Origin of the sequence: Roseovarius dicentrarchi (genome assembly GCF_003316635.1) — a bacterium.
Taxonomy (GTDB): Bacteria; Pseudomonadota; Alphaproteobacteria; order Rhodobacterales; family Rhodobacteraceae; genus Roseovarius; species Roseovarius dicentrarchi.
In genome coordinates this window covers 1-110,031 of sequence record NZ_QNQP01000010.1, presented here as the reverse complement: position 1 = coordinate 110,031, position 110,031 = coordinate 1, and the positions used below count along the sequence as shown (strand labels likewise).

Annotated in this window: 121 protein-coding genes and 1 pseudogene (1 of these 122 only partly in view); 75 read left to right on the top strand and 47 right to left on the bottom strand. The window is 63.3% G+C overall.

Going from position 1 to position 110,031, the window contains the following annotated elements:
* Window positions 1-80, bottom strand: the 5' end (the start) of a protein-coding gene (locus tag DQ230_RS09355; RefSeq protein ID WP_113912320.1) for a calcium-binding protein. It extends 1,624 nt beyond the left edge of the window; 80 of the gene's 1,704 nt are visible here — the first part of the coding sequence; its start codon is at window positions 78-80; its stop codon lies off the left edge, out of view.
* A 297-nt stretch (window positions 81-377) separates the two neighbouring features.
* On the opposite strand from DQ230_RS09355, the gene rpmC reads away from it, so the two are divergent.
* The 26 genes from rpmC (at window position 378) to DQ230_RS09225 (ending at window position 21,779) form a co-directional block, all read left to right on the top strand.
* Window positions 378-581 carry a 50S ribosomal protein L29 gene (gene rpmC, locus DQ230_RS09350; protein WP_113912319.1) on the top strand — a complete coding sequence of 68 codons (204 nt, stop codon included), beginning with the start codon at window positions 378-380 and terminating at the stop codon, window positions 579-581.
* Window positions 582-593: 12 nt separating this feature from the next.
* Window positions 594-824: a 30S ribosomal protein S17 gene (gene rpsQ / locus DQ230_RS09345; protein WP_108691211.1), complete on the top strand. Its 231-nt coding sequence runs from the start codon at window positions 594-596 to the stop codon at window positions 822-824.
* A gap of 79 nt (window positions 825-903) precedes the next feature.
* The gene (rplN, locus tag DQ230_RS09340; protein ID WP_113912318.1) at window positions 904-1,272 is read left to right on the top strand and encodes a 50S ribosomal protein L14; all 369 of its coding nucleotides are present in this window, start codon (window positions 904-906) and stop codon (window positions 1,270-1,272) included.
* A 2-nt stretch (window positions 1,273-1,274) separates the two neighbouring features.
* On the top strand, window positions 1,275-1,586 hold the full coding sequence (gene rplX, locus DQ230_RS09335) for a 50S ribosomal protein L24 (RefSeq protein WP_113912317.1): 312 nt from the start codon (window positions 1,275-1,277) through the stop codon (window positions 1,584-1,586).
* Entirely contained in the window at window positions 1,579-2,142 is a 564-nt protein-coding gene (rplE, locus tag DQ230_RS09330) for a 50S ribosomal protein L5 (RefSeq protein ID WP_113912316.1), read from the top strand. Before rplX ends, rplE begins: the two co-directional genes overlap by 8 nt.
* A gap of 19 nt (window positions 2,143-2,161) precedes the next feature.
* Window positions 2,162-2,467: a 30S ribosomal protein S14 gene (gene rpsN, locus DQ230_RS09325; RefSeq protein ID WP_113912315.1), complete on the top strand. Its 306-nt coding sequence runs from the start codon at window positions 2,162-2,164 to the stop codon at window positions 2,465-2,467.
* A gap of 12 nt (window positions 2,468-2,479) precedes the next feature.
* Window positions 2,480-2,872: a 30S ribosomal protein S8 gene (rpsH, locus tag DQ230_RS09320; protein WP_113912314.1), complete on the top strand. Its 393-nt coding sequence runs from the start codon at window positions 2,480-2,482 to the stop codon at window positions 2,870-2,872.
* Between the two features lie 13 nt (window positions 2,873-2,885).
* Entirely contained in the window at window positions 2,886-3,419 is a 534-nt protein-coding gene (gene rplF / locus DQ230_RS09315) for a 50S ribosomal protein L6 (RefSeq protein ID WP_113912313.1), read from the top strand.
* A gap of 11 nt (window positions 3,420-3,430) precedes the next feature.
* Window positions 3,431-3,790: a 50S ribosomal protein L18 gene (gene rplR, locus DQ230_RS09310; protein WP_113912312.1), complete on the top strand. Its 360-nt coding sequence runs from the start codon at window positions 3,431-3,433 to the stop codon at window positions 3,788-3,790.
* 115 nt (window positions 3,791-3,905) lie between these two features.
* Entirely contained in the window at window positions 3,906-4,493 is a 588-nt protein-coding gene (rpsE, locus tag DQ230_RS09305; protein ID WP_113912311.1) for a 30S ribosomal protein S5, read from the top strand.
* Window positions 4,494-4,496: 3 nt separating this feature from the next.
* A complete protein-coding gene (gene rpmD / locus DQ230_RS09300; protein WP_113912310.1) occupies window positions 4,497-4,685 on the top strand; it encodes a 50S ribosomal protein L30 in 189 nt (62 codons plus the stop codon).
* 291 nt (window positions 4,686-4,976) lie between these two features.
* Window positions 4,977-5,519 (top strand): hypothetical protein, encoded by a 543-nt coding sequence (locus DQ230_RS09295; RefSeq protein ID WP_113912309.1) that lies wholly within the window; start codon window positions 4,977-4,979, stop codon window positions 5,517-5,519.
* 244 nt (window positions 5,520-5,763) lie between these two features.
* The gene (gene rplO, locus DQ230_RS09290) at window positions 5,764-6,246 is read left to right on the top strand and encodes a 50S ribosomal protein L15 (protein ID WP_113912308.1); all 483 of its coding nucleotides are present in this window, start codon (window positions 5,764-5,766) and stop codon (window positions 6,244-6,246) included.
* A 113-nt stretch (window positions 6,247-6,359) separates the two neighbouring features.
* Window positions 6,360-7,727, top strand: coding sequence for a preprotein translocase subunit SecY (gene secY / locus DQ230_RS09285; protein ID WP_113912307.1), 1,368 nt, complete (start codon window positions 6,360-6,362; stop codon window positions 7,725-7,727).
* On the top strand, window positions 7,728-8,375 hold the full coding sequence (locus tag DQ230_RS09280) for an adenylate kinase (RefSeq protein ID WP_113912306.1): 648 nt from the start codon (window positions 7,728-7,730) through the stop codon (window positions 8,373-8,375).
* 239 nt (window positions 8,376-8,614) lie between these two features.
* The gene (rpsM, locus tag DQ230_RS09275) at window positions 8,615-8,983 is read left to right on the top strand and encodes a 30S ribosomal protein S13 (protein ID WP_113912305.1); all 369 of its coding nucleotides are present in this window, start codon (window positions 8,615-8,617) and stop codon (window positions 8,981-8,983) included.
* 15 nt (window positions 8,984-8,998) lie between these two features.
* A complete protein-coding gene (rpsK, locus tag DQ230_RS09270) occupies window positions 8,999-9,388 on the top strand; it encodes a 30S ribosomal protein S11 (protein WP_113912304.1) in 390 nt (129 codons plus the stop codon).
* A gap of 113 nt (window positions 9,389-9,501) precedes the next feature.
* Window positions 9,502-10,518 (top strand): DNA-directed RNA polymerase subunit alpha, encoded by a 1,017-nt coding sequence (locus tag DQ230_RS09265; RefSeq protein ID WP_113912339.1) that lies wholly within the window; start codon window positions 9,502-9,504, stop codon window positions 10,516-10,518.
* Window positions 10,519-10,649: 131 nt separating this feature from the next.
* The gene (gene rplQ, locus DQ230_RS09260) at window positions 10,650-11,075 is read left to right on the top strand and encodes a 50S ribosomal protein L17 (RefSeq protein ID WP_113912303.1); all 426 of its coding nucleotides are present in this window, start codon (window positions 10,650-10,652) and stop codon (window positions 11,073-11,075) included.
* A 139-nt stretch (window positions 11,076-11,214) separates the two neighbouring features.
* A complete protein-coding gene (locus tag DQ230_RS09255) occupies window positions 11,215-12,597 on the top strand; it encodes a trypsin-like peptidase domain-containing protein (protein ID WP_113912302.1) in 1,383 nt (460 codons plus the stop codon).
* A 3-nt stretch (window positions 12,598-12,600) separates the two neighbouring features.
* Window positions 12,601-13,911: a replication-associated recombination protein A gene (locus DQ230_RS09250; RefSeq protein ID WP_113912301.1), complete on the top strand. Its 1,311-nt coding sequence runs from the start codon at window positions 12,601-12,603 to the stop codon at window positions 13,909-13,911.
* 367 nt (window positions 13,912-14,278) lie between these two features.
* On the top strand, window positions 14,279-15,904 hold the full coding sequence (locus DQ230_RS09245) for an ABC transporter substrate-binding protein (RefSeq protein ID WP_113912300.1): 1,626 nt from the start codon (window positions 14,279-14,281) through the stop codon (window positions 15,902-15,904).
* Window positions 15,905-16,236: 332 nt separating this feature from the next.
* The gene (locus DQ230_RS09240; protein ID WP_238987476.1) at window positions 16,237-17,847 is read left to right on the top strand and encodes an ABC transporter substrate-binding protein; all 1,611 of its coding nucleotides are present in this window, start codon (window positions 16,237-16,239) and stop codon (window positions 17,845-17,847) included.
* Between the two features lie 193 nt (window positions 17,848-18,040).
* Window positions 18,041-18,997, top strand: coding sequence for an ABC transporter permease (locus DQ230_RS09235; RefSeq protein ID WP_113912299.1), 957 nt, complete (start codon window positions 18,041-18,043; stop codon window positions 18,995-18,997).
* A gap of 13 nt (window positions 18,998-19,010) precedes the next feature.
* Window positions 19,011-20,072: an ABC transporter permease gene (locus DQ230_RS09230; RefSeq protein ID WP_113912298.1), complete on the top strand. Its 1,062-nt coding sequence runs from the start codon at window positions 19,011-19,013 to the stop codon at window positions 20,070-20,072.
* A gap of 6 nt (window positions 20,073-20,078) precedes the next feature.
* Window positions 20,079-21,779, top strand: a complete 1,701-nt coding sequence (locus tag DQ230_RS09225; RefSeq protein ID WP_113912297.1) for an ABC transporter ATP-binding protein — start codon at window positions 20,079-20,081, stop codon at window positions 21,777-21,779.
* A gap of 747 nt (window positions 21,780-22,526) precedes the next feature.
* Here DQ230_RS09225 and carB read toward each other — a convergent pair.
* On the bottom strand, window positions 22,527-25,829 hold the full coding sequence (gene carB, locus DQ230_RS09220) for a carbamoyl-phosphate synthase large subunit (protein ID WP_113912336.1): 3,303 nt from the start codon (window positions 25,827-25,829) through the stop codon (window positions 22,527-22,529).
* 219 nt (window positions 25,830-26,048) lie between these two features.
* On the opposite strand from carB, the gene DQ230_RS09215 reads away from it, so the two are divergent.
* Both DQ230_RS09215 and DQ230_RS09210 read left to right on the top strand, forming a co-directional pair.
* Window positions 26,049-27,185: an aminodeoxychorismate synthase component I gene (locus DQ230_RS09215; protein ID WP_113912296.1), complete on the top strand. Its 1,137-nt coding sequence runs from the start codon at window positions 26,049-26,051 to the stop codon at window positions 27,183-27,185.
* Entirely contained in the window at window positions 27,140-27,790 is a 651-nt protein-coding gene (locus DQ230_RS09210) for an aminotransferase class IV family protein (protein ID WP_203228033.1), read from the top strand. The genes DQ230_RS09215 and DQ230_RS09210 overlap by 46 nt, the downstream gene beginning before the upstream one ends.
* A gap of 2 nt (window positions 27,791-27,792) precedes the next feature.
* Here DQ230_RS09210 and DQ230_RS09205 read toward each other — a convergent pair whose 3' ends face one another.
* A complete protein-coding gene (locus DQ230_RS09205; RefSeq protein ID WP_113912295.1) occupies window positions 27,793-29,001 on the bottom strand; it encodes an SAM-dependent methyltransferase in 1,209 nt (402 codons plus the stop codon).
* Window positions 29,002-29,230: 229 nt separating this feature from the next.
* Here DQ230_RS09205 and aspS point away from each other — a divergent pair, with 229 nt between their 5' ends.
* Entirely contained in the window at window positions 29,231-31,009 is a 1,779-nt protein-coding gene (aspS, locus tag DQ230_RS09200) for an aspartate--tRNA ligase (RefSeq protein ID WP_113912294.1), read from the top strand.
* A 15-nt stretch (window positions 31,010-31,024) separates the two neighbouring features.
* Here the strand turns inward: aspS and DQ230_RS09195 are convergent, their stop codons facing one another.
* From DQ230_RS09195 to DQ230_RS09185, 3 genes are all read right to left on the bottom strand, one after another.
* The gene (locus DQ230_RS09195) at window positions 31,025-31,501 is read right to left on the bottom strand and encodes a hemerythrin domain-containing protein (RefSeq protein ID WP_113912293.1); all 477 of its coding nucleotides are present in this window, start codon (window positions 31,499-31,501) and stop codon (window positions 31,025-31,027) included.
* A 60-nt stretch (window positions 31,502-31,561) separates the two neighbouring features.
* Complete coding sequence (locus DQ230_RS09190; protein WP_113912292.1) at window positions 31,562-32,281, bottom strand: GNAT family N-acetyltransferase; 720 nt, start codon at window positions 32,279-32,281, stop codon at window positions 31,562-31,564.
* A 156-nt stretch (window positions 32,282-32,437) separates the two neighbouring features.
* Window positions 32,438-33,154, bottom strand: coding sequence for a response regulator (locus tag DQ230_RS09185; RefSeq protein WP_113912291.1), 717 nt, complete (start codon window positions 33,152-33,154; stop codon window positions 32,438-32,440).
* 198 nt (window positions 33,155-33,352) lie between these two features.
* Here DQ230_RS09185 and mce point away from each other — a divergent pair, with 198 nt between their 5' ends.
* Together mce and DQ230_RS09175 are read left to right on the top strand one after the other, a co-directional pair.
* Entirely contained in the window at window positions 33,353-33,757 is a 405-nt protein-coding gene (mce, locus tag DQ230_RS09180; RefSeq protein ID WP_113912290.1) for a methylmalonyl-CoA epimerase, read from the top strand.
* Complete coding sequence (locus tag DQ230_RS09175) at window positions 33,757-34,056, top strand: DUF1467 family protein (RefSeq protein ID WP_113912289.1); 300 nt, start codon at window positions 33,757-33,759, stop codon at window positions 34,054-34,056. The genes mce and DQ230_RS09175 overlap by 1 nt, the downstream gene beginning before the upstream one ends.
* On the opposite strand, the gene DQ230_RS09170 is transcribed toward DQ230_RS09175, so the two are convergent.
* Genes DQ230_RS09170 through DQ230_RS09160 form a run of 3 tightly spaced genes read right to left on the bottom strand, consistent with a single transcriptional unit; the run spans window position 34,007 to window position 35,611 of the window.
* On the bottom strand, window positions 34,007-34,711 hold the full coding sequence (locus DQ230_RS09170) for an EI24 domain-containing protein (RefSeq protein WP_113912288.1): 705 nt from the start codon (window positions 34,709-34,711) through the stop codon (window positions 34,007-34,009). The two genes, DQ230_RS09175 and DQ230_RS09170, sit on opposite strands and share 50 nt — an antisense overlap.
* Window positions 34,708-35,289, bottom strand: coding sequence for a nitroreductase family protein (locus tag DQ230_RS09165; protein WP_113912287.1), 582 nt, complete (start codon window positions 35,287-35,289; stop codon window positions 34,708-34,710). Before DQ230_RS09165 ends, DQ230_RS09170 begins: the two co-directional genes overlap by 4 nt.
* 52 nt (window positions 35,290-35,341) lie before the next feature.
* Window positions 35,342-35,611, bottom strand: a complete 270-nt coding sequence (locus tag DQ230_RS09160; protein WP_113912335.1) for a hypothetical protein — start codon at window positions 35,609-35,611, stop codon at window positions 35,342-35,344.
* 137 nt (window positions 35,612-35,748) lie between these two features.
* Between DQ230_RS09160 and DQ230_RS09155 the strand changes: the two genes are divergently transcribed.
* Window positions 35,749-36,453 (top strand): M48 family metallopeptidase, encoded by a 705-nt coding sequence (locus DQ230_RS09155; RefSeq protein ID WP_113912286.1) that lies wholly within the window; start codon window positions 35,749-35,751, stop codon window positions 36,451-36,453.
* Window positions 36,453-36,809, top strand: coding sequence for a YigZ family protein (locus DQ230_RS09150; protein WP_113912285.1), 357 nt, complete (start codon window positions 36,453-36,455; stop codon window positions 36,807-36,809). The genes DQ230_RS09155 and DQ230_RS09150 overlap by 1 nt, the downstream gene beginning before the upstream one ends.
* A gap of 6 nt (window positions 36,810-36,815) precedes the next feature.
* On the opposite strand, the gene rimO is transcribed toward DQ230_RS09150, so the two are convergent.
* Window positions 36,816-38,192, bottom strand: coding sequence for a 30S ribosomal protein S12 methylthiotransferase RimO (rimO, locus tag DQ230_RS09145; RefSeq protein ID WP_162497408.1), 1,377 nt, complete (start codon window positions 38,190-38,192; stop codon window positions 36,816-36,818).
* Window positions 38,193-38,324: 132 nt separating this feature from the next.
* Here rimO and DQ230_RS09140 point away from each other — a divergent pair, with 132 nt between their 5' ends.
* Window positions 38,325-40,301 carry an AsmA family protein gene (locus DQ230_RS09140; RefSeq protein WP_113912283.1) on the top strand — a complete coding sequence of 659 codons (1,977 nt, stop codon included), beginning with the start codon at window positions 38,325-38,327 and terminating at the stop codon, window positions 40,299-40,301.
* Window positions 40,302-40,464: 163 nt separating this feature from the next.
* Here DQ230_RS09140 and DQ230_RS09135 read toward each other — a convergent pair whose 3' ends face one another.
* A complete protein-coding gene (locus DQ230_RS09135) occupies window positions 40,465-41,088 on the bottom strand; it encodes a GcrA family cell cycle regulator (protein WP_113912282.1) in 624 nt (207 codons plus the stop codon).
* A 157-nt stretch (window positions 41,089-41,245) separates the two neighbouring features.
* On the opposite strand from DQ230_RS09135, the gene DQ230_RS09130 reads away from it, so the two are divergent.
* From DQ230_RS09130 to argF, 3 genes are all read left to right on the top strand, one after another.
* Entirely contained in the window at window positions 41,246-42,049 is an 804-nt protein-coding gene (locus DQ230_RS09130) for an ABC transporter permease (RefSeq protein ID WP_238987475.1), read from the top strand.
* A gap of 67 nt (window positions 42,050-42,116) precedes the next feature.
* Window positions 42,117-43,292: an aspartate aminotransferase family protein gene (locus tag DQ230_RS09125; RefSeq protein ID WP_113912281.1), complete on the top strand. Its 1,176-nt coding sequence runs from the start codon at window positions 42,117-42,119 to the stop codon at window positions 43,290-43,292.
* Window positions 43,293-43,354: 62 nt separating this feature from the next.
* Window positions 43,355-44,281 (top strand): ornithine carbamoyltransferase, encoded by a 927-nt coding sequence (gene argF / locus DQ230_RS09120; RefSeq protein ID WP_113912280.1) that lies wholly within the window; start codon window positions 43,355-43,357, stop codon window positions 44,279-44,281.
* Window positions 44,282-44,418: 137 nt separating this feature from the next.
* Here argF and DQ230_RS09115 read toward each other — a convergent pair whose 3' ends face one another.
* The 4 genes from DQ230_RS09115 to DQ230_RS17095 form a co-directional block, all read right to left on the bottom strand.
* The gene (locus DQ230_RS09115; RefSeq protein WP_113912333.1) at window positions 44,419-45,957 is read right to left on the bottom strand and encodes an inorganic phosphate transporter; all 1,539 of its coding nucleotides are present in this window, start codon (window positions 45,955-45,957) and stop codon (window positions 44,419-44,421) included.
* Window positions 45,958-46,062: 105 nt separating this feature from the next.
* Entirely contained in the window at window positions 46,063-46,530 is a 468-nt protein-coding gene (locus tag DQ230_RS09110) for an NUDIX hydrolase (RefSeq protein WP_113912279.1), read from the bottom strand.
* A gap of 110 nt (window positions 46,531-46,640) precedes the next feature.
* Window positions 46,641-49,079 (bottom strand): ATP-dependent helicase HrpB, encoded by a 2,439-nt coding sequence (hrpB, locus tag DQ230_RS09105; RefSeq protein ID WP_113912278.1) that lies wholly within the window; start codon window positions 49,077-49,079, stop codon window positions 46,641-46,643.
* Window positions 49,080-49,793 (bottom strand): DUF3108 domain-containing protein, encoded by a 714-nt coding sequence (locus tag DQ230_RS17095; RefSeq protein ID WP_162497407.1) that lies wholly within the window; start codon window positions 49,791-49,793, stop codon window positions 49,080-49,082. It lies immediately after the preceding gene.
* Window positions 49,794-49,904: 111 nt separating this feature from the next.
* Here DQ230_RS17095 and meaB point away from each other — a divergent pair, with 111 nt between their 5' ends.
* The 5 genes from meaB (at window position 49,905) to DQ230_RS09075 (ending at window position 52,892) form a co-directional block, all read left to right on the top strand.
* Window positions 49,905-50,906, top strand: coding sequence for a methylmalonyl Co-A mutase-associated GTPase MeaB (gene meaB / locus DQ230_RS09095; RefSeq protein ID WP_113912276.1), 1,002 nt, complete (start codon window positions 49,905-49,907; stop codon window positions 50,904-50,906).
* 268 nt (window positions 50,907-51,174) lie between these two features.
* Window positions 51,175-51,465 (top strand): 50S ribosomal protein L28, encoded by a 291-nt coding sequence (gene rpmB, locus DQ230_RS09090; RefSeq protein ID WP_113912275.1) that lies wholly within the window; start codon window positions 51,175-51,177, stop codon window positions 51,463-51,465.
* Window positions 51,466-51,599: 134 nt separating this feature from the next.
* Entirely contained in the window at window positions 51,600-51,938 is a 339-nt protein-coding gene (locus tag DQ230_RS09085) for a hypothetical protein (protein WP_162497406.1), read from the top strand.
* A gap of 47 nt (window positions 51,939-51,985) precedes the next feature.
* A complete protein-coding gene (locus DQ230_RS09080; RefSeq protein ID WP_113912273.1) occupies window positions 51,986-52,489 on the top strand; it encodes a copper chaperone PCu(A)C in 504 nt (167 codons plus the stop codon).
* 85 nt (window positions 52,490-52,574) lie between these two features.
* Window positions 52,575-52,892 carry an ArsC/Spx/MgsR family protein gene (locus DQ230_RS09075; protein ID WP_113912272.1) on the top strand — a complete coding sequence of 106 codons (318 nt, stop codon included), beginning with the start codon at window positions 52,575-52,577 and terminating at the stop codon, window positions 52,890-52,892.
* Here DQ230_RS09075 and DQ230_RS09070 read toward each other — a convergent pair.
* Both DQ230_RS09070 and thrS read right to left on the bottom strand, forming a co-directional pair.
* Window positions 52,883-53,446: a DoxX family protein gene (locus DQ230_RS09070; RefSeq protein WP_113912271.1), complete on the bottom strand. Its 564-nt coding sequence runs from the start codon at window positions 53,444-53,446 to the stop codon at window positions 52,883-52,885. The genes DQ230_RS09075 and DQ230_RS09070 overlap by 10 nt on opposite strands.
* Before the next feature lie 150 nt (window positions 53,447-53,596).
* Window positions 53,597-55,543, bottom strand: coding sequence for a threonine--tRNA ligase (gene thrS / locus DQ230_RS09065; RefSeq protein ID WP_113912270.1), 1,947 nt, complete (start codon window positions 55,541-55,543; stop codon window positions 53,597-53,599).
* 171 nt (window positions 55,544-55,714) lie between these two features.
* Between thrS and DQ230_RS09060 the strand changes: the two genes are divergently transcribed.
* From DQ230_RS09060 to DQ230_RS09050, 3 genes are all read left to right on the top strand, one after another.
* Entirely contained in the window at window positions 55,715-55,936 is a 222-nt protein-coding gene (locus DQ230_RS09060) for a hypothetical protein (RefSeq protein ID WP_113912269.1), read from the top strand.
* Window positions 55,937-55,943: 7 nt separating this feature from the next.
* The gene (locus tag DQ230_RS09055) at window positions 55,944-56,705 is read left to right on the top strand and encodes an alpha/beta hydrolase (protein WP_113912268.1); all 762 of its coding nucleotides are present in this window, start codon (window positions 55,944-55,946) and stop codon (window positions 56,703-56,705) included.
* 134 nt (window positions 56,706-56,839) lie between these two features.
* On the top strand, window positions 56,840-57,550 hold the full coding sequence (locus DQ230_RS09050; protein WP_113912267.1) for an alpha/beta fold hydrolase: 711 nt from the start codon (window positions 56,840-56,842) through the stop codon (window positions 57,548-57,550).
* Between the two features lie 547 nt (window positions 57,551-58,097).
* Here the strand turns inward: DQ230_RS09050 and phaZ are convergent.
* Window positions 58,098-59,363, bottom strand: a pseudogene (phaZ, locus tag DQ230_RS09045) (polyhydroxyalkanoate depolymerase); the annotation flags it as partial.
* Window positions 59,364-59,477: 114 nt separating this feature from the next.
* On the opposite strand from phaZ, the gene DQ230_RS09040 reads away from it, so the two are divergent.
* The 4 genes from DQ230_RS09040 to DQ230_RS09025 all read left to right on the top strand — a co-directional run bounded on the left by DQ230_RS09040 (window position 59,478) and on the right by DQ230_RS09025 (window position 63,559).
* Window positions 59,478-61,283 (top strand): PHA/PHB synthase family protein, encoded by a 1,806-nt coding sequence (locus DQ230_RS09040; RefSeq protein ID WP_113912265.1) that lies wholly within the window; start codon window positions 59,478-59,480, stop codon window positions 61,281-61,283.
* 150 nt (window positions 61,284-61,433) lie between these two features.
* On the top strand, window positions 61,434-61,886 hold the full coding sequence (locus DQ230_RS09035; protein ID WP_113912264.1) for a phasin, PhaP: 453 nt from the start codon (window positions 61,434-61,436) through the stop codon (window positions 61,884-61,886).
* Between the two features lie 140 nt (window positions 61,887-62,026).
* On the top strand, window positions 62,027-62,578 hold the full coding sequence (gene phaR, locus DQ230_RS09030; protein ID WP_113912263.1) for a polyhydroxyalkanoate synthesis repressor PhaR: 552 nt from the start codon (window positions 62,027-62,029) through the stop codon (window positions 62,576-62,578).
* A gap of 6 nt (window positions 62,579-62,584) precedes the next feature.
* Complete coding sequence (locus DQ230_RS09025; protein WP_113912262.1) at window positions 62,585-63,559, top strand: LysR family transcriptional regulator; 975 nt, start codon at window positions 62,585-62,587, stop codon at window positions 63,557-63,559.
* A gap of 84 nt (window positions 63,560-63,643) precedes the next feature.
* On the opposite strand, the gene DQ230_RS09020 is transcribed toward DQ230_RS09025, so the two are convergent.
* From DQ230_RS09020 to DQ230_RS09005, 4 genes are all read right to left on the bottom strand, one after another.
* Window positions 63,644-64,864 carry a DegT/DnrJ/EryC1/StrS family aminotransferase gene (locus DQ230_RS09020; protein WP_113912261.1) on the bottom strand — a complete coding sequence of 407 codons (1,221 nt, stop codon included), beginning with the start codon at window positions 64,862-64,864 and terminating at the stop codon, window positions 63,644-63,646.
* Between the two features lie 272 nt (window positions 64,865-65,136).
* On the bottom strand, window positions 65,137-65,487 hold the full coding sequence (locus tag DQ230_RS09015; RefSeq protein WP_113912260.1) for a DUF1353 domain-containing protein: 351 nt from the start codon (window positions 65,485-65,487) through the stop codon (window positions 65,137-65,139).
* Window positions 65,484-66,140, bottom strand: a complete 657-nt coding sequence (locus DQ230_RS09010; RefSeq protein WP_113912259.1) for a DUF4376 domain-containing protein — start codon at window positions 66,138-66,140, stop codon at window positions 65,484-65,486. The genes DQ230_RS09015 and DQ230_RS09010 overlap by 4 nt, the downstream gene beginning before the upstream one ends.
* A gap of 24 nt (window positions 66,141-66,164) precedes the next feature.
* Window positions 66,165-66,818 carry a hypothetical protein gene (locus tag DQ230_RS09005; RefSeq protein WP_113912258.1) on the bottom strand — a complete coding sequence of 218 codons (654 nt, stop codon included), beginning with the start codon at window positions 66,816-66,818 and terminating at the stop codon, window positions 66,165-66,167.
* A 178-nt stretch (window positions 66,819-66,996) separates the two neighbouring features.
* Here DQ230_RS09005 and DQ230_RS09000 point away from each other — a divergent pair, with 178 nt between their 5' ends.
* Window positions 66,997-67,314 (top strand): antibiotic biosynthesis monooxygenase family protein, encoded by a 318-nt coding sequence (locus DQ230_RS09000; RefSeq protein ID WP_113912257.1) that lies wholly within the window; start codon window positions 66,997-66,999, stop codon window positions 67,312-67,314.
* A 19-nt stretch (window positions 67,315-67,333) separates the two neighbouring features.
* Here the strand turns inward: DQ230_RS09000 and DQ230_RS08995 are convergent, their stop codons facing one another.
* The 10 genes from DQ230_RS08995 to DQ230_RS08950 all read right to left on the bottom strand — a co-directional run bounded on the left by DQ230_RS08995 (window position 67,334) and on the right by DQ230_RS08950 (window position 76,657).
* Entirely contained in the window at window positions 67,334-68,644 is a 1,311-nt protein-coding gene (locus DQ230_RS08995) for an NAD(P)/FAD-dependent oxidoreductase (protein WP_203228032.1), read from the bottom strand.
* 4 nt (window positions 68,645-68,648) lie between these two features.
* A complete protein-coding gene (locus DQ230_RS08990; protein WP_113912256.1) occupies window positions 68,649-70,007 on the bottom strand; it encodes a glutamine synthetase family protein in 1,359 nt (452 codons plus the stop codon).
* A 1-nt stretch (window position 70,008) separates the two neighbouring features.
* Window positions 70,009-70,689, bottom strand: a complete 681-nt coding sequence (locus tag DQ230_RS08985; protein WP_113912331.1) for a type 1 glutamine amidotransferase — start codon at window positions 70,687-70,689, stop codon at window positions 70,009-70,011.
* 115 nt (window positions 70,690-70,804) lie between these two features.
* The gene (locus DQ230_RS08980) at window positions 70,805-72,121 is read right to left on the bottom strand and encodes a glutamine synthetase family protein (RefSeq protein ID WP_113912255.1); all 1,317 of its coding nucleotides are present in this window, start codon (window positions 72,119-72,121) and stop codon (window positions 70,805-70,807) included.
* 31 nt (window positions 72,122-72,152) lie between these two features.
* Window positions 72,153-72,959, bottom strand: coding sequence for an ABC transporter permease (locus tag DQ230_RS08975; protein WP_113912254.1), 807 nt, complete (start codon window positions 72,957-72,959; stop codon window positions 72,153-72,155).
* An 88-nt stretch (window positions 72,960-73,047) separates the two neighbouring features.
* Window positions 73,048-73,929 (bottom strand): ABC transporter permease, encoded by an 882-nt coding sequence (locus DQ230_RS08970; protein ID WP_113912253.1) that lies wholly within the window; start codon window positions 73,927-73,929, stop codon window positions 73,048-73,050.
* 86 nt (window positions 73,930-74,015) lie between these two features.
* The gene (locus tag DQ230_RS08965) at window positions 74,016-74,741 is read right to left on the bottom strand and encodes a transporter substrate-binding domain-containing protein (RefSeq protein WP_113912252.1); all 726 of its coding nucleotides are present in this window, start codon (window positions 74,739-74,741) and stop codon (window positions 74,016-74,018) included.
* Between the two features lie 30 nt (window positions 74,742-74,771).
* Window positions 74,772-75,548: an ABC transporter ATP-binding protein gene (locus DQ230_RS08960; protein WP_113912251.1), complete on the bottom strand. Its 777-nt coding sequence runs from the start codon at window positions 75,546-75,548 to the stop codon at window positions 74,772-74,774.
* A gap of 129 nt (window positions 75,549-75,677) precedes the next feature.
* Window positions 75,678-76,121, bottom strand: a complete 444-nt coding sequence (locus DQ230_RS08955) for a tellurite resistance TerB family protein (protein ID WP_113912250.1) — start codon at window positions 76,119-76,121, stop codon at window positions 75,678-75,680.
* Between the two features lie 59 nt (window positions 76,122-76,180).
* On the bottom strand, window positions 76,181-76,657 hold the full coding sequence (locus DQ230_RS08950) for a tellurite resistance TerB family protein (RefSeq protein WP_238987478.1): 477 nt from the start codon (window positions 76,655-76,657) through the stop codon (window positions 76,181-76,183).
* Between the two features lie 102 nt (window positions 76,658-76,759).
* Here DQ230_RS08950 and DQ230_RS08945 point away from each other — a divergent pair, with 102 nt between their 5' ends.
* Complete coding sequence (locus DQ230_RS08945; RefSeq protein ID WP_113912248.1) at window positions 76,760-77,338, top strand: hypothetical protein; 579 nt, start codon at window positions 76,760-76,762, stop codon at window positions 77,336-77,338.
* 124 nt (window positions 77,339-77,462) lie between these two features.
* Window positions 77,463-79,151, top strand: coding sequence for a chloride channel protein (locus DQ230_RS08940; protein ID WP_113912247.1), 1,689 nt, complete (start codon window positions 77,463-77,465; stop codon window positions 79,149-79,151).
* Between the two features lie 91 nt (window positions 79,152-79,242).
* Here the strand turns inward: DQ230_RS08940 and DQ230_RS08935 are convergent, their stop codons facing one another.
* From DQ230_RS08935 to cobS, 4 genes are all read right to left on the bottom strand, one after another.
* Entirely contained in the window at window positions 79,243-79,584 is a 342-nt protein-coding gene (locus DQ230_RS08935; protein WP_113912246.1) for a DUF427 domain-containing protein, read from the bottom strand.
* Window positions 79,585-79,660: 76 nt separating this feature from the next.
* A complete protein-coding gene (locus DQ230_RS08930) occupies window positions 79,661-81,469 on the bottom strand; it encodes an aminopeptidase P family protein (protein ID WP_113912245.1) in 1,809 nt (602 codons plus the stop codon).
* A complete protein-coding gene (gene cobT, locus DQ230_RS08925; protein WP_113912244.1) occupies window positions 81,466-83,343 on the bottom strand; it encodes a cobaltochelatase subunit CobT in 1,878 nt (625 codons plus the stop codon). Before cobT ends, DQ230_RS08930 begins: the two co-directional genes overlap by 4 nt.
* A 78-nt stretch (window positions 83,344-83,421) precedes the next feature.
* The gene (gene cobS, locus DQ230_RS08920; RefSeq protein WP_113912243.1) at window positions 83,422-84,408 is read right to left on the bottom strand and encodes a cobaltochelatase subunit CobS; all 987 of its coding nucleotides are present in this window, start codon (window positions 84,406-84,408) and stop codon (window positions 83,422-83,424) included.
* Between the two features lie 209 nt (window positions 84,409-84,617).
* On the opposite strand from cobS, the gene DQ230_RS08915 reads away from it, so the two are divergent.
* The 5 genes from DQ230_RS08915 (at window position 84,618) to DQ230_RS08895 (ending at window position 87,603) form a co-directional block, all read left to right on the top strand.
* The gene (locus DQ230_RS08915) at window positions 84,618-85,115 is read left to right on the top strand and encodes a sigma-70 family RNA polymerase sigma factor (protein WP_203228035.1); all 498 of its coding nucleotides are present in this window, start codon (window positions 84,618-84,620) and stop codon (window positions 85,113-85,115) included.
* Complete coding sequence (locus DQ230_RS08910; protein ID WP_113912242.1) at window positions 85,112-85,813, top strand: anti-sigma factor; 702 nt, start codon at window positions 85,112-85,114, stop codon at window positions 85,811-85,813. Before DQ230_RS08915 ends, DQ230_RS08910 begins: the two co-directional genes overlap by 4 nt.
* A 109-nt stretch (window positions 85,814-85,922) precedes the next feature.
* Complete coding sequence (locus tag DQ230_RS08905) at window positions 85,923-86,477, top strand: fasciclin domain-containing protein (RefSeq protein WP_113912241.1); 555 nt, start codon at window positions 85,923-85,925, stop codon at window positions 86,475-86,477.
* 123 nt (window positions 86,478-86,600) lie between these two features.
* Entirely contained in the window at window positions 86,601-87,083 is a 483-nt protein-coding gene (msrB, locus tag DQ230_RS08900; protein WP_113912240.1) for a peptide-methionine (R)-S-oxide reductase MsrB, read from the top strand.
* Window positions 87,084-87,180: 97 nt separating this feature from the next.
* A complete protein-coding gene (locus tag DQ230_RS08895) occupies window positions 87,181-87,603 on the top strand; it encodes an OsmC family protein (RefSeq protein ID WP_113912239.1) in 423 nt (140 codons plus the stop codon).
* A 77-nt stretch (window positions 87,604-87,680) separates the two neighbouring features.
* Here the strand turns inward: DQ230_RS08895 and DQ230_RS08890 are convergent, their stop codons facing one another.
* The gene (locus tag DQ230_RS08890) at window positions 87,681-88,136 is read right to left on the bottom strand and encodes a DUF411 domain-containing protein (RefSeq protein WP_113912238.1); all 456 of its coding nucleotides are present in this window, start codon (window positions 88,134-88,136) and stop codon (window positions 87,681-87,683) included.
* Window positions 88,137-88,546: 410 nt separating this feature from the next.
* On the bottom strand, window positions 88,547-89,173 hold the full coding sequence (locus DQ230_RS08880; protein ID WP_113912236.1) for a J domain-containing protein: 627 nt from the start codon (window positions 89,171-89,173) through the stop codon (window positions 88,547-88,549).
* Window positions 89,174-89,249: 76 nt separating this feature from the next.
* Here DQ230_RS08880 and DQ230_RS08875 point away from each other — a divergent pair, with 76 nt between their 5' ends.
* The gene (locus DQ230_RS08875; RefSeq protein ID WP_113912235.1) at window positions 89,250-89,507 is read left to right on the top strand and encodes a BolA family protein; all 258 of its coding nucleotides are present in this window, start codon (window positions 89,250-89,252) and stop codon (window positions 89,505-89,507) included.
* Window positions 89,508-89,509: 2 nt separating this feature from the next.
* Here DQ230_RS08875 and DQ230_RS17245 read toward each other — a convergent pair whose 3' ends face one another.
* The 4 genes from DQ230_RS17245 to DQ230_RS08850 form a co-directional block, all read right to left on the bottom strand.
* Window positions 89,510-89,986, bottom strand: coding sequence for a DUF4177 domain-containing protein (locus tag DQ230_RS17245; RefSeq protein WP_203228031.1), 477 nt, complete (start codon window positions 89,984-89,986; stop codon window positions 89,510-89,512).
* A gap of 69 nt (window positions 89,987-90,055) precedes the next feature.
* The gene (locus DQ230_RS08860) at window positions 90,056-90,550 is read right to left on the bottom strand and encodes a thioesterase family protein (RefSeq protein WP_238987473.1); all 495 of its coding nucleotides are present in this window, start codon (window positions 90,548-90,550) and stop codon (window positions 90,056-90,058) included.
* A complete protein-coding gene (gatB, locus tag DQ230_RS08855; RefSeq protein WP_113912234.1) occupies window positions 90,547-92,058 on the bottom strand; it encodes an Asp-tRNA(Asn)/Glu-tRNA(Gln) amidotransferase subunit GatB in 1,512 nt (503 codons plus the stop codon). Before gatB ends, DQ230_RS08860 begins: the two co-directional genes overlap by 4 nt.
* A gap of 72 nt (window positions 92,059-92,130) precedes the next feature.
* Window positions 92,131-93,291: a hypothetical protein gene (locus DQ230_RS08850; protein WP_113912233.1), complete on the bottom strand. Its 1,161-nt coding sequence runs from the start codon at window positions 93,289-93,291 to the stop codon at window positions 92,131-92,133.
* Window positions 93,292-93,639: 348 nt separating this feature from the next.
* On the opposite strand from DQ230_RS08850, the gene DQ230_RS08845 reads away from it, so the two are divergent.
* A complete protein-coding gene (locus DQ230_RS08845) occupies window positions 93,640-94,230 on the top strand; it encodes a transglycosylase SLT domain-containing protein (protein ID WP_338050507.1) in 591 nt (196 codons plus the stop codon).
* On the opposite strand, the gene pepN is transcribed toward DQ230_RS08845, so the two are convergent.
* The gene (gene pepN, locus DQ230_RS08840; protein ID WP_113912231.1) at window positions 94,227-96,791 is read right to left on the bottom strand and encodes an aminopeptidase N; all 2,565 of its coding nucleotides are present in this window, start codon (window positions 96,789-96,791) and stop codon (window positions 94,227-94,229) included. The two genes, DQ230_RS08845 and pepN, sit on opposite strands and share 4 nt — an antisense overlap.
* Window positions 96,792-96,910: 119 nt before the next feature.
* Here pepN and DQ230_RS08835 point away from each other — a divergent pair, with 119 nt between their 5' ends.
* The 4 genes from DQ230_RS08835 to DQ230_RS08820 all read left to right on the top strand — a co-directional run bounded on the left by DQ230_RS08835 (window position 96,911) and on the right by DQ230_RS08820 (window position 98,813).
* On the top strand, window positions 96,911-97,135 hold the full coding sequence (locus DQ230_RS08835; protein ID WP_113912230.1) for a hypothetical protein: 225 nt from the start codon (window positions 96,911-96,913) through the stop codon (window positions 97,133-97,135).
* Between the two features lie 39 nt (window positions 97,136-97,174).
* Window positions 97,175-97,363 carry a DUF2256 domain-containing protein gene (locus DQ230_RS08830; protein WP_338050506.1) on the top strand — a complete coding sequence of 63 codons (189 nt, stop codon included), beginning with the start codon at window positions 97,175-97,177 and terminating at the stop codon, window positions 97,361-97,363.
* A 94-nt stretch (window positions 97,364-97,457) separates the two neighbouring features.
* A complete protein-coding gene (locus DQ230_RS08825) occupies window positions 97,458-98,237 on the top strand; it encodes a gamma-glutamyl-gamma-aminobutyrate hydrolase family protein (RefSeq protein WP_113912228.1) in 780 nt (259 codons plus the stop codon).
* Between the two features lie 156 nt (window positions 98,238-98,393).
* On the top strand, window positions 98,394-98,813 hold the full coding sequence (locus DQ230_RS08820; RefSeq protein ID WP_238987472.1) for a YbaN family protein: 420 nt from the start codon (window positions 98,394-98,396) through the stop codon (window positions 98,811-98,813).
* 81 nt (window positions 98,814-98,894) lie between these two features.
* Here DQ230_RS08820 and DQ230_RS08815 read toward each other — a convergent pair whose 3' ends face one another.
* Together DQ230_RS08815 and DQ230_RS08810 are read right to left on the bottom strand one after the other, a co-directional pair.
* Complete coding sequence (locus DQ230_RS08815) at window positions 98,895-99,626, bottom strand: SDR family NAD(P)-dependent oxidoreductase (RefSeq protein WP_113912227.1); 732 nt, start codon at window positions 99,624-99,626, stop codon at window positions 98,895-98,897.
* An 80-nt stretch (window positions 99,627-99,706) separates the two neighbouring features.
* A complete protein-coding gene (locus tag DQ230_RS08810) occupies window positions 99,707-100,663 on the bottom strand; it encodes a LysR family transcriptional regulator (protein WP_113912226.1) in 957 nt (318 codons plus the stop codon).
* Between the two features lie 141 nt (window positions 100,664-100,804).
* On the opposite strand from DQ230_RS08810, the gene DQ230_RS08805 reads away from it, so the two are divergent.
* The 7 genes from DQ230_RS08805 (at window position 100,805) to DQ230_RS08775 (ending at window position 106,553) form a co-directional block, all read left to right on the top strand.
* The gene (locus tag DQ230_RS08805; protein WP_203228030.1) at window positions 100,805-101,596 is read left to right on the top strand and encodes a transporter substrate-binding domain-containing protein; all 792 of its coding nucleotides are present in this window, start codon (window positions 100,805-100,807) and stop codon (window positions 101,594-101,596) included.
* A 101-nt stretch (window positions 101,597-101,697) separates the two neighbouring features.
* Window positions 101,698-102,345 carry an amino acid ABC transporter permease gene (locus DQ230_RS08800; protein WP_113912224.1) on the top strand — a complete coding sequence of 216 codons (648 nt, stop codon included), beginning with the start codon at window positions 101,698-101,700 and terminating at the stop codon, window positions 102,343-102,345.
* 39 nt (window positions 102,346-102,384) lie between these two features.
* Window positions 102,385-103,041 carry an amino acid ABC transporter permease gene (locus tag DQ230_RS08795; RefSeq protein ID WP_113912223.1) on the top strand — a complete coding sequence of 219 codons (657 nt, stop codon included), beginning with the start codon at window positions 102,385-102,387 and terminating at the stop codon, window positions 103,039-103,041.
* 10 nt (window positions 103,042-103,051) lie between these two features.
* The gene (locus DQ230_RS08790) at window positions 103,052-103,813 is read left to right on the top strand and encodes an amino acid ABC transporter ATP-binding protein (RefSeq protein ID WP_113912222.1); all 762 of its coding nucleotides are present in this window, start codon (window positions 103,052-103,054) and stop codon (window positions 103,811-103,813) included.
* A 9-nt stretch (window positions 103,814-103,822) separates the two neighbouring features.
* Window positions 103,823-105,157 carry an aminotransferase family protein gene (locus DQ230_RS08785; protein WP_113912221.1) on the top strand — a complete coding sequence of 445 codons (1,335 nt, stop codon included), beginning with the start codon at window positions 103,823-103,825 and terminating at the stop codon, window positions 105,155-105,157.
* Window positions 105,157-106,086, top strand: a complete 930-nt coding sequence (gene kce, locus DQ230_RS08780) for a 3,5-dioxohexanoate:acetyl-CoA acetone transferase (RefSeq protein WP_113912220.1) — start codon at window positions 105,157-105,159, stop codon at window positions 106,084-106,086. Before DQ230_RS08785 ends, kce begins: the two co-directional genes overlap by 1 nt.
* On the top strand, window positions 106,083-106,553 hold the full coding sequence (locus DQ230_RS08775; RefSeq protein WP_113912219.1) for a GNAT family N-acetyltransferase: 471 nt from the start codon (window positions 106,083-106,085) through the stop codon (window positions 106,551-106,553). The genes kce and DQ230_RS08775 overlap by 4 nt, the downstream gene beginning before the upstream one ends.
* Before the next feature lie 3 nt (window positions 106,554-106,556).
* Here the strand turns inward: DQ230_RS08775 and DQ230_RS08770 are convergent, their stop codons facing one another.
* Window positions 106,557-107,363, bottom strand: coding sequence for a lysophospholipid acyltransferase family protein (locus tag DQ230_RS08770; RefSeq protein WP_238987471.1), 807 nt, complete (start codon window positions 107,361-107,363; stop codon window positions 106,557-106,559).
* Between the two features lie 183 nt (window positions 107,364-107,546).
* On the opposite strand from DQ230_RS08770, the gene DQ230_RS08765 reads away from it, so the two are divergent.
* The 3 genes from DQ230_RS08765 to DQ230_RS17090 all read left to right on the top strand — a co-directional run bounded on the left by DQ230_RS08765 (window position 107,547) and on the right by DQ230_RS17090 (window position 108,548).
* Entirely contained in the window at window positions 107,547-107,888 is a 342-nt protein-coding gene (locus DQ230_RS08765) for a zinc ribbon domain-containing protein YjdM (protein ID WP_113912217.1), read from the top strand.
* Window positions 107,889-107,934: 46 nt separating this feature from the next.
* Complete coding sequence (locus tag DQ230_RS17440) at window positions 107,935-108,066, top strand: hypothetical protein (RefSeq protein WP_275263529.1); 132 nt, start codon at window positions 107,935-107,937, stop codon at window positions 108,064-108,066.
* A gap of 242 nt (window positions 108,067-108,308) precedes the next feature.
* Window positions 108,309-108,548 (top strand): ABC transporter permease, encoded by a 240-nt coding sequence (locus DQ230_RS17090; RefSeq protein ID WP_203228029.1) that lies wholly within the window; start codon window positions 108,309-108,311, stop codon window positions 108,546-108,548.
* A gap of 206 nt (window positions 108,549-108,754) precedes the next feature.
* Here the strand turns inward: DQ230_RS17090 and DQ230_RS08760 are convergent, their stop codons facing one another.
* On the bottom strand, window positions 108,755-109,270 hold the full coding sequence (locus DQ230_RS08760; RefSeq protein ID WP_113912216.1) for a helix-turn-helix domain-containing protein: 516 nt from the start codon (window positions 109,268-109,270) through the stop codon (window positions 108,755-108,757).
* Window positions 109,271-109,333: 63 nt separating this feature from the next.
* On the opposite strand from DQ230_RS08760, the gene DQ230_RS17085 reads away from it, so the two are divergent.
* The gene (locus tag DQ230_RS17085; protein ID WP_162497404.1) at window positions 109,334-109,552 is read left to right on the top strand and encodes a hypothetical protein; all 219 of its coding nucleotides are present in this window, start codon (window positions 109,334-109,336) and stop codon (window positions 109,550-109,552) included.
* Window positions 109,549-110,031 (top strand): hypothetical protein (locus DQ230_RS08755; RefSeq protein ID WP_203228028.1); only part of this gene is annotated, 483 nt, incomplete at its 3' end. The genes DQ230_RS17085 and DQ230_RS08755, both read left to right, overlap by 4 nt.

Below are 110,031 nucleotides of genomic sequence, written 5' to 3'. Positions count from 1 at the left end.
TCGTCATCATCCCCGAACGCGTCTATGGCAAAGGCTGTCAGGGCCACGCCCAGCAGCGATAGCAGTACGATTCCCATCATGACGCGGCCCCCCCCCGGTATGGCGCATATTAAGAAATTCTTAACATATCCGCGCGAAAAGTCGTAACGCAATCGAATGGTGTCCACGAAACACTGTGTTCGCGCCGGGACTCCTCTATTGTCGCCTCACCGCTGCAAAGATGCCGGCCAAGCGGGGCGGTAGGGGGTTGCGCCTTGGCGGCAAGCCTCATATACGCGGCGGATCACAATGATCTCCACCGGAATCAGGGTGACCGGGGTGTATCCGATCAGCGGATGCGCGTTGGGCCCTCCAGTGATGTTGAAAGGAACAAGGCGATGGACGCCAAAGAACTTCGAGAGAAGACACCGGAGCAGCTGCGCGAAGAGCTGGCCAACCTGAAAAAGGCGCAGTTCAACCTGCGTTTCCAGGCGGCCACCGGCCAGCTGGAGAATGCGTCGCAGATGCGCGTTGCACGTCGCAGTGCCGCCCGCGTGCTGACCATCCTCAATGAGAAAGCCGCAGCCGCGGCAGCAGAATAAGGAGCCTGCAAGATGCCCAAACGTATCCTCTCTGGCACCGTGACAAGCGACGCCAACGCCCAGACCATCTCTGTTTCGGTCGAGCGCCGCTTCAAGCACCCGGTTCTGCAAAAGACGATCCGGAAGTCCAAGAAATACCGCGCCCATGACGAGAACAACACGTTCAAGGTGGGTGACAAGGTGCGCATCATCGAATGCCCGCCGCGGTCCAAGACGAAACGCTGGGAGGTTCTGGAGGGCTGAGCCCGCCAAGACCAAGCCAGCTTAATCGAAACCCCGGGGCAAGGGCCGCATCGCCCCCCGGTAGGTCGGGAGAAACCAAATGATCCAGATGCAGACAAACCTGGATGTTGCTGACAACAGCGGCGCGCGCCGTGTTCAGTGCATCAAGGTTCTGGGTGGTTCCAAGCGTCGTTACGCGAGTGTCGGTGACATTATCGTGGTATCGGTCAAGGAAGCCATCCCGCGGGGCCGCGTCAAGAAAGGCGACGTCCGCAAGGCTGTCGTTGTACGCACCGCCAAGGAAGTGCGCCGTGAAGACGGCACCTCCATCAAGTTCGACGGCAACGCCGCCGTCATCCTGAACACCGCAGGCGAGCCTGTCGGCACCCGTATCTTCGGGCCGGTGGTGCGCGAGCTGCGTGCCAAGAAGTTCATGAAAATCATCTCGCTCGCTCCGGAGGTGCTGTAACCATGGCTGCCAAACTGAAGAAGGGCGACAAGGTCGTCGTGATCGCAGGCAAGGACAAGGGCAAGGAAGGCACGATTTCCTCCGTTGACCCCAAGGCTGGCAAGGCAGTTGTGGATGGCGCCAACATGGCCATCCGCCACACCCGCCAGAGCCAGACCGCCCAGGGTGGCCGCCTGCCCAAGGCGATGCCCATCGACCTGAGCAACATCGCGCTGCTGGATGCCAACGGCAAACCGACCCGCGTCGGCTTTGACGTCAAGGACGGCAAGAAGGTGCGCGTTGCGAAAACCACGGGGGACGTGATCGATGCTTGATACAGCAAACTATACCCCGCGCCTGCGCGCGCAGTTCGACAGCGAGATCAAGGCGAAGCTGAAGGAAGAATTCGGCTACACCAACGACATGATGATCCCGCGTCTGGACAAGATCGTCCTGAACATCGGCTGCGGCTCCGAGGCCGTTCGCGACAGCAAGAAGGCCAAATCGGCGCAGGACGACCTGAGCACGATTTCCGGTCAGCGCGCTGTTGTGACCAAGGCCAAGAACTCGATCGCCGGTTTCCGCGTTCGCGAGGACATGCCGCTGGGGACCAAGGTCACCATGCGCGGCGCCCGCATGTACGACTTCCTCGACCGTCTGATCACGGTCGCGATGCCCCGTATCCGCGACTTCCGCGGCATTTCGGGCAAATCCTTTGATGGCAACGGCAACTACGCCTTCGGCATCAAGGAGCACATCATCTTCCCCGAGATCAACTTCGACAAGATCGACGAATCCTGGGGCATGGATGTCATCATCGCAACCACGGCGAAAACCGACGCTGAAGCGAAGGCACTGTTGAAGCACTTCAACATGCCCTTCAACAGCTGAAGCAGCGGGAGAGAGAGTTATGGCTAAAAAATCAATGATCGAGCGCGAGAAGAAGCGCCAGAAACTGGTTCAGCAATACGCCACCAAGCGGGCCGCGCTGAAAGAGATCATCAACGACCAGAGCAAGCCGATGGAAGAGCGTTTCCGCGCGACCCTGAAGCTGGCCGACCTGCCGCGCAACAGCAGCGCAACACGCCTGCACAACCGTTGCCAGCTGACAGGCCGTCCGCATGCGTATTACCGCAAGCTCAAAGTGTCGCGTATCGCGTTGCGGGAACTGGGCCAGTCCGGCCTGGCTCCGGGCCTCGTGAAATCCAGCTGGTAAGGGAGATTTGATATGAATGATCCTATCGGCGATATGCTCACGCGGATCCGCAACGCATCCATGCGCGGCAAATCCTCGGTTGTGACACCTGCGTCCAAAATGCGCGAGCGTGTGCTCGACGTACTTTTGAACGAAGGCTACATCCGCGGCTTTGAGGCAACGACTGGCAAGGATGGCCACCCGGCTATCGAGATCAGCCTGAAATACTTCGATGGCGCCCCCGTCATTCGCGAAATGAAGCGGGTCTCCAAGCCCGGTCGTCGCGTCTATCTGGGCGTCAAGGACATCCCATCGGTTCGTTCGGGCCTGGGTGTGTCGATTGTCTCCACCCCCAAGGGTGTGATGTCGGATGCAAATGCACGCAGCCACAATGTCGGCGGCGAAGTGCTCTGCACGATATTCTAAGGAGGGCTGTTTTATGTCTCGTATCGGCAAACTGCCCATTCCCCTGCCAGCAGGTGTCACTGCGTCGCTCAGCGGCCAGACGCTTGAGGTCAAGGGGCCGAAGGCAACGAAAAGCTTTACTGCAACCGATGATGTCACCATCACGATCAACGACAGTGACATCACCATCACGCCGCGCGGCAAATCCAAGCGCGCGCGTCAGCAGTGGGGCATGACACGCAGTGTCGTGGCGAATGTCGTTCACGGCACCCATGCGAATTTCACCAGGAATCTGGAAATTCGCGGCGTTGGTTACCGTGCGGCGCTTCAGGGCAATGTCGTCAAGCTGTCGCTTGGCTACAGCCATGACGTCGATTTTGAAATTCCGGAAGGTGTGAGCGTTACCGTTCCCAAGCCCACTGAGATCGTGGTCGAAGGCACGGACAAGCAGCTCGTCGGTCAGGTCGCGTCTGATATTCGCGACTGGCGTCCGCCAGAGCCCTACAAGGGCAAAGGCATTCGCTACAAAGACGAGTATATCTTCCAGAAAGAAGGCAAGAAGAAGTAAGGAACGGGTAGATGGCAAACAGCAAAAGAAAACTGTTTCTGAAACGCCGCCTGCGCGTTCGGAACAAACTTCGCAATGTGAATGCAGGGCGCATGCGCCTGAGCGTTCACCGCTCAAACAAGAACATCAGCGTTCAGCTGATCGACGATGTACGCGGCATCACGCTCGCATCGGCCTCGACCTTGGAAAAGGATCTGGGCATGGTGGGCAAGTGCAACATCGAAGCGGCCACCAAGGTGGGCGCAGCGATCGCAGAGCGCGCCAAGAAGGCCGGTATCGAAGAGGCTTACTTCGACCGTGGCGGCTTCCTTTTTCATGGCAAGGTCAAGGCAGTTGCCGACGCCGCGCGTGAAGGTGGTCTGAAGATCTAAAGACAGCGCAGGCGGCCCCGATGATGGGGCCGCCTCGATGATCCGGGGGCGCTTTTGCCCACCTGGATTGAAATGGTTTGGCGCCGCGCGCGCCGCTTTGAAAAGGACATGCCGCATGGCAAGAGATGAAAACCGTGGCGGGGGCCGCCGCAACCAGCGTGACGAGACCCCCGAATTCGCCGACCGTCTGGTCGCAATCAACCGCGTTTCGAAAACCGTCAAGGGCGGCAAGCGCTTCGGCTTTGCGGCGCTGGTCGTCGTAGGCGATCAAAAAGGCCGCGTCGGTTTCGGCAAGGGCAAGGCGAAAGAAGTGCCCGAGGCGATCCGCAAGGCGACCGAGGCCGCCAAGCGCGCCATGATCCGCGTGCCGCTGCGCGAGGGTCGCACGCTGCACCATGACATGGAAGGTCGCCATGGCGCCGGCAAGGTGATCATGCGCTCCGCGCCGCAGGGTACTGGCATCATCGCCGGTGGTCCGATGCGTGCCGTGTTTGAAATGCTGGGTCTTCAGGATGTCGTCGCCAAGTCGAACGGCTCCCAGAACCCCTATAACATGATCCGCGCCACCATGAACGGCCTGACCAAAGAGTCGAGCCCCCGCATGGTTGCGCAGCGCCGTGGCAAGAAGGTCGCCGACATCATGGCAACCGCCGACGCGCCCAAGATCAAGGGCGAACAAGCGCCCGTCGCGCAGGAGGGTTAATCAATGGCCAAGACAATCGTCATCAAGCAGGTGGGCAGCCCCATCCGCCGCCCCGCCGAGCAGCGTGCTACGCTGATCGGCCTCGGCCTGAACAAGATGCACCGCGTGCGCGAGCTGGAGGACACACCCAGCGTCCGCGGCATGATCAACAAGATCTCGCACATGGTTGAGATTTTGGAAGAGAAGGGCTGAGTTCTGTCAGTCTGAAAGTTTAGCGCCCCGGTCAGAAATGGCCGGGGCGCTCTGCGTTTGGCGAATAGCCGCCTTGCGCTGTGCGCGTAGCACGGGCGCAGGGCGGCGCCGGGATGGGAGGGTTTGCGCCATGCCTGTCTGGCTATTTCCAAAAAATGGTTTTGTTTCAATGAGGTTTGTAACGGCGTGAGTGCGCCCAGCTACCGCTGTCTGGGGCACAGCGAGTGGAACTTGGCCAGCTCCCGGCTGTTGACCTGCCAGCAACACGAAACGGCACAAGGAGTATACACCGTGAAAACCCTCGCAACAGTCGCACTGGCATCCACCCTCGCATTCGGCGCAGGCAGTGCATTCGCACAGGCCGACACCACCGACGTTCTGCATCCCGGCAACGCCGACTTCACCAACGAAGGCACCGTCGGTCCCTGGACCGTCTATGGTGACACCGATCGCGGCACCTGCCTGATCGAAGGCGTCGACCCGAATGGGTATATCGTGCAGATGGGCCTGACCGCCGATGACCGCTTTGGCTATGTCGGTATCTTTACAGACAAGGATTTCGGCGCCGTTGAGGGCCAGACACAGCCGATCCAGATCGTCGTGAACGACAATGCCTATGTTGGCGAAGTGGCCGAGATGCGCGGCAACGTGCAGCCGGGTTTTCAGGGCGGTTACGTTCTGGCGTCCGACCCGCAGTTCGCGACCGACATCCAGAAAAGCTATGAGATGACGTTTGTCCCGGCGAACGGCACGTCCGCCGTCATCAACCTTGACGGCACATATGACGCCATCGAGGCGGCCAAGGCATGCAACGCCAAGATGGCTGCAATGTAAAATGGGCGTCGCCGGCTTATAGGCGATAACGACACGAGTTGACGGATCCCGGCGCATATGCGCCGGGATTTTTCGTTTCCGGGCGCGCAAACGCCTGCCACCTGATTGCGTATGGGCTTGAACAGGCCAGCGAAGACAGCTACACGGCGCGATGTGGCGCTGTCCGTCACAACACGAATCCCAATCACGCCGCGTTCGGCCGCTCCCGTCGCTGGGGGTCGCATCCGGCATAAGGAGAAGCGACATGAAACTGCATGAACTGCACGATAACGAAGGCGCAACCAAGCGCAAGAAGCGCGTTGGCCGTGGTGCCGGCTCGGGCATGGGCAAGACCGGTGGCCGTGGTATCAAGGGTCAGAAGTCCCGTTCGGGCGTTGCGATCAAGGGCTTTGAGGGCGGCCAGATGCCGCTCTATCAGCGTCTGCCCAAGCGCGGCTTCAACAAGCCGAACCGCAAGGCATATGCCGTGGTCAACCTGGGCCTGATCCAGAAATTCATCGATTCGGGCAACCTGGACGCAGGCAGCGCCATCACCGAGGACGTGCTGATCACGTCCGGTCTGGTGCGCCGCAAGCTGGATGGCGTGCGTGTGCTGGCAAAGGGCGACGTCACCTCCAAGCTGACGCTGGAAGTCACCGGCGCGTCCAAATCTGCCGTTGAAGCGGTCGAGAAAGCGGGCGGAACGCTCACGCTGACCAGCGGCGCGGCGGCTGTTGCGGCTGAATAAGAGGTTGTGAGCGGCGCCCCCGCCGCTTACATACCCCCTAGTTTTTCAAAACACGCCGCCGGGCCGCTGGAAAACAGCAACCCGGCGGCGTTGTCATTCCGAAAGAGAGCCGAATGGTATCTGCAGCAGAACAAATGGCGGCCAACACCAGTTGGTCAGCGCTCGGCAAAGCCAGCGATCTTCGCAAGCGCATCCTTTACACCCTTATGCTGCTGGTCGTGTACCGGCTGGGCACGTGGATCCCGGTGCCCGGCATCGACGGCGCCGAATTGCGCGAGTTCATGGTGGGCGCGGGCGCCAGCATTGGTGGCATGCTCAGCATGTTTACCGGCGGCGCGTTGGGCCGGATGGGCATCTTCGCGCTTGGCATCATGCCCTATATTTCGGCGTCCATCATCATTCAGCTGATGACGGCGATGGTCCCATCGCTGGCAGCACTGAAAAAAGAGGGCGAGGCGGGCCGCAAGAAGATCAACCAATACACCCGCTATGGCACCGTTCTGCTGGCCACGCTGCAATCCTACGGCTTGGCCGTCAGCCTGCAATCGGGCGATCTGGTGACCAACCCCGGCATCTTCTTCATCGTTTCCTGCATGGTGACGCTGATCGGCGGCACCATGTTCCTGATGTGGCTGGGCGAGCAGATCACCGCGCGCGGTATCGGCAACGGCATCTCGCTGATCATCTTTGTCGGCATCATCGCCGAGGTTCCCGCCGCATTGGCGCAGTTCTTTGCGTCGGGCCGGTCGGGCGCCATCAGCCCCGCCGTGATCATCGGCGTGATCGTCATGGTGATTGTCGTGATCGCCTTCGTCGTGTTCATGGAGCGGTCCCTGCGCAAGGTGCATATCCAGTATCCGCGCCGACAGGTGGGGATGAAGGTTTATGACGGCGGATCGTCGCACCTGCCGATCAAGGTGAACCCGGCGGGCGTGATCCCGGCAATCTTTGCCTCGTCGCTGCTGCTGCTGCCGACAACGATCAGCACGTTTTCGGGCGGGCAGGGCGGTAGCCCGATCATGTCGACGATCCTGGCCTATTTTGGCCCCGGCCAGCCGCTCTATTTGCTGTTTTTCACCGGCATGATCGTGTTCTTTGCGTATTTCTACACCTACAACGTGGCGTTCAAGCCCGATGAGGTTGCGGAAAACCTGAAGAACCAGAATGGTTTCGTCCCCGGTATCCGTCCGGGCAAACGCACGGCGGAGTATCTGGAATATGTCGTCAGCCGTATCCTTGTCCTTGGCTCGGGTTATCTGGCGCTGGTTTGCCTTTTGCCGGAAATTCTGCGCGCGCAGTTCGCGATCCCCTTTTACTTTGGCGGGACATCGGTTCTTATTGTCGTGTCGGTCACAATGGACACGATCCAGCAGGTGCAAAGCCATCTTCTGGCACATCAATACGAAGGGCTGATTGAAAAATCACAGCTTGGCAGCAAGGGCAAACGGCGCGCCCGTCGCAAAGGGACAGGACGGAAATAAATGAACATCATACTTCTCGGACCGCCGGGCGCGGGCAAGGGCACACAGGCGCATCATCTGGTGGCCACCCGCGACATGATCCAGCTAAGCACCGGCGACATGCTGCGCGAAGCCAAGGATAGTGGCACCGAGATGGGCAAGCGTGTTGCCGAAGTGATGGCGCGGGGCGAGCTGGTGACAGATGAAATCGTCATCGGCCTGATCCGGGAGAAGCTGGAATGCGGCAAGGGGGGCGGTTTTATCTTTGACGGCTTCCCGCGCACCCTGCCGCAAGCCGACGCACTGGGGCAGCTTTTGTCCGAATGTGGCGAGACGTTGGATGCGGTGATCGAAATGCAGGTCGACGACGAGGCGCTGGTTGATCGTATCACGGCCCGCTCCACCTGCTCGAACTGCGGCGAGGTGTATAACGACAATACCAAGCCGATCCCGGCGGACGGCGTCTGCACCAAATGCGGCGAAGCGCATGAGTTTACCCGCCGCGCCGACGATAACGAGGAGGCGCTGCGCAATCGCCTCATGGAATATTACAAGAAAACGTCGCCGCTGGTCGGCTATTACTACGCCAAAGACATGCTGAGCCGCATCAATGGCCTGGGGAGCGTCAAGGACGTTCAGGGCAGCATCGCCGCCATTCTGGACCGCTGACGCAGCTTGCACATCGGGTATCGCAGGGCAGGGTGGTTTAGTTTGCCGCCCGGCCCTTGACGATCCTGCCAATTCCTCCTAACCAGCAGCATCCCGCAAGGGGTTTGATTCCCATGGGGCTGCCTCATACCGAATCGATTACCTGAATTCAGCTGCGGCTTGGGCGTGATGCGCCTCTTGCCTACGTTGTGAAAAAAGGGTCCGGCATTACGGACCCGCAACGAAAAAGGAATATGCACTTGGCACGTATCGCCGGCGTCAACATCCCGACGCATAAACGGGTTCCCATTGCCCTGACCTACGTGACTGGTATCGGTCACTCCACCGCCAAAACCATCTGCGACGCGGTCGGCATCGACCACACGCGCCGCGTGAATGAGTTGAGCGACACCGAAACGGTTGCGCTGCGCGAGTATATCGACGCCAATCTGGCTGTCGAAGGTGACCTGCGCCGCGAGACGCAGATGAACATCAAGCGCCTGATGGATCTGGGCTGCTACCGCGGTCTGCGCCACCGCCGGAACCTGCCGGTTCGCGGCCAGCGTACCCATACCAACGCCCGCACCCGCAAAGGCCCCGCAAAGGCCATTGCCGGCAAGAAGAAATAAGGGAGGGCATTTGATATGGCACGCGATACAAAACGCACCAAAAAGAAGGTTTCCAAGAACATCGCCACCGGCGTTGCTCATGTGAACTCGTCCTTCAACAACACCAAGATCCTGATTTCCGACGTGCAGGGCAACGCGATTGCGTGGTCCTCGGCCGGCACATGCGGCTTCAAGGGCTCGCGCAAATCGACGCCCTATGCGGCGCAGATGGCTGCCGAAGATGCGGGCAAGAAGGCGCAGGAACACGGCATGCGCACGATCGAGGTCGAAGTGCAGGGCCCCGGTTCGGGCCGCGAAAGCGCACTGCGCGCACTGGCCGCTGTTGGCCTGAACGTGACATCCATCCGTGACGTCACGCCGATGGCGCATAACGGCTGCCGTCCGCCAAAGCGCCGCCGCGTCTGAGGTCTGTTTTTCAAGTGGGGCCGCGCATGTCCGCGTGGCCCTATTTGCCGTCATTTTAAACCTCGGGCGTTCTGGCCGTCGGACATGCGGGCAGGACTGGTATGGAGGGACACATGATCCACAAGAACTGGGCTGAATTGATCAAGCCGACACAGCTGGACGTCAAGCCGGGCAATGACCCGCTGCGTCAGGCCACTGTCGTCGCCGAACCGCTGGAGCGCGGCTTTGGTCTGACGCTGGGCAACGCGCTGCGCCGCGTTCTGATGTCGTCGCTGCAAGGTGCGGCGATCACCGCCGTGCAGATCGACAACGTGCTGCACGAGTTCTCAAGCGTGGCAGGTGTGCGCGAGGATGTCACCGACATCATCCTGAACCTCAAGGGCGTCGCCATCCGCATGGAGGTCGAAGGCCCCAAGCGTCTGTCGGTCAACGTCAAGGGTCCGGGCGTCGTGACTGCCGGCGATATTTCCGACAGCAGCGGCATCGAAATTCTGAACCGCGAACATGTGATCTGCCACCTAGACGAGGGCGCGGACCTGTTCATGGAGCTGACCGTCGGCACCGGCAAAGGCTATGTTGCCGCCGAGAAGAACAAGCCCGAGGATGCGCCGATCGGCATGATTCCGATCGACGCGATCTACAGCCCGATCCGCCGCGTCAGCTATGACGTTCAGCCCACCCGCGAGGGGCAGGTTCTGGACTATGACAAGCTGACGATGAAGGTCGAAACCGACGGCTCGATCACGCCGGACGATGCTGTGGCCTATGCCGCGCGCATCCTTCAGGACCAGCTGAGCACCTTCGTCAACTTTGACGAGCCGGAAAGCGCCGGCCGCCAGGATGATGAGGATGGTCTGGAGTTCAACCCGCTTCTGCTGAAGAAGGTTGACGAGCTGGAGCTTTCGGTGCGGTCGGCCAACTGCCTGAAGAACGACAATATCGTCTATATCGGCGATCTGATCCAGAAAACCGAAGCCGAAATGCTGCGCACGCCGAACTTTGGCCGCAAGTCCCTGAACGAAATCAAGGAAGTGCTGTCGGGCATGGGCCTGCATCTGGGCATGGATGTCGAGGATTGGCCGCCCGACAATATCGAAGATCTGGCAAAAAAATTCGAGGATTCGTTCTAAACCGCCAGTCCAGAATTCGCAGGTCGCGCCACGGGGTGCGACCAGCAAAGACCGGGCATAATGCCCCAAGGAGAGTGGCCTGACACGCATCACGCCGCCGGACAAAGCAAAATACGTTAAGGAGTTAGAAAATGCGTCACGCAAGAGGTTACCGCCGCCTGAACCGCACCCACGAGCACCGCAAGGCGCTGTGGGCGAACATGGCAGGCTCGCTCATTGAACATGAGCAGATCAAGACAACACTGCCGAAAGCCAAGGAACTGCGCCGGATCATCGAAAAGATGATCACGCTGGGCAAGCGCGGCGATCTGCACGCGCGCCGGCAGGCCGCAAGCCAGCTGAAGCAGGACCAGTATGTCGCGAAGCTGTTCGACATCCTTGGCCCGCGCTACAAGGACCGTCAGGGCGGTTACGTCCGCGTCCTGAAGGCCGGTTTCCGCTACGGCGACATGGCACCGATGGCGATCATCGAATTCGTTGACCGCGATCCGGCCGCCAAGGGCAAGGCCGATAAGGAGCGCGTCGCCTCCGAACTGGCGTCGATGGACGAAGAATAAAGCGCAGCCTGAAAAGGCCGGTGTTTTGAGGCCCCCGCCATATCGGCGGGGGCTTTTGCATGTCCGGCGTTGAGGCGCAAACTTGCAATCGGATGCGGCGACGCGCATATCGGGCAGGCACAGTTGACGGAGACGCGCGATGCTCAGACCGATTGCCCTTGCCTTGCTGGTGCTCAGCGCCCCCGCCATTGCCGAAACCCGGGTGCCGACCAGCCAGGCAGAAATCCAGATGGGTTTTGTGCCCGTGGTCAAGGCGGTGACGCCGGCGGTGGTCAACATCTACGCCCGCCGGGTGATTGAGGGGCGCGCCAGCCCGTTCGCGGATGATCCGTTTTTCGGGCAGCTGTTTCAGGGTTTTGGTGCGCAGCCGCCGCGCGTGGAAAATTCGCTGGGCTCCGGCGTTATTCTGGATGCGGGCGGCATCGTCGTATCGAATTATCATGTGGTCGGGCAGGCGACCGACATCCGCGTGGTGCTGACCGACCGGCGTGAATTTGACGCGACCGTGCTGTTGGCCGACGAGGAAAGCGATCTGGCCATTTTGCAACTGGCCGGTGCGACGGACTTGCCCGCGCTGGAGCTTCGCGACAGCGACAGCGTCGAGGTGGGCGAATTGGCGCTGGCGGTCGGCAATCCGTTTGGTGTGGGACAGACCGTGACCAGCGGGATCGTGTCGGGCCTTGCGCGGTCCGGCACGGTGACGGGCAACACGCGCGGGTATTTCATCCAGACCGATGCGCCGATCAACCCCGGCAATTCAGGCGGTGCGCTGGTCGATATCAACGGCCGGCTTATTGGCATCAACACCTCGATACTCAGCCGCTCGGGCGGATCGAACGGTATCGGCTTTGCCATTCCGGCCACTCTGGTCAGCCAGTTCATGGCGCAGGCCCGCGCGGGCGAGGCCGAATTTCAGCGCCCCTGGGCGGGCGTTTCAGGCCAGCCCTTGACCTTTGATATGGCCGAAGGGTTAGGGCTGGACCGCTCCGGCGGGGTCATCCTGTCCGGGGTCCACCCGGCCAGCCCCTTTGGCGCGGCGGGGCTGACGCCCGGCGATGTGATCCTTGCTGTGGACGGGCGTGATGTCAGTGGCCCGGCGGAGATGATCTATCGCATGACGATTGCCGGGATCGGCGTGGATTTGACCGTGACGGCGGTGCAGGGCGGCGAGACGCGCGATGTGATCGTGCCGATGCGGCGCGCGCCGGAAACGCCGCCGCGCGCGACGCTCACCACCGGGGCCGGGGCGGCGGTGCCGGGTGTCACGCTCAGCACGATCAACCCGGCCGTGATGGCTGAATTCGACTTGCCGTTTTCGATAGCCGATGGCGCGCTGGTGGTTGATCCGGGTGATATCGGCGCGCGCGCCGGGCTGCGTGCCGGGGATATCCTGCTGGGCGTGGACGACGCGGCGATTGCATCCAGCACCGAGGCGAACGCAGCGCTGGAGCGGGCGCGCGGGCGGCTGGCGCTGGATGTGCAGCGCGGGCAGCGGCGGCTGACCATGCGGTTCCGGCTCTAGCAGATGGCGGACCTGTTCGATACCGGCGCACCCGCGCCCGAGCCGCAGCAAGGCCACCGCCCGCTGGCGGATCGCCTTCGCCCGAAATCGCTGGGCGATGTGATCGGGCAGGAGCAGGTGCTGGGCCGCGAGGCGCCGCTGGGCGTGATGCTGACGGCGGGCAGTCTGGGCAGTCTGATCTTCTGGGGTCCGCCGGGGGTGGGCAAGACGACGATCGCGCGGCTTCTGGCGGATGAGACGGATCTGCATTTCATTCAGATCAGCGCAATTTTTTCCGGCGTCGCCGAATTGAAGAAGGTGTTTCAGGAGGCGACGCATCGCCGCCGGAACGGGCAGGGAACGCTGCTGTTCGTCGACGAAATTCACCGCTTCAACAAGGCGCAGCAGGACGGATTTTTGCCCTTCATGGAGGACGGCACGATCCTGTTGGTCGGCGCCACGACCGAAAACCCAAGCTTTGAGTTGAACGCCGCGCTTTTGTCGCGCAGTCAGGTGCTGGTGCTGACCCGTCTGGCGCTGTCGGATCTGGAGCGTCTTGCCCAGCGGGCCGAGCGCGAGATGGGCCGCCCCCTGCCGCTGGATGGCCCGGCGCGCGAGGCGCTGCTGGAGATGGCCGATGGAGATGGCCGGGCGCTGCTGAACCTGATCGAGCAGATCGCCGCGTGGAAACTGACCGGCAAGCTGGGGCCGGAGGGGCTGGCCAGTCGCCTGATGCGGCGGGCGGCAAAATACGACAAATCCGGGGATGAGCATTATAACCTGATCTCGGCGCTGCATAAATCGGTGCGCGGGTCCGATCCCGACGCGGCGCTGTATTGGCTGGCGCGGATGCTGACCGGGGGCGAAGATCCGCGATATCTGGCCCGGCGCATCGCGCGTATGGCGGTCGAGGATATCGGGCTGGCCGATACCCACGCGCACCGCGTCTGTCTGGACGCGTGGGAGACATACGAGCGGCTGGGCAGCCCCGAGGGCGAATTGGCGCTGGGGCAGGCGGTAACCTATCTGGCGTTGGCGCCCAAATCGAACGCCGGATACGTGGCCTTCAAAGCGGCGATGCGCGAAGCCAAAAAGACCGGATCAGAGCCCCCGCCAAAGCACATTCTGAACGCGCCGACCAAGCTGATGAAAGAGCAGGGATATGGGTCGGGCTATGCCTATGACCATGACGCCGAAGACGGGTTTTCAGGGCAGAATTACTTTCCCGAAACCATGAAACGCCCCATCCTTTATCAACCGGTCGAGCGCGGATTCGAGCGTGAGTTGAAGAAGCGGCTGGACTATTTCACCAAGCTGCGTCTGCGGCGCGAATAGTGTCATGCGCGCCAGGCCAGGCGTCCGCGCATGGGGTTGATGGTCTGAAAACGACATATTCGGGCAGCAGATTGTGGCCCGAATGGCCGTATTTCGATCAGCGCAGGCCGGGTTCAGCTGCCGTCAACCCCTATAAATAGGGTATTTCGGCCTATTTCCGCTGGTAGTCAGCGGGGTTTCATGTTCCCCTAAGGAAATGTCGCAATCAGGCTATATGCCATGCACTCACTCTGCCGCGGGGCCACTGCCCTTGCGCACGCACCGGCCGGGGGCACATTCGGCGCCGCGTGCCGCCTGCGCTACTGCTGGCAGTCAGAGCGCCTGGATCTGCGCGAGAAAATCAATCCCACTTTACGGAGAGATATAAATGACCAAATTTAATCAGACCAAAACCACCGATTCCGCGCTGTCCGCCACGCTGGACAGTGCCGCGCGCACAGGCAGACTGTCGCGCCGTGCGTTCATCAATACGTCTGCTGCTGCCGGTATTGCGGCAACCGCCGCTGGCGGTCTGTGGACCACCCGCGCCCAGGCCGCGCCGCAGAAGGGCGGGACGTTCCGCTTTGGCATCCATGACGGCAATTCATCTGACAACCACGATCCGGGCACCTATGTCAGCCGCCAGCAGATTTATCTGGCGCATCAGTACCGCAGCTATCTGACGATGATCAATTCCGATGGCACGCTGGGCAACGATCTGGCCACCGGGTGGGAGCCGAATGATGACGCGTCCGTCTGGACCTTTGAAATTACGCCTGATGCGGTGTTCCACAGCGGCAAGCCCGTCACGTCCGGGGATGTTGTCAATTCACTGAATTTCCACCGGGGGGAGAAGTCCACTTCGGCGGCCAAATCGCTGCTGTCGTCGGTGACGGATATCCGCGCGGATGGCGAACATACCGTCGTGGTCGAGCTGGACGCGGGCAACGCAGACGTGCCGTGGCTGATGACCGACTACCATTTCGCGGTCTGCCCCAGCGACGGCAATGGCGGTATTGACTGGCAGTCGGGGGATGGCTCCGGCCCTTACAAGATTGACGATGCGGAATGGGGCGTGCAGTTCAACCTGTCGCGCCATGACGGCTGGCATCTTGACGGGGCTTATTTCGACGCGCTGGAAATGCTGGTTCTGAACGATCCCAACGCGCGCCAGACCGCGCTGGTAACGGGCGACGTCGATGCGATTTCACTGGTCGATCTCAAGACGAAATCACTGCTGGAGCGTGATCCGTCGATCAATATCCTTAGTGTGCCATCTGCTGCGGCGATCACCATGCCGATGTTTTGCGACACCGCGCCCTTCAAGGATGTGAATGTGCGCAACGCCATGAAGCTGGCGATGGACCGCGACGAGATCATCCAGAAAATCGCCTTTGGCGAGGCAACAAAGGGCAATGATTTCCACCACAGCCCGGCGATGCCTTATTTCCCCGAAGGAATTGAACAGCGCGACTATGATCCCGATCAGGCGAAATCGCTGCTGAAGAAGGCGGGCGCCGAAAATATTCAGGTCGATCTCAGCACCGCCGATTCCGTATTCTCGGGTGCGGTCGATATGTGCGTTCTGTATGCCGAGCAGGCGAAACAGGCCGGTATCAACGTCAATGTCGTGCGCGAGCCGAATGATGGCTATTATTCGGATGTCTGGCTGAAAAAGCCGTTTACCGCGGTCAGCTGGGGAGCGCGCCCGACGCCCGATGTGATGTACAGCCTTGCCTACAAGGATGACGCTGCGTGGAACGAGTCGCGCTGGCAGAATGAGGAGTTCAACACGCTGCTGCTCAAGGCCAAGGCGGAGCTGAACGACGAGCTGCGCAGCGAGATGTACCGCGATATGGCGCTGCTGGCGCGCAACGATGGCGGCACGATCATCCCGTTCTTCAACAACTTTGTGTATGCGGTGCGCAGCAACGTCTCGACCGGGGACAACCTTGCCTCCAGCTGGGAGCTGGACGGCGCGCGCGGCCCCAGCCGCTGGTGGTTCTCGGGCTGATCGCACAAGCCTGTCGCCTGGCTGCGATGATCCGGACCCGGCGCCGCGTGCGCCGGGTTCTTCAGCGCGGTTCAAACAGCCGGAGCCGGAACTTTTTTCGTGTTTGGGGTGTTGAGTTGCCACGCCATGAAAATTTGTTTCACCAAAAGGGTGTAGTGAGAATATCGTTGCGTATCAAAAAATTGTGGATGCAGGGTGACTTTCGTGTTTTGGTATAAACACGTCGCTTTCGGGCCCGCTTGCGGATCGCAGCATGCACAAACTTCGCAGGCGTCCGGCCACCAAAGATGCCCGCACATGACAAGATAAAAGCGGACTTTCAGGGAGATGACATGACCAATCCGAACACTCAGATGATGCTGGACAAGTTGGCGCACGCCGCCCGCGAAGGGCGCGTTTCGCGCCGTTCGTTCATGAATTACGCGATGGCCGCAGGCGTCACCGCCAGCGCCGCGACCGGGCTGTGGGGCACGGCCGCACGGGCAGAGCCAAAGCGCGGCGGAACCTTCCGAATTGCGCAGCATGACGGCAATTCGGGCGACAGCCACGATCCGGGTCTTTACGAATCCAACGCCGAGATCCTGCTGGCGCATACGCACCGGGCGTTTCTGACGTTGATCAACACGGACGGCACGCTTGGCCCCGATGTGGCCAGCGAATGGTCCGCGACAGAAGACGCCTCCGAGTGGACGTTCAAGCTGAACCCCGCCGCGACCTTCCATTCGGGCGCCAAGGTGAAGGCGGCCGATGTGGTCGCCTCGATCAACTACCACCGGGGCGAGAAAACCACATCGGTTGCCAAGGCGTTGCTGGAGGTTGTCACCGACGTTGTGGCCGTTGACGACCAGACCGTCACGTTCAAGTTGGAAAGCGGCAACGCGGATCTGCCTTGGCTGATGACCGACTATCATTTCGTCATTCTGCCCGCGACTGACGATGGCTCGATTGACTGGAAGTCGGGCGATGGCTGCGGTCCCTACAAGCTGGACAGTTTCGAGCCGGGCCGCAGCGCCAACCTGACCCGCCACGATGAATGGCACGGCGAGGGGGCCTATTTCGACGCGGTCGAGGTGATTTTCATCAACGATCCCAACGCGCGCCAGACCGCCCTTGTCACCGGCGACGCGGACGCGACCAGCTGGCTTGAGAACAAGACGATGACCCTGCTGGAGCGTCACCCAGAGGTGGACGTGATCAACCTGCCATCCGCGCAGACGATCACGATGCCGATGTTCTGCGATGTCGAGCCGTTCACGGACGTCAACGTGCGCAAGGCGCTGAAGCTGTCGATTGACCGCAAGGACATGATGGAAAAGATCCTGTTCGGCGCGGCCACAATCGGCAACGATTTCCACCACTCGCCCGCCATGCCCTATTGGCCCGAGGACGTGGAGCAGACGCCCTACGACCCCGATCAGGCCAAATCGCTGCTGAAAAAGGCCGGGATGGAAGATCTGAGCGTCACGCTTCATTCCGCCGATTCAATCGCGACCGGCGCGGTCGATGCGGCGATCCTGTATTCGGAACACGCCAAGGCATCGGGCATCGACGTCAAGGTGTCGCGCGAGCCGAATGATGGCTACTGGTCCGATGTCTGGCTGAAAAAGCCGTGGTGCATGGTCGCATGGGGCGCGCGCCCGACACCCGATGTGATGTACAGCCTTGCCTACAAGGACGATGCGGCGTGGAACGAATCGCACTGGCAGAACGAGGAGTTCAACAAGCTTCTGCTTCAGGCCAAGGCCGAGCTGGACGATACCCTGCGCGCTGAAATGTATCGCGATATGGCGATCCTGTCGCGCGACGATGGCGGTACGGTAATCCCGTATTTCCCCAATTTCGTTTACGGCAAACGCAAGAATATCGGCACCGCGGGGGAGTATTCCATCGCCTGGCAGCTGGACGGATACCGTGCCGCCAGCCGCTGGTGGTTTGAAAGCTAAACCGATAAAGTACCGATCCCGGCGCCCCTGCGGCGCCGGGATTTCATGCCCGCACGGCGCCGTAGCGCCGGATTATGGGCCAAAATCAATGTCATGCAGTTACCGCGCACGCGTAACAAAGATGACGATCAACTGTTAATTCCGGGCGCGCCGTAAGGGCGACATTGGGCCGGAAGGGCAGCAGGAGGGACACATGGGCGACATACTAGGGCTTGTTGCGAAACGGCTCGGTCTGGGACTGATTATTCTACTGGTGATTTCAGTCATCATCTTTTTCATGGTCGAACTTTTGCCCGGCGACATCGCCGAGGCGGTTCTGGGCCAGGGGGCGACCGAGGAAAACGTCAGAAACTTGCGCGAGCAGATGGGGCTGAACGATCCCGCACTTGTGCGGTATTTCGACTGGCTGAAAGGGGCGTTGATGCTCGATTTCGGCAGCTCTATCGTGACGCAAGAGCCGGTGATGAGCGTGATTGGCGAGCGGTTCCGCAACACGCTGTTTCTGGCCACCTATGCCGCCGTTATCGCTGTGCCTTTCGCCATCACGCTGGGCGTGATCGTCGCGCTTCTGCGCAACTCGATCTTTGACCGGGTGGCCAACGTGCTGACGCTGACATCCATCTCCAGCCCCGAATTTTTCCTGGGTTACATCCTGATCCTGTTCTTTTCGGTCAAGTGGGGCATGTTCCCCGCCATCGCCAGCCTCAGCGACGGCATGTCGTTCTGGGAACTGCTGGAGCGGACGTTCCTGCCGGCCCTGACGCTGGTTCTGGTCGTCACCGCGCATATGATGCGCATGACGCGCGCCGCGATCATCAACCTGCTGGCCTCTCCCTATATCGAAATGGCCAAGCTGAAGGGCACACCGCCGTGGAAGGTCATCGTGCGCCACGCGCTGCCCAACGCCTGGGCGCCGATCATCAACGTGATCGCGCTGAACCTGGCCTATCTGATCACCGGCGTTGTTCTGGTCGAGGTGGTGTTCGTTTATCCCGGCATCGGTCAGGCGCTGGTCGATGCGGTCAGCAAACGCGATTTCCCCGTGGTGCAGGCCTGCTGCCTGATCTTCGCCGCGACCTTCATCCTGCTCAATCTTGCGGCAGACGTGGGCGCAATTCTGACCAATCCGCGCCTGCGGCATCCGAAATAAGGGAGTACGAGATATGGGTATTTTTGTAATCGCGTATTATTCGCTGCTCCTGATCGCGTCGTGCCTCGCCGCGTTCTATAATCAACGGTCGGCGTTCTTGCTGCTGTTCTCGCTGACGCTGGTGTCGTTCATCGTGGGCATCATCGGCGGCGCGGATGCGCTGAAGTTCATCGCGATCGCGGCTGGCGTGATCGCACTGGCCGCGATGGTGTCCTACGCGTTCCGCGAGTTCCTGATCCTGATTGTCTCACGCGAAGTGGCCAAGGAGCTGCGCACAGCGCCGCTGACCGCCGGTTTCGGCATGTTCGTGATCTTCACCTACGCTGTCGCAGGTGTTTTCGCACCCTGGATCGCCCCCTTTGGTGAGGCCGAAGTCATCGCGTCAGCGTTCGCGCCGGCAGATGAAAACATGTTGCTGGGCGCTGACCAGCTGGGCCGTGATATGTTCAGCCGCCTGATCTACGGCACGCGCAACTCTGTCGGACTGGCGCTGACGGCCACGCTGCTGGCGTTTTTCGTCGGTGCGTTTCTGGGCCTTCTTGCGGCCACGAAGGGCGGTTTTCTGGACAATATGCTGGGCCGTGTCGCGGATGTGATCATGTCGATTCCCTCGCTGATCTTCGCGCTGCTGATGCTGTCGATCTTCGGCCCGTCCATGCCGGTGATCATCATCGCCGTGTCGATCATCTATGCGCCGCGCGTCTTCCGCCTGACGCGGGCGGTTGCGGGCGACGTGGTGGTAATGGACTATATCGAAGCGGCCAAGCTGCGCGGGGAGGGCACCGGCTATCTGATCCGCCGCGAGATCCTGCCAAACTCGACCGCGCCGCTGATCGCTGAATTCGGCCTTGAGTTCTGCTTTGTGTTCCTGCTGGTCGCGGGCCTGTCCTTCCTTGGGCTTGGTATTCAGCCACCCACGGCCGACTGGGGGTCGATGGTGCGCGAAAACGCGACGCTGATCTCATTTGGTGAAATCACACCGCTCATACCTGCCGCCGCCATCGCGCTGCTGACCGTCGGGGTCAACTTCGTGGTGGACTGGATGCTGCACCGGTCCTCGGGACTGAAGGAGTAACGACACATGCCATATGACAAGACGAAAAAAGATGTCCTGCTGAAAATCAGAAACCTGAAAATTCAGGGCTATTCCGATGAAAGCTGGGTCGACATCATCAAGGGTGTCGATCTGACCCTGCACCGGGGCGAGGTGATGGGCCTGATCGGCGAATCTGGCGCCGGCAAATCCACCATCGGCGCCGCCGCAATGGGATACGCGCGCGACGGCACGCGCATCTCCGAGGATTCGTCGATTGAATTCGACGGTATGGAGCTGACCACCGCGACCGAAGGCGAGCGGCGCGCGCTGCGCGGCAATCGCATCGCCTATGTGGCGCAGTCGGCGGCGGCGTCCTTCAACCCGGCGCACAAGATCATCGACCAGCACACCGAAGGCCCGCTGCAATACCGCCTGAAAAAACGGATGGAGGCACAGGAGGACGCGATTGACCTCTACAATCGGCTGCGCCTGCCGAACCCTGATGAAATCGGGTTTCGCTATCCCCATCAGGTCTCCGGCGGTCAGCTACAGCGCGCGATGACGGCGATGGCGATGTCCTGCCGCCCCGACCTGATCATCTTTGACGAGCCGACGACGGCGCTGGACGTGACCACCCAGATCGAGGTGCTGGCGGCGATCCGCGACATCGTCGATCAGTTCGATACGGCCGCGCTCTATATCACCCACGATTTGGCCGTCGTTGCGCAGATGGCCGACACGATCAAGGTGCTGCTGAAAGGCGAGGAAGTCGAAGAAGGCTCGACCGCCGACATGATGAGCAACCCCAAGGAGGAATATACCAAATCCCTTTGGGCCGTGCGCAGCTTCAAATCCCCCCAGCGCAGCCGCGAGGGGCGCGATTGCCTGATTTCGGTTAAAAATGTCGATGCGGCTTATTCCAACGGCCCCAAGATCCTCGATGATGTCAGCTTTGATATTTACGAGGGCATGACCGTGGCCGTGGTCGGCGAATCTGGCTCGGGCAAATCGACAACCGCGCGCGTCATCACCGGCCTTCTGCCACCGCAAAAGGGCGAGGTGCTGTTCAAGGGCGAGCCGTTCCCGGCGGACTACCGCAACCGCAACAAGGAACAGCTGCGCCAGTGCCAGATGATCTACCAGATGGCCGACACCGCGTTGAACCCCAAGGTGAAAATCAGCGAAATCATCGGGCGGCCGGCGCGTTTCTATTCGGGCCTGAAGGGCGCCGCGCTGAAAAACCGGGTGGACGAGCTGCTGGATCTGATCGAGTTGGAGCCGTCGCAATACTACAACCGCTATCCACCCGAATTGTCCGGCGGCCAGAAGCAGCGGATCGGCATTGCGCGCGCGCTGGCGGCCGAACCCAGTTTCATCGTCTGCGACGAGGTGACATCGGCGCTGGACCAACTGGTGGCCGAGGGCATCCTGCGCCTGCTAGACAGGCTTCAGGACGAGCTGAACCTGGCCTATATGTTCATCACGCACGATCTGGCCACGGTGCGATCCATCGCCGATGAGGTGGTGGTCATGCAGAATGGCCAAGTGGTGGAGCAGGGGCCAAAGGACGAGATGTTCCGCCCGCCGCACCATCCCTACACCGACCTTCTGCTTAGCTCGGTGCCCGAGATGGACCCCGATTGGCTGACCACGCTTCTGGAAGAGCGCGGCCTTGAGAATCTGGGCGAATCGGCGTCGAAGAAGATCGACCCCGAAGATGAAAAGATCGCCCCGACGAGTGCCTGACCCGGCAAAGAAAAAGCGGCGAATGGGGGTCCATTCGCCGCTCGATCACTGCCCGTTCGGGCGGTATCAGGTCATTGCAAGGCCAGTCAGGATCATCGTGCCGAAAATAACGGCATAGACGATCAGGACAGTTGGAAAATTGGCGCTGTGCGCGCGCAACTCGCGGGTCAGTTGATCTCTGGTCATGGCAGTATCGCTTCTGGCCGTGTGGCAGGGGTTATCCAAACCCTCGCCAGAATGGGGGATTGGCGGGTGGGTGTGCCCATCCGCCGCTGCATCTGCTGAAACTTTTGAATAGTCCGATCCGGTCAGGATCGGGCCGGCCTGCGTGTCAGGTCATCGACATCGCTGACAGGACCATGGTCCCGAAAATAAGGCCATAGACAACAAGCACAGCAGGCCAGGTGGCACTATGCATGCGTAACTCTCGGTTTAGTTGATCCCGTGTCATGGGCGCCTCCCTATGCTGCGTTTTCATCTGGGGCAGCGGTCACTGCCTTGATCCGGATCTATCCATTTCCATTGGGAAAGCAAAGGGCAAGTGAACAATATTTCAAGGAATGGCGTCATGGCTGCTGCGACCTTATTGCATAGCTTGCGGAGCGCATCGTAAGCATATGATAAGGCGTGAAAAAATCGCAGAGAGTGTTTTGCGCATGTGCGCTAAGATTATTTCGCGCTCACGCTTTGGTGTCATTATGCAACACCACGTGTGCAGGCCGGATGGGACCGGCCTGCACATTTTGCTCACGCCGCTGTGGGGCCTTGCAGCGGCATCACCTTGAGGTCGCCCTCCAGCCGGGCCTGCATGGCCTGTGCGGCCGCCAAGGATGCGGCAGCGGTGGTGAAATACGGGATCTTGTCATACAGCGCGACCGAGCGGATTTCGCGGCTGTCCTCAACCGACAGCGCGCCTTCGGTCGTGTTCATCACCACGGCGATTTCGCCGTTTTTCAGCATATCCACGATGTTGGGACGCCCCTCGTAAACCTTGTTCACCACGGTGCAAGGCAGGTCGTTTTCCGTCAGGAACGCCGCCGTTCCGCGCGTTGCAACGATGCTGAACCCGATATCCAGCAGGATGCGCGCCGCCTCGATAATCAGGGGCGTCTTGTCGCTGTCCTTGATCGAGAAGAACACCGCGCCGCTATCGGGCAGCACCACGCCCGCGCCCATCAGCGCCTTGAGAAACGCGCGGGGGAAACTGACATCCCAGCCCATGACCTCGCCGGTCGAGCGCATTTCGGGGCCAAGGATCGTATCGACACCGGGGAAGCGGGCGAAGGGCATGACCGCCTCCTTGACCGAAAACCACGGCATTGCGTAATCGGCCAGCGTCATCTGGTCGGCCATCGGCAGGCTGCCGGGGGTGGCGTCCTCCGGGTAATCGCCGCGATGCGGGAAGTTGCTCAGCGGCTCGCCCGCCATCAGGCGCGCGGCGATGGACGCGATGGCCGAATCCGTCGCCTTGGCGACAAAAGGCACGGTGCGGCTGGCGCGGGGGTTCACCTCGATCAGGAAAATCTCGCCGTCCTTTACTGCAAATTGCACGTTCATCAGCCCGACCACCTTCAGAGCACGCGCGAGCGCGACAGTCTGCCGCTCAATTTCCGCGATGATATCGTCGTCCAGCGTGTAGGGCGGGATCGAGCAGGCGCTGTCGCCGGAATGTACGCCGGCCTCTTCGATATGCTGCATGATGCCGGCGACATGCACGTTCTCGCCATCGGACAGCGCATCGACATCACATTCGATCGCGCCTGACAGGTAGCTGTCCAGCAAGACCGGGCTTTTGCCCGACACCACCACCGCCTCGGCGATGTAGCGTTCCAGCTGCGGCATGTCGCGCACGATCTCCATCGCGCGCCCGCCCAGCACGTAGGACGGGCGGATCACCAGCGGGAAGCCGATTTTCTCGGCAATCGCAAAGGCCTGGGCGTCGGTCGAGGCGATACCATTCACCGGCTGCTTCAGCCCCAGACGGTTGACCAGATCCTGAAACCGCTCGCGGTCCTCGGCCAGATCAATGGCGTCGGGCGAGGTGCCAAGGATCGGGATGCCTTCATCCTCCAGCGCGTTGGCCAGCTTGAGCGGGGTCTGCCCGCCGAACTGCACGATCACACCATGCAGCGTGCCGTTCTCCTGCTCAACCCGCAGGATTTCCATCACATGCTCGAACGTCAGCGGCTCGAAATACAGCCGGTCGGAGGTGTCATAATCGGTGCTGACCGTTTCGGGGTTGCAGTTGATCATGATCGTCTCATAACCGGTGTCCGACAGCGCATAGCAGGCGTGGCAGCAGCAATAATCGAACTCGATCCCCTGACCGATGCGGTTGGGGCCGCCGCCCAGAATGACCACCTTCTTGGCATCCGAGGGGCGCGCCTCGCATTCTACGTCGCCCATCATCGGAGCCTCGTAGGTGGAGTACATATAGGGCGTCTGCGCCTCGAATTCCGCCGCGCAGGTGTCGATCCGCTTGAAGACGGCGGTGACGCCCGCGCCGCGCCGCGCCGCGCGCACGGACGCCTCGCTGGAGCCGGTCAGGGTGGCAAGCCGCGCATCGGTGAAGCCCATCATCTTCAGGCGGCGCAGCCCGGCGGCGTCGGAGGGCAGGCCGCTGGCGCGCACGTCCTCTTCGGCCTCGATGATCTCGCGGATGCGGGCCAGGAACCATGGATCATACATGGTAACGGCGTGAATATCGTCGTCGTTCAACCCGTGGCGCATGGCCTGTGCAATCACGCGGATGCGGTCGGGGGTCTGCTTGGCCAGCGCGCGGGTGACGGCGGCCTTTTCGGGGGCGCCTTCGATTTCGATTTCATCAAAGCCGCTCAGCCCCGTCTCCATCGACGCCAACGCCTTTTGCAAGCTTTCGTGGATGGTGCGGCCGATCGCCATCGCCTCGCCCACCGATTTCATCGCGGTAGTCAGATGCGGCTCGCTGCCTGCAAATTTCTCAAACGCGAAGCGCGGGATTTTTGTGACAACGTAATCAATCGACGGCTCGAAGCTGGCCGGCGTGACTTGCGTGATGTCATTGTCCAGCTCGTCCAGCGTATAGCCGACGGCCAGTTTCGCCGCGATTTTCGCAATCGGAAATCCCGTCGCCTTCGATGCCAGCGCCGAGGAGCGTGACACGCGCGGGTTCATCTCGATCACCACCATGCGCCCATCGGCGGGGTTGATCGCCCATTGCACGTTCGACCCGCCCGTTTCGACGCCGATCTCGCGCAGCACCGCGATGCTCTGGTTGCGCATCACCTGATACTCCTTGTCGGTCAGGGTCAGGGCAGGGGCCACGGTGATCGAATCGCCGGTATGCACGCCCATCGGGTCGACGTTTTCGATGGCGCAGACGATGATGGCATTGTCGGCGCTGTCGCGCACGACCTCCATTTCAAACTCTTTCCAGCCCAGCAGCGACTCGTCGATCAGGATCTGGCCGACGGGCGAGGCATCAAGCCCGGTCTTGCAGTAATGCTCGTAATCCTCGCGGTTATAGGCCACGCCGCCGCCCGTGCCGCCAAGGGTATAGGCGGGGCGGATGATCGCGGGAAGGCCGACGTAATCAATGGCATCCATGCATTCCTGCATGGTGTTGGCGATGGTCGCCTTGGGGTTTTCGATGCCGAGGCGGTCCATCGCCTCGCGGAACAGCTTGCGGTCCTCGGCCATTTCGATCGCGGCGCGGTTGGCGCCGATCAGCTCGACGCCGTATTTCTCCAGCACGCCCATATCGGCCACGGCCAGCGCGGTATTCAGGCCCGTCTGTCCGCCCATCGTGGGCAGGAGCGCATCAGGGCGTTCCTTTTCGATAATTTTCGCTACGATTTCGGGTGTGATCGGCTCGATATAGGTGGCATCGGCCAGCCCCGGATCGGTCATGATCGTCGCCGGGTTCGAGTTGACCAGAATGACGCGATAGCCTTCCTCGCGCAGCGCCTTGCAGGCTTGTGCGCCGGAATAGTCGAATTCGCAGGCCTGCCCGATAATGATGGGCCCGGCCCCGATGATCATGATGGATGAAATATCGTCGCGCTTTGGCATATCCGGTGTCCCCGCTTGGCAGCTATGGTTGCGCAGGCCCGCCGGGAGCATCGCCGCATGGGGCGGGCGCGCAAATTGTTGGCGGTTATATCCATGCGGCGCGCCGGCGCAAGGGGCGAAGGGGCATGCAAGCGGGGCCGGCATCAAGTTCTGTTTTCACTCAGCGACAAAACGCACTAGGTAGCGCCAGACACGGCAAGCTGCGCAGGAGATCGCCAGGTGGAAATTCGCTTTGACAATGGGCCGGCCAGCCCGGACGCGGAGGGCGCGTGCCTGTTTGCGGGCGCGCACCGCACGATCACAGCCGAGGCGGCGCAGGATGTCCCTGCCGCGCTGGCCGCGCTGGATGACGCGCGCCGCAGCGGTGCATGGCTGGCAGGCTACGCCAGTTACGAGCTGGGCTATGCGCTGGAGCCACGACTGGCGCCCCTGATGCTCGCGCGCCGCCGCCTGCCGCTGATGGCGTTCGGGGTCTATGACGCGCCGATCCCCGCGCCGGATCTGCCCGCGCCGGGTGGCAGCCTGTCGGATTTCACCCCGCTTTGGGACGCAGAGCGTTATCAGCGCGCGTTCGACACGGTGCATGACTATATCGGGGCGGGCGATTTCTATCAGGCGAACCTGACCTTCCCTCTGGAGGGGCGCGCATCGGGCGATCCTGCCGCGCTCTATGCCGCGCTGGTCGCGGCACAGCCGGTGCGCCATGGCGCGCTGGTCCACCAGAGGGATCTGCCAACGCTGCTGTCCCGCTCGCCCGAGCTGTTTTTTCGCACCAATGCCGAGGGGCGCATCCAGACCCGCCCGATGAAGGGCACCCAGCCGCGCAGCGATGATGCCGCCGAGGATGCGCGCCGCCGCATTTTCCTGTCCGGCGACGAAAAGAACCGGGCCGAGAACTTGATGATCGTGGATCTGCTGCGCAACGATCTCAGCCGCGTCTGCACCCCCGGCAGCGTCACCGTGCCGGAGCTGTTCACCGTCGAAAGCTACAGCACCGTTCATCAGATGACATCGCTGATCGAAGGGCAGCTGGCCCCCGATACCGGCCTTGCCGCGCTGTTCACGGCGCTGTTTCCCTGCGGATCCATCACCGGCGCGCCGAAATTGCGCGCCATGCAGGTGCTGCGCGATCTGGAGGATGGCGCGCGCGACATCTATTGCGGCTCCATCGGCTGGGCCGCGCCGGACGGGCGCGCCGAGTTCAACGTTGCCATCCGCACCCTGCTGCTGGACGAGGGGCGCGTGACGCTCAATGTCGGGGGCGGTGTGGTCCATGACAGCACAAGTGCAGCAGAATATGAGGAGGCGCTGTGGAAAACCCGCTTTGCCCGCCCGCGGACGCTGAATTCGCGCTGATCGAAACCATGCTCTGGACGCCGGGCGACGGCATTGCGCACCGCGCCCGCCACATGGCCCGGCTGCGCCGGTCTGCCCGCGCGCTGGGGATCGTGCCGCACGGCGTCGATGCCGCGCTGGACGGGATCAGCGGCGACAGCGCGTTGCGCCTGCGCCTGCGCCTGACTGTGGACCGGGCAGGAAGGGCCGCCGTCACGGCCACCGCGTTTCAGCCGCAGAGGCCGGGCACGCGGTGGCGTGTTGCCTTCCACCCCAAACGGCTTGACCCTGCTGACCCATGGCTGCGTCACAAATCAACCTGCCGCGATCTGTATGACCGCGCCCGCGCCGACCTGCCGCCCGGCATTGACGAATGGATATTCCTCAACACCGGCGGCGCGCTGTGCGAGGGGACGATCACCAATCTTTACGTCGATACCGGCGATGTCCTGCTGACCCCGCCGCGCGCCTGCGGCGTCCTGCCCGGAATTGGGCGCGAGGTGCTGATTGCGGCGGGTCGCAGCAGACCCCGGCGCCTGACGCCGCAGGATATCACCGCAGGCCGCGCGTTTTACGTGGGCAATGCCCTGCGCGGCCTGATCCGCGCCGATCTGGTATCGGGCTAAGGTCAGCTGTTGCCACGATAAAGATAGTCGCGCGTCAGCGGCACGGCCTCTTGCCGCCGTGCCAGTTGCACCTGAAACACCACCTGCCGGTCAAGCCTGAAGGTCAGCTCGCTCGCCTTCAGGTAGAACCGCCACATCCGGCAAAACCGATCATCGTAAAGCTTGCGCGCCGCGTCGAGCCGCTCCATGAACCGGTCGTACCAATGGCGCAGCGTTTCGGCATAATGCAGGCGCCACACTTCCAGATCTGTGGTGATCAGGCCCGAGCGTTCAATCGCCGCCGTCATTTCCGACATCGACGGCACATAGCCGCCCGGAAAGATGTATTTCTGGATCCACGGGCTGGTCACGCCCGGCGGTTTGGCGCGCCCGATCGTGTGTACCAGCGCCACGCCCTCGGGGGTCAGAAGATCGTCTATCTTGCTGAAATAAGTGCGATATTGCGGCGTGCCCACATGCTCGAACATCCCGACCGAGACGATTCGATCAAACTGCCCGTCCAGATCGCGGTAGTCGGTCAGCTCGAAACGGGCGCGGCCTGCCAGCCCTTCGGCCTTTGCGCGTTCGTTGGCGATCTTGTGCTGTTCGGTGCTCAGCGTGACGCCCAGAACCTCGGCGCCAAAATCACGCGCCAGCGTCAGCCCCATACCGCCCCAGCCGCAACCGATATCCAGCACCCGCATACCCGGCTCAAGCAGGAGTTTGCGGGCAATATGTGCTTTTTTCGCCTCCTGCGCGTCGTCCAGCGTCATATCGTCATGGGGAAAATATGCGCAGGAATATTGCCGGTCCGCATCCAGGAACAGGTCGTAAAGCTTGCCTGACAAATCATAATGATGCGCCACATTCTGCCGTGATCGCCCCGCCGGGTTCAACTGTTGCAGCCGCCGGGACAAATAGCGCATGACCTTCAGGGGCCGGTGCGCGATCGGGGCACTGCTCGCGGCCATATTTCCGATTGCCAGCCGCAAAAACCCTTCCAGATCGTCGCCGTGGATGGTCAGCTGGCCGTCCATATACCCCTCGCCAATGGCCATTTCAGGTGACAGCATGATGCGGCGCGGCAGGCTGGCATCATGCAAGGCAACGGCCACCTGCGGGCCGGGCGCGGCGCCCTGGTACGCCTTGGCCGTGCCATCCGGATAGGTGACATCCAGTCGCCCCTGCTGCACCAAACCGGTTAAAAAATGATCAAGGGCTTTGCTCCACATGTCCCACCTTTTTGCGCATCCATGGCAGGGGCGGCCGCGCTGCGGGGCCCGTGCATCTGACATAACTGGAAGGTAACGCATGAACTGCGCATTTGGATCCTTACATTTCCAACAGGGGCGCGCGCAGCGGGCCAGACCGGCCACGCCCCTTGACTTTGCGGCGCTGGGCATGTGTATCGGCGCAAAGACGCGACAGCCTCTGAATGGGGCCGCCAAAGGGGATCCGCCAATGCACGCATATCGCAGCCATACCTGCGCCGACCTGGATAAATCGAATGTGGGCGACACCGTGCGCCTGTCTGGCTGGGTTCACCGCATCCGCGACCACGGCGGCGTTCTGTTCGTCGATCTGCGCGATCACTACGGCATGACGCAGCTGATCTGCGACCCCGACAGCCCCGTTTTCGATCAGGTCGATGCGGTGCGCAGCGAGTGGTGCATCCGCATCGACGGCAACGTCAAGGCGCGCGACGCCGCACTGGTCAACCCCAAGCTGCCCACCGGCGAAGTTGAGGTGTTCATCCGCGATATCGAAGTGCTGGGCGCGTCCAAGGAACTGCCGTTGATGGTGTTCGGCGATCAGGAATATCCCGAGGAAACCCGGCTGAAACACCGCTATCTGGACCTGCGCCGCGAGGCGATGCAGCGGAACATGACCCTGCGCAGCGACGTGGTCGCCTCCATGCGCCGCCGCATGTGGGACCAGAATTTCCGCGAATATCAGACGCCGATCATCACCGCATCGTCGCCCGAGGGCGCGCGCGATTTTCTGGTGCCCTCGCGCCTTCATCCGGGTAAATTCTATGCACTGCCGCAGGCACCGCAGTTGTTCAAACAGCTGATCATGGTGTCGGGCTTTGACAAGTATTTCCAGATCGCGCCCTGTTTCCGCGACGAGGATCCGCGCGCCGACCGCTCGCCGACCGATTTCTACCAGCTCGATCTGGAGATGAGCTTTGCCACCCAGCAGGACGTTTTCGACACGATCCAGCCGGTTATTCAAGGCATTTTCGAGGAATTCGGCGGCGGCCGCAGCGTCGATGACGTCTGGCCGCAGATCAGCTATGCCGATGCGGCGCTGTGGTATGGCACCGACAAGCCCGATCTGCGCAACCCGATCAAGATGCAGGTCGTCTCGGACCATTTCCGCGGTTCCGGCTTTGCCATCTTTGCCAAGCTGCTGGAGCAGGAGGGCACCGAAATCCGCGCCATCCCCGCGCCCGGCGGCGGCAGCCGCAAGTTCTGCGACCGCATGAATGCGTTCGCGCAGAAGGAAGGCCTGCCGGGGATGGGGTATATCTTCTGGCGCAAGGGCGACGAGGGGATGGAGGCGGCTGGCCCGCTGGCCAAGAATATCGGCCCCGAGCGTACCGAAGCCATCCGCCAGCAGCTGGGTCTGGGCGAGGGGGACGCCGCGTTTTTCCTCGGCGGCAAACCCGCGAGCTTTGAGCGGGTGGCTGGCAAAGCGCGGACAGAGATCGGCAACGAGCTGAAGCTGACGGATGAAAACCGCTTTGCCTTTGCGTGGATCGTCGATTTCCCGATGTACGAGGCGGATGAGGAGACGGGCAAGATCGACTTCTCGCACAACCCCTTCTCGATGCCGCAGGGCGGGCTTGAGGCGCTTCAGGGGGATCCGCTGAAAGTGCTGGGATATCAGTATGATCTGGCCTGCAACGGCTATGAGTTGATCTCGGGTGCGATCCGCAACCATCGCCTTGATGTGATGATCGCCGCATTCGAGAAGGCCGGCTATGACGAGGCCGAGGTGCATTCCCGCTTTGGCGGACTGGTGCAGGCTTTCCAATATGGCGCGCCCCCGCACGGCGGCTGCGCGGCGGGGATCGACCGCATCGTCATGCTGCTGGCGGACGAGGCGAATATCCGCGAGGTCATCATGTTCCCGATGAACCAGCGCGCCGAGGATCTGATGATGAACGCCCCCAGCGCGCCGACGTCCGATCAGCTGATGGAGCTGGGCCTGCGCGTTATCCCGCAGGATAAGTAACGCAGCGGCGCGGGGTCAGTCCTCCAGACTGTCCTCGCGCTTTTGCTCGATCAGCTTGCGCTCTTCTTTCTTGCGCTCAAGAAACCGCGCGCCGTAGCCTTCGATCTCGTCCTCTGAAATGACTTCGCGGGCGCGCGCAAACACCTCGTCTTCTTCTTCGTCGATGTGATGCTCGTAATCATGGCGCAGCGTCTTGAACTTCTGCAGCCACGCCCCCTCGGCCATGTCCATGTCGCGCAGCTCTTCCAGCAGGTCGTCGATCTGCTGATGCTCGTGTACCGAATGACGGGCCGAATCCTGTCCCCATGTCTTGGAGATCAGCTTGGAATAAAACGTTTCCTCCTCGGCGGCGCCGTGGCTTTTGACGTCGTTGTAAAACTCCTGCCACGCCTGCTTGCGGTCGTCCGAGGCGCCGCTGGTATTTGCAATACGCTTCAGCAATTCGCGGTGGCGGTCGTGGTCGTCTTTGATAGCGGAATAAATATCGGACATCGGTGCAACTCCTTGGTTTTATCCCAAACGAACGCCGAATGCCTGCGCTGGTTCCGCGCGTCAGGGCGAAATGCCGGGGTCATCGGTCACGCGCACCAGCCGGGTCAGATCGCTGAGCGATGATTTCTGCCGACCGCCTGCGTCAAAGTTGGAGTCATCCAGCCACAGGCGAAACGCCTCGTCCAGTGCGGGCCAATCCTTGTCGATGGCGGCGAACCATGCGGTGTCCCGGTTGCGCCCCTTGACCACGGTGGCCTGCCGGAAAATCCCCTCGTAACTCAGGCCCAGACGCTGCGCCGCGCGGCGTGACGGTGCGTTGAGCGCGTCGCATTTCCATTCATAGCGGCGATAGCCTGCGCGAAAGGCCCACGCCATCATCAGATACATCGCCTCGGTCGCGGCAATCGTGCGCTGAAGCTGCGGCGCCATGGCGATATATCCGACCTCGATCGACCCGGCGGCGGGCTGCACCCGCAGGTAGGACGCAAATCCGCCATACGCCTCGCGATTCTTGTCGTAGATGGCGTAAAATACGTAATCGGGGGACGCGGTGATATCACGCATCCAGCGATGAAATTGCGATGATGCGGCAAACGGCCCGGCTGGCATGTAATCCCAGACCGTATCATCGCCGTCGAACGCCTGAAACAGCAGCGCCGCGTGGCGGGCAGCGTCCAGCGCCTCCAGCCGGACATGGGCGCCCTCCATTGATGTATGCGCGGGGGCGGGCGGGGGCGCCCAACCTTCGACGATTGGGCCGCGCGGGCGTGGATCGGTCATGTGGCGTGCCTTCTATCGGTTCCCGCCAACCATAGATGTTGGCGCAGGCAGGGGAAGCGGTTTTTGACAGGTGCGCGTCTGGCGCCGGCCGCAGCTTTGCGCCGTATCAATTACGTTCGCATCCGGATCCACAGCAAGCCGCGCTGCGCGGCTTGATCACATCGCCACGCGGCCTGCCAGCCGCTCCTGCACCAGCCCGGCAACCTGTGCCAGGCGGCTGTTCAGCGCGGCGCCGCCGTGACCGGCATCCGCCAGCGCGTCGGCCGCCTGGGCCAACTGGAGGTCATCGGCAGAGCGTGCAACGCCGCCAAGGAATTGCGCGACATAGTCCAGCACAGGACCGCCGTGGTGTTCGTCCAGCAGGTTGGACACGTGAACCATGTCATCGCGATAGGCGAGCGGATCGGGGCAGATATCCTCGTCCCGCAGGATGCGCGGGCCGCATGGTTTGCGATCATCGGGCAGGGTGCCAAGGACCGTTTGCTGGAAAACGCCCAGATTGGTCAAGGGCTTGGCCAGAAACGCCCCGGCACCGGCGGCCAATGCGCGCGCCTCGGCGCCGTCCAGCCCGCTGGTGGCGATGATCGACGTCACGCGCGGCTCCGCGCTTGCCAGTTCGGCGATCAGGTCCAGCCCGGACCCGTCGGGCAGGCCCAGATCGACGATCACCACCGTCGGGCGATAGACCGAAAGGTGGCGCCGCGCCGAGCGCAGGCAATCGGCCCGCCGGATCCGCGCGCCCGAATGCAGGCACATCAATCGCATTGCGTCACAGGCATAAAGGCTGTCCTCGACCACCAGAATGGTCATGCCCAGCAGGGGGCGGGCGGCGGTTGGGTTGGTGATGGGGTTCAGGCCCGGCAGATCGTCCATGCGCGTGTCTCCTTTTGGCAGCATCTGGAGACAGCGTTACGCATAGTTGGCTAACGCGGGGTTAACGCCCGCGGCAGAAATTGGGCAGTGTCGCAGCCCTGTTGCCGCCTCATGCGTCACAGCGCCCGCTTGCCATGGCCGCGCCTGCGCGCGATAACATGCGGGAAACGCGCCCCGCAGTTACCGAAAGGACAGCCCATGATCGGACGCCTCAATCACGTTGCCATCGCCGTGCCAGACCTCGACGCCGCCATTGCGCAGTATAGTGGCGCGCTGGGCGCGGATGTGGGCGCGCCGCAGGACGAGCCGGATCATGGCGTGACCGTTGTTTTCATCAATCTTCCCAATACGAAGATCGAATTGCTGTACCCTTTGGGCGACGCCAGCCCGATCGCCGGTTTTCTGGAGAAGAACCCCGCCGGCGGCATCCATCACATCTGCTATGAGGTGGAGGATATCACCGCCGCGCGCGAGCGTCTGGTTGCCTCCGGCGCGCGCGTTCTGGGCGACGGCACACCGAAAATCGGCGCCCATGGCAAGCCTGTCCTATTCCTGCACCCCAAGGATTTCAACGGCTGCCTGATCGAGCTGGAGGAAGTCTGATGGGACCGATGACGGGTCTGGTCCTGTATGCCGTGATCTGGGCGATGACCTTTATGGTGGCCATCCCGATTCGCCTGCAAACCCAAGGGGAGGCGGGCGACATCGTTCCCGGTACGCACAAGGGATCACCGCAGCGCCACGATTTGAAGAAAAAGGCGTGGATCGCCACTGCCGTCGCGCTGGCGATCTGGGGGCTGACGGCGTGGATCATTCTGACAGGTCAGATCACGCTGGAGGATATTGACCTGTTCACGCGCTTCGGACCCGGCCCGATTGAAGAGCGTGGACTAGGTGGGTAAATGTTGCGGCGCCCAGGATCGGGATCAGCAGGTTCAGTAACGGCACGCTGAGCGGGATTGCCATCAGCACACCCGCCAGCCAGATCCGTGGCCAATGCCTGCGGCGCAAATCGCGCGCCCCGGCGCGGCCCAGCCGCCGCATCGCCGCCAGCTGAAAATATTCGCGGCCCAGCAAAAACCCGTTCAGCGCCCAGAAAATGCCCAGCGTGGCAAAGGGCAGGATGGCATAGAGAAACAGCGCCACGATATTGGCGCCGATCAACACCCCCAGAAACGACAGCGTGTCGCGCACCGTATCCATCCACGGCAGGCGCGGGACCGGCGGCAGATCGGGGTAATGTCGCGCCTCCACCGCCGCGGCGACATCGTCCAGAAACAGCGACGTGATGGCCGAGGCGACCGGCATCATCAAAAAAACCGACATGGTCAGCATCAGCACCAAACTGCTCCAGCCCAGCAGGTCGTCGACCCATCGCACCTCGCCCACCAGCGGCAGGGTCACGACATCGCCGGTCAGCCAACTGACCAGCAAAAGCACCCCGGCATAGGCCGCAAACAGCAGCGCCACGGTCAGCGCCAGCCCCAGAAACAGAACGCGCCGGAATCGCCGGTCGCCCATCTGCGCCAAAGCCTTGGCGACGCTGGCAAAAATCATGCGTCCACATCCCAGGTGGTGATCGCATCGATATCGGGGCGAGGCCGTTCGGGCGGGGTATCGGTTTCGGTGCCGATATGGATGAAGCCTGCCACACGCTCGGCCTCGGTCAGGTTCAGCGCATCGCGAATGAAGCTGCGGTCGTGGCTGGGCCAGCCCGACAGCCAGTTGGCGCCCCAGCCGGCCGCCAGCGCGGCATTCAGCAGCCCAAGGCACACCGCCCCGGCCGAATACGTCTGTTCGATCGCCGGAATCTTGGGTGAGGGGCGCTGTATTTCGATCACGGCAACGGCCAGTGCGGCATCATCGAACTGCTTGCGCGCCTTGGCGATGGCCTTGTCATCCAGCCCCTGCGCGGCGTCGCAGGTGGGCACCGCCGCCGACAGCCGGTCCAGCGCCGCGCGGCCCAGCACGATAAACCTCCACGGCTCCAGCTTGCCATGATCGGGGGCGCGGGCGGCGGCGGTCAGCAGGGGGATCAGCTGCGCACGGGTCGGCACCGGAAGGCCCAGCGTCTTGGCAGGGCGCGAGCGGCGCGTCTGCAAAAATTCCAAGGCTTCGGGGTTCGGGGCAGGCATGGCATTCTCCGTTGTCATTCAGTCACATATGTCGGGATGACGCGCTGCCGAATCAAGGGGCGGGGCCCGTCGGCGCCTGGCTATAGACCCCCTCGGGCAGGTTCAGCGCCGCGGCCAGATCGCGCAGCTGCGCCATCGACAGGGTGATGGTGCGCATTTCATTCAGGCGCGGATCGAACTGGTTGATCGTCACGCATTCCTGAAAGGCGTTGATGATCACATCCTCCTGCAAGGGCGGCGCGGCAACGCCCGGACCGGGGGGCGCGAAATCATCGACCAGTGTGATCACGGTCGCGTCAAAATCATGTTCGATTGAAAACATCTGAAACACCTCCCCGCAGTACCGTTTGGTCCAAGTCTGGCCGCATCGGCGGCGCCTTGCAAGGGCGTCACAAAGCTGCTGGCCCTCAAAGGCCGCCATGGATAAACTGCCCCAAATCAGTCGATCGGAGATCCTTAATGCGTAAACTGACGCTTCTTTGCGTTCTGGCACTGGCGGCCTGCGACGTGGCCGGTCCCGCGCCGCAACAGCAGTCCGGCACCGCCCCGCCGCGCGCTACGATATCAACGCCCACATCGGCCAAACTGTCTCAATTCAAGGCGGTTGTCGCTGCGGTTGAACCCGTGGCCGAACGCGAGTGCCGCGCCCGCGCGCAAGGCGCGAATTGCGATTTCCGCATCGTTGTGGATGACCGTCCCGGCCAGCCTGCCAACGCGTTTCAGACCGTGGACAAGCAGGGCAGGCCCGTGCTGGCCTTCAACCTTGCGCTGATCGCCGAAGTGCGAAACCCCGACGAGCTGGCCTTTGTCATGGGCCACGAGGCCGCGCACCACATCAGCGGCCATCTGGACCGCCAGCGCACCAATGCCATGGCCGGCGCGATCCTGCTGGGCGGGCTTGCCTCGATTACCGGCGCCAGCCAGGGCGCGGTGCAAAGCGCGACCGATCTGGGCGCGGGTCTGGGCGCGCGCACCTATTCCAAGGATTACGAGCTGGAGGCAGACGCGCTGGGCACGATCATCACCCGCCGCGCCGGGTATGATCCGGTGCGCGGCGCCGCGTTCTTTACCCAGATCGCCGATCCGGGCGACCGCTTCCTTGGGACGCACCCGCCCAACGCCAAGCGGATCGAGACGGTGCGCCGGGTCGACGCCAGCCTCTGATGCGGCAACTGACCGGCATTGTCAGCGACCGCGGATCGAAATACGCGGTCTCCGGTGGCCCCGCTGCGACGCGGGAGGATGTGGATGCGTTCCTGAAGGATCTGAAGCGCGACAAGAAATTCGCCAAGGCGACGCATAACACATGGGGGGTAATCCTGCCCGATGGCACGCCCCTCAAGGGCGATGATGGCGAAGCCGGGGCAGGGATGGTCATCATCCGCATGCTGGAGCGCGCCGAAGTGACCGGCCAGCTGATCGTCGTCACCCGCTGGTACGGCGGCAAGCATCTGGGCGGCGACAGGTTCCGCCATGTGCAAACCTGCGTGGATGAATGGCTGGCGGCGTATGCAGGCTAGGCGCGGTTAGCGCGCAACCGTGCCCCACAGGTCATACTCGCCCGCCTCATCGACCAGCACGCGGACGATGTCGCCAACGGCGATATCATCCGTGCCCTCATCAATGAACAGATTGCCGTCAATTTCGGGCGCATCCGCCTTGGTGCGGCAGGTGGCAATGCCGTCCTCGTCGATATCATCGACGATAACCTCTTGCACAGATCCAACCTTGGCCGCCAGTTTATCCACGGAAATGGCCTGCGCCTTTTCCATGAAGCGATCCCAGCGGTCCTGCTTGACCTCATCCGGCACATGATCCGGCAAGTCAGCCGACCGGGCACCGGCCACGTTTTCATACTGAAAACATCCCACCCGATCCAGCTGCGCCTCGTCCAGCCAGTCCAGCAGGGTCTGGAATTCGGCCTCCGTCTCGCCGGGATAGCCGACAATGAAGGTGCTGCGCAGGGTGATGTCTGGGCAGATATCACGCCATGCGGCAATCTCGTCCAGCGTTTTTGCCGCCGCCGCCGGGCGCGCCATGCGGCGCAGCACATCGGGATGCGCGTGCTGGAACGGAATGTCGAGGTAAGGCAGCACCAGCCCGTCCGCCATCAGCGGGATCAGGTTGCGCACATGCGGGTAGGGATAGACGTAATGCAGCCGCACCCAGGCGCCAAGCGATCCCAGGTCGCGTGCCAGATCAGTGATATGGGCGCGGTGGCCGCGCTCCTCGGCGTGTTTGATATCGACGCCATAGGCCGATGTATCCTGAGAGATCACCAGCAATTCGCGCACGCCATTATCGACCAGCTTTTCCGCCTCGCGCAGCACCGCATGTGCCGGGCGCGAGGCCAGTTTTCCGCGCATGTCCGGGATGATGCAGAACTTGCACTTGTGGTTGCAACCCTCGGAAATCTTTAGATAAGAGTAATGTCTAGGTGTCAAACTGACCGCCGACTTCGGCAAGAGGTCAATAAAGGGATCAGGCTGCGGCGGCACGGCGGCATGCACCGCGTCCAGCACCTGCTCATACTGGTGCGGGCCGGTCACGGCCAGCACGCGGGGATGCGCGCCGGTGATATAGTCCGGCTCGGCCCCCAGGCAGCCCGTCACGATCACCCTGCCATTCTCGCGCAGCGCCTCGCCAATCGCGCTCAGGCTTTCGGCCTTGGCGCTGTCCAGAAACCCGCAGGTGTTCACGATCACCGCATCGGCGCCGACATAATCGGGCGAGATGCCATAGCCTTCGGCGCGCAGCCGCGTCAGGATGCGCTCGCTGTCCACCAGCGCCTTGGGGCAGCCCAGTGACACCATGCCAATGGTCGGCTGGCCGTCGCGTTTGGGGTCTTGCGCCAGACGCGCGCGCGCCTGGTCAGGGCGCAGATCGGGGGGATTGATGCTCATCCGGCGCATATAGACGCATCACGGCCCTTGCAAAAGGGGCAAACTGTTGCGGGCGCAGGGCCGCGCGCCTACACTCCAATGCAAAAGCGCCGCAGTCCCGCCGGCCGCCGGAGCAGAGCAAAGAGCATTCGCATGAAATTTCTGTTAAAACTTCTGGGGTTCGTCCTTGTCGCGGTCCTGATTGCCGCTGGCGCGCTGTTCTTTCTGCCGGGCGAACGGATCGCGCGCATCGCCGCCGAACGCATCAGCGACATGACCGGCCGCGAGGTCACGATGACCGGGGACACCTCGATCAGCTTCTACCCCGTGCTGGGAATCAGCACTGGCAAGACGACCATCGCCAATGCCGACTGGGGCACCGGCGGCCCGATGCTCAGCGCCGATAGCCTGAAACTGGGCGTCGATGCCATGGCGCTGATCCGGGGCGATATCCGCATCACCGGGCTGGAAGTGGTGCAGCCGCGCATCGTGATCGAGCGTGCCAGGGACGGGCGTGGCAACTGGCAGATCGGCGTTGCCGGCGTCGCCTCAACCGAACAGGGCGGCACCGCGCCGGAGGCGGCGCCCAAATCCGACCGTCTGGCGCTGACGCTGGACCGGGCGCTGATCACCGATGCCTCTGTGACGTATATCGACCACGCTTCGGGCACGCGGCAGCAGATGGCGGGGATGGATCTGGACATGCGCTGGCCGACCTACGCGGGCGAAGGCACGTTCGAGGGCGTCCTGCGCCCCGCAGGGCAGGACGTGCGCGTCAGCGGGCGCCTTGGCGCGGTCGGCCCGTTTCTGGAAGGGGCTGTATCCCCCGTCACGCTGACCGTTTCCACCAGCGGCGGCACCTTCACCGTGGATGGCCGCGCCACCACCGCCCCGCAGCTGGACGGGCAGCTGAGTGCAGATATCAGCAACACCGCCAATTTCATGGCCGCACTGGGCCTGCCTGCAACGTCGCCGCCAAAGGGGCTGGGGCGGTCCGCTAAAATCAAGTCCCAGATCAGCGTGACTGAGGATCTGCGCCTGTCCTTGCGGGATCTGGCGCTGGGGCTTGATGGCAACAGCCTGTCCGGCGATGTCGATGTGGTCACGTCCGGCGCGCGCCCGCGCATCACCGCGCAGCTTGGCGCCGGCGCGCTGGATCTGACGGGCCTGACAGCAGATGACCCCGCAGGCGGCGGCGGTGGCGGCCCCGCGCAGCCCGCCAGCGCCGGCTGGTCCACCGCGCCCATTGACGCCAGCGCATTGGCCGCAGCCGATGCAAACATCGCGATCACGGCCAGCAGCCTCGACTTGGGGCAGTTCAACTTCGGCGCGACACGCGCGTTGCTGACCATCGACAACGCGCGCGCGGTGGTGCAGCTGCAAGAACTGCAAGGTTACGGCGGCAGCATCGCGGGGCAGGTGGTCGCCAATAACCGCTCGGGCCTGTCGGTGGGCGGCGACCTGACCGCCCGCGGCATCGACATGGAGCGCCTGTTGACCGATGCCGCCGGTATCACCCGCTTTGCAACCACCGGCACGGCCAGCCTTGATTTCCTGGGCGTTGGCCAGTCGGTCGATGCGATCATGCGCAGCCTCAGCGGCAACCTCAAGCTGGCCACCGGGCGCGGCGTGATCAGCGGCTTTGATCTGGACCGGCTGATGCGCAGCGGCGATGGCAGCGGCGGCACGACTGTATTTGACGAGGTCGGCGCCAGCTTTGCCATCAAGGACGGCGATATGCGCGGCGACGATCTGACCATGTCGATGCCGCTGGCCACCGCCACCGGCAAGGGCCGCATCGGCCTTGGCGCGCGCGATATCGACTACCTGTTCACGCCGGTTCTCTTGCAAGGCGAAAACAGCCGCGGTCTGGCCATCCCGGTGCGTATTCGCGGGCCATGGTCCGGCCCCAGCATCCGGCCGGATCTCGAAAAGGCCATCGACCTCAATTTCAAGGAAGAGCGCAAGAAGCTTGAGAAAAAGGCCCGCGAAGAGGTGGACCGCGAGATCGACAAATTCGTCGAAAAGGAGCTGGGCGTCACCGTTCAGGAGGGCCAGTCCCTCGAGGATGCGATCAAGGAAGACGTGACCAGGCGCGCGGCAAAAGAGCTGTTCAAACTTTTTGATTAACCAGCGCCCATCGTTCATCTTGGCAAAAATACTCGCGCCGCAGGCCCCCGGTCCACGCGTTCGGTGAGATTTGAAATTGTCAGGCCCGGCCCCGGACCGAAAAAAGGCCCCGCCGTTTCCGGCAGGGCCTGTTCAGTCGGTCGATTTAAGTCTGGAAATCGCCTCAGCGCCGTCTGTCGCGCCGTGCGCTCATGGGTTGAAAGGCAACCCCGACATGCGCTTCGCAATAGGGCTTGCCCGCCTGGCTTGGCAGGCCGCAGAACCAGAAATCATCGGTGGCCGGATCACCGACCGGCCATTTGCACGTGCGCGATGTCAGCTCCATCAGCGACAGGCGCTTTGCCTTCTTCTCGACTTCGCTCACCTTTGCCAGTGCCTTGGGGTCAATCTCGTTGGCCGATGGCTGCGGCGGCAGGGGCTGGCCCGCGGGAATGATTGGCTTGATACGTGTCACGATTGGCGCGGGTGCGGGCTCGTCCTCCTCGGGCGCTGCGGCAGGCTCGGGCTTGGGGGCGGGCTGCGCCTTGGCGCTGGCGGGCGCTTTGGCGGCGGGCGCCTGCGGTGCCTTGGCGGCGGGTGCGGCCTTCGGCTCCGGCTCGGCGGGGGCGGCTGTTGCGGGCTGCGCGGACGCCGCGCCGCCGTTGCGGTTGGACAGGCCCAGCCTGTGCACCTTGCCGATGACGGCGTTGCGGGTCACACCCCCCAGTTCCTTGGCGATCTGGCTGGCCGACTGGCCTTCGCCCCACATTTTCTTTAGCAGTTCGACGCGATCATCGCTCCAGGACATGGGCAGGTTCCTATAACCAAGGGCGGCCCGCATCAGATGGCGCCGCCCTGCAAATTTCTTTAGCCCCCTATTCTAATCACTCCAGCCTGAGTTACAAGGCACCCAAGTATCGCAGCATGCGCCAAACCGCATGCGCCCGCAGATTAAGGAGCCGGTCATGCACGATTTCGCAAACATGGGCACCCGCCGCTTTGGCCGGGTGAATTGGCTGGGTCTTGCCACGCTCTGCTCGCGCGAGATGCAGCGCTTCATGGCGGTGTGGACGCAGACCCTGCTGGCGCCGCTGGCCACGGCGGGGCTGTTTCTGGTGATCTTTACCATCGCCATCGGCCCGACCCGCGGCGATGTCATGGGGGTGCCGTTCACGCATTTCATTGCGCCGGGCATCCTGATGATGACGGTGATCCAGAACGCCTTTGCCAACAGCTCGTCCTCGATTGTCATCGGCAAGGTGCAGGGCAACATCGTCGACACGCTGATGCCGCCGCTCAGCCCGGCAGAGCTGGTGGTTGGCTACCTCGTCGGCTCGGTCGGGCGGGGCCTGTTTGTGGCGGCGGCGATTTCCGTGGGGCTGGCGATTTTTGTCGGGATCGTCCCGCAACACCCGCTGATGCTGCTGGGGTATGTCATTTTGGGCGGGGCATTCATGGGTGCGGTCGGGATCGTCGCCGGTATCTACGCCAATAAGTTTGACCAGATGGCGGCAATCACCAATTTTGTCGTGACCCCGTTGGCGTTTTTGTCAGGCACGTTTTACTCTGTCGACGCGCTGCCCCCCGTGCTGCGGCAGATCACGTATTTCAACCCGATCTTTTACCTGATTGACGGTGCGCGCTACGCGGTGCTGGGCGTGTCGGACAGTGCGCCGGCGCTGGGTGCGGTCATATCGCTCGGCTCCACGCTGGCGGTCAGCGGCATCGCGCTGGCGATGTTCACACGCGGCTACCGGCTCAAGGCATAGGGCGCGCCCGATTGACAGCGCGCCGCGCCTGAGTCACTCCTAGCCGCTTCAAGCCAAGGAAACTGCCATGATCCCGTCCATTCTGCCGACCTATAACCGCGCGCCCCTGACCTTTGTATCAGGCCAGGGAAGCTGGCTGATCGAGGCGGATGGCAGGCGATTTCTGGATCTGGGCGCGGGCATCGCGGTGAATGCGCTGGGCCACGCCCATCCTGCGCTGGTCGCGGCGCTGACCGCGCAGGCGCAGCAGTTGTGGCACACGTCCAACCTCTACAACATTCCGGCCCAGCAAGAGCTGGCCGACCGGCTGGTCGCGGCCACTTTTGCCGACACCGCGTTTTTTACCAATTCGGGGACTGAGGCCTGTGAGCTTGCCGTCAAGATGGCCCGCCGCCATTTCCACGACGCAGGTCAGCCCCAGCGCACCCGGATTATCGCATTCGAGGGCTCCTTTCACGGCCGCTCTGCTGCCGGCATCGCCGCGGCGGGGTCCGAGAAGATGACCAAAGGATTCGGTCCGCTGCTTCCCGGTTTTACCCATCTGCCATGGGGCGATCATGACGCGCTGCGCGCCGCTGTTACAGATGAGACGGCCGCCATCCTGATCGAGCCGATACAGGGCGAGGGCGGCATCCGTCCGCTGCCGGATGTCTGCCTCAAGGGGCTGCGCGATCTGTGCGACGAACATGGCATCCTGCTGATCCTGGACGAGGTGCAGTGCGGCATGGGCCGCACGGGGCGGCTGTTTGCGCATGAATGGGCCGGGATTGATCCCGATATCATGATGGTGGCCAAGGGCATCGGCGGCGGCTTCCCGCTTGGCGCCGTGCTGGCGACGGAACATGCCGCCGCTGCCATGGTGGCAGGCACCCACGGCTCGACCTATGGCGGCAACCCGCTGGCCTGCGCTGTGGGCTGCGCCGTGATGGCGCAGATCGCGGACGAGGGTTTTCTTCAGGACGTGCGCGCACGCGCCGGTTTGATGCGCCAGCAACTGGAGGCGCTGGTTGCCAGCCACCCGGATATTTTCCAACAGGTGCGCGGCAGCGGCCTGATGCTGGGCCTGAAATGCAAGGTTGCGAACACCGATGTGCTGAACGCCTGCTACGCCGAACTGCTCTGCACCGTTCCGGCGGCCGATAATGTGCTGCGCCTTCTGCCCCCGCTCAACATATCAGAAACAGAGATTACCGAGGCGCTGACCCGTCTGGACAAAGCCGCCTCCGCCCTTTCTTCTTGCTAAAAATATCCTCGGGGGTTCGGGGGCAGACAGCCCCCGTCTTACCTCGGCAACCAGGACCGACAATGAATCATTTTCTCGACATCCATAAAACAGACCCGGCCGCGCTTCGCGGCATCATCGACAGCGCGGCAAAGATGAAAGCCGCGCGGTCCGGGCGCAATCGCGGCGCGCCTGATGACGATCAGCCACTGGCAGGCCAGATGGTTGCGCTTATTTTCGAGAAACCTTCGACGCGCACGCGTGTCAGCTTTGACGTCGGCGTGCGCCAGATGGGCGGCCAGACGATGCTGCTCTCGGGGCAGGAGATGCAGCTGGGCCACGGCGAAACCATCGCCGACACCGCCCGCGTGCTTAGCCGCTATGTCGATCTGATCATGATCCGCACCTTCGACGAATCGGTTCTGATCGAGATGGCCGATTATGCCGATGTGCCGGTGATCAACGGCCTGACCGATCGCACGCACCCGTGCCAGATCATGGCAGATATCCTGACCTTTGAGGAACATCGCGGTCCCATCAAGGGCAAGAAGGTGGTCTGGTCCGGCGATGGCAACAATGTTTGCGCGTCGCTTTTGCACGCGGCGGGGCAATTCGGCTTTGATCTGACCTTTACCGGCCCGGCCCAGCTGGACCCGGAGGCGGAATTCATCGGCTTTGCGCGCGACGCCGGCGTTCGCGTCAGCATCGAGCGTGACCCGCACAAGGCGGTCGAGGGCGCCGATCTGGTCGTGACGGATACATGGGTGTCCATGCATGACAGCCAATCCGCCAAGGAGCGGCGCCACAACATGCTGCGCCCGTATCAGGTCAACAAGGCGCTGATGTCTGCGGCGAAACCGGACGCATTGTTCATGCATTGCCTGCCGGCCCACCGCGAGGAAGAGGTGACAAGCGAAGTGATGGATGGCCCGCATTCGGTGGTTTTCGACGAGGCGGAAAACCGGCTGCATGCGCAAAAGGCCGTTATGCGCTGGTGCCTGGGCGTTTGATTATCGGCGTTTGCCGTATTGAGCGACGCCGGTCCCTTGAGTATTTATTGAGAAGATGAAAGGTGATCGGCGCGGTTTTGCGCCGTGTCGTCGGCGGATGCCTGGACCGAAAATCGGCGCGGACGGTTATTGCAGGGTTATTGCAGCAGGTTCAGCAGCGCGAATATTCCGGCAGACATCAGGGCGGCGGCAGGGACGGTGATGACCCAGGCCGCGACGATTGTCATGAAGTGGCTGCGGCGCACCAGCTTGCGGCGCTGCCGCTCTTCGGGTTCGATGCTGGGGGTGTCCTTGCCGGCGGTCAGGTTCTGGCGGCGTCGTCGTTCCATATGCCATTCGCGGTAAAAGCCGACGCCAAAGACGCCGCCGACCGCGATATGGGTGGAACTGACCGGCAGGCCCAGCCAGCTGGCCACGATAACCGTCATTGCCGCCGACAATGCCACGCAATAGGCGCGCATCGGGTTCAGCTTGGTGATCTGGCTGCCCACCATGCGTATCAGTTTCGGGCCGAACAGGAACAGCCCGAATGAAATGCCCAGCGCGCCGATCACCATGACCCATGTGGGGATCTGCACATCGGCGGCCACGTCCCCGGCCTGCACCGCATGCACGATTGCGGCCAGCGGGCCGACCGCGTTCGCCACGTCATTTGCCCCGTGTGCAAAGGACAAAAGCGCGGCAGAGAAGATCAGCGGCAACCCGAACAGCACCTTGACCGACTTGTTGCGGTTCTCCATCCCCTGCGATTTGCGGCGGATGATCGGCCGGGTGGCGGCCCATGTCAGCACGCCCAGAACCAGCCCGATCACAAGTGCCGCAGGCATTCCGATGTCGATCAGCCGTTTGAAGCCCTTCAGCGCCAGATAGGTGGCAAAGGTGCCGGTCATGATGCCCACAAGGATCGGCACCCAGATGCGCGATGCTGCAATCTTGTCCTCCTGATAGAGGATCCGGCTTTTGATCAGCGCCAGAAAGGCAGCGGCGACGATCCCGCCCAGCATGGGCGAGATGACCCAACTGGCCGCGATGGCCGCCATGGTCGGCCAGTTCACGGCGGCAAACCCGGCGGCCGCAATGCCGGCCCCCATGACCCCGCCCACAACCGAGTGGGTGGTCGAGACGGGCGCGCCGATTTTGGTCGCCAGGTTCACCCACAGCGCCGCCGATATCAGCGCCGCCATCATTGCCCAGATGAAGACGCGCGTTTCGGCCACGCCGGCCGGGTCGATGATGCCCTTGGATATGGTCGATACCACATCGCCGCCCGCGAGCAGCGCGCCTGCGCTTTCGAACACGACGGCGATGGCGATGGCGCCGCCCATCGACAGCGCGCCGGCGCCGACGGCGGGGCCCATATTGTTGGCCACGTCATTGGCCCCGATATTAAGCGCCATATAGGCGCCGAACACGGCGGCGGCGATGACGATGCTGGCGGTCGGTGTCTGCGCAAAGAAGACGGCAGCGGCCAGCCCCGCCAGCACGATAAAGACCAGCGCAACGCCGGTGGCGACAAGGGGCCGCGCGACATAGGCGGCAGCCGTTTCCACATGGGAAATCCGGCTGAGATCCTTGTCGATCGTGCTCCAGTTGCGGGTGTCGGGTGTCTTGGCCAAAATGGGTCCGCCTTGATGTGTCGCCGGGGGGTATAGCGCCGGCGCGTCCTTCAGAGCCATCCGTTCAGACGCAAATGCGCGAAAGGGTTCAGTGCTGCGCGGGTTTTGCCACACCTGAGGCTTCAGAGGAATGGCAAAATGCCTTTTGCGGGCGGCTGCGCCTTTTTACGGTCGAAGCGTGCGCAAAAGATCCTGAAGCGCCGGCTCGCGCACCATGGTCGCCGCCTTGGCGGGACTGACCCAGGCGCGGCGGCGTTCGGCGGCCTCGGGGAACTCATCTGCCATCTGCTGGACGTGCAGCTTGTAGACCTGTACGGAAACCGCCAGATCATAGCCGGACTCTTGGGTCTTGCCGTAGTCATAGCTGCCGATGGGCGTGGGCGCCGGCGTGTCGCCGGTCACGCCGGCCTCCTCCCACGCTTCGCGGGCGGCGGATTCGGGGCCGGTCAGCCCTTCGATCGGCCAGCCTTTGGGCATGACCCAGCGGCCGGTGTCGCGGCTGGTGATCAGCAGCACCTCGATGCCGCCGCCGTCCGCCTTGCGCCAGCATAATGCGGCGACCTGATGTTCGGGCGGGCGGCGCAAGAGCGGCTGCACCAGCTCTGTCCATGCCCGTTTAAATGGGTTGATCATCTCTATTGCCTCACCGCTTGATGGTTTTTGTTATATGCGACGCGCCAATCTATCGCAGGTGCGACATCTTTGCAAACTCAGCGGCGGCGAATCGGTGCGCTGCGACAGCGTTATTTGCGCGGCTTTGCGCGCAGGGTCGGGTCCGCTTGCCTGGGGTCTTCGGGCCACGGGTGGCGCGGGTAGCGCCCGCGCATGTCGCGCCGCACATCCACATAAGAGCTGTCCCAGAAACCGGGAATGTCCTGCGTTGCCTGAAGCGGCCGGCCCGCAGGCGACAGCAGCGTAACACGCAGCGGCGTGCGGCCCAGCATCGGGTGGCTGGTCTGGCCGAACATTTCCTGAAGGCGCAGCTGAATTTCCGGCGGATCGGCGGCGTAGTCGATGGGGATCTCCCGGCCCAGCGGGGTGGTAAAACGGGCGGGCGCCAGCGCATCCAGCGCCTGCATGGCGTCCCAGTCCAGCAAGGCGCGCAGCGGCTCCAGTATATCGAAGCGGCGCCAGTCCTGCGCCGACGTCACGCCAGCCAGATAGGGCAGCAGCCAGTCCTCCAGCGTGTCCATCAGCGCGGCATCCGACATATCGGGCAGGTCCATCCCCGCCGCGCGCCCCAGCGCTACCCGCGCGGCAAAGCGGCGGGCCGCGTCTGACCAGATCAGGCCGATCTCGCGCACGCCGTCCAGCATGGCGCGCGCGATCGCGTCCTCCGGCGCGTCCTTCCAGTGGCGGTCGTCCAGCACCAGCGCGCCAAAGCGTTCCTGCCGGCGCGCCAGAACGCGGCCCTCGCGGCGCGACCATGCGCAGATATCGTGCCAGGCGATCTGATCTGCGAACAGGCCGCGCAGCCCGGCATCGCTGAGCGTGATAGCCTGCCGGATGCGCGCCTCGCGCGGGTTGCCGTCCGTATCCGTCACCACGATCAGGCGCTGGCCGGCCAGCGTATCGGCGGCGTCCAGCACCGCGCCCTTGCCGCCTGACAGCAGGTAGCGCGGCGCATCGCCGGGGCGGCGCAGCCCGATGCGGTCCGGGTAGGCAAGCGCGGCCATTTCCGCATCGCTGTACTTTTGATCGGCGGGCTTTGCGGCACTGCGCAGGCGCCGCGCCTCCTGCGTGATCCGCTGTAGCACCGCACGGCTGGGCGGGTAGGGGTGCGGGCCCTTGGGGCTGCGTATCGCTTTCAGCCGCAGGGCCAGATCCGCGGGCGCGCTGCGCGGCAGCGGATCACGCTCGGCCAGCAGTGCCGCCATCGGGGCGGCGTCCGGCCCCGCCAGCGCCAGCATATGCGCCAGACGCGGATGCAGGGGCAGGGCGGCCAGCGCGCGGCCATGGGCGGTGATGTGTCCCGCCGTGTCCAGCGCACCCAGCATCGCCAGCAGCGCCTGCGCCTCGCCGTAGCTGCCGGGATTGGGCTGGGTCAGCAGCGGGATCTGATCGGGCGCCGCGCCCCACTGCGCCAGCTCCAGCGCCAGCGGCGCCAGATCCGCCGCCTCGATTTCCGCCGGGGGAAAGGCGGGCAGCGCGCCCTCCTCGCCGCGGGTCCACAGACGGTAGCAGGTGCCGGGCGCAACCCGGCCCGCGCGGCCCTGTCGCTGTGTTGCCTCGGCGCGGCTGACCGGCTCTGTCACCAGCCGCGCCATGCCCGAGGCCGGATCGAACCGCGCGCGCCGGGCCCGGCCGCCATCCACCACGGTGCGGATGCCCTCGATCGTCAGCGAGGTTTCGGCGATGGAGGTGGCCAGCACGATCTTGCGCGCCGATGCCTCGGGCGCGATGGCCGCGCGCTGGGCGGCAAAATCCATCGCGCCAAACAGGGGGCGCATCACGCAGCCGGGCGGCACGCGCGGCGCCAGCAGCCCCTCCAGCCGCCGGATTTCGCCCTCACCGGGCAGAAATATCAGCACGCCGCCGGTTGTCTGCTCCAGCGCGGTACAGGTCAGATCGGCCAGCGCCGCCTCGAATCGCTGGGCTTTTGGCAGGGGGCGGTCCAGCCAGCGGGTTTCGACGGGGTAGGCGCGCCCTTGGGATGTGATCAGCGGTGCATCCCCCATCAGCGCCGCCACCGGCGCCGCGTCCAGCGTGGCCGACATCGCCAGCAGCATCAGATCGGGCCGCAGCGCGCCCGCAATCTCAAGGCACAGCGCAAGCCCCAGATCACTATCAAGGCTGCGCTCGTGAAATTCGTCGAATATCACCGCGCCGATGCCCGCCAGCTCCGGGTCCGACTGAATGCGGCGGGTCAGTATGCCGGTCGTGACCACCTCGATCCGGGTCGCTTTTGACACCTTCGCCTCGCCGCGCACACGGTAGCCGACGGTCTGCCCCACCGGCTCGCCCAGCGTCTCGGCCATACGCTCGGCCGCGGCGCGGGCGGCCAGGCGGCGCGGCTCCAGCATGACGATGCGGCCCGGCGCCAGCGCGGCCTCCCGCAGGGCCAGCGGCACCAGCGTGGTTTTGCCCGCGCCCGGCGGCGCTTGCAGAACGGCGCGGCCACGGGTGCGCAGGGCATCCATCAGCGCGGGCAATACGGCGGTGATCGGCAGGTCCGGGGTCATCTATCGGCGCGTCAACTCAGCAGTGCCATAGCCCGACCTGACCGACAGCGCCTGCGGCTGCATCATGTCGCCCATCGGCGCGTAGGTTATGGTGAACGGATAAACGCTCTGCCGCTTCATCTCGGACGCGGAAAACCCGGCAAGTCGGCGGTAGGCGCCGCTACAAATGACGCGGTCCGCCTCGTCGCGCCGCGCCGACATCGCCAGCGATGCACGCCGCGCGCCGTCATAGATGATGACGCTATAGCTGCACACGCCATTGCGGGGCCTGTCGCGCAGCACACCATAAAGCGCGGTCAGCGGATCGACGCTGCCCTTCTGGGCGCGGAGGTCCAGCGCGCCGGGATCGCCGGCCACCTTGGCCGCAACCGTACCGCCGGTGATGCGCGGGATGCCCTGCGCATAGCTGAGCTGCGCGGTCGATCTGCGGCTGCCGGTGTCGATCTGCTCGTCATAGCGGCCTGGCGCCAATCCTGCGGGCGAAATGCGCCCCTGCGCGCTCATCCTGAAACTGGCGTCGACAATGCGCGCCAGCCCGGTGGTGGCAAAGGCCGCGCTGACCGCATAGCGCGCGCCATCCTCGCGCGCGGCAAGGCGCAGCTGCCCCACAGGCACGCCCAGCAGCCGCACATCATAGCGGCTGTTTGCATCACTGGCCTGCGCAGGAAGACAGGGCAGCAGCAACGCGGCAAGGGCAAGGGCGTAGATACGCATGTGGCGGATGGCCTTTTGTTTGGGTCTGCGCGCGGGCTGGACAAATCCCCGCCCGGCACGGCAGATAGATGGGCAGACAGATTTCGGGCCGAAGACAAGGACAGGGTATCCATGACCATCGACATTGCACAGCTTGAGAGCGGAATTGTCAAAGGGGATCGGCGCGCGCTGTCCCGCGCCATCACGTTGGTCGAAAGCACCCGCGCCGATCATCGCGCCGCCGCCGCCGAACTGATCGAGGCGCTCAAGGGCGCCAATGGCGTGTCGCGCGAGGCGTTGCGCATCGGCCTGTCCGGCACGCCGGGCGTGGGCAAATCCACCTTTATCGAGGGGTTCGGCGGCATGCTGACGGCGCAGGGCCTGCGCGTGGCGGTGCTGGCTGTCGATCCCAGCTCGGCGCGGTCGGGCGGCTCCATCCTGGGCGATAAAACCCGCATGGACCAGCTCAGCCGCGACCCGAACGCCTTTATCCGCCCGTCCCCCAGCCAGACCCATCTGGGCGGCGTCGGCCGCCGCTCGCGCGAGGCGGTGGCCCTGTGCGAGGCGGCCGGATTCGACGTGGTGCTGATCGAAACGGTGGGCGTGGGGCAGTCCGAAACGGTGGTAGCGGAAATGTCCGATCTCTTCGTGCTGCTGCTGGCCCCTGCGGGCGGCGATGAATTGCAAGGGGTCAAACGCGGCATCATGGAAATTGCCGACATCATCCTGATCAACAAGGCCGACGGCGATCTGAAACTGACCGCGCGCCGCACCTGCGCCGATTATTCCGGCGCCCTGCGCCTGATGCGCAAGCGCCCGCAAGATCCCGAAGGCTTCCCCAAGGCGATGATGGTCTCCGCCCTCGAAAGCACCGGGATGGAGGCCGCATGGCGCGAAATGCAGGCCCTGACCGACTGGCGCCGCGAAAATGGCCACTGGGCCGCACGCCGCGCCGCGCAAGCGCGCTACTGGTTTCAGGAGGAGGTACGCCAGGGCCTTCTGGCCCGGCTGGAAACTGCAGATGCCCGCGCCGCCCTGCGCGAGATGGGCGAAAAGGTGGCTCTGGGCCAAACCACCCCCGCAATCGCCGCCGCCGCCCTGCTGGAACAGATCGGCGCCGCGGACGCCACTTAAATCAAAGCGCGCGAAAGCCCATGCAGACCCTGACTGCCCATTCTTCTTGCGAAAAATATCCTCGCCGAAGGCATAAAATCTCTTTTGGCGCCCCGGCACGCAAATCAGGCGGGCGCGGCTCTTGACGCGCGGTGCGATTCCGCCTACTCACCGGCAACATAATTTCGGGCGTGGCTTCTGGGCGGCGTCCGTCGGTTCGGTCGGCATAAATACCGAATCGCGTAAACACGGGCCGACTGGCCTTCACCTGTAAGACGAGGATGACACCATGTCGCGCCGCTGCGAATTGACCGGAAAAGGCCCGATGGTTGGCAATAACTCCAGCCACGCCAACAACAAGACCAAGCGTCGGTATCTGCCGAACTTGAACGATGTGACCTTGCAGTCCGAGGCACTGAACCGCGGCATCAAGCTGCGCATCAGCGCACACGCCCTGCGCAGCGTCGATCACCGCGGCGGTCTGGACGCATTCCTGGCCAAGGCAAAGGATGTCGAGCTGTCGCCAACCGCGCTGAAGGTCAAAAAAGAGATCGCCAAGGCGCAGGTCGCCACCGCCTGATCCATCTTCAAGTTGCGCTGTGATGAAATGTCACAGCGGTTTTAAACGGCTCTGTCATATCTGGCGGGGCCGTTTCGCTTTGCGCTCTTTCCAATGCCGTGGGGACGGGGCATATTCGGCGCATGAAGCCGATTTTGAACAGTCTTTCCGCTGCCGCGCTGACCTTTGCGCTGATCCTGACAGGTCAAGCCATGGCGCAGCTGCGCCTGACGCCCGGCCCTTCGGGCGTCATGGAAATCTGCACCGGTCACGGCCCGGTGCGTGTTCTGATCGGTGCCGACGGCACGCCGCAGGAGGCTGCCGCCGTCTGTCCTGATTGTGTGATGACGGCCCTTTACGATCTGGCCCCGCCTCAGCCGATGGCGGCCTATGATCCGCGCGTATCGCGGCTGGCAATGCAATCTGTGACAGCGCATGCCGCAGGTTTGGACGTTGTGCACCCGTCAGCCCGGTCGCCACCCGGCGCGGGCTGATTTGCAGACCACATCACCCAAACCGATCACACAGACAGGAGAGACATATGTCCTTCACCATTCGTACGCTTGCCGCCACCGCGGCTATCGCCCTGGCCATGCCCGCCTTTGCGCAAAGCATCGAGGTCCAGGATCCCTATGCGCGCAGCGCCTCGCCCACGGCCAAAACCGGTGCCGCGTTCATGCACATCGTCAATACTGGCGAGGCTGATCGCCTGATCAGCGCCGCATCGCCCGCCGCCGAGCTGGTCCAGCTTCATACCCATATGGAAAGCGGCGATGGCGTCATGCAAATGGTGCATGTCGAGGAGGGCTTTGATCTGCCCGCCGGCGAAACCATCCGTCTGGAGCGCGGCGGCAAGCATGTCATGCTGATGGGGCTGACCGAACCGATGGAGCAGGGCGCGACGGTGTCCGTCACGCTGACCTTTGAGAATGCCGGCGACATCGTTGTCGACGTCCCCGTCGATCTGGAGCGTATGCCGGGCGATATGGACCATGGCGCCATGGAAGGCATGGACCACGGCAGCGACGATACCAAAGCCGAATAACAAAACGTCGAGGGGCGGCCCTGTTAACGGGCCGCCCCATCGCATCGCGAGGCCGCAATGGCCTGCCACAGACAGCGGGGATCGCATGATTATCTACGGGCTCAAGAACTGCGACACCTGCCGCAAAGCGGTCAAGGCGCTGCCCGGCGCCACCCTCAGCGACGTGCGCGATGCGCCGGTGCCCGAGGCCACGTTGGCCGCCGCCCATGCGCAATTTGGCGATACCCTGGTCAATACCCGGTCCACCACATGGCGCAACTTGCCCGAGGACGCGCGCAAGGGCGCGCCGCTGGACCTGATTGCCCGGCATCCCGCCCTGATGAAACGTCCGTTGATCGACGCAGGCGGCAGCCTGTATCTGGGATGGGGCAAGGATGTTCAGGCTGCGCTGGCTCAGTCCTGACGCGCGCTGTGCCAACGCTGCACCAGCCAATCCAGTGACACCGGACCGGCGCCGCGGATGACCTGCACGACCAGCACGAAAACCCACAGCAGGCGCTGATCCATGATCAGCGAATCGGGGACGCGATCAAACCACGCGCCAACACCGCCCGGTTCGCTGCGCAGCCCATGACCGAAAATGTCGGTGGCCGATTGCAGCAAAACAAAGCCGATCATTCCCAGCGCCGCCAGCCGCGTGGCAAGCCCGATGACGATCAGCAGTGGCAGGATCAGCTCGGCCCAGGTGCCGGCCAGAACCACCAGAGTATGCAGAAAGGTCAACTGGCCGGTGTCATACCCCGCCGCTTCCATCGCGCGCGGAAAAATCTGCGCGTAGGCTCCGACGGACGGGCGGAACAGCCCCAGCACCCCGTCGCCCAGCTTGGCCAGTCCGGATGCCCAGTAATACCCCAGCAAGACGGCGGCGAATACCGCGCGGGCGGCAAGGCCCAGAAACGCATCGCCGCGCGACAGCGTGTCTGCGGCCGTTTGACAGGCCAAAATCAGGCGGCTCATGGCGCAGCTCCCGTAATGCAGGCGGCGCATCGCGCCGACAAGTTTACCATACGGAAGGTTTGACAAAAGTGAAACGATTGCGCTGGGCATGTGGCCGTTTCACGCGCAGCGCGGCAGTCTGACCTGCCGCCGCGCTGCGCAAAGCCGTGCCTATCGTTGATCCGGCGCCGTTGCCTCACGCCCCAGATCGCGGATCACGTCATCAAGCGCCTGAACGCTGGACTGTTTTTCGCCCAAACGGCGCAAGGACAGCGTGCGATCCTCAATCTCGCGGTGGCCGCAGGCGAGGATCACCGGCACCTTGCCGACGGAATGTTCGCGCACCTTGTAGTTGATCTTCTCATTGCGCACGTCCGCTTCGGCGCGCACTCCGGCGGCTTGCAGGGCGGCGACAACCTCCTGCACGTAATCATCCGCTTCGGACACGATGGAGGCGACGACCACCTGACGCGGCGCCAGCCAGAAGGGCAGCTTGCCGGCGTGTTCCTCGATCAGGATGCCGATGAACCGCTCGAAGCTGCCCAGCGTGGCGCGGTGCAGCATGTAGGGGCGCTGTTTGCTGCCATCCGCCGCGATATAGCTGGCGCCCAGACGTTCGGGCAGGTTGGGGTCCACCTGAAAGGTGCCGCATTGCCATGTGCGACCGATCGCGTCGGTCAGGTAGAAATCCAGCTTGGGCCCGTAGAACGCGCCATCGCCCGGCTCCAGCGTGAAGTCGCGGCCCGTCGCCTTGATCGCGGCCTCCAGCGCGCCCTCGACATGGTCCCACGACGCGTCACTGCCGACACGCTTTTCGGGACGGGTGGCGAATTTGATCTCGAACTGTTCGAACCCCAGATCGCTATAGATATCCGCAAGGAAGTTAATGAATTGCGCACATTCCGCCTCGATCTGGTCCTCGGTGCAGAAAATATGTGCATCGTCCTGCGTGAAGCCCCGCACGCGCATGATGCCGTGCAGCGCGCCCGACGGCTCGTACCGCGAGCAGGAGCCGAATTCGGCCAGACGCATGGGCAGATCGCGGTAGGATTTCAGACCCTGATTGAACACCTGCACATGGCAGGGGCAGTTCATCGGCTTCAGGGCGTTCACGGCCTTTTCGCGGGCGTGCTCCTCCTCGACCTCGACGATGAACATGTGGTCCTGATATTTGTCCCAGTGACCCGATGCCTCCCACAGCTTGCGGTCGACAACTTGTGGCGTGTTGATCTCCTGATAGCCGCCGGCGCGCTGTTTGCGGCGCATATAGTCCTGAAGCGTGGTGTAGATGGTCCAGCCGTTCGGGTGCCAGAACACCTGACCGGGGGCCTCTTCCTGCATGTGAAACAGGTCCATTTCGCGGCCCAGCTTGCGGTGATCGCGCTTGCCTGCCTCCTCCAGCATGTGCAGATGCGCCTTCAGCTTTTCCTTGCTGGAAAACGCCACGCCGTAGATGCGTTGCAGCATCTCGCGCTTGCTGTCGCCGCGCCAATAGGCGCCGGCGACGCTCATCAATTTGAACGCATCGCCGGGCAGCTGGCCGGTGTTTTGCAAATGCGGACCGCGGCACAGATCCTGCCAGTCGCCGTGCCAGTACATGCGCAGCGGCTCGTCGCCGGGGATGGATTCGATCAGCTCGACCTTGAACGGCTCGCCCGCGTCGGTGTAGTGCTGCACGGCGCGGTCGCGGTCCCAGACTTCGGTGCGCACGGGATCGCGGGCTGCGATAATCTCGCGCATTTTCTTTTCGATCAGGCCCAGATCCTCGGGCGTGAACGGCTCCTTGTGGTCGAAATCATAGTACCAGCCGTTTTCGATGACGGGGCCGATGGTGACGCGCACATCGGGCCAGATTTCCTGCACGGCGCGGGCCATGACGTGGGCCAGATCGTGGCGCAACAATTCGTTCGCCTGCGGCTCGTCCTGCATGGTGTGGATGGCGATGGCGGCGTCCGCATTGATCGGCCATTGCAGATCCCAGTGCTGGCCATCGACCGTGGCTGAAATTGCCTTTTTGCCAAGCGATTTGGAAATGTCGGCGGCAGCTTCGCCGGGCGTGATGCCGGGGGCATAATCGCGGGCGTTGCCATCGGGGAATGTAAGGGAGATTTGGGCCATGTCAGGCGCTCCTCGTCGGTTTGGCGCCTACGCGTGCGCCCGGTTGCGGGTGAGTAGGCCTTTTGCCGCCGCCCCGCGCGGCTGTCAAGGCGCCCGCATACGATTGCCGTTGGCGCGGGCGCGGCGCGATAGTAGGATTGGGGCGCAAATGTCCTTGATGGAGTGTCCCGAATGCCCGAATACAACCCGAATATCGAACTGACCGTCGCCGATATGGAGCTGATCGAAGATGCGCTGCGCCAGTCCAAGCGCCGGCTGAGCATGCCCGACGGCCCAGAAGAGGACGCCCCGATTGCCGGGCGCACCATTCGCGAGATTGATGAACTGCTGGGCCGTCTTCACAATCAAAAAGTGTTCTTTCGCCCCAGCAAAACGCCCTATGTCAGCGGATAATCGCGCAATGACCGGCCCGGCAGCATCCTACCACGAAACCCCGCAGGGGCGCCGCATTGCGTATCACTATACGGAAGGGGCCGCGCCGGGCATCGTGTTTCTGGGCGGCTTCATGTCCGATATGGAGGGCACGAAAGCCACCTATCTGGAGCAGGCCGCGCGGGCGCGGGGCAGGGCGTTCCTGCGGCTGGACTACTCCGGCCACGGCGCGTCGGGCGGCGCGTTCGAGGATGGCTGCATCACCGATTGGGCCGCCGATGCCATCGCGGTGATCGAGGCGCAGACAACCGGGCCGCAAATCCTGATCGGGTCGTCCATGGGTGGCTGGATCGCGCTGCTGATCGCGCGCCGCATGCCAGACAGTGTGGCTGGTCTTGTCACCATCGCGGCCGCGCCGGATTTTACCGAAAACAGCATGTGGGCCGGTCTGAACGATATCGAGCGCGCCAAGCTGATGCGCGAGGGGCGCATTTTCCTTCCCAGCGAGTATGACGCACCCTATACGATCACGCGCAAACTGATCGAAGACGGGCGCGAGAATCTGGTTTTTCGCGATCCGCTGGAATTGCCCTTTCCGGTTCGTTTTTTGCAAGGCACGGCTGACCGGGATGTGGACAGGTCCGTTGCGCTATCTCTTTTGGACCATGCCACGGGGCCGGATATGCGCCTGACACTGGTGGACGGGGCCAATCACAGCTTCTCTTCGCCCGACTGCGTTGATCTGATCACGGCGGCGCTGGACGAGGTGACAGACCGGGCCGCAGGCTAAGCCGCCATGACAGGCGCGCAGTTGCGCAAGGCGCCGGTTTTCCGCCGATGTGCCGGATCGTCCGATCTGCCGGTTGACGCTGGCGCGGCGTGTGCGACTGTGCGCGCCAACCCCGCCCCGCGAGAGGACCCCCCATGAACGAGGCCCTTGTCCTGTTGCCCGATGTCATGTGCGATGCGCGTGTGTTCGGCCCGCAGGTGGCGGCGTTCAGCAAAACCCATGCGGTGACCGTCGCGCCCATAACCGGCGGCGACCGGGTAGAGGAAATCGCGTCAAATCTGCTGGACGTGTTGCCGCGCAGATGCGCCGTGGTGGGCCTGAACATGGGCGGCACGGTCGCGATGGAGCTTTTGCGCCGTGCGCCCGACCGGGTGGCGCGGGTTGCGCTGATTGGCGCAAATGCCTTTGCAGAAACGCCGCAATCTGCCGCCGATCTGGAGCCGGTGATCATCAAGGGGCGGTCGGGAAATATGGCAGCGATGATAGACGGGCTGATCTCGCCCGAGATGCTGGCGCCCGGTCCGATGCGGGCCGATGTGATGGCATTGGTGCGGGATATGGCCGATCATCTGGGCGCGGACATGATTACGCGCCAGATCCGCGCGATGCAGCGCCGCCGCGATTATCAGGCAGAACTGCGCCGGTGCAAAATTCCGGCACTGGTGATGTGCGGGGAATATGCCGGGGCGGCGACGGTCAAGCGCAGCAGCTTTCTGGCCGGGCTGATCCCCTATGCCCAGCTGTCAAATCTGCAAGGGGCAGGCCACCTGCCGACGCTGGAGCAACCGGACGCCACGACGCAGGCATTGCAGGACTGGCTGCGCCAGCCCTTGATATTACGATAGGCCCCGCCCCGGAGTGGGGCGAGGCCTGATTGAACGTCAGCGAAAAGCGACGGCGTTAGCCGCGCCGGACCTTCCGGCGGTTCGAGCTGTTGCGCGGGGCAGGCTTGGGGCCGGGCTTGGGCGCATCGGTTGCGGGTGCTGCTGCGGCGCTTGCCGTGGGCGCTTGCGCTGCGGGCGGGGCGCTGGGCGTTGCCTTGGCAAACGGCGCTTGCTCGGTAGCGGCCTTGGTCGTGGGGGCCGCCGGTGCCGGGCTGGGTGTCGATTTGGGTGTCGATTTGGGCGCAGCTTCGGGCGGTGTCTTGGACGCCTCTGCGGGCTGCGGCTTTGCCGCCGACTTCTCTGTCGCTGCCGGTTTCGCGGCGGGCGCGGGCGCGGTGGCCTTGGCGGAAGGTGCCTCTGCCGTCTGCGCCTTGGCGGGCGCCGGGGCGCTTGCGGCTGCGTCCTGAGCCGGTGCCTTGGCCGCAGGGGCAGGCGCGGCGCGCTTCTCGGCCGGGGCCGGTTTTTCTGCCGTTTTGGCGACGGCAGGCTGCGCGGCCGGCGCCTTCTTGGCGGGCGCGGGCTTGGGCGTCGATTTTGGCGCAGGGTCGCTGTGCTGATCCATGAAGGCCAGAACCAAGGGGCGGATATTCTTGCGCCAGCTGCGGCCGGCGAAAATACCGTAATGGCCGGCGTCCGGCTCGACATGGCTGGCCTTTTTGGAGTCCGGCACGCCGGTCAGCAGGTCCAGCGCGGCGATGCACTGTCCGGGGGCGGAGATGTCGTCATGCCCGCCCTCGACCGTTTTGACGGCGACAGTCGTGATCTTGCCAATGTCCAGGCGGCGGCCCTTGATGGTGAATTCGTTATTGGCGATCTCAAGCCCTTTGAAAATCCGCTCGACCGTGGACAGGTAGAATTCGGCCGGCATGTCCATCACGGCCAGATATTCATCATAGAACCGGTTGTGGCGGTCGTGATCGCCATCCTCGCCCTTGGCGACGCGGACGATCTGATCGCTGAACGCCTTGGAGTGCTTTTCGCTGTTCATGGAGATGAACGACGCCAGTTGCAGCAGACCAGGATATACCATGCGGCCCACGCCCGGATATTTGAACCCGACGCGCTGCGTCATCGTGCCCTCAAGCTGGCCCATCGTGACGCGGCGGCCAAAATCGGTCACTTCGGTCGGGTTGGCATCGGGGTCCACCGGACCGCCGATCAGCGTCAGGGTGCGCGGCTGCGCGTCCGGCTCATCCTCGGCCAGAAGGGCGGTGGCGGCCAGCGCCAGCGGCGCGGGCTGGCAAACGGCGATGACATGCGTGTCGGGGCCCATCTCGCGCATGAACTCGGCAAGATACAGGGTGTAATCCTCGACGTCGAACTTGCCCGCGCTGACGGGAATATCGCGCGCGTTGTGCCAGTCGGTGATGAACACCTCGCAATGGACCAGCAGGCTTTTGACGGTCGAGCGCAGGAGGGTGGCGTAATGGCCCGACATCGGCGCAATCAGCAGAACGCGGCGCTTCATCGGCTTGCGGCCCGGAACGGCAAACTGGATCAGGTTGCCGAACGGTTTTTCGACGATGGTGTCGATGCTGACCAGATGATCCTTGCCGTCGTCACAGGTAAAGGTGCGAATGCCCCAGTCGGGTTTGGTCACCATGCGGGCAAATGTGCGCTCGGTCACTTCGCCCCATGCGGAAATCCACTGAAACGCAGGGTTTGGCGTCATGCTGAATATGGGGTAGGATGCAAACGAGAGGGCGGTTGCCCCGAACCATTGATTGGCGTTGCGTACTGTTTCCATCATGTCATAGGTGGCCATGTAACGCATAAGACTCCTTCAGGGCGGTGCGCCCTATTATACTTGCCGCGTGCGCCGGGCCGGCCTGGCCGAAACGTGGCGACGAAATGCTGCGTAGCAGAAACTTAGGGTGAAATGATTAAGATGGCAACGGATCAGCAAGCTTCGGACGAAAAACAAGATGACACCCTTGACCGGATGTCCGCCAATCTGGTGCGGGTAGAGGCGCTGTCCAAACGTCTGATCGCAGCCCTGTCTGACCGCAATCCGGCAAACCCGACGCTGAGCGGGCCATCGCAGGACCTGTTTTCAAAGGCGCTTGCGTCCTATTGGACAGATGCGTTTGAAAACCCCGCCAAACTGTATGAAAATCAGCTGGAATACTGGAGCCAATCCGTGCGCCAGTTCATGCAGGCGCAGCAAATGCTGCTGACGGGCGCGACCGCCCCCGCGCCCGAGGATGGCCCCCGCGACAAGCGTTTTGAAAACCCGCTATGGTACACAAACCCTTATTTTCGCTACATACGTGAACAATACGAGCTGAACGCGCAGGCCATAACGGATGCCGTGGCCAAAATCGATGATCTGGACCCGGTCGAGCAAAAGCGGCTGGACTATTTCTCAAGGCAGATCGTGGACATGATCGCCCCCACGAATTTTCTGGGCACAAACCCCGATGCGCTGGAAAAGGCAGTGGCCACCGATGGCGAAAGTCTGGTCAAGGGGCTGGAGAATCTGGTCGCCGATCTGGAGGCGAATAACGGCGAGATGGTGGTGCGTCTGGCGGACGAGTCAGCGTTTCAGCTGGGTGGCAATATTGCCACGACACCGGGCAAGGTGGTCTATCGAAATGACATGATGGAGCTGATCCAATACGCGCCCGCCACGGACAAGGTGCGTGAAATCCCGTTGATCGTGTTTCCGCCATGGATCAACAAATTCTATATTCTCGACCTGAAGGAACAGAACAGCCTGATCAAATGGGTGACCGAGCAGGGCTATACCCTGTTCGTCGTCTCATGGATCAACCCCGATGTCAGCTATGCCGAAGTGGGCATGGAGAAATATATCGAGGATGGCTACCTGGCCGCCATTCGCGAGGTCAAGGCGATCACCGGGCAGCCCAAGGTCAACGCCGTCGGCTATTGCATCGCCGGCACCACGCTGGCGCTGACGCTGTCGCTGCTCAAGGCGCGCGGCGATACGTCGGTCAACTCGGCCACCTTCTTTACCGCGCTGACGGATTTCGACAATCAGGGCGAATTCACGCCCTTCCTGCAGGACGATTTCGTTGACGGCATCGCGGCAGAGGTCGAGGCGCAAGGCATCCTGCGCGCCTTCATCCTTGGCCGCACGATGAGCTTTCTGCGTTCCAACGATCTGATCTACAAACCCGCGATCCGCAGTTACATGCTGGGCGAGGCGCCGCCGGCGTTTGATCTGCTTTACTGGAACGGCGACGGCTCCAACCTGCCGGGCAAGATGGCGATGCAGTATCTGCGCGGCCTGTGCCAGCAAAACCTGTTCGCCGGGGAGGGGTTCGACCTTATGGGCAAAACGCTGCGCATTTCGGACGTGGATGTGCCGCTGATGGCCGTCACCTGCGAGACCGATCATATTGCGCCGTGGAAGGATTGCTATCGCGGCATGCAGAAAACCGGATCAGACGACCGGACCTTTATCGTGTCGCAGTCGGGCCATATCGCCGGCATCGTCAATCCGCCCAGCAAAAAGAAATACGGCCATTATACCAATGGCGACTGGTCCGGCGATGCCGCCACATGGAAGGACGCGGCCAGTTTCACCGAAGGCAGCTGGTGGCCCCGGTGGGAGGCCTGGCTGCGCCCGCGCTCGGGCGGCGAAGTTCCCGCGCGTCAGCCGGGCGATTCGGATCATCCGCCGCTGGCCGATGCGCCCGGCGACTACGTTCGTCAAAAAGCCATGCGCTGATTATCCAGCGTCGCCAATCCCTTGCCCGATCGCCCCGACACAAAATGCTGCATCGCAGAAAAATCCCTTGAAATGCCGCAGCGCAGCATGCATATTGGGGTCAGACGCGAAACAGCGGGTAGGTCCCGCACATAGCAAAGGAACTACACCATGGCTAACAAAGCACAAGACATGAACACGATGATGAAAGACATGATGGGCGCATTCCCCGTCGACACAAAGTCGATGGAAGACACGTTCAAGAATCAGGCCGCCCTGGGCGAAAAACTGTCGAACGTTGCGCTGAGCGCCGCTGAAAAGTCCGCCGAGATCCAGTCCGCATGGACCAAGTCGACCCTGGCGAAGATGTCCGAAATGTCCAAGGCCAAGACCGACCCGGCCGACTATTCCAAGGCAATGAGCGATTTTGCTTCTGCCAACGCCGAAATCGCAGCCGAAAACATGGCCGCATTCGCCGAAGTCGCCAAGAAGGTACAGACCGAGACAATGGAACTGCTGATGTCGGCCGGCCGCGACATGCAGGAAGAAGCCACAACAGCCGTCAAGAAAGCACAGGACGACATGTCCAAAGCTGCTTCCAAGGCAGGTAACGCCGCGAAGTAATTCGCAGCAGATATCGCGCCTTTCCTCCTCCCTGGGGGCGCAGGTATCGATCGGGCGGGCCGCATTGCGGCTCGCCCTTTCTTTTTGCGCGCGCAGCGACTAGGCTTGCTGCACCGCTGCATTTACTGGGAGAGCCGCCCGTGGCCGACAAAGACAAGCCGTTGCTGATCAAACGCTATGCCAGCCGGCGCCTCTACAACACCGAAACATCCGATTACGTGACGCTGGAGGATATCAGCCAGTTCATCCGCGATGGGCGCGACGTGCAGATCATCGACCTGAAATCAGGCGACGATCTGACCCGCCAATACTTGCTGCAAATCATTGCCGACCACGAAAGCAGGGGCGAAAACGTCCTGCCGATCAACGTTTTGAATGATCTGGTGCGCAGCTACACCACGCAGGCGGGCAGCATCGTGCCCGAATTTCTGGCCGCCAGCTTCGAGATGCTGCGCGACGGGCAATCGAAACTGCTGGAAAACATGACCAAGGCAAACCCGCTGGCGCAGATGCCCGGCATGGACGCGATGCGCATCCAGCAAGAGGCGTTCATGAAGGCCATGACCGGCGGCTTGGGCGGCATCGGCGCCGCGCCCTCCAAAGGCAAGCGCCAGTCTGATGGCGGTGACCTGGACGAGATCAAGGCGCAGCTGGCCGCGCTACAGCAACAGCTCGCGCGCATGGGCAAGTAACGCGGAATGGCGGGCAGCCCCGGTAGTCCCGGCCGCATCACGCTCTGGGGGATCGAGGTGTTCATGGCCGCCGCCGATGAACGCTCGATCTCGGCCGCCGCGCGGCGCCTCGGCGCCAGCGCGTCCACCATCAGCCAGCAGCTGACCAATCTTGAATCGGCCGTCGGCGCGCCCTTGCTGGAGCGCAGCGCGCGCCCCCTGCGCCTGACCCGCGCGGGCGAAATCATGCACCGCCGCGCGCAGGTCATCCTGAACGAGGCCGCGCAGGCCCGCGCCGAACTGGCCGCCTCCGATCTGACATCGCTCACGCTTTTCCGCCTCGGCATGATCGAGGATTTCGAGGCTGACGTCACGCCCCGCCTGCTGGCTCATATGGCGGGCCACCTCACATCCTGCCGTTTCCAGCTGGAAACCGGCGCCAGCCACCTGCTTCAGGATCGGCTGGATTCGCGCGATCTGGATGTGATCGTCGCGGCGCAGTTGGGTGCCGCGCCCGACTGGGCCGAAACGCATCCTCTGCTGCGCGAGGGGTTCGTCGTCGCCGCGCCGCGCGGCCTGATCGACACGGGCGCCGATCTGCTGGCCCAGCTGCGCGGCCTGCCGCTGGTACAATATACCCAGGCCCATTACATGGGCCGCCTGATCACGTCCCACCTTGCCCGCGAAAACATCACCGTGCCGCACCGGTTCGAGCTGGACAGCTACCACGCGATCCTCGCCCTTGTCGGACAGGGCAGCGGCTGGACCATCCTGCCGCCCCTGGCCCTGATGCGCGCGCGCCGCTTTGCCGATCAGATCGACGTGCTACCACTGCCATTCCAGCCACTGACACGCACGATCACCCTGACCGCGCGCAAGGATATCCTGCAATCCATGCCCGCCGATGTGGCCGCCACGCTCAAACCGATCCTGCAAGAGGCCATCGTCACCCCGGCGCTGGCGCGCTACCCGTTCCTGACCAGCGAACTGACCATGCTATAGCGCGCCGTCCCCCGGCTTTCTCTTGGTCAAAATACCCAAATTCCGCCGACAACACCGCACGCCTTCGCCTGCCGTGGCACGCCATCAGGTGCCATAGGCACGCGCTGCGCCCATCACATCCTCAACCGCGCCCAGGATCGCACCGGCAATCGCATCCTGCTGCGCGCGCGTCAGCCGCGCGGGCAGGCGGGTGTCACACGCCCGCGCCAGCATGGCGCGCGTTTTCGGCAAGTCCGGCACATCGCCGGGAATAAACTGCCAGTTCCAGAAGGCGCGCGCATTGTCCCGGCTCTGGCCAAAGATCTGCACCTTGACCCCGCGCTGCGCCGCCGCGTCCGCAAAGCTGCGCGCGGCATCCTCATCCATGCCAACCAGATTGAACTGGATCGAATCCGGCGCCCGTTCCTCGGGCACCAGCGGCGCGGGCACATTCAGCCACGGGCTCTGCTCCAGCAGGCTGGCCACGTAATCATGCCCTGCGCGGCCGTCGCGCACCCGGCGCGGGATCTCGTTCAGCTGCGGGCGGATGATGGCCGCGCTCAGGTTGTTCAGGCGCAGATTGTACAGCGGCAGCTTGTTCTGCCAACGGCCAAAGGCATCCTTCAGCGCGTTGTCGCCATGGGCCAGATGCTTGGCCCAGTTATGCTCATACGCGCCGGACATGATGATCGCCCGTGCGACCAGATCAGCGTCATCGGTGATCATGATACCACCTTCGCCTGCGTTCAACAGCTTGTAGGACTGAAACGAAAAGCACCCGATGCGCCCGATCGTGCCGATATTGCGCCCGTGCCATGTGGTGCCCAGCGAATGCGCCGCGTCCTCGATGACCGGAATGCCGCGCGCGTCGCACAGCGCCATGATCGCGTCCATGTCGGAGGTGTGACCGCGCATATGGCTGATGATGACAGCGCTTATGTCTGCGTCCAGACGGCTTTCGAAATCAGCCATGTCGATGCGGTAATTGTCGCCGACCTCGCACAGGACGGGCACACAATCTGCGTGCATGACGGATGACGGCACCGCAGCAAAGGTAAACGCGGGAATCAGAACACGCGCCCCATGCGGCAGATCCAACGCCTTCAGCGATAGAAACAACGCCGCCGAGCAGCTTGAAACTGCCAGTGCATAGCGCGACCCCATCGCTTGCGCAAATTCACGCTCCAGCAGCGAGACGGGCGAATCCTCGGGCGCGGTGTAGCGAAACAAATCGCCCGATTGCAGCATCCGATCAATCGCATCGCGCGCAGCCTCTGGAATAGGCTCGGCATCGTATGTGTTGGGGGGCAGGGCGCTCGTGGCCATGATTTCACCTTTTCCGAAAAGACGTTTCGCCTTTTCTAAACGAAAAGCGGCATGACACGAAAGGGGAAACTCCGTTTTCTGGCTATATGTGTGTAGCGTGACGGTCAAATCTGCAGAGTTTTACAGTCGAATCTGCAGCAAACGCTTTTTTTGATAGCATGGCGCGCCGGGCCGGGACAGGGCGCGGTGGCGTGACCGTTCAAACCGCGCGCCTTCAAGCTGCCTTTAACGGTCTGTTTAACGCCCGTTGAACACCCCTTGAACAGCGCCTTTTACCGATATCTGAACAGCGACACCGCCAGCCACATGGCCAGCCTCCGCCAGCGCGGCATGCCATCGGCGCGCAGGGCATCGTGGAAGATCGCGCCCGCCGTGGTGCGGTCCCAGCCGCGGCGCAGCAGTTCGTCATGCAGGGCGGCGGCGCGCAGGCTGCGCGGATCGTGCGGATTGAAGATGCGGCAAAGCCCGCGCGGGACCGACACATCGAAGGTCGCGCCGACCGGCACCGTCACGGTCAGCCCGCTGCCGGGCCGTCCCACATGCCAGGTCAGCGGCGCGGTGCTGCGATAGAGGATCCCGGCAACAGGCGCGCACCAGTCGCCGGGGTCGGTGTACTGGCTCATGGCCAGTGTGCGTCGTCGGCGTAGTCGGCCGGGATGCCAGCGGTATAGGCGCCGGCCCGGTCCTTCATCTCCCAGCTGCGGGCCATCACATCCTCGACCCATGCCATTGCCTGGGACACCAGCGCGATCATCTGGTCCGGCGTCAGCTTGTGGATCACATCGTCGCCCGCGCGCACGGTCTGGATCGGGTCCGTGACGCCCGCCGCCTTGTAGCCTTGGGCCGAGACCAGCAGCGACAGATAGACCGACTGGTCAAACGGGCGCCCGGTCAGCGGGATCGGATCGGTGATGCCCGGCACAGCAAAGGCTGTGCCGCCGGCCAGCCTGCGCGTGCGCTCGGCATTGACGCCCGCCAGCCGCGCGGCCTGTTCGGCAGCCGCCTTATCTGCGGCGGTCACGATCTGGCTGTAATCAATCGACATCTTGCGTCTTCTGATACCCTCGGCGTTCGTCACTCTGGTGGACAGCCTGCCAACAGCGCCGGAAGTCGCTGAAATATCACCTTGCGCTGCGGTCACGTTGGATTGCAGGTCCGTGATATCCTGCGCCTGCGATGTGATGCCCCCTTCGGCCATGGTTGCGCGGGTTGTCAGCCCGCCAATCGCGGTGGACCGGCCGGATAGATCCGTCCCGGCCGATCCGACGCGCAGCACATCCGCGCGAAATCTGGATGTCCCTCAGAAGGCCTGCCAGACACCGATCTGAATTCCGAAATCCTCGGCGTTTTTCAGGCTGGTGCTGGTGGCCACTTCGATATGACGGTTTCCCGCGATCTGCCAGACGACGGACGCGGTGGCGCGCAGGAAATCCGGCTCGTGCATATGTCCGCCCTGCTGCAACTGCCAGATCATCATTGTGCCCTCCCAGACATTCAGGCCAAAAGCCGCATCGACGGACAGATCCACGTCGCCCGGTGCAACCGTGGCGCGCAGGTCAAGATTGGCCCAGCCGTCCAGCCCGCCAACTTGCACAGCGCGCCCGATTGACAGGCCGGGCCTGATCGCCGGGTCATCTGCAATGGCACCTGCGGCCAGCTGAAACGCGATGTGCAGGCCGTCGCGGCGGAGCGGCATCAGGACAAAGGCCAGCGCCTTGTAATCGCCTTCCTCGTCGCCGCCGATGTCGAAACCACCGGTCAGGTCGGGGTTCAGGCCGTATTCGGCGTAAAACGTGCTGTATCCCTTGGCGTCGGCCTCGTGCTGCACCTTGATGCTGAAGGAGGCAAAGCCGTCGCCGACGTTGCGCAACCACGCGCCCGCGCCGGCCGAAGTGGCACACAGAAATGCCAGCAGGCAGTACAGGCCGGACAAAAGGGCGCGGGGCAGGTCCATGGTTTCACAATCATTAAATATGGTAAATGTTTGGTTAACCATTCGCGGCTTTGTGCAATTCCGATGCGATGCTAAAGCGTTTCGCCTTTACCCCGAGACATCTTATAAAGGTGGCGCGCGTCCAACACAGATGTGCCGCGCAACGCGCCAGGCCAAGATGCTACACAGGAGGATACCCATGCCGCAAATCCAGTTTCCCAGCCCGCACCAGACCGTTCTGACCACGTTCGAGATGACCCCCGGCACCGCGCAGGACCTTTTGGATGCGCTGACCGACGCCTATGATAAATTCATCTCAAAGCAGCCGGGCTTTATCGCCGCCGGTCTGCATGTCAACGACGCGCAAACGCGCATCGCCAACTATTCCCAGTGGGAGCGGCGGGAGGATTTTCAGGCAATGCTGCGCTCGGATGAAATGCGCCGCCGCAACCGCGAAATCCACAGCCTTTGCCGCAGCTTCGAGCCGGTGATGTACGATGTCGCCGCCACTTTCTGACGGCAGGGGCTGGGCGTCGTCAGACGCCCAGCCGGTCGCGCAGCGCGTACCACGTCATCGCCAGCACCAGTAGCGGCGTGCGCAATGCCGGGCCGCCGGGAAAGGGCGTGGCAGGCACGCGCGCCATGGTGTCAAACCCATCGGCCTGCCCGCGCACGGCCTGCGCCATCAGCGCGCCCGCATGGGTTGCGGTGCCAACGCCGTGACCCGAATAGCCTGACGCGCTGAGGATGTTGGGCGCCAGCCGCACCAGATAGGGCATTCGCCGGATAGTGATCGCCAGCGTGCCGCCCCATGCATAATCAATCTGCACGTCGCGCAGATGCGGAAAAATCTCGACCATCGGCTTGCGCACCAGCGCGGCAATGTCGGAGGGAAACCGAAAGCCATAGCTTTCGCCGCCGCCGAACAGCAGCCGCCGATCATGGCTGAGACGGAAATAATTCACCACGAATTTGGTGTCGGCGACGGCAACATCCTGCGTCAGAACGCGCGCCGCGTCGTCGCCCAGCGGCTTGGTCGCGGCGATGAAGTTGTTGATCGGCATGACCCGGCTGGCCACCTTGCCGTTCAGCCCGCCAAGATAGCCGTTGCAGGCCAGAATGACGTGATCGGCGCGGATCTGCCCGCCCTTGGTATGGACCGTGGCGCGCGGGCCGTCATCAATGCCGGTGACTTCGCTGCGCTCGTAGATCCGCACGCCCGCCGCCTTGGCCGCGCGCGCAAGCCCCAGCGCGTAGCGCAGCGGATGCAGATGCGCCGCGCCCATGTCCAACGTGCCGCCCTTGTAGGCGGGCGAGGGGCAGAGCGCATGCATCTGGGCCGTGTCCAGTTTCTGAATTTGATCATATCCATAGCGATCGGCCAGATGATCCGCATAGGCATGTTCGTGCGCGGCCTCTTTGGCGGTAAAGCAGGCATGCGCCACGCCGGGCGCCAGATAGCAGTCAATCTGGTGTTTCGCGATCAGCGATTTGACGAGGGTCTTTGCCTCCTCCGCCATGTCCCATAGTTTGGCGGCGTCCTGCGTGCCGACCAGCTTTTCCAGCCCCGTCTGCTCCATCCGCTGGCCGCTGCCCAGCTGCCCGCCATTGCGCCCCGACGCGCCAAAGCCGACGCGCTGCGCCTCTATCAGGGCGACGTCCATGCCCGCCTCGGCCAGATGCAGCGCCGCCGAGAGGCCCGTATAGCCCGCGCCGACCACGACGACATCGGCCCGCGCCTGTCCGGACAAAGGCGCAAATTCGGGCAGCGCGTCTGCCGTGGCGGCGTACCAGCTGGACGGGTATTTCCCGGCGCGGTCATTGCTGTGCAAAAGGTTCAGCGCCATGGGATCAGACGTTCAGCAGCAGATGTTCACGCTCCCAAGGGGAGATGACCTGAAGAAACTCCTCGTATTCGGCGCGCTTGACGATGGAATAGACCCGCGCAAATTCCGGCCCCAGCAACGCGTGCAGCTTCGGCGCCTCCTCGAACAGGTCCAGCGCATCGCCCAAAACCTGCGGCACATCGCCGTCGCCCTGATAGCTGTCGGTTGTGCATTCCGGTTCGGGCATTTGCTGTTCCTCAAGGCCCAGCAGGCCGCAGGCAAGGCTGACGGCAATGCCCAGGTAAGGGTTGCAATCCATCCCTGCCAGCCGGTTTTCGACGCGGCGCGCCTCGGGGCTGGCCAGCGGCACGCGGATGCCGGTGGTGCGGTTGTCGCGGCCCCAGTCCAGATTGATCGGCGCCGCGTGATCCTTGACGTAGCGGCGATAGGAATTGACGTAGGGCGCCATCACCGCGATCGCGCTGGGCAGGTGGCGCTGCATGCCGCCGATAAAATGATAGAACGCGTCGGTTTCGTTGCCGTCATCGTCGGAGAAGACATTCTTGCCGGTTTTCGCATCCAGAACCGAATGGTGAATATGCATGGCCGATCCCGGCTCTTCGGCGATGGGTTTGGCCATGAAGGTGGCAAAGCAATTGTGCCGCATCGCGGCCTCGCGGATCAGGCGCTTGAAATAGAACACCTCGTCGGCCAGCTGGATCGGATCGCCATGGGCGAGGTTGATCTCCAGCTGGCCGGCGCCGCCTTCTTGCGTGATGCCGTCGATCTCGAAGCCCTGCGCCTCGGCGAAATCATAGATATCGTCGATGACAGGGCCGAATTCATCCACGGCGGTCATCGAATAGGCCTGCCGCGCGGCGGCGGGCCGGCCGGAGCGGCCCATCATCGGCTGAATCGCCTGACCGGGATCGGTGTTGCGCGCGACCAGATAGAACTCCATTTCCGGCGCGACGACCGGCACCAGCCCGCGTTCGGTATAGGCGTCCACCACGCGGCGCAGCACGTTGCGCGGCGAAAACGGGATCGGCTTCATGTCGCGGTCATAGGCGTCATGGATGACTTGCAGCGTCCAGTCGCCGGTCCAGGGCGCGGCGCTGGCGGTGGTCATGTCGGGGACAAGGATCATGTCCTGCTCGATAAACCCCGTCTCGCCCGCGGCATCGCCCCAGTCGCCGGTGATGGTCTGGAAGAATATCGAATCGGGCAGGTGAAAATGCTTCTGCTTGGCGAATTTCGAGGCGGGCAGCGCCTTGCCCCGCGCGATGCCGGGCAGGTCCGAGATGATGCACTCGACCTCGTCCAGTCGCTTGCCTTCCAGATATTCGCGCGCCGCTTCGGGCAGATTTTCGGTCCAGTCGGCCATATCAGGCACCTCTTTTCAGGAAGGCGGCCATGCGGTCCGCCATTGTCTGGTGATCGGTCGGCTTGCCCGCCTGCGCGATGGCCGCATCCAGAACGTCATCGGGCACCAGCCCCCGCCCGCGGCTGTCCGCCAGCCGGGTAAAGAATTCATCCGTATGTTCGGGGTGCGGCTGCATCGTCAGAATACGGTCGCCGTATAATAGCGCGGCGTTGTCGCAAAATTCGTTGCGCCCGATCACGGTGGCGCCGGGGGGCAGCTGCGTCACCTGATCCTGATGCCACGCGTTCAGCGCCATGGGCTGGCCGTCGATCACATATTCATGTCGTCCGACCGCCCAGCCGTGCTTGTATTTCTCCACCTTGCCGCCCATTGCCTGCGCGATGATCTGGTGCCCGAAACAGACCCCCACCATGGGGCGCCCGCTGTCGTGGACATCGCGGATGAACTGCTCCAGCGGGGGGATCCAGTCATGTGGCTCGTAGGCGCCGTGCTTGGACCCGGTGATCAGCCAGCCGTCGCAATCCTCTGGATGATCGGGAAATTCGCCGTCAACCACCGCATAGGTCCGGTAGGCAAAGCCGTGACCCTTCAGCAGCTCGGCGAACATGGCGTCGTAATCGCCCAGATCGGCCTTGATCTCGTCAGGTGAATGGCCGGTCAGAAGGATACCGATGGTCGTCATCTCGGGCTCGGGGGTGAGCGAGGGGTGGGGGGCGGTCACAAGGGGCCTCATAATTTGATCAAATTTCAGCGTAGCGCAGGCAAAGCGGCCCGGCAAGGGGGGGCATCAATGGCAGTTACACCTTGTCGAGGTAGGTTTTCCAGTGGTGCGATTCGTCAATCTCGCCCATTACGGCGATCTCCTGCCGCTTGGTCTGGACATAGTTCCGGATCAGGCGCGGCTCGAATATGCGGGGCAGCAGGGGGTCCGCCTCGAACAGGTCCACGGCGGTGGCCCAATCGGTGGCAAGCTGGGGCAGATCCTGGCCATAGGCGCTGCCGGTCAGGGGCGGGCCGGGGTCCATTGCATCCTCGATCCCGACCATGGCGGCGCCCAGAATGGCGGCAAAGCTGAGGTAAGGGTTGATGTCGCCGCCGGCAACGCGATGCTCGATCCGGCGGGCTTTGGGCGATCCGCCGGGCACGCGGATCGCCGCCGTGCGGTTCTCATACGCCCAGCAGATCGCGGTGGGCGCATGGGCGCCGGGCGTCATCCGCGCATAGCTGTTGGCGTGGGGCGCAAACACCAGCGTCGAGCCTTGCATCGCGGCAAGGCAGCCGCCGATCGCGTGGCGCAGCGTGTCGGTGCCGTTCGGGCCGCCATCGTTGAAGATGTTGTTGCCGTCTGCATCCAGCACCGAAAAATGCATGTGCATGCCGTTGCCGCTGTCATTGGCAAAGGGTTTGGCCATGAAGGTCGCGGCGCAGTCATAGCGGTGGGCAAGCCCGCGGATCAGCGTCTTGAACAGCCACGTGTCATCGGCGGCGCGCATGGCGTCCTGATGGTTCAGCGTGATCTCAAACTGGCCCACGCCCGCCTCGGAGGTGGTGGTCTGCGCCTCGATCCCCATCGCATCGCATGCCTCGTAAAGCGCCGACAGGAACGGGTCGAACGCATCCATCTGGCTGAGCGACAGAATTTCGGACGCATCTATGCGCCGCCGGTTGCGCGGATCGCGCACATGTTTCAGCTGCTTGCCGCTGTCATCGACCAGGGTAAATTCCAGCTCGGTCGCGGCCATGACGGTCCAGCCGCGCGCGGCATAACGGTCCAGCACGCGGGCCAGCGCGTGGCGCGCATCGCCGTAGAACGGCGTGCCGTCCTCCAAATACATCTGCATCGGCACCAGCGGCTGCGCGCTGTCCAGCCACGGCAGCGGCACCGGCCCGCGCGAGGTGGGGCGCATGATGCCGTCGGCATCGCCCGTCTCAAACACCAGCGGGCTGTTCTCGATATCGGCGCCTTTTATGTCGACGTTCAGAACCGACAGCGGCATGCGCACGCCGTCCGTATCCAGCCCGGAAAAATAACTGGCGGGCATCCGTTTGCCCCGCATCTGGCCATTCAGATCGCAGGCCGCGACGCGAAACGTGCCGAAATTTTCGATTTCCATGAGGGTGTCCCTTCTCTTTGGAAGGATTGATTCACCGGATCAGGTTCGGGCGCAACCTCAATCTGGCGCGCCGCTCCTGCGGCAGGTGGCGGTTGAGGCGCATGTTGATCAGGCCAAAGATGCCGGTGACGGCCAGTGTCAGCAGGATGAAAAACCCGGCCAGAATGGGGTAGGGAATGAACGGATTGAACGTCTTGTCCGCGAAATAGCTGGCATAATACAGCGCATCACCGCGCTGCTGCCACGCGGGAAAGCCACTGAGAAACACCAGCGTTGTCGCGTGGAACAGAAAGATCGCCTCGTTCGTATAGGCAGGCCAGGCAAGCCGCAGCATGGTGGGCCAGATGATGCGCCGGAACCGGCGCCAGCCGGAAAACCCGTAGGCATCCGCGGCCTCGATATCGCCGCGCGGGATGGAGCGCATGGCACCATAGAAAATCTCGCCCGAATAGGCGGCGGTATTCAGTACCAGCACCACCAGCGCGCCCAGCCAAGCCGAGGTGAACGCGTCAAAGACCGGGCTGACGCTTTTGAGGCTGAGGAACAGGAAATAGGCAAAGAAGAACTGGATGAACAGCGGCGAGCCGCGCAGCACGAAAATGAACCATTCGCTGGGCTTGCGAATCCACGGGTTTGCCGCGCCCTTGCCCAGGGCGACGGCGGTGGCGATGAAGAAGCCGATGAAAACCGCGATGACGCCGAAATAGATGTTCCAGATCATGCCCGAGCCGATCAGCGTCACCTGCTGGCACAGCGTGAAATCCCCGCGCGGCAAGAGCCGCTCGCCATAGCCGAAGCTGCGAAACGCATAGTCCTGAATGGTTTGCCAGCAGCTCATGACGCCGCTCCGCAGGGAGCGGCGCGCCGACGAAAGCGTTTGTGTCGCAAACGCGTGTCGGCATTGGTACTAACTGAACGCATCCTCATTATACCGCCTTCCGCTGCGCTTCGCCGCCGGTGGTGGCTTGCCCGTGGGTGAGGCGTGTCATGATCCGCTCCAGCACGACCTCGGAGGCTTTCGTGAACAGCAGATAGAAGATCAGCAGCGCCAGAAAATACCACACGCGCCAGTCGCCATGCGGATAGTCGGTAAATCGCGGATTGGCCGTGCCGCCCAGGCTGCGCGCCCAGTAAACGATATCCTCGACGCCGAGGAGGAACAGCAGCGGCGTGGCCTTGATCAGCACCATCCACAGGTTCGACAGGCCCGGCAGCGCATAGACCCACATCTGCGGCACGAGGATGCGGCGGAATGCCTGGCGGCGAGTCATGCCATACGCCTCGGCCGTTTCCATCTGGCCGCGTGGCACGGCGCGCATGGCGCCGAACAGCACGTTGGCGGCAAAGGCACCGAACACGATGGCAAAGGTCAGGACAGCCAGCGCGAAGCCGTAGGTTTCATGCACCCATTGCGGCGCGTTGCCCAAGGGCAGCTTGGCCGCCGAGCAGACGATGAAATCGGCGCCCTGGCGGATCGGCTGGTCCCAGTCGGGGCACAGAACCTTGTGGCGCAGCCATTCGAACGCCTGATCGAGGGCGATCACGAAAAAGAGGAAATAAACGATATCCGGCACGCCGCGCACCAGCGCGATATATCCCTTGCCAAGGATGCGCAGAGGCAGCGCGCGCGACCGGGCCGCCATCGCCCCGCCAAAGCCAAAGGCTAGCGCGGCGGGTGCGGTGATCGCCAGCAAAAGCAGCACCGTGCCGAAACTGGTATAGAACGCCACCTGCTTGCCGGTGGTAAAATAGCAGGCGAACCACCGGAAGGTGCCGAGCGTTTCGGGATCTGTGCAGAAGCTGAAAATGGCGGGCCTCGCAGCGCGGTTGGGATTTTTTGAGTATTTTTACCAAGATGAAAGAGGGGGCGCGCGGCCCCCTCGATCTGGATTGCTCAGAACTTGGCGGCGCCTTCGAGCCACTTGTCGATCAGCGCGTTCAGGGTTCCGTCATCCTTCATCGCGTCGATGGCATCCGAGAATTTCTTGTTCAGCTCGGTATCGCTTTTGCGGATGCCAAGCGCCATGCCGTCACCCAGAAGGATATCGTCGCCGACGATCATCAGGCCCTCGTCCTCCTCGGTGACCGGGACGGCATAGGCCTTGTCCGACAGGACCGCGTCAGCCTCGCCGTTGCGCACCGCGGCCATGGTTTCCTCGGGCGTGGGGAATTCCAGCAGCGTGGCGCCGGAGGAGGCGACGTGGCTGGCCTGAATGGTGCTGGCCTGCGCCGCGACGATCGTGTCGGGGCTGGTCAGGTCCACGCCCTCGCGCGCGACCACGTAAGACGACGGGTCGGGCTGGGTGTAGTTGGAGGTGAAGTCGATATCCTTCTTGCGCTCATCCGTGATGGACATGCCGGCGATGATTGCGTCGTAGTTGCCCGATGTGAGGTTCGGGATGATGCTGTCCCATTCGTTGGTGACCCATGTGCAGGTCAGCTCGGCGCGTTTGCACAGCTCGTCGCCCAGCTCGCGCTCGAACCCGTCGACCTCGCCGGAATCGTTGACGAAGTTGAAGGGGGGGTAGGCGCCTTCGGTGCCGAGGCGGATGGTGTCCTGTGCGAAGGCGGCGCCGGCGGTGAGGCCGAAGGCGGTGGCGGCAATGAGAAGGTTTTTCATGTGTAGCTCCCTTGTTATGGTTGGGGTGGCTCAGTCCGGCATGGTCGAGCTGAGAAACTGACGCAGCCGGTCTGATCTGGGGGCGCCGAAGAGTGTTTCGGGATCGCCCTGTTCCTCGATCAGGCCCTGATGCAGGAACACGACGTGGTCGCTGACATCGCGGGCCATTTTCATGTCATGCGTGACGATCATCATGGTGCGCCCTTCGGCGGCCAGATCCTTGATCACGCGGATGACCTCCTGTTCCAGTTCGGGGTCCAGCGCCGAGGTAGGCTCGTCGAACAGCAGCGCCTCCGGCTCCATCGCCAGCGCGCGGGCGATGGCGGCGCGCTGTTGCTGGCCGCCGGACAGCTGGGCGGGGTAGGCATCGCATTTGTCGCCGATCCCGACCTTTTCCAGATAGGCGCGCGCGGATTCAGCCACCTCGGCGCGGGGGCGGCGCAGGACGGTGACAGGCGCCTCCATCACGTTTTGCAGGATGGTCAGATGCGCCCACAGGTTGAACTGCTGAAACACCATCGACAGGTTGGTTCGGATGCGCAGCACCTGCGCCGGGTCCGCCGGGCGGCGGTTCAGGCCGGTGCCGGTCCAGCGCACCGGTTCGCCCTTGAACAGGATATCGCCCTGCTGGCTGTCCTCCAGCAGGTTGGCGCAGCGCAGGATGGTGGATTTGCCGGACCCGGACGAGCCGATCAGCGACACCACGTCGCCGCGCCGGGCAGTAATGGTGACGCCCTTGATCACCTCAAGCTGGCCGTAGGCCTTGTGCAGATTGCTGATTTCGATGACGGGGGCGTCTGTGGTCAAGGGCTGGCGTTCCTGGCAGGTCTGTCTGCTGGCAGTAGGGGATAATTTGCTGCGCGATGCAATGGATAATCCATGGCGGCGCGTTGCCGCAGGGGCAGCCGGGCCGCGCAGGGAGGCGCCAGCCGGTGCTTAATTTCCAGCAGCCTGCACCCGCTGGCGCGCGGTGGCGCTGTCGACGTCATTGACGCCCAGCAGGCTGGCTGTCATGCGCAGCAAGGCGTTTTCGGGATCGGCGCGGTCGCCATCGGCCAGCACGACCTGCCACAGCGCCTCGATCACCTTGATGCGTTCGTCATAGGGAACCGCGTCCTTGATCGCGCGGGTAAAGCGGACGGTGTCAGGCGCGTCTGCTTCGGTCTGCTCGGCCTCGGCGCGCAGGTCTGCGGCGGCGTCGGGGCCAAGGCCATAGCGGGCGGCGAGAATGCGGTCGATGCGGTCAATTTCGGACGGGGCATAGACGCCATCTGTGCGCGCGGCGCGCACCAGAAGGGCCGCCAGCGCAAGGCGCGCGTCGGTTTCGGTGACTGGGGCGGGGTCTGCGCCGCTGAGGCGCTTGAACATATCTGAAAACATGGGTGAGCATATATCCTTCGCTGCGGGGAGGTCAAAACACTAAAATTTGCAAGCCACGCTCACAGCGGTGCGGCGCGCTGCTGTGCAGCGTCGCTATCGGCGCGGCTCAACCCCAGCGCCTCGCGGATCTGTGCAATCAGGGCCTGATCGGCGTCGCCGGGCCTGCCGCCTGCCAGCATCACGTGCCACAGCGCCTCCAGCGCTTCGATGCGGGCCTCGAAGCTGACGGTTTCGCGGATCAACAGCGCGAATTTGCGGGTCGAGGGCGCTTCGGCCTCGATCTTTTCGCAGGTGGCGCGCATTTTGGCGGCGTCCGCAGGGCCAAGCGCGCACATGCGGGCCAGCAGCGTATCAATGCCGCCCGCCGCCGCCGTCTCCGCATCCTCGGCCGATTTGGCAAAGCGGACCATCAACGCCCCCAGCGCCAGACGCGCGTCTGCCTCGGGCAGGGGGTCGGGCGGGTGTCCCTTGAACAGGTTGAGGATGCGCGAGATCATAGTGCCACGTTTACCGCCCTTGGGCGGCGGGGCAAGCATTTTCACACCGGTTTCATGCCGGTGCCACATTTGCATCAAGGAATCACCTGAATCGGGTCCGAGTATGGGCGGGCAGATCATGGCCGTGCAAAGGATAGTAAGATGCAGACAACGCTTCGCCGGAACTGGCAAACCGGCACTGCCGACAGTCACATCGCAATCATGCGCAGCGCGCCGCGGTCCGATCTGGTGACGCTGGCGCGCAGTTATGACTGGGCCGCCCATCCAGAGCCTGTGCTGGGTTGGGTCATGGCGCAAAAAGACATCGCATTGGACAGCGCGCTGGCCGTGTTTTTCGACGGCGATCCTGAGCGGTTCAACTACCTGTCCAAACGCGCCGTGCCGCGTTGCCATGCGGCGGGCGTGCGGCTGCTGGACAACATTTGCCTGCGGATCAACTGCGGCTTCTACCTGCCGGGCGCGCATCCTGTTTCGGCGGATATGGCGCGGCTGAACAACTGGATCGCGGCGCAAAAGGCGGACCGGGCAGAGGGGGCGTGCGGCCGCTGGGTGCTGGACGAAGCAATCGTTGCCCGGTTGAGCGCTGCGGGCGTCCCTGCGCGACCGCGCGATCCTGCGCCGCGGGCGTCGGGCTGGATTGACCGCGTGCGCGCGCTGTTGATGCCGGGCGGTGCGGCGGGGATCGGGGGGGCGGCCTGCGGGCAGGAGCCCCAAGGCTGACCGGGCTGCCAAAAGCCTGTTACCCTGCACGGAAATTTGCACTACGCTCGGGATTTCCGCCGCAAGCGTCATGCCCCCGGCGGCCCTGTTTCACGCCCTTAACACCGGGGACCAGACCTGAGTCATGAGCACGCCTGATCCGACTTTTACCGCGCGCACGCTGTCAGACATGCGGCGCGCGCTGCGCCATGCGTGGCAAGTGTTGCGCGCGCGGGGGCCAAGCCAGTTTCAGTTCTGGCTGATCGCGCTGCTGATCGGAATTGCGGCCGGATTCGCGGCGCTGTTTTTCCGCAAGGGAATCGATTGGTTGCAGGTCATGTTGTACGGCGTCGATGATCCCCGGCGGCTGTACACCTTTGCCGAGGCGCTGGCGTGGTACTGGATCCTGATCATTCCGATCTGCGGCGGCCTGGCCGTGGGGATCATCCTCAACCAGTTCACGCCGGACGGCAAGGTGCGCGCCGTCGCCGATGTCATATCGGGCGCCGCACTCGACAATGGCCGGGTCGAGGTGCGTGCCGGGCTGGCCTCGGCGGCGGCGTCGCTGATCACGCTGGGCACCGGCGGCTCGTCCGGGCGCGAGGGGCCGGTGGTGCATCTGGCGGGCGTGATTGCCACATGGATCAGTGTGCGGATCAATGCGAACGGCGTGACCGGGCGCGATTTGCTGGGCTGTGCGGTGGCGGCGGCGGTATCGGCATCATTCAACGCGCCGATCGCGGGGGCGCTGTTTGCGATGGAGGTCGTACTGCGCCGGTTCACCGTCAACGGATTTGCGCCGATTGCGATTGCCAGCGTGGCAGGCACTGTCATCAACCGGATGGAATTTGGCGATATCACCGAATTCGACGTCCCGATGGCGCCGGCGCTGGAGTTTTATGTGGAGTTGCCCGCGTTCCTGCTGCTGGGCCTTGTCTGCGGCGTGGTCGCGGCGGTGCTGATCCGGGCCGTATTTTTTGCCGAGGATCTGGGCGATGTGATTTGCGGTCGCCTGACGGTGCCCCGCTGGCTGCGTCCGGCGATTGCGGGGGCGATGCTGGGCGGGCTGGCCATCGTCTTTCCGCATATCATCGGGGTGGGGTACGAGACGACGTCGGCGGCGCTGACCGGCGATCTGCTGCTGAACGAGGCGATTGTGTTTGCGGTGTTGAAGGTGGCGGCGGTGGCGATCACGCTGGGCGGGCGCATGGGCGGCGGTATATTTTCGCCCTCGTTGATGCTGGGCGCGCTGACCGGGCTGGCGTTTGGGCTGGTGGCGACGTCGCTGTTTCCTGACGTGTCGGGCGCGCATACGATCTACGCGCTGGCCGGGATGGGCGCGGTGGCCGCGGCGGTGCTGGGCGCGCCGATCTCCACCACGTTGATCGTGTTCGAGCTGACCGGAGACTGGCAAACCGGGCTTGCGGTGATGGTGGCGGTGTCAACCGCGACGGCGCTGGGCACGCGGCTGGTGACGCGGTCCTTTTTCCTGACGCAGCTCAAGCGGCGCGGCGTGCATCTGGCCGAGGGACCGCAGGCTTATCTGTTGTCAATGACGGCCGTGACCGGGTTGATGCGCAAGGCCGGAGATGACAGCGCCCCGGCCGAAGGCGCGGTGCGCGCGATGATCGACAAGGGAATTCACATCGACATCGGCGCGACGCTGGAGACGGCAATGCCGGTATTTGACGCGCATGCGGTGAATTACGTGCCGGTGGTTGCGCAAGGCAAGGACGAGGGCGCGCCTGAATACAAGGGGGTTTTATACCACGTGGATGCGTTGAAGGCGTTCAACATGGCGCTGGCGGCAATATCACGCGAGGATCATGGGTGAAGGGCGACAGGGGGCTTTGCCCCCGCCGCTGAATTCCGGGGGAATTCAGCGGCTCCCCCAGGATATTTCTGGCAAAAAGAAAGGGCGGGGGTCAGACCCGCTCGACCGTGACCAGATCGCCGGTGTGAAAGGCAAGGTGGCCTTTTATCCGATTCATTTCGGGGTTCGGGGCCTCGTAGCACCATGCGGCATTTTCGATTGTGCGGCTTTTCGTGACGATGGAGAAATAGCTGGCCGTGCCCTTGGCCGGGCAGACGGTACTGTGTGCGCTGGGGTCCAGGAACGCGGTCGCGATATCGGCACGGGGGAAGTAGATGACCGGCGCGCGGTCGCCTTCTTTCAGCTCCAGCGCGTTGCGGCTTTCGCCGATGATGGCGCCGCCGGCGCGGACGGTCCAGGTGCCGCTGGTGTCTTCGATCGTGATATCGGTCATACTTTGCCTTCCTGATGCGTTTCGCGCACTGTTGCTGTTTTGCCGTGGAGATTCCAGTGCAGCGGCGCGGGAAATCCTAAATCGGCTGTGTTGCGCGCTCCAGCCATTTGGCGGCGTCGGCGCCGAGGCGCGGCGCGATCTTGGCGTGGCAATCGGCGTGGTAGGCATCGAGCCATGCGATTTCATCTGCGCTGAGCATGTCGCGGTCGATCAGGCGGCGATCAATCGGGACGAAATTCAGCGTCTCGAAGGCCAGCTTGCCTGTCGGCGCTGTTTCTTGTCCGGGAAGGGCGGCGGCGATTTGGACCACCAGCAGGTTTTCGATGCGGATGCCGAAATGCCCCTCGCGGTAATAGCCCGGCTCGTTCGACAGGATCATGCCGGGGGCGAGCGTGACCTCGCTGATGCGGCTGATGCGCTGCGGGCCCTCATGCACGCACATGTAAACGCCGACGCCGTGGCCGGTGCCGTGGGCATAATCCTGATCGGCGAGCCATAGCGGATAGCGCGCGATGGCGTCGATATCGCGGCCGGCGATCCCCTTGGGAAAGCGCAGGCGGCTGATGGCGATCATCCCCTGAAGCACGCGGGTAAAGGCGGCGCGTTCGTCGCTGCCGATATCGCCCACGGGCAGGGTGCGGGTGATATCGGTGGTGCCGTCCAGATACTGCCCGCCGCCGTCCAGAACCAGCAGATCGCCATCCGCCAGCGTGCGGTTCGATGCCTCGGAGACGCGGTAATGCGGCAGCGCGCCGTGGGGGCCGGCGCCTGCAATGGTTTCGAAGCTGATATCCAGCAGCTTGCCCGTGTCGCGGCGGGCCTGCTCCAGCCGGGTCACCACGTCGATTTCGGTGATCGTGCCGGGGGCCTGCGTGTCAAACCATGTCAGGAAGTTGACCAGCGCCGCGCCGTCGCGCAGATGTGCCTCGCGGGTGGCGGCGATTTCGGCATCGGTTTTGCACGCCTTGGGCAGGATGCAAGGATCGGCGGCAAAGGCCGGTGTGATCCTGGCGTCGTCTAGCGCGGTGACGATGGCGACCGGGATGCTGGCCGGATCGACGCGCACGGGGCTGAGCAGCAACGCAAGCGCCGCGACAAAACCGGTGTCCGGGTGGGTCGAAACGCCATCGGTGGCGCAGTTTTCGGGCAGGTTTTCCAGCTTGGCCGGGTGGACATACAGCTCGACCCGTGCATCGTCGTGAAGAACGGCGAACCCATGCGGGATGGGGTTGCGCGGAATGTCGTTGCCGCGAACGTTCAGCAGCCATGCGATGCTGTCGGGCAGGGTCAGGATTGCGGCGCGGTGGCCTGCCTCGCGCAAGACCCCGGCCAGATCGGCGCGTTTTTCGGCGCTGGTTTTGCCTGCCAGATCATTGGGATAGGCGGTGATCGACGCCGTGGGCGGGGCGGGGCGGTCCTGCCATATGGCGTCGATCAGATTGGCATGAGGGACAAGGCCGATGCCGGAGCCGGCCAATGCATCCGTCAGATCGGCGATCTCCTTGTGGGTGTGCAGCCAGGGATCAAAGCCGAGGGTGCCGCCCTCGGGCAGGGCGCGGCGCAGCCAGTGGGCCAGCTTGACCTCGGGCCAGTCGACGGGTTGGAACGCATCCGCGTCGGTCTGAACGCGCACTTGGGTGCGGTAGCGGCCATCGACGAAAACGCCGGCCTCCTCTGCGGTGATCGCGGCAAATCCGGCGGAGCCGGTGAAACAGGTCAGCCAAGCCAGCCGCTCGTCGCCGGGGGCGACATATTCGCCCTGATGCACATCGGCGCGCGGCACCAGCCAGCCGTCCAGATTGGCGGCTTGCATGGCGGCGCGCAGTGCCTTGAGGCGGGGCGGTCCCTGCTCGGGGGCGGCTTTGTCGGTGAAGCTCTGAATCATCGCATGACCTTTCTCATACCCATGACGCGGGCGCGGGCGCGCGGGTCACTGTCGAACAGCGCGGCCAGCTGTTCGGTCATCGCGCCGGCCAGCTGTTCAACGTCGGTGATTGTCACCGCGCGCTCGTAATAGCGCGTCACGTCATGGCCGATGCCGATGGCCAGCAGTTCGACCGCCTTGCGTTTTTCGACCATGGCGATCACGTCGCGCAGGTGCTTTTCCAGATAGTTGGCGGGGTTGACCGACAGGGTGCTGTCATCGACCGGTGCGCCGTCCGAGATGACCATCAGGATCTTGCGCGATTCGCGGCGCGCCATCATGCGGCGATGTGCCCATTCCAGCGCCTCGCCGTCGATGTTTTCCTTGAGCAGCCCCTCTTTCATCATCAGGCCCAGATTTTGCCGGGTGCGCCGCATGGGCGAGTCGGCGGATTTGTAGATGATGTGGCGCAGATCGTTCAGGCGGCCGGGCAGTTGCGGGCGCGCATCGGCCAGCCATGCCTCGCGGCTTTGCCCGCCCTTCCATGCGCGGGTGGTAAAGCCCAGCACCTCGACCTTGACGTTGCACCGCTCCAGCGTGCGCGCCAGAACATCGGCGCAGATCGCGGCGATGCTGATGGGCCGCCCCCGCATCGAGCCGGAATTGTCCAGCAGCAGCGTCACGACGGTGTCGCGGAATTCGGTATCCTTTTCCACCTTGAAGCTGAGCGGCGTCGTCGGGCTGACCACGATCCGGGCAAGGCGGCCGGCATCCAGGATCCCCTCCTCGCGGTCGAACTCCCAAGAGCGGCTTTGCTGCGCTTGCAAGCGGCGTTGCAGCTTGTTGGCAAGGCGGCTGACGGCGCCTTTCAGCGGCTCAAGCTGCTGATCCAGATAGGCGCGCAGGCGGTCCAGCTCGACCGGGTCGGCCAGATCCTCGGCGTGGATTTCCTCGTCGAACTGGGTGGAATAGACCTGATAATTCGGGTCGGCGTCAGAGATGGGCTGCGGCGCGGGCGGCTCCATCGGGGCGTCGCCATCGGGCAGATCGGCCTCTTCGCCGGATTCCTGATCGGCCATGTCGTCCATGCTGACCTGGGCCTGCGATGCGTCCTGCTGCTCCTCCTGCGTCTGCTCAGGCTCGGCGTCGGCATCGTCTGTATCGCTGTCGTCCTGACCGCTGCTGTCGGGCTCTTCCTCGCCGGTTTCCTCCTCGGCCTCGTCGTCCTGGGTGTCATCCTCGGCGTCGGGGTCATCGCCCAGCTGATCGCCGTATCCCAGATCCTCGATCACCTTGCGCGCGAACTTGGCAAAGGCGCCTTGATCGGCCAGCGTATCCTGCAAATTCTCCAGCGTTTCGCCGGCCTCGCCTTCGATAAAGCCGCGCCACAGCTCCATCACGTTCTGCGCGCCGGGGGGTAGATCGCGGCCCGTGGCCAGATGGCGGATCAGGTAGCCCGCTGCGGTGTGCAGCGGCGCATCGGCCGGATCGGTGATCTGATCAAAGCCCAGACGCGCGGCCTCGGCGGCGATCTTGCTGTCGATATTGCTGGCGGTGCCGGGCATGGTGCGCGCGCCCACAGCCTCGCAACGGGCCGTCTCCATCGCCTCGTAAATGTCGCGGGCCATGGCGCCGGGGGGCACGTATTTGGCGTGGGTCGCGGCGTTGTGATATTTGTGCCGCAGCGCCAGCGCATCGGCGGTGCCGCGCGCGTGCAGCACCTCGTCGCGGGTCATGCGGCGGCTGATCTGGGGCAGGCGCATCGCATCGCCCGACACGCCCGAGGGATCGACCGAGTAGCTGACATTCAGATCGCGGTCCCCGGCCATCACCTTGGTGGCCTCGGCGAGGGCTTTCTTGAACGGATCGGCGGGGTTATCGGATGGTTTTTTCACGGGGCTGCTCCAACGCGGCTGGGCCTTGACGCCATCATGTAAGGGCCGCGCCCGGCAGATGCCCGGCGCGGCGGGCCATCACGCCATGCTGACGCTGGCCGCGCTTTCGGGCAGTTCCTGATCGAAACAGCGCTGATAGAATTCGGCGACTGTCTGGCGCTCCAGCTCGTCGCATTTGTTGAGGAATGTCAGGCGGAATGAATAGCCGACATCGCGGAAGATGCTGTTATTTTGCGCCCATGCGATCACGGTGCGGGGTGACATCACGGTGCTGAGTTCACCATTCATAAACGCGGTGCGGCTAAGGTCGGCGACGGTCACCATCTGGCTGATCGTCTTGCGGCCTGCTGCGGTGTTATATGTCGGGTTTTTCGACAGCACGATCGCCACCTCGGCATCGTGGCTGAGGTAGTTCAGCGTGGCAACCAGGCTCCAACGGTCCATCTGGCCCTGGTTGATCTGCTGGGTGCCGTGGTAAAGGCCGGTGGTGTCGCCGAGGCCGACCGTGTTGGCGGTGGCGAACAGGCGGAAATAGGGGTTCGGCGTGATCACCTCGTTCTGGTCCAGCAGCGTCAGCTTGCCGTCGGCCTCCAGCACGCGCTGAATGACGAACATCACGTCAGGGCGGCCCGCGTCATATTCGTCGAACACGATGGCGGTGGGGTTGCGCAAGGCCCAAGGCAGGATTCCCTCATGGAATTCAGTCACCTGCACGCCGTCCTTCAGCTTGATCGCGTCCTTGCCGATCAGGTCGATCCGGCTGATGTGGCTATCAAGGTTGACGCGCACGCAGGGCCAGTTCAGGCGGCTTGCCACCTGCTCGATATGGGTGGATTTGCCGGTGCCGTGATAGCCTTGGATCATCACGCGGCGGTTGTGCGAAAACCCGGCAAGGATCGCCAGCGTGGTGTCGCGGTCGAATTTATAGGTGCTGTCATGGTCTGGCACGCGGTCTGTGCGCTGGGCAAAACCCTTGATATGCATGTCAGAATCGATGCCGAATACTTCGCGCACATCAATGTCTTCGGTCGGTTTCGCGTTCGCTTCAATCATGCCATCGGCCATATCGCAGTCCTTAATTCAGCATCGTTCCGTTGCGACATGTGGTGCAACATATCTTTGCCAAGGGCAAGCGAAAGGAAAGATTTGCTGGCGCCGCCCGCGTGGTCCCCTATACGTTGGGGAAATGCGCCGCTTTTGGCGCGCCCGATACGCAGCGAGCCACACCTCCCGTGACACATGAAGATCTGGAACAGCTGATTGCCCGCACCGCGATGGGCGAGCGCGCGGCGTTCGCGGATCTCTATACGCACACGTCAGCGAAACTTTTCGGCATTTGCCTGCGTGTCTTGAACGACCGCACCGAGGCCGAGGAGGTGGCGCAGGAGGTCTATGTCAAGATCTGGCGCCGCGCGGACCGCTACCGCGCAAACGGGCTGAGCCCGATGACACGGCTGATCACCATCGCGCGCAACACCGCGATTGACCGCCTGCGCCGCCGGCGCGATGCCCAGCCGGGGCTGGATATGGCCGAAACGCTGGCCGATACCGCGCCGGGGCCAGAGGAGCAGGCGATGCAAAGCGGCGAGCGGGCGCAGATGGCCGCCTGCCTGGGCGAGCTGAACGCGAACCGGGCCGAGGCGGTGCGCCGCGCCTATCTGGGCGGTGAGTCATATGCCGATCTGGCGGCGCATTTCGATGTGCCGCTTAATACGATGCGCACGTGGCTGCGCCGTAGCCTGTTGAAACTGAAGGAATGTCTGACCCGATGACCGGCCAGCCCCCATATGACGAGGACGCGGACCGCATCCTTGCGGGCGAATACGTCCTTGGGCTGCTGCCTGTAGATGAGGCGGCAAAATTCGAGGCGCGCATGGCAAGCGAGCCGGAGCTGCGCGCGCTTTACGCTGGATGGGCGGAGGATTTTGCCGGGTTGACCGATGGCATCCCCGAGGTTGCGCCGCCGGCCGCATTGAAGGCCCGGATCGACGCGGATCTCTTTGGCGCCGCGCCGTCCGTGCGCCGCCCGTTTGCAGGCTGGCGCGGGCTGGCTTGGTTGGTAGGCGGCGCGGCTGCCGCCGCGGTTGCGGTGTTGCTGGCGGTGAATGGCGGATTGCTGACGCCGGAGGCGGAGTTGCCGGGCTACACCGCCAGCATTGCCGCCGAAGACGGCTCCTTGCTGCTGGCGGCCAATTATGACGCAGAGGGCGGGCTGCTATATGTCGAGCGGCTGGCCGGCGCGGCGCCTGCCGGGCGGGCGCTGGAGCTGTGGCTGATCGCGGATGGCAACGCGCCCGTATCGCTGGGTGTCCTGCCCGATAGCGGCACTGCGCGGCTGAATGTCGCGGACGGCCTGCGCGCCCAGATCAACGGCGGCCTTCTGGCCATCACCGATGAGCCGCCGGGCGGATCGCCCACCGGGGCGCCGACGGGCACAGTTCTGGCCAGCGGCACCGTCACGCCCGCCTGATCCGGGCGCTGCAAAAATAATTCTCATCTTTTTGAAACTCTGCCGCCCGCACTTGCGTGAGTTGGGGGGTCAACAGGCGATACCGCCTTCACACCCAAGGGAGAGACCCATGACTTTCAAGACACTGATGACCGCCACAGCCACCGCAGCAATCCTTGCCACTGGCGCCCATGCCGAAAATCCGATGGTCGGCGGCGCGGAAATGTATGCGGACAAGAACATCGTTGAGAATGCCGTGAACTCGGCCGATCACACCACGCTGGTTGCCGCGGTCAAGGCTGCCGGCCTGGTCGAAACGCTGTCGGGCGAAGGCCCGTTCACCGTGTTCGCCCCCACCAACGACGCCTTTGCCAAGCTGCCCGAGGGCACGGTCGAGAACCTGCTGAAGCCCGAGAACAAGGACCAGCTGACGCAGATCCTGACCTGCCATGTGGTCGGCGCCGATGCGATGTCTGGCGCGATCATGGGCATGATCGACGACGATGGCGGCGCGCATATCGTTCCCACGCTGGGCGGTTGCCAGCTGAACGCCACCTATGACGGCGACATGATCATGCTGGAGGACGAGCAGGGCCAGAAGATTACCGTGACCATCGCGGATGTCGATCAGTCCAACGGCGTCATCCACGTTGTCGATACCGTGATCCTGCCCGCCACCAAGTAAGCGCGCACAAAAGCGCACAATCCGGTGATCCGGCAGGCCCGGCTCTTGCGAGCTGGGCCTGTTGGTTTCAGATTGACGTCAAAGCCGCGCGGCACCCCCGCGCACTGCACAAGGAGCGAATTCATGGACAGACGACATTTCATCACCGGCGCCGCGATTGCCGCCGGATCGGCGGCGATTTTCGGGCGCATGGGCGCACCGGCCCGCGCCGAGGGCAAATTCGAAGTGACCCGCACCGAAGAAGAATGGCGCGCCATGCTGAGCGAGGTGGAATACCGTGTCATGCGCGAAGAGGCGACCGAGCGCGCCGGATCATCGCCGCTGGACAAGCTTTATGACGATGGCACCTATCTGTGCCGGGGCTGCGACCAGCCGCTTTATTCATCCGAGACGAAATACGACAGCGGCACCGGCTGGCCCAGTTTCTGGCAGGCCAAGGACGGCGCGATCGGCACCAAGGAGGACCGCTCTTTCTTCTCCGTGCGCACGGAATGTCATTGCAGCCGCTGTGGCAGCCATTTGGGCCACATCTTTGACGATGGCCCCGCACCCACCGGCAAGCGGCACTGCCTGAACGGCGTCAGCCTGAAGTTCGAGGCCGCCTGACGCGATGCAACCAATCCGCCGCCATTGCGTTCTGTCTGAGAGGGGTCGCTGCGGCGGCCCGATCATGATTTGAAATCGCGATGAAAAGGAGATTGATATGAAGCGCACAGGTTCCGCAATTTGGAAGGGCGATCTGAAAACCGGCAAGGGCCATGTCAGCACCGAAAGCGGCGCGCTCAAAGACAATGCCTACGGTTTCAACACACGGTTCGAGGACACGCCCGGCACCAACCCCGAAGAGCTGGTCGGCGCCGCCCATGCCAGCTGCTATGCGATGGCAATGTCGCTGGGGCTGGGCGAGAAGGATTTGAAAGCCGATGAGATCAACGCCAAGGCCGACGTGACCCTGTCAGAGGTCGATGGCGGGTTCGCCGTGACCAAGGTGCATCTGGATGTCAGCGCCAAAATTCCCGGCATCAGCGAGGCGGATTTTCAGGAGGTCGCAGAGGCGACCAAGAAAAACTGCCCGATTTCAAAACTGCTGACGGCAGACATCACATTGGATGCCAAGCTTCTGTAACTTCGCGGCATCTTCTGACGCCAATACGCGCCCGGTGGATGGTCTCCACCGGGCGCGTTTGTTTTGTCTTGCAGCTCTTACTCTCCGGCGCGGTAGAACACCTCGCCCTCGGTAGCGTCTCCGCCAAACGACATCACGTCAAAGCGTGCGCTGGGGTCATTGCCCATACCGGGCGATCCCATGGGCATTCCCGGTACGGCGATACCGCTGATATTGGGCTTGTCGTGCAGCAATTTGGCCAGCGCGGCAAAGGGCACGTGCCCCTCGACCACATAGCCGCCGATGCGCGTGGAGTGGCAGGAGGCCATCCCCTCGGGTACGCCGTGGTCATGCTTGATCGCGCCGTAATCGGCGTTCTCTATAACCTCCACGTCGTAGCCCTCGGCGCGGGCCAGATCGGCCCAGTCCGTGCAGCAGCCGCAGCTGGGCGTTTTCGTCACCACCATGGCGGTGGCCGCGCCTTCGGCCCAGAGGGGGGCGGCGAGCGCCGTTGTCATGGCCGCAGCGGCGGCGATATTTTGGAACAGTTTCATTAGGTTACTCCGGTTAAAACAGCATTTAGTCGGTGTCAGACCTGATTGCTGTCTCGCGGAGGGGCCAAAGGCGGCGCCAATGTCCGTCCGTGACGGGCCGGTGCAGTTGCGGGGGCCGCGCACCTCGCGGCGTGATTGGTTGGCTGCGTGAATATCTGCAAATCCGGGGCGAGGAACACGCCGCAAACGGGGGTTGCATGGGCGGCACCGCTTGCGTCGTCACAGCAGGCCATTGCTGTTTCCGGCACGCCCGACATACCCATATCGGCCGAGTGGCCGATCATGGCAGTGGCATGGCCCGCGCTGGCAAGCAGCGCGAACATCATCAGCACAGCGGCGACCAGCGCAGAAGCCCGCACAACAAAGCGGCGCGGCGGCGCTGGATGGCGATATGCAGCCGCGCCCTGCATCTATTTGAAATTCCGGCTGATCTTGATCTGCTCCCAGGCCCACATGACCTGTTGCAGCTGCTCCTCCTGGCTGCGGTCGCCGCCGTTGATATCGGGGTGCAGCACCTTGATCAGGGCGCGGTAATTCTTGCGCACTTCCGCCTTGGTCATGGTGTCCTTGGCGTCCAGAATGTCGATGGCCTGCCGCTCGGTCGGGGGCAGGCGTTTGCCGCCGCCGGCCTTGTCCTTGCCGGGGTTGCGCGTGGCGTTGCCGCCCAGCACCTGATGCGGGTCTTCGATCCCGAGCCGCGCCCATGCGCGCGCCTCGGGGTCGGTAAACGCCTTGGTCTGGCGTTCCCATACCTTGTCCTTGGACAGTTGCGCGTTCAGCTCCGCCTCGGTCGTGCCGTCAAAGAAGTTCCACTTCAGGTTGTATTCGCGCACATGCTCCTGGCAGAACCAGAAGTAGTCATCCAGCACATCGGGCGCCTTGGGAGCGCGGTAAAGGCCGGGATTTTCGCAGCCTTCATGTTCGCACTGGCGCTGCGAGGTTTCGGATGCGCCGGACATGCTGCGCCGTCCGCGCGGGTTCTTCTTCTTGGCCGAGGAAACGGACATGTCGAAGCCAAAAGGATCTGATTTGCTCATCTGGCACCTCTATGCGAGTGGAAGCGGATACTCTAATCTAAAACGGGACGAATTGAAGGGGGCTAAGGTCACTATTATGGAAAAGGCAGCAGAAATCCGCGCGGCGCTGGAACAGCGTTTTGACGCGCAGGCGCTTGAAGTCATTGACGAAAGTGAGGCGCATCGCGGCCATGCTGGATATCCCGAAGGGGGCCAGTCGCATTTTCGTGTTCGCATCAAGGCGCCCGAACTGGCGCCGCTGTCGCGCCTTGCGCGTCACCGCGCGATCCATGACGCGATCGGGCCGGACCTGATCGGGCGCATTCACGCGCTGGCGATCGAGGTGGATGCCTGAAATCAGTCCGGTTTCGGCGTCTTGGGGTCTGGCTTGTCGGGTTTGGGCGCGTCCAGATCTGGCGCGTCGGGCGCGGGGTCGGGCTGCGGCGTCTCCGGCGCGGGCGGGGTTGGCGCCGGATCGCCGCGCGTGGGCGCTACGGGGGCCAGCGACGGCTCGCGCCGCTGCGGTGTTTTTTCCGGTGCCACCGCCTCGGCCACGGTTTGCGCGTCCGAGATGATGTCGCCCGCCGTATCCTGCGGCTCGGCCTTGGTGCGGCGGAATACCATCAGCGTGCGGTAAACCGTCTGCGACCCGGTCAGGCCCGAGCGTTCGTCACTGGGCAAGATGTCGGTGCGCAGGTAGTCCCAGCCATCCGCAGCCTGTGCGTTCAGAACCCCCTCAACCGTATTGGCAATCCGGGCCTCGGGTGTCTTGATGCCTTGGGCTTTCTGGCCCTTGGTCGGGGCAGGGATCACCTTGTATTCATACTGCGCCATTCTGGGCTCCGTTCGCATCGTGGGGGGTGTTGCATATCTAGGCGCGGCCAGCGCCGGATGAAAGGGGCGTCACGCCTTGCGCGGGATACCGATGGGTAGTCCCACGCCATTGGGGCGCGGCAACAGATCATGCGCCGCCTGCATTGCCGCGACGTTGGCCGCGATATCGTCCGGCATCGGCGCCACGCGCGGGCCGTCCATATCGACATGCAGAGTCAGCCCCTCCGCCGTGGCCGCCATCCAGCCATCCTCGTGATAGAGCTCCTGAAAGCTGTGGAACCGCTTGGAATCGTGGTCCAGCAGGTAGAACGCACAGCGCACGCGGTCGCCTTCGTGCAATTCGCGCAGGTAGCGCACGCGAAAATCTGCAACATAGGTGGTCATGCCGCGCGTGCGCGCATAATCTGCGCCAAAGCCGATCAGGCGGTAAATATCGTCGATGCCATCATCGAACAGCACATTATAATAGGCCATGTTCAGATGGCCGTTGAAGTCGATCCATTCAGGCCGAATGGTCATCCAGTCCGACATGGCCGGACCGTTTTGGGCAGCGGCGGCGGTCATTGGCCCAGTTTGGCGGCGACGATTTCATTGACGGCCTTGGGGTTTGCCTTGCCGCCGGTCGCCTTCATCACCTGACCGACGAACCAGCCGGCCAGCTTGGGATTGGCCTGCGCCTTTTCGACTTGCGCGGGGTTTTCGGCTATGATGCGGTCCACCGCCTCCTCGATTGCGCCGGTGTCGGTGACCTGCTTCATGCCGCGCTCTTCGACGATCTGCGCCGGGTCGCCGCCCTCGGTATAGACGATTTCAAACAGATCCTTGGCGATTTTGCCGGAAATCGCGTCGGACGCGATCAGATCGACGATACCGCCCAGCTGTTCGGGGGATACCGGGCTATCGGTGATATCGGCGCCTTCCTTCTTCAGGCGGCCGAACAATTCGTTGATGACCCAGTTTGCCACCAGCTTGCCGTCGCGGCCCTTGGCAGCGGATTCGAAATAGGCGGCGTTGGCGACCTCGGCGGTCAAAACGCTGGCGTCATATTCCGACAGGCCGAAATCCAGCACAAAGCGGGCCTTCTTGGCGTCGGGCAGTTCGGGCAGGGTCGCGGCGATGCGGTCCACCCAGTCCTGCTCGATCTCCAGCGGCAAGAGGTCGGGATCGGGGAAATAGCGGTAATCATGCGCCTCTTCCTTGGAGCGCATGGACCGCGTTTCGTTCTTGTCCGGATCATACAGGCGCGTTTCCTGCACCACTTCGCCGCCGCCCTCGACAATGGCGATCTGGCGGCGCGCCTCGACGTCGATCGCGGCCTGAATAAAGCGCATCGAGTTCATGTTCTTGATCTCGCAGCGGGTGCCGAGGTGCGAAAAGTCCTGCGTTTCCTGATATTTCTCGTACTGGCCGGGGCGGCAGATGCTGACATTCACATCCGCGCGCAAATTGCCGTTCTGCATGTTGCCGTCGCAAGTGCCAAGATAGCGCAGGATCTGGCGCATCTTCAGCACATAGGCCGCGGCCTCCTCGGGGCCGCGAATGTCGGGCATGCTGACGATCTCCATCAGGCAGACGCCGGTGCGGTTGAGGTCCACGAAGCTCATGTTCGGGTCCATGTCGTGGATGGATTTGCCGGCGTCCTGCTCCATATGGATCCGCTCGATCCGCACCAGACGGGCGATGCCCGGCTCCATATCCACCAGAACCTCGCCCTCGCCGACGATGGGGTGGTAAAGCTGGCTGATCTGGTAGCCTTGCGGCAGGTCGGGGTAGAAGTAATTCTTGCGATCAAAGGCTGATTTCAGGTTGATCTGCGCCTTCAGGCCCAGCCCGGTGCGCACCGCCTGCTCGATGCAGAATTCGTTGATGACCGGCAGCATGCCGGGCATGGCCGCGTCGATAAAGCTGACGTTCGAGTTCGGCTCGGCGCCAAACCTGGTGGACGCGCCCGAAAACAGCTTGGCGTTCGATGCGACCTGCGCATGGATTTCCATGCCGATGACCAGTTCCCAGTCATGTTTGGCGCCCGCAATGACGCGCGGTTTCGGATTCTCGTATGTCAGGTCCAGCATGGGGGGCGTCCTTTGGTCAGATCGCCCGTGTTCTAGGGCAGCGCGCGCGCTGGGGCAAGAGGCGCGCGCGCCTCAAAGCGCCGGAAGCAGGTACATTCCGGTCGGGGAAAAGGCGATGGATTTACCGGCGGCGATATCATCGGCAAACTGTGCAGCGATGGCGCGCAGCGCGGTCTGGCGACCTTCGGTGATCAGCGCGCCGCGCGAGGGCAGCGCCGCCAGGCCCGGACGGTGGGCTGCCTGCGTCCATACCAGCGGGTGCAATTCGTGCAGATGGTCGCGCAAGATCCAGTCCAGACAGGCGCGCAGCTCCGCACGGTTGCCGTTGTCCGCAGGCGCCGCCGCATCGCGCAGTGTCACGGCGCAAAAGGCGGCCAACAGGTTTGCCGTGTGCTGATCGGGGCGCCGCCGCAGGATATCGCGCAAACCGTCGATGAAAAACGCGGTATCCACGGCTTGCAGCGCACCGGCGTCCAGTGCCATTGCGTCGAAATAGACCCATGTGTAGCCGCCCGCGCCCCAGATGTCGCCAGTGCGCGCGGCTGTGCGGCGCGCCTCCAACTCCAGCGCGCGGTGGGTGCCGTGGCACGCCGGCAGCAGCGCCGCGCCCAGCGCCCGCATGTGACGCGGGCAGGCGGGGTCAAGGTCGATCAGATCCTCGAAATGATCGGCAATTTGGATGTTGCCCGCATCCGGCAAGCCGGGCATCAGCGCACATTGCGCGGCGGCCAGCGATGGCGCGTTTTCGGCAAAGCCGCAATGCGGCTCCAGGATATCGGCGGCGCGGCTGAAATGCCGCTGCGCGCGGCGCTGCGCTGCGGCGACATCATTGCGCGGTGGCGCCGCGCGCCAGGCCCAGCCCAGATCGACATGCGCCAGCGCCACAACCAGCGCGATGGCGTAGTCGCCGCCATGTTCGGCGCAGATCGCCTCCAGCGCGTCGATGCCGTCCGGGCAGGGGGCGGCGCCGCCATGCAGCGCATCCTCGGCCACCGCGACCACATCGCCGCGCGCGCCGAACGCCAGCAAAAGCGCCGCTGATTCGCCGCCCGCCGTGGCCGCGCGATGGCTGTCTGCTGCGCGAATTTCGCGGCTCAGCTCGTCCCACATCTCTTGGCGGGCCAGTTTCTGACCCAGATCCTGATAGGCCGCGCGGGCCTTTTCCTCGCCCGTGACCGGCATGGACGGCAGGATGATGCGGCGGCTGAGCGTTTCCAGGTCGTACTGTGCCATAGCGCCAGCACGGGCAGAAGTTTTGCGTGAAAACATATGGTTGGCGGCACGGGTCAGAATATGGGGCACGGGTGGGACAACCTTTTCGCTGGGGCGTATCACCTATGGTTGTGTCGGCGGATTTGGGCCAAATCATGTCGCCGCTGCGGAGAAGGCGCGGATAAACCGGCGCGACGCTGGGCCGCTGGGCCGTATTCTGCTGGCGGCGCTTTGGGGCGGGATTGCCACACACGCAGGTTTCGGCAAAAATACGCTATGAAGTCGCTGCTCCTTTGCCTTGCCATACTTTGCCTGAGTGTCGCCGCACCCGCAGGCCTGCGTGCCGAGTCCGGTGCACAGGTGCGGCCCGTGGCGCGCAGTCTGGTCATCCCCAAAACGCGCTGGGATCACCGGCCGGCGGGTGCGGAATGGACCCGCAGCGCATTGTCGGCGCTGGGCCAGCACGGCGCGCCGCTGGTCCGGGCGGTGCCGCGTGACATTGCCACCTGGTGTCCGGGCTATGCCTCGGCAGATCCGGCGCGGCGCAGTGCGTTCTGGGTCGGTTTTCTGTCAACGCTTGCGAAATACGAAAGCACGTATCGGGCCAAGGCCGTCGGCGGCGGCGGGCTGTGGTATGGGCTGCTTCAGATCCTGCCGGGAACGGCGCGGGGCTATGGCTGCCGCGCGCGCACCGGCGGGGCGCTGACCGACGGCGGTGACAACCTGAGCTGCGCGATCCGCATCATGGCGCGGACGGTCACGCGCGACGGGGCAATCGCGCTGCGCGACAATCGCTGGCGCGGTGTCGCGGCGGATTGGGGGCCATTGCGCGACGCGGGCAAACGTGCCGAGATGGCGGGCTGGCTGCGCGGGCAGAGCTATTGCGCCGTGACCCGCTCGCCCCGCCCGCCGCTGCGCCCGATCGCGGTCGAGGCGCGCGGGGGCGGGGCCGAACGCTAGGCGTTCAGGATGCGTCCGACCATTTCGGTTGTGTCCCGGCTCAGGCCGGGCTGGCCGGCGATCCGCTCCAACTGTGCGCGCATCAGCGATTGTCGGCTCTCGTCATAGCGGCGCCACGTCTCAAAGGCGGAGCACATGCGCGCCGTGGTCTGCGGGTTCACCGGGTCCAGCTTGATCAGCCAGTCGGCCAGCAGGGCATAGCCCTTGCCCGATGCATGGTGAAACCCGGCCGGCGATCCGGCCAGCGCGCCCAGCGTGGCGCGGAAGCGGTTGGGGTTTTTCATCGTAAAATTAGGGTGCTGTGTCAATTTGTGCGCCACATCCGCGGTATTCTGCGGATCGGCCATGGCGATTTGCAGGCCAAACCATTTGTCGATCACCAGCCGGTCGTTCTGCCATTGATCGTAGAACGCCTGCACGGCCGCGTCCCCGCGCCCGGCCTGCAAGAGGCACCCGAGCGCCGCCAGCTGCTGTGTCATGTTGTCTGCGGCGTCATATTGCGCCTGCGCCGCGGCGCCGCCGTCGCGCCGTGTGATCATGGCAAGCGCGGCATTGGCCAGCGCCCGCCCGCCCGCCTGTGCGGCATCGGGGCGGTAAGGCCCGGTCACCTGATTTTGCGCATATAACTGCTGTGCCGCGTCCTTCATCACGTTTGCACGGGCGTCTTTCAGCGCCTCCAGCGCGTCGTGGATCGCCTGCGGGTCCGGCGTATCGCCCGCATCGAACAGCGCCTGCGCCAGATCATCCTGACTGGGCAGGCCCAGCGCCAGCGCGCGGAACGCCGGGTCCAGCGTGTCGTCCAGCGCCATGATGCGCGCGGCCTCCAGATAGGCGGCGTCGGGCGCGGCACCGTGGCGGATCATCGCCAGCAGGCCATCGCGGGCCAGCGCGCGGCCCGCCTCCCATTTGTTGAACGGGTCGGTGTCATGCGCCAGAAGGAAGGCACGCTCGGCGTTGTTCGTCTCGCGTTCAAGGATCACGGGCGCGGAGAATTCGCGCAGGATCGACGGGATCGGGCGCGCAGACAACCCGGAGAACTCAAAGCACTGCTCGGCCTCGGTCATTTCCAGCACGCGGGTTTTCTGCACTTCGCCGCCATTCTGGCCCAGAAGGCCGACCTTGATCGGGATCACGCGCGGCGGCTTGTCCGTCTGGCCCGGTGTGGGGGGCGTGTGCTGCGCGAAGGTCAGCGTATAGGTGCCATCGCTATAGCTGTCGGTCACCGACAGGCGCGGCGTGCCGGCATCCTCGTACCAGCGTTTGAACTGCGCCAGATCGCGGCCTGTCACATCCTCGAACACGCGCAACCAGTCCTCGATGGTGCAGGCCTGCCCGTCATGGCGTTTGAAATAGAGCGTCAGCGCCTTGGCCCATGCGTCATCCCCGACCAGTGTCTTGAGCATGCCGATCAGCTCGGCACCCTTTTCATAGACGGTGGCGGTGTAGAAATTGTTAATCTCGACAAAGCTGTGCGGGCGGACCGGATGCGCCAGCGGTCCGTTATCCTCGCGGAACTGGCGGGCGCGCAGGGCGATCACATCCTCGATCCGCTTGACCGGCGCAGAGCGCATGTCCGCGGTGAACTGCGCATCGCGGAACACGGTCAGCCCCTCTTTCAGGCACAGCTGAAACCAGTCGCGGCAGGTGATGCGGTTGCCGGTCCAGTTGTGGAAATACTCGTGCGCGATGATCGCCTCGATCCGCTCGAAATTGGCGTCGGTGGAGGTTTCGGGCGAGGCCAGCACGCAGGAGGAGTTGAAGATATTCAGCCCCTTGTTCTCCATCGCGCCCATGTTGAAATCATCGACAGCGACGATGTTAAAGAGGTCCAGATCGTATTCGCGGCCATATACCTTTTCATCCCAGTGCATCGAATCCTTCAGCGCCTGCATGCCGAATTCGCATTTGCCCTCGTCACCGGGGCGCACCCAGATGTTCAGCTCGACCTCGCGGCCCGACATGGTGGTAAAGCTGCCGGGATGGTTGACCAGCCGCCCGGCGACCAGCGCGAACAGATAGCTGGGTTTCGGCCAGGGGTCGTGCCATTCGGCAAAGCCGTCACCGACGGCCACCGGATTGCCGTTGGACAGCATCACAGGCTCGCCCCCCTCGATGCGCACGGTGAACACGCTCATCACATCGGGGCGGTCGGGGTAGTAGGTGATCTTGCGAAAGCCCTGCGCCTCGCATTGGGTGCAGTACATGCCGCTGGACATATACAGCCCCTCCAGCGCGGTATTGGCCGATGGGTTGATTTCGACCTCGGCCTCCCAGACAAATTCGCTGTCTGGCACATCGCAGCTCAGGCCCGTTTCGGTGACGTTCGGGGTGACTTCGGCGCCGTTGATACGGGCGGAGATCAGCGTCATCCCCTCGCCATCCAGCGCGAAGTCGCGCGATGCGGCATCCGGGTTGGGTGCAAAAGTGATGCGGCTGTGGACACGTGTGCGGGTAGGGTCCAGCCGGAATGTCAGATGCACATCGCGCACCAGCCAGTTGGGCGGGGCGTAGTCAGACAGGTAGATGGTCTGCGGAGAGGCGTCTTGGGGTGCGGCTGGCATGATGCGTCCTTTTTGGTCGGAACCACTTGGGTCCGGTCAGAGTTAAGGGCATATGTCCGGGCCTTCAATGGCCATAATCGGCGCTCGAAGGCGGGCGGAAATCATATTGCGGAGGATGCATGATGTCGGCACCTGACACCAACACAGAGACAAAGAAGCCAGCCCACAAGACGCCAATCGCCGGGATGATCGCGGTGGTTGTCTTTGCCTTTGGCCTGCTGTTCATTCTGGTGACGTGGCTCAGCTATTCAGGGAACGATCCTTCGACCGACGGCGCCACCGAGGGGGCTGTGAGTTCAGAGGTCCCCGGCGAGGGCATGCCGACGCCCGCCGCTGCTGAATGATGTGGTCGCGCGGGTTGGCTTGAGTGCGCGTGTTCTGGGTTGCAACATACCGATCAAGGCTTTGATTTGAAACATAAAGCCAAGGGCGATTTGCCTACCAAGCTGTGCGTGACATGCGGCCGCCCGTTTACGTGGCGGCGCAAATGGGCGGCGGTCTGGGACGAAGTGAAATATTGCAGCGAAAGATGTAGGCGCGCACGCATTGGCGGGACTGGGACAAACCGCTAGGTCAGAGGTGTAGGCTCAGCGGCGGCGCGCGGGGTTGAATATTCGTCTGCTTGCGTCAAAATGAGCCGGTCAAACTCTCTTGAGCAGGATTTTCATGCGGCGCCCCATCATCGGAATTATCGGCAATCAGTATGTCATCGACGACCGCTATCCGGTTCATGCCGTCGGGCGCATGAACCTTGAGGCGGCGGCGGATGTGGCGGGCGGAATGCCCTATATTATCGCCGCCGATCCGGCGCTGGTCAGTGTTGCAGAACTGATGGAGGTTTGCGACGGCTTCATCCTGACCGGCGGCCGGGCGAACGTGCATCCCGAGGCGTATGGCGAGCCGCCGACAGCCGCCCACGGTGCGTTTGACACGGCGCGCGATGCAATCACACTTCCCTTGGTGCGGGCGTGCATCGAGGCCGGGCAGCCGATCCTTGGCCTCTGCCGCGGGTTTCAGGAAATCAACGTCGCGCTGGGCGGGACGCTGCATCCGGAAATTCGCGACCTGCCGGGACGTGACAACCATCGCATGCCGCCCGATGGCACGCTGGAAGAGCAGTTTGCGCTGCGCCACGTCGTGACCTTTACCGAGGGCGGCGTGTTTCACAGATTGCTGGGCGCGCGCCGTGTGATGACGAACACCCTGCACGGGCAGGGCGTGAACGTGCCGGGATCGCGCGTTCGTGTCGACGGCTACGCACCCGACGGCACTGCCGAAGCGATCCATATCGCGGACGCGCCCGGTTTCGCGCTGGCGGTTCAGTGGCATCCTGAATGGAACGCGGCCCGCGATCCCGTGTCGCGCCCCCTGTTCGAGGCGTTCGGCGCTGCGGCACGCGACTGGGCCGCTGGCGAAGGCCCGGTTTCGGTGCTGAAATCGGCGTAGGGCGATAGCAGCAAATCCTTGCAAGTTCAGCATGCGACGGGATTTGGGTATTTTCACCAAGAAAAGCCAGATGGTGCGCTTTGGTGGCGGGCTGGCCAGTTCGCCGAGGATGCACTAAGTCAATCATCGCCATTTCTGGCAACATTGCGAGACATCATGTGTTCAGATCCCTCCAAACCCGGCGATAGCCCGGCGCGTCCGGTCGGCGCCATCATGCGCGCGCTGTGGATATGCGTTGGCGCGGTATCATTGGCGCTGGGCGCGGTGGGGGTGATCCTGCCGCTGCTGCCGACGACGCCGTTTGTGTTGCTGGCGGCGTTCGCCTTTGCCCGCAGTGCGCCGCGCCTGCGGGCGTGGCTGGCGGGCAACCGCATCTTTGGCCCCATCATCGTGGACTGGGAGCAAAGCGGCGTCATTGCGCCCAAGTACAAGGTGATCGCATGCACGGTCATGGCGGCGGTTTTGCTTGGCTCGATCATTGGCGGGCTGGCATGGGGTTTGATAGCGATACAGGCTGTCTGCATGGCCGGGGCGGCGGCGTATGTGCTGAGCCGCCCGTCAGGTGCGGGGCGCTGATGGGGCCGTGGGCTTTTGGGTATTTTTACCAAGAAAAGCCATGGGGTGCGGCGCCTTGGGGCGCGGTTTCCTGTTCGCGGGTTAGACGTGTTGGCCGCCATTGACGTCGATGGAGGCGCCGTTGACGTAGGATGCTTGCGATGAGCACAGGAACAGGACGATGCGTGCGACCTCCTCGGACTGGCCGAGGCGGCGCAGGGGGATGGTGCGGGTGATTTCCTCGGTCCCCGGCGACAGGATTTCGGTTTCGATTTCGCCCGGTGTGACCATGTTGGTACGGATGCCGCGAGGGCCGAATTCGGCTGCGGCCTCGCGCGTCAGCGCGGCCAGAGCGGCCTTGGAGCAGGCATAGGCGGCGCCGGCATAGGGATGGACCCGGCTGCCGACGATGGAGCCGACATTGACCACGCAGCCCTGCGCCTGCTGAAGTTCGGGCATCAGATCGCGCATCAGGGCGGCCGGGCCGAACAGGTTGACGTTGAACACCTGATGCCAGACGTCATCCGCAGTATCGGCGATGCCAAGCCGCGTGCCGCGCTCGCCCTTGGGCGAAATGCCGGCATTGTTGACAATGGCACCAAGGCCGGTGCCGCCCAGCGCCTCGCGCACCCGTGCGACCAGATCGGCGCGCGCGCCGGCGTCGGCCAGGTCACCCTGAAAATGGTCGGTGGCGCCCGCGTGCCATGGGCAGCGGTTGTCGAAGGCCGTGCGCGACACGGTCAGCACACGCCATCCGGCGGCCTGGAACGACTTGACCGTCGCGTGGCCGATGCCCCGACTTGCGCCGGTCAGAAGAAGTGTTCTGTTGGTCATGGGATCCCTCCGGGGGTTGGCGACAATTACTAGCCTGCGCGGGAGCGGTGTCAACGGTGTGCAGTCGCCGCGGCCGCGTGTCAGGTGTAGGAGCGGGCGGGCAGGGGGGTGCTGTTGATGTCATCGATCAGCATTTGCAGCAGCACCGCTTCGGCGGGGTTCTGGCTGCGCGCGGGGTTGGTGACGACGTGAATGTCGATGGCCGGCAGCCCGGTGGCGGGCGGCAGTTGCCACAGGCGCCCGGCGGCGACGTCGCGCGCGGCGACATGCACGGGCAGGGCGCCGATGCCGATATTGCACATGATCATGCGCCGCACTTCGGACAGGCTGGAGGATACGCCCTTCAGCTTGGGGCGCATTCCTGCGCGGGCGCGCAGCCCGGCCAGCTCGAACAGCGGGCCGGCGGCGCTGTCGGTCTGGAACGATACGGCGACCTCATCCTCCAGATCGGTCAGCTTGAGGCCCGATTTGCCGAACAGGCGGTGGCCCGGTCCGCAGTAATGGCCGAAATATTCGCGATAAAGCACCCGGTAGTCCAGCTTGGGGCGTTTGTGCGAGACAAGGCAGATACCGAATGACACGCGGTTTTGCTGTACCTGCGTGATGACCTCCTCGCTTTCGATGATGCTGAGCGTGTAGGTCACGCCGGGATGCGCGGCGTTGAAGCGCTCCAGCACCGCGTCGAAATGCGGGCAGGCGATATGGCTGGCCAGTGCGATGGTGATCTGCCCCGTCACCCCATCCTCGGCCCCGCTGAGCAAAATGGGCAGCTGCATGACCGAGCCAAAGATCGTGCTGGCCTCGCGGTGCAGCACGTCGCCCATGGGGGTGACGCTGAAATGGGTCGACGACCGGTTGACCAGCCGCTGGCCCACCTGCGCCTCCAGCCGTTTCAGCGCGGAACTGATGGTGGGCTGTTTCAGGCCCAGAAACGTGGCCGCAGGGGTGATGCCGCCCTGTTCGACCATCACCATGAAGGTGCGCAAAAGGTTCCAGTCCAGGTTCCAGACAAAGCGTTGATCATAGGGCTGCACCATAGATATCCTCGATCTGCGGCATTCTCATTATCTATTTGCATGATGTTTGATTGCTGTGCAAACCTTTCGCCAAGGCCAAAAGAGCGCATCTTTGCGGTGCCGCAGCCTGAAACAGATACAACACAACGGGAGAATTGATACATGACGATGATTGCTAGGATGATGCGCCGGACTGTCCTGATGGGCGGCGCCGCGCTGATGGGCGCGATGATGACGCAGCCGGCATTTGCCGATGATCTGGAGGCGATCAAGGAGGCGGGCGTTCTGCGCATCGCCATGACAGGGCAGTATCCGCCCTTCAACTTTGTCAATGAAAACAATGAAGTTGTCGGGTTCGATCCCTCCATCGGCACCGAGATTGCCAAGCGTATGGGCCTTGAGACGGAAATCGTCACCACCGCGTGGGACGGCATCATCGGCGGTCTGATCGCGAACAAGTTTGACGCGGTCGTCGGCTCCATGTCGATCACCGAGGAGCGCGACAAGGTGATTGATTTTGTCGGCCCCTATTACAACACCAAGCGGGCGTTTTTCACCGTTGCCGGGTCCGACATCACATCGCTGGAGCAGTTGAGCGATCCCGATGTCACCGTCGGTCTGACGCTGGGCGAGACGCATGACCAGTGGGCGCGCGATCAGGGCTATAACGTCAAGACGTACAAGGGCCTGCCCGAGCTGCTGATGGAGCTGACAAATGGCCGGATCGACGTTGTCATCAACGATTCGATCCCGGTGCTGCTGGCGATGAAATCGGGCCAGTACGATCTGGCCGAGATCCCCGCACCCGACGCCGAAGCCTTCCCCGCCGGCATCGCCATCCGCGAGAACAACCCCGAGCTTCAGGCCGCGATGCAGGAGGCGCTGGACAGCATGATGGAAGACGGCACCTACATGGAGCTGGCGAACGAGTGGGTCGGCGGCGACATCCGCTAAACCCCGCGTGACACTTCAGCAAGCCGGGGCGCATCATGCGCCCCGGCACCTTGCCTGACTTCCGCAGCGCCGTCAGGCATCACCATCACCGGAGATCGCCCTTGGATATCGAGCTGATGCTGCGGGTTTACCCGTTCTTCCTTCAGGCTGCGCTGGTCACGGTGCAGCTGTCGGTGCTGACCTGTCTGCTGGGCCTTGCCTGCGGCGCGGTGGGGGCGTCGATGCGGCTGTCGCGGCTGGCGCCCTTGCGCTGGATCGCGGCCGCTTATGTCAGCCTGTTTCGCGGCACGCCCGCGCTGATTCAGGTGTTCATCCTCTATTTCGGCGGCCCGCAGATCGGTATCAATCTGGATGCGTTCACCGCCGGAACCATCGCGCTGGGCGTCAATATCGGGGCCTACATGACCGAGACGATCCGCGGCGCCATCCTGTCCGTGGATCGCGGCCAGACCGAAGCGGCGCGCACGCTGGGCATGAGCAAATGGCAGACCATGCGCAAGGTGATCCTGCCGCAGGCCGCGCGCATGATGATCCGGCCCCTGGGCGTAAATATCAACGCGCTGATCAAGGGCACCGCGCTGCTGGCGCCGATTTCGGTGATCGAACTGACCCAGACCGCGCAGCGCTTTATCGGGTCCACCTACAAGCCGTTCGAGATGTTCCTGATGGCCGGCGTTCTTTACATGATCTTCATCTATATCGTCGGGCAGGGCATCAACTGGCTGGACCGCCGGGCGCGTATTTCATGAGCGCCGCACGCACTGCCCCATCCCTGACAGGAGGCCGCCATGGGTCTTGATTTCACGGTCGTCCCCGGATATTTCGACATGCTGCTGATCGGTATGGTCTGGACAATCGCCATCACCATCGGCGCCGGTTTGCTCAGCTTTTTCGGCGGTATCATCTTTGCGGTGATCGCGCTTTATGGCCATTGGGTGATCCGCCTGCCGTTCCGGCTGTTTGCGTGGCTGTTCATGGGCACGCCGCTGCTGTTGCAGCTTTTCCTGATCTATTTCGGCCTGATCCAGATCGGCATTGACCTGCCTGCCTTTGTCGCGGGCGTGATCGGGCTGGGCCTGCATTTCGCGGTCTATAATTCCGAGCTGATACAGGCGTCGATCCTGTCGGTGGACAAGGGCCAGTATGAGGGCGCGCGCACTTTGGGCCTGTCGCGCGGGCAGACGCTGCGCCGCATCGTGATCCCGCAGGCGGTGCAGGCGGTGGTGCCGCCCATGGGCAACAACATGATCGCGCTCTTGAAGGATTCCGCGCTGGTGTCGGTGATCGGCGTGGCCGAGCTGACGCTGTCGGCGCAGCAGGCGATCAGCCGCACCTATCGCCCGTTCGAATTCTACCTGGCCGCCGCCGCCTGCTATTACGTCATCAACCTGTGCCTTGAGGCCGTGCTGCGCCGCCTTGAGCGCCGCATCGCGGCCCAGCGCTGAGGAGCCTTCCATGAGCGATACCCCCTTTATCGAGATCCGCCACGCCGCCAAAAGCTTTGGCGCGCTTGAGGTTCTCAAAGACATCAACCTGACGGTGGAACGCGGCCAGATCGTGGCCATCATCGGGCCTTCGGGTTCGGGCAAATCGACGCTGCTGCGGGCCATCAACGAGCTGGATCCGCTCACCTCGGGCGAGGTCTGGCTGGAGGGGGTGCAGATCAACAGATCGCTGCCGCACCGCCAGTATGAAAAGCACGTCAATCAGGTGCGTCAGGACATCGGCATGGTGTTCCAGCACTTCAACCTGTTCCCGCATCTCAGCGTGCGCGACAACATTACGCTGGCGCCCAAGATGCTGAAAGGGATGAGCAGCGCGGACGCCAACAAACTGGCCGAGCAGCAGCTGGCCCATGTCGGCCTGTCGGACAAGATCGACGTGTTCCCCTCGCGCCTGTCGGGCGGGCAGAAACAGCGCGTGGCCATCGCCCGCGCGCTGGCGATGAAACCCAAGGTGATGCTGTTCGACGAGGCGACATCGGCGCTAGACCCCGAACTGGTCGAGGAGGTGAACCTCGTGATGAAGAAGCTGGCCGAAGAGCATATGACCATGATCATCGTCACCCACGAGATGGATTTTGCCGCCAGTGTCTGCGACCGGGTTCTGTTCATGGACCGCGGCGTGGTGGTCGAGGAAGGACCGCCCGGCGTTATCTTTCAGAACCCGAAAGAAGAGCGCACCAAGAATTTCCTGCGCAAACATCTCAGCCGCTAGGGGCACAACATGTCGAACCTGTTTTATCAGACCAAATCGCCGCGCCCCGTGCTGGACCGGGCCGAGGGCATCTATATGTATGACGTCCACGGCAAGCGGTATATCGACGGATCGTCCGGCGCGATGGTGTCCAATATCGGCCACTCCAACCCCGCCGTTCTGGACGCGATGCGCGCGCAGATGGAGAAATCCACCTTCGGCTATCGCCTGCATTTCCAGACCGAGGCGTCGGAGGAACTGGCCGAAAAGATCGTGGCGCTGACGCCCGAGGGTCTGGACAAGGTGTTCTTTGTCTCCGGCGGCTCCGAGGCGGTGGAAAGCTGCCTGAAACTGGCGCGCCAATACGTTCTGACCCAAGGGCAGGCGCAGCGTTACAAGGTGATTTCGCGCTTTCCCAGCTATCACGGCTGCACGCTGGGCGCGCTGGCGATCACCGGCATGTCCACCATGACGGCGCCGTTCGATCCGATGATGCAGCGCATGCCCAAGGTGCCGGCGCCGCGCGCCTATCTCGACGGGCTGGACCCCGAGGACGAGGCGACCGGCTGGTATTACGCCGACATGCTGGAGCAGAAGATTCTGGACGAGGGGCCGGAAACCGTCATGGCCTTTATCGTGGAGCCTGTCGGCGGCGCCTCCACCGGCGCGCTGGTGCCGCCCACCGGCTATATGCAGCGGGTGCGCGAGATTTGCGACCAATACGGCGTGCTGCTGATCCATGACGAGGTGATGACCGGCGGCGGGCGCACCGGCGCGTTTTTCGGGGCCGAACATTGGGGCACCGCGCCCGATCTGATCTGCCTGAGCAAGGGGTTCGGCGCGGGTTATGCGCCCTTGGGCGCGATGATCGCGCGCGAGGATATGGTCGAGGCGGTGATGGACGCGGGCGGCTTTATCCATGGGTTCACCTATGCGGGCAATCCGCTGGCCTGCGCCGCCGGCAGCGCCGTGCTGGACGAGATTGCCCGGCAGGGAATGGTCGAAAACGCCGCAAGGATGGGCGACAAGCTGGCCGAGCGTTTGCGCGGCCTGATGCAACGCTATCCGCTGATCGGCGACGTGCGCGGCAAGGGGCTGTTGACGGCGTTCGAATTGATGGCGGATCGCGGTACAAAGGCGCCGCTGCCCAAGGGGCTGAACGCGCATTCCCGTCTGGTCGATATCGCCTATGACAACGGCCTTATCATCTATTCGCGGCGCACGCGCGGCGGCACTTCGGGCGATCATTTCCTGGTCTGCCCGCCGATGATCGTGACCGAGGATCAGCTGGACGAGATGACCGATATGCTGGACCGCTCATTGGCGCAGTTCATGGCGGAAATGCCCGGATTGGCGGCGGAATAATGTCGAAGATCATCATCACCTGCGCCGTCACCGGGTCGATCCACACGCCGTCGATGTCGCCTTACCTGCCGATCACCGCCGATCAGATCACCGAAAACGCCATCGGCGCGGCCGCGGCGGGCGCGGCCATCCTGCATCTGCACGCGCGCGACCCCAATGACGGGCGCCCATCCGCCGCGCCGGAGCATTTCAATGCCTTCCTGCCACGCATCAAGCAGGGCTGCGACGCGGTGCTGAACCTGACGACGGGGGGCAGCGCCACCATGACGCTGGAGCAGCGGCTGGCCGCACCGATGCAAGCCGAGCCTGAGATGTGCAGCCTGAACATGGGCACGATGAACTTCGCACTTTATCCGGCGGCAGAGCGGATAGCCGAGTGGAAATTTGACTGGGAAAAGCCGTTTCTGGAAGGCACAGACGATCTGATATTCAAGAACACCCCGCGCGACATGGCCCATATCCTGACCGAGCTGGGCGAACAGCGCGGCGCGCGGTTCGAGTTCGAGTGTTACGACGTCAGCCATCTTTACATGCTGAAACATTTCGTGGATCGCGGTCTGGTGCAGGCGCCGCTGTTCATCCAGTTCGTCTTTGGTGTGCTGGGCGGCATCGGGCCGGACCCGGAAAACCTGACGCATATGAAACTGATCGCGGACAAGCTGTTTGGCGACAGCTATACATTTTCTGTACTGGCGGCCGGGCGCCACCAGATGCCGCTGATCACCATGTCGGCAATATTGGGCGGGCATGTGCGCGTCGGACTGGAGGATTCGCTGATGATATCGCGCGGCACGCTGGCCAAAAACAACGCCGAGCAGGTGGCCAGGATCCGCCGTATTGTCGAGGATCTGGGCCGCGAGGTGGCCAGCCCGCAGGAGGCGCGCGCGATGCTGCACCTCAAGGGTGGCGACCGGGTGGCGATTCAATGACGGCGCCGCTGATCCAGACCGTCACACCTGAGACACTGACCGCATTTCACGCCGGACTGCGGCATTTGTCGGATCATCTGGGTGATGCGCACCGCGCGGATGCGGATGCGCTGGGCGCCGCGCTGTTCGGACCGCAGCCCTTTGCGCTGGGACTGATGGCGGCGGATGGCACCGGCGCGCTGCTGGCGATGCCGATGTTTTCGACCATCCACGGCGGTCCGGGCGTTTATGTCAGCGATCTGTGGGTGGCCGAGGCGGCGCGCGGCAGCGGCATGGGGCGGCGCCTGCTGTCGGCGGCGCTGAACCAGACCATCTGGGGCACGCCGCGTTTTCTGAAACTGACGGTTTATTCAGACAATCCCGCTGCGCGCGCCGTCTATGACCGGCTGGGATTCCAGCCGCAGGATGCCGATACCGTTATGCTGCTGGAAGGCGCACCCCTGACCGTTCTACGGGACGCCGGGTAGCGCCTATAACCCCTGCCAGCGGCGCAGCATCCAATACCATTGATCGGGCTTGTCCAGAATCCGCGCCGACAGGCTGTCGTTGAATGCCTGCGTCATTGCCAGCGCATCGCTGGGCGGGATCGGGGCCTCGAACTCTACCGCGAAACTGCTGCCGTCGCCGGTGCGGGTGCCATAGGCCGGCACCATCGGGATATCGTATTTCAGCGCCAGCCGCGCCGCGGCGAGCGATGTCAGCGCATCATGCCCCAGAAAGGACATGCGCACCCCGTCAACCACCTTTTCATCCAGCAGTATGGCGATAAAGCCGCCGCTGCGCAGATGGCTGACCAGCGCCTTGGTCCCGATCTTGCCGGTGGGCATGATCGGCAGGCCGCCTGCCTGAATGCCGGCCAACAGGCGGCGCTGGTAATGGCGGTTGGATTGCGGGCGGTAAACGGCACCGGTTTCCATGCCGCGCGCCTTCAGCACCGCGCGGATCGCCTCCCACTGGCCGAAATGGCCCGAGACGATGATCGCGCCCTTGGCGCGGCTGCGCGCCGCCTCCAGCGCGCCAAGGCCGGGGCCGGAGGTGGTGATACGGTTCGGCTGGCGCTGAAATTCGGCGCAGTTATAGATCTCGTACAGTGTCCTGCCCATGTTGCGGCCGATATTGCGGCACAGTCTCATCCGCTCGGGGCGGGGCATGTCGGGGACCACGCGGGTCAGCTCGCGGTCCAGCCGGTGCCGGGCCACAGGCACCCACCGCGCGACGAACCCCAGAAAGTTGCCGAACGCCCGCACGCGCGCGTCGAAACCGCGCCGCCGGGACATGGTCAGCGCAGAGAGCAATGGGGCATATCGCAGATGATGCCAGAAGGTGATGAAATGTCGGGTGGGCACAAGGCGTATATGGGTGCAAACGCACTGATCGCCAAGTGCGAAAGCGCTTGGGCGATATTTGCGCCGCCGCGTCTGCGTCTGGTCAAGGGCGCGCATCAAGGCTATAGCCGGGCCATGAGTGATCGTTTGCCCCCATGCCCCGAATGTGCCTCTGCGTTCTGTTACCAGATGGACGCGTTGCTGATCTGCCCCGAATGCGGCCATGAATGGGCGCCCGGCGCCCCCGGCGCGGAGTCTGCCGAGGTGCGCGACAGCGTCGGTAACGTGCTGCGCGACGGAGATACGGTGACGGTGATCAAGGATCTGAAGGTCAAAGGGTCGTCATCGGTGGTCAAGGTCGGGACCAACGTGCGCAATATTCGTCTGGTGGACGGCGACCACGACATTGATTGCAAGGTTCCCGGCATTGGCCCGATGGGCCTGAAATCGCAATTCGTTAAGAAAGCCTCGGACTGACCGGTTTCTGAAACCCGCAGGTTTCTTGATAACGGCGGAAATTCGCATGATAGCTGTCGTTGGTGAGTGCATGCCGGCCGCAAGCTCTGCCGATGAGGAGGGGCCGGATCGGCTGATCACGCAATCGGTGGCTGACGCGGTCGGGCATATCGCAGCGGCTTGGGAACGTGTGGAATGACGCGCTGCAAACTTCCGACGATCCGGCGCCTCGGGTCGCGGCACTGATCTGCGCCGCTCGGCGCGGGCGCTGATGGCGGAACTGGTGGGGCTGCTGTCAGCAGAGTTGGCCCAAGGGCAGGCGGCCGGCGTGATAAAGCGCGACCTGCCGCCAGCCGGCGGCGCGCTGTTGCTGGTGCCGAGGCGTCGAAAACCCCCGGCGGCACTACCAACGCCACCGCCCGACTGTACGGCGGGCCGGAAGTGATCGCCGCAGGCCGCAGGCTACGGCAATCGCATATCGAGAGGGTGGCCGACGCCAAATCGGGCCTTTCGGCGGGCGACACGATCCGGCTGGGGCGTGATCCGTTCCGCGTGGTCGGGCTGGTCGAGGACACGATAAACTCGGGCGGTGAACCGGCGCTGGTCATCACGCTGCGCTCAAGGTCGATCCGGCCACGGCGACAGGGGGGGGGCGCTGCTGGCTCTTCGGGTTCGGGCTGAGCGCTTTCACTTGTTTTGTCACCCCTGACTTTTTGGGGACAATGATTTCAATGGGTTAGTGAGGGGGCATTTCAGTGATTTTGTCACATTGGGGGCGGTTTTGGCTGATTTGCTTATGCCGCTCAAAATTTTATGCAATGAAATCAATGGGTGAGTTTTGAGGTCGTGGGCAATTTTGCCCATAACCTGCGAGAATGGAAACCGATTCAGTTTCCGGTTTCCTCAGTTTCTAAAGCCTTTTCCATGTGAGCTTGGAACTCGCGCCTAAGGCTGCTGACCCGTTCACCAGTCTTATCGTAGCGCTGGATTGCTTCGACAAATTGCATCATGCTGCGCGCGGCAATCTCCGCGTCAGGTATGCCCGCGAAGCTATCGTCATCAATAATGCTACTTTCGCTTTGGGCTTGTTTAGACCGGACCCAAATCAAGAGCGAACTGACGACGGCGAAACAAGCAAGCGCGTAGTCCTTTTGAGTTAGCTTAGTCGAGAAGCTATCAGCAGATCGACCCACCAGCCAGTCAATGGAAACCCCCATCTCATCAGCGATAGCAATCAGAGCATCCACACCGGGACGTTTTGCACCTTTCAGCCTCATGTAGCTTTCTAGCGAGCTTTTGGGGATGCCGCATCGCTCAGCCATTTGCTGAATTGTCATGCCCTGCTGCGCCCGAAGAACGTGCAGTCGCTGAACCAATTCACTTGGAATTGCTTTGTCACCCATTGACAAACATTCTAAAGAAAGCCTAGCCTACTATCGTAGTTACGGTAAGGCGATTTCACATCTATGTCACCAACTAACACACTTAAGGAAAGCCGCAAAGCGCTCTATGACAGCGCCCGCGCAGCTTTCGTGATGCGAGGAACCTCCATTACTGAATGGAGCCGCGACAACGGAACACGCATCCAGAATGTCCGTGCTGCTTTTCTTGGAGAGTGGACCGGCCCAAAAGCTGATGCACTTCGCCTTACTGTTTTAGATGCAGCCGGATTGGTAGAAAAGTGATGTTGTCCGTCTCGCAACTGGTAGGCGTTGAAGGGATGCCCGGCACTCCGCAAGGTGTCCGCAAGTGGTTGAAATCTCGCGATATACCGTTGGCGGAACGCAATGGCCGGTTCATTTTTTCAGTTTCAGACCTTCCCGAACCCGAACGCCTTGCCTACCTGAGCCGCGAGATTGAGGCGGCACACCTTGCGCCCGGCACCTATGACGATGACGCCCACGCAAGCTATCTGGCGGCAAGCGCCAGCCTGCGGGCCAAGGCCGAACGCCGCGCGGCCATGGTAAGGCTTTTGAAAGCCGTTGGGTCTGAGGTAAGCTGGGGCGACAGGCTGCGCCTTGTCCGCGCTAAGTTTGGCACAGAAGGCACCGATAAACGCACCCTTCAACGGTATTTAAACACTGTTGAAGGCGTCGATCCGATCAATTATGCGCCCGCGCTTTTGCCCGGTCACAAGGGCAGCCCCGTGCGGGCCAGCACTTCG

Excerpts from the sequence above, each read along its gene's own strand:
- DQ230_RS09020 (WP_113912261.1), bottom strand. The coding sequence starts at position 64,864 with ATGGCCACGAGCGCCCTGCCCCCCAACACATACGATGCCGAGCCTATT.
- rpsE (WP_113912311.1), top strand. The coding sequence starts at position 3,906 with ATGGCAAGAGATGAAAACCGTGGCGGGGGCCGCCGCAACCAGCGTGAC.
- DQ230_RS08820 (WP_238987472.1), top strand. The coding sequence starts at position 98,394 with ATGTGTTCAGATCCCTCCAAACCCGGCGATAGCCCGGCGCGTCCGGTC.
- DQ230_RS08975 (WP_113912254.1), bottom strand. The coding sequence starts at position 72,959 with ATGAGCTGCTGGCAAACCATTCAGGACTATGCGTTTCGCAGCTTCGGC.
- DQ230_RS08775 (WP_113912219.1), top strand. The coding sequence starts at position 106,083 with ATGACGGCGCCGCTGATCCAGACCGTCACACCTGAGACACTGACCGCA.
- DQ230_RS09000 (WP_113912257.1), top strand. The coding sequence starts at position 66,997 with ATGCCGCAAATCCAGTTTCCCAGCCCGCACCAGACCGTTCTGACCACG.
- DQ230_RS09125 (WP_113912281.1), top strand. The coding sequence starts at position 42,117 with ATGATCCCGTCCATTCTGCCGACCTATAACCGCGCGCCCCTGACCTTT.
- DQ230_RS09075 (WP_113912272.1), top strand. The coding sequence starts at position 52,575 with ATGATTATCTACGGGCTCAAGAACTGCGACACCTGCCGCAAAGCGGTC.
- aspS (WP_113912294.1), top strand. The coding sequence starts at position 29,231 with ATGCACGCATATCGCAGCCATACCTGCGCCGACCTGGATAAATCGAAT.
- DQ230_RS09155 (WP_113912286.1), top strand. The coding sequence starts at position 35,749 with ATGCGTAAACTGACGCTTCTTTGCGTTCTGGCACTGGCGGCCTGCGAC.
- DQ230_RS08795 (WP_113912223.1), top strand. The coding sequence starts at position 102,385 with ATGGGTCTTGATTTCACGGTCGTCCCCGGATATTTCGACATGCTGCTG.
- rplN (WP_113912318.1), top strand. The coding sequence starts at position 904 with ATGATCCAGATGCAGACAAACCTGGATGTTGCTGACAACAGCGGCGCG.
- DQ230_RS08995 (WP_203228032.1), bottom strand. The coding sequence starts at position 68,644 with ATGGCGCTGAACCTTTTGCACAGCAATGACCGCGCCGGGAAATACCCG.
- meaB (WP_113912276.1), top strand. The coding sequence starts at position 49,905 with ATGACCATCGACATTGCACAGCTTGAGAGCGGAATTGTCAAAGGGGAT.
- DQ230_RS08860 (WP_238987473.1), bottom strand. The coding sequence starts at position 90,550 with ATGACCGCCGCCGCTGCCCAAAACGGTCCGGCCATGTCGGACTGGATG.
- DQ230_RS08785 (WP_113912221.1), top strand. The coding sequence starts at position 103,823 with ATGTCGAACCTGTTTTATCAGACCAAATCGCCGCGCCCCGTGCTGGAC.
- DQ230_RS17095 (WP_162497407.1), bottom strand. The coding sequence starts at position 49,793 with ATGCGTATCTACGCCCTTGCCCTTGCCGCGTTGCTGCTGCCCTGTCTT.
- DQ230_RS08935 (WP_113912246.1), bottom strand. The coding sequence starts at position 79,584 with ATGACCGATATCACGATCGAAGACACCAGCGGCACCTGGACCGTCCGC.
- DQ230_RS09185 (WP_113912291.1), bottom strand. The coding sequence starts at position 33,154 with ATGGACGATCTGCCGGGCCTGAACCCCATCACCAACCCAACCGCCGCC.
- DQ230_RS09265 (WP_113912339.1), top strand. The coding sequence starts at position 9,502 with ATGATCCACAAGAACTGGGCTGAATTGATCAAGCCGACACAGCTGGAC.
- secY (WP_113912307.1), top strand. The coding sequence starts at position 6,360 with ATGGTATCTGCAGCAGAACAAATGGCGGCCAACACCAGTTGGTCAGCG.
- DQ230_RS08850 (WP_113912233.1), bottom strand. The coding sequence starts at position 93,291 with ATGGCACAGTACGACCTGGAAACGCTCAGCCGCCGCATCATCCTGCCG.
- DQ230_RS09080 (WP_113912273.1), top strand. The coding sequence starts at position 51,986 with ATGTCCTTCACCATTCGTACGCTTGCCGCCACCGCGGCTATCGCCCTG.
- DQ230_RS09055 (WP_113912268.1), top strand. The coding sequence starts at position 55,944 with ATGACCGGCCCGGCAGCATCCTACCACGAAACCCCGCAGGGGCGCCGC.
- kce (WP_113912220.1), top strand. The coding sequence starts at position 105,157 with ATGTCGAAGATCATCATCACCTGCGCCGTCACCGGGTCGATCCACACG.
- DQ230_RS17440 (WP_275263529.1), top strand. The coding sequence starts at position 107,935 with ATGATAGCTGTCGTTGGTGAGTGCATGCCGGCCGCAAGCTCTGCCGAT.
- DQ230_RS08905 (WP_113912241.1), top strand. The coding sequence starts at position 85,923 with ATGACTTTCAAGACACTGATGACCGCCACAGCCACCGCAGCAATCCTT.
- DQ230_RS09040 (WP_113912265.1), top strand. The coding sequence starts at position 59,478 with ATGGCAACGGATCAGCAAGCTTCGGACGAAAAACAAGATGACACCCTT.
- DQ230_RS08945 (WP_113912248.1), top strand. The coding sequence starts at position 76,760 with ATGCAGACAACGCTTCGCCGGAACTGGCAAACCGGCACTGCCGACAGT.
- DQ230_RS17085 (WP_162497404.1), top strand. The coding sequence starts at position 109,334 with ATGTCACCAACTAACACACTTAAGGAAAGCCGCAAAGCGCTCTATGAC.
- DQ230_RS08765 (WP_113912217.1), top strand. The coding sequence starts at position 107,547 with ATGAGTGATCGTTTGCCCCCATGCCCCGAATGTGCCTCTGCGTTCTGT.
- hrpB (WP_113912278.1), bottom strand. The coding sequence starts at position 49,079 with ATGACCCCGGACCTGCCGATCACCGCCGTATTGCCCGCGCTGATGGAT.
- DQ230_RS08980 (WP_113912255.1), bottom strand. The coding sequence starts at position 72,121 with ATGGAAATCGAAAATTTCGGCACGTTTCGCGTCGCGGCCTGCGATCTG.
- DQ230_RS08825 (WP_113912228.1), top strand. The coding sequence starts at position 97,458 with ATGCGGCGCCCCATCATCGGAATTATCGGCAATCAGTATGTCATCGAC.
- DQ230_RS09255 (WP_113912302.1), top strand. The coding sequence starts at position 11,215 with ATGCTCAGACCGATTGCCCTTGCCTTGCTGGTGCTCAGCGCCCCCGCC.
- DQ230_RS08895 (WP_113912239.1), top strand. The coding sequence starts at position 87,181 with ATGAAGCGCACAGGTTCCGCAATTTGGAAGGGCGATCTGAAAACCGGC.
- DQ230_RS08985 (WP_113912331.1), bottom strand. The coding sequence starts at position 70,689 with ATGACGACCATCGGTATCCTTCTGACCGGCCATTCACCTGACGAGATC.
- DQ230_RS09130 (WP_238987475.1), top strand. The coding sequence starts at position 41,246 with ATGCACGATTTCGCAAACATGGGCACCCGCCGCTTTGGCCGGGTGAAT.
- rpmB (WP_113912275.1), top strand. The coding sequence starts at position 51,175 with ATGTCGCGCCGCTGCGAATTGACCGGAAAAGGCCCGATGGTTGGCAAT.
- mce (WP_113912290.1), top strand. The coding sequence starts at position 33,353 with ATGATCGGACGCCTCAATCACGTTGCCATCGCCGTGCCAGACCTCGAC.
- msrB (WP_113912240.1), top strand. The coding sequence starts at position 86,601 with ATGGACAGACGACATTTCATCACCGGCGCCGCGATTGCCGCCGGATCG.
- DQ230_RS08815 (WP_113912227.1), bottom strand. The coding sequence starts at position 99,626 with ATGACCAACAGAACACTTCTTCTGACCGGCGCAAGTCGGGGCATCGGC.
- rplX (WP_113912317.1), top strand. The coding sequence starts at position 1,275 with ATGGCTGCCAAACTGAAGAAGGGCGACAAGGTCGTCGTGATCGCAGGC.
- DQ230_RS09205 (WP_113912295.1), bottom strand. The coding sequence starts at position 29,001 with ATGTGGAGCAAAGCCCTTGATCATTTTTTAACCGGTTTGGTGCAGCAG.
- DQ230_RS09005 (WP_113912258.1), bottom strand. The coding sequence starts at position 66,818 with ATGGACCTGCCCCGCGCCCTTTTGTCCGGCCTGTACTGCCTGCTGGCA.
- DQ230_RS09050 (WP_113912267.1), top strand. The coding sequence starts at position 56,840 with ATGAACGAGGCCCTTGTCCTGTTGCCCGATGTCATGTGCGATGCGCGT.
- rimO (WP_162497408.1), bottom strand. The coding sequence starts at position 38,192 with ATGAGCATCAATCCCCCCGATCTGCGCCCTGACCAGGCGCGCGCGCGT.
- argF (WP_113912280.1), top strand. The coding sequence starts at position 43,355 with ATGAATCATTTTCTCGACATCCATAAAACAGACCCGGCCGCGCTTCGC.
- DQ230_RS09195 (WP_113912293.1), bottom strand. The coding sequence starts at position 31,501 with ATGTCCGATATTTATTCCGCTATCAAAGACGACCACGACCGCCACCGC.
- DQ230_RS08950 (WP_238987478.1), bottom strand. The coding sequence starts at position 76,657 with ATGCTTGCCCCGCCGCCCAAGGGCGGTAAACGTGGCACTATGATCTCG.
- DQ230_RS09280 (WP_113912306.1), top strand. The coding sequence starts at position 7,728 with ATGAACATCATACTTCTCGGACCGCCGGGCGCGGGCAAGGGCACACAG.
- DQ230_RS09115 (WP_113912333.1), bottom strand. The coding sequence starts at position 45,957 with ATGGCTCTGAAGGACGCGCCGGCGCTATACCCCCCGGCGACACATCAA.
- DQ230_RS09015 (WP_113912260.1), bottom strand. The coding sequence starts at position 65,487 with ATGAGCCAGTACACCGACCCCGGCGACTGGTGCGCGCCTGTTGCCGGG.
- DQ230_RS08805 (WP_203228030.1), top strand. The coding sequence starts at position 100,805 with ATGACGATGATTGCTAGGATGATGCGCCGGACTGTCCTGATGGGCGGC.
- DQ230_RS09135 (WP_113912282.1), bottom strand. The coding sequence starts at position 41,088 with ATGTCCTGGAGCGATGATCGCGTCGAACTGCTAAAGAAAATGTGGGGC.
- DQ230_RS09110 (WP_113912279.1), bottom strand. The coding sequence starts at position 46,530 with ATGATCAACCCATTTAAACGGGCATGGACAGAGCTGGTGCAGCCGCTC.
- DQ230_RS08835 (WP_113912230.1), top strand. The coding sequence starts at position 96,911 with ATGATGTCGGCACCTGACACCAACACAGAGACAAAGAAGCCAGCCCAC.
- rplR (WP_113912312.1), top strand. The coding sequence starts at position 3,431 with ATGGCAAACAGCAAAAGAAAACTGTTTCTGAAACGCCGCCTGCGCGTT.
- thrS (WP_113912270.1), bottom strand. The coding sequence starts at position 55,543 with ATGGCCCAAATCTCCCTTACATTCCCCGATGGCAACGCCCGCGATTAT.
- DQ230_RS09225 (WP_113912297.1), top strand. The coding sequence starts at position 20,079 with ATGCCATATGACAAGACGAAAAAAGATGTCCTGCTGAAAATCAGAAAC.
- DQ230_RS08940 (WP_113912247.1), top strand. The coding sequence starts at position 77,463 with ATGAGCACGCCTGATCCGACTTTTACCGCGCGCACGCTGTCAGACATG.
- rplO (WP_113912308.1), top strand. The coding sequence starts at position 5,764 with ATGAAACTGCATGAACTGCACGATAACGAAGGCGCAACCAAGCGCAAG.
- rplQ (WP_113912303.1), top strand. The coding sequence starts at position 10,650 with ATGCGTCACGCAAGAGGTTACCGCCGCCTGAACCGCACCCACGAGCAC.
- DQ230_RS09240 (WP_238987476.1), top strand. The coding sequence starts at position 16,237 with ATGACCAATCCGAACACTCAGATGATGCTGGACAAGTTGGCGCACGCC.
- rplF (WP_113912313.1), top strand. The coding sequence starts at position 2,886 with ATGTCTCGTATCGGCAAACTGCCCATTCCCCTGCCAGCAGGTGTCACT.
- DQ230_RS08910 (WP_113912242.1), top strand. The coding sequence starts at position 85,112 with ATGACCGGCCAGCCCCCATATGACGAGGACGCGGACCGCATCCTTGCG.
- DQ230_RS09140 (WP_113912283.1), top strand. The coding sequence starts at position 38,325 with ATGAAATTTCTGTTAAAACTTCTGGGGTTCGTCCTTGTCGCGGTCCTG.
- DQ230_RS08810 (WP_113912226.1), bottom strand. The coding sequence starts at position 100,663 with ATGGTGCAGCCCTATGATCAACGCTTTGTCTGGAACCTGGACTGGAAC.
- DQ230_RS09070 (WP_113912271.1), bottom strand. The coding sequence starts at position 53,446 with ATGAGCCGCCTGATTTTGGCCTGTCAAACGGCCGCAGACACGCTGTCG.
- DQ230_RS08990 (WP_113912256.1), bottom strand. The coding sequence starts at position 70,007 with ATGGCCGACTGGACCGAAAATCTGCCCGAAGCGGCGCGCGAATATCTG.
- rpsN (WP_113912315.1), top strand. The coding sequence starts at position 2,162 with ATGGCTAAAAAATCAATGATCGAGCGCGAGAAGAAGCGCCAGAAACTG.
- rpsK (WP_113912304.1), top strand. The coding sequence starts at position 8,999 with ATGGCACGCGATACAAAACGCACCAAAAAGAAGGTTTCCAAGAACATC.
- DQ230_RS09175 (WP_113912289.1), top strand. The coding sequence starts at position 33,757 with ATGGGACCGATGACGGGTCTGGTCCTGTATGCCGTGATCTGGGCGATG.
- carB (WP_113912336.1), bottom strand. The coding sequence starts at position 25,829 with ATGCCAAAGCGCGACGATATTTCATCCATCATGATCATCGGGGCCGGG.
- DQ230_RS09160 (WP_113912335.1), bottom strand. The coding sequence starts at position 35,611 with ATGTTTTCAATCGAACATGATTTTGACGCGACCGTGATCACACTGGTC.
- DQ230_RS09245 (WP_113912300.1), top strand. The coding sequence starts at position 14,279 with ATGACCAAATTTAATCAGACCAAAACCACCGATTCCGCGCTGTCCGCC.
- DQ230_RS09190 (WP_113912292.1), bottom strand. The coding sequence starts at position 32,281 with ATGACCGATCCACGCCCGCGCGGCCCAATCGTCGAAGGTTGGGCGCCC.
- DQ230_RS08790 (WP_113912222.1), top strand. The coding sequence starts at position 103,052 with ATGAGCGATACCCCCTTTATCGAGATCCGCCACGCCGCCAAAAGCTTT.
- DQ230_RS09025 (WP_113912262.1), top strand. The coding sequence starts at position 62,585 with ATGGCGGGCAGCCCCGGTAGTCCCGGCCGCATCACGCTCTGGGGGATC.
- rpsQ (WP_108691211.1), top strand. The coding sequence starts at position 594 with ATGCCCAAACGTATCCTCTCTGGCACCGTGACAAGCGACGCCAACGCC.
- rpsH (WP_113912314.1), top strand. The coding sequence starts at position 2,480 with ATGAATGATCCTATCGGCGATATGCTCACGCGGATCCGCAACGCATCC.
- DQ230_RS09235 (WP_113912299.1), top strand. The coding sequence starts at position 18,041 with ATGGGCGACATACTAGGGCTTGTTGCGAAACGGCTCGGTCTGGGACTG.
- DQ230_RS09165 (WP_113912287.1), bottom strand. The coding sequence starts at position 35,289 with ATGCCTGCCCCGAACCCCGAAGCCTTGGAATTTTTGCAGACGCGCCGC.
- rpmD (WP_113912310.1), top strand. The coding sequence starts at position 4,497 with ATGGCCAAGACAATCGTCATCAAGCAGGTGGGCAGCCCCATCCGCCGC.
- DQ230_RS08890 (WP_113912238.1), bottom strand. The coding sequence starts at position 88,136 with ATGAAACTGTTCCAAAATATCGCCGCCGCTGCGGCCATGACAACGGCG.
- DQ230_RS08880 (WP_113912236.1), bottom strand. The coding sequence starts at position 89,173 with ATGAGCAAATCAGATCCTTTTGGCTTCGACATGTCCGTTTCCTCGGCC.
- DQ230_RS08760 (WP_113912216.1), bottom strand. The coding sequence starts at position 109,270 with ATGGGTGACAAAGCAATTCCAAGTGAATTGGTTCAGCGACTGCACGTT.
- pepN (WP_113912231.1), bottom strand. The coding sequence starts at position 96,791 with ATGCCAGCCGCACCCCAAGACGCCTCTCCGCAGACCATCTACCTGTCT.
- cobS (WP_113912243.1), bottom strand. The coding sequence starts at position 84,408 with ATGGCCGATGGCATGATTGAAGCGAACGCGAAACCGACCGAAGACATT.
- rplE (WP_113912316.1), top strand. The coding sequence starts at position 1,579 with ATGCTTGATACAGCAAACTATACCCCGCGCCTGCGCGCGCAGTTCGAC.
- rpmC (WP_113912319.1), top strand. The coding sequence starts at position 378 with ATGGACGCCAAAGAACTTCGAGAGAAGACACCGGAGCAGCTGCGCGAA.
- DQ230_RS09170 (WP_113912288.1), bottom strand. The coding sequence starts at position 34,711 with ATGATTTTTGCCAGCGTCGCCAAGGCTTTGGCGCAGATGGGCGACCGG.
- DQ230_RS08915 (WP_203228035.1), top strand. The coding sequence starts at position 84,618 with ATGGGCGAGCGCGCGGCGTTCGCGGATCTCTATACGCACACGTCAGCG.
- DQ230_RS09230 (WP_113912298.1), top strand. The coding sequence starts at position 19,011 with ATGGGTATTTTTGTAATCGCGTATTATTCGCTGCTCCTGATCGCGTCG.
- DQ230_RS09150 (WP_113912285.1), top strand. The coding sequence starts at position 36,453 with ATGCGGCAACTGACCGGCATTGTCAGCGACCGCGGATCGAAATACGCG.
- DQ230_RS08930 (WP_113912245.1), bottom strand. The coding sequence starts at position 81,469 with ATGATTCAGAGCTTCACCGACAAAGCCGCCCCCGAGCAGGGACCGCCC.
- DQ230_RS08965 (WP_113912252.1), bottom strand. The coding sequence starts at position 74,741 with ATGAAAAACCTTCTCATTGCCGCCACCGCCTTCGGCCTCACCGCCGGC.
- DQ230_RS09250 (WP_113912301.1), top strand. The coding sequence starts at position 12,601 with ATGGCGGACCTGTTCGATACCGGCGCACCCGCGCCCGAGCCGCAGCAA.
- DQ230_RS09060 (WP_113912269.1), top strand. The coding sequence starts at position 55,715 with ATGCCCGAATACAACCCGAATATCGAACTGACCGTCGCCGATATGGAG.
- gatB (WP_113912234.1), bottom strand. The coding sequence starts at position 92,058 with ATGCTGGACCTGACATACGAGAATCCGAAACCGCGCGTCATTGCGGGC.
- DQ230_RS08770 (WP_238987471.1), bottom strand. The coding sequence starts at position 107,363 with ATGTCCCGGCGGCGCGGTTTCGACGCGCGCGTGCGGGCGTTCGGCAAC.
- DQ230_RS17245 (WP_203228031.1), bottom strand. The coding sequence starts at position 89,986 with ATGGCGCAGTATGAATACAAGGTGATCCCTGCCCCGACCAAGGGCCAG.
- DQ230_RS08875 (WP_113912235.1), top strand. The coding sequence starts at position 89,250 with ATGGAAAAGGCAGCAGAAATCCGCGCGGCGCTGGAACAGCGTTTTGAC.
- DQ230_RS08955 (WP_113912250.1), bottom strand. The coding sequence starts at position 76,121 with ATGTTTTCAGATATGTTCAAGCGCCTCAGCGGCGCAGACCCCGCCCCA.
- DQ230_RS09035 (WP_113912264.1), top strand. The coding sequence starts at position 61,434 with ATGGCTAACAAAGCACAAGACATGAACACGATGATGAAAGACATGATG.